This is a genomic window from Nocardioides sp. Z13_37, from assembly GCF_058355585.1.
The window spans coordinates 780,500-894,516 of record NZ_JBZGDV010000002.1 but is presented as its reverse complement, the minus strand read 5'-3'; the positions used below and the strand labels follow the sequence as shown (position 1 = coordinate 894,516).

General features: G+C 72.7%; 106 protein-coding genes and 1 riboswitch (2 of these 107 running past the window's edge). Of the genes, 40 read left to right on the top strand and 66 right to left on the bottom strand.

Going from position 1 to position 114,017, the window contains the following annotated elements; translation table 11 throughout:
• On the bottom strand, window positions 1–303 hold the 5' end (the start) of the coding sequence (locus AC4H2S_RS09275) for a histidinol-phosphate transaminase (protein ID WP_491496669.1). 861 nt of this gene lie to the left of the window's left edge; the window shows 303 of its 1,164 coding nt (coding positions 1–303); the start codon lies at window positions 301–303; its stop codon lies beyond the left edge, outside the window.
• Window positions 300–1,616, bottom strand: coding sequence for a histidinol dehydrogenase (gene hisD / locus AC4H2S_RS09270; RefSeq protein ID WP_491496668.1), 1,317 nt, complete (start codon window positions 1,614–1,616; stop codon window positions 300–302). Before hisD ends, AC4H2S_RS09275 begins: the two co-directional genes overlap by 4 nt.
• Window positions 1,617–1,694: 78 nt before the next feature.
• Here hisD and AC4H2S_RS09265 point away from each other — a divergent pair, with 78 nt between their 5' ends.
• The gene (locus AC4H2S_RS09265; RefSeq protein WP_491496667.1) at window positions 1,695–2,360 is read left to right on the top strand and encodes an LON peptidase substrate-binding domain-containing protein; all 666 of its coding nucleotides are present in this window, start codon (window positions 1,695–1,697) and stop codon (window positions 2,358–2,360) included.
• 14 nt (window positions 2,361–2,374) lie between these two features.
• On the top strand, window positions 2,375–2,866 hold the full coding sequence (gene ybaK, locus AC4H2S_RS09260) for a Cys-tRNA(Pro) deacylase (protein WP_491496666.1): 492 nt from the start codon (window positions 2,375–2,377) through the stop codon (window positions 2,864–2,866).
• A 27-nt stretch (window positions 2,867–2,893) separates the two neighbouring features.
• On the opposite strand, the gene AC4H2S_RS09255 is transcribed toward ybaK, so the two are convergent.
• From AC4H2S_RS09255 to AC4H2S_RS09240, 4 genes are all read right to left on the bottom strand, one after another.
• Complete coding sequence (locus AC4H2S_RS09255) at window positions 2,894–4,639, bottom strand: DUF3352 domain-containing protein (protein ID WP_491496665.1); 1,746 nt, start codon at window positions 4,637–4,639, stop codon at window positions 2,894–2,896.
• Window positions 4,640–4,708: 69 nt separating this feature from the next.
• On the bottom strand, window positions 4,709–5,278 hold the full coding sequence (locus AC4H2S_RS09250) for a hypothetical protein (protein WP_491496664.1): 570 nt from the start codon (window positions 5,276–5,278) through the stop codon (window positions 4,709–4,711).
• On the bottom strand, window positions 5,275–8,850 hold the full coding sequence (dnaE, locus tag AC4H2S_RS09245; RefSeq protein ID WP_491496663.1) for a DNA polymerase III subunit alpha: 3,576 nt from the start codon (window positions 8,848–8,850) through the stop codon (window positions 5,275–5,277). Before dnaE ends, AC4H2S_RS09250 begins: the two co-directional genes overlap by 4 nt.
• 160 nt (window positions 8,851–9,010) lie before the next feature.
• On the bottom strand, window positions 9,011–10,027 hold the full coding sequence (locus AC4H2S_RS09240) for a DUF2332 domain-containing protein (RefSeq protein ID WP_491496662.1): 1,017 nt from the start codon (window positions 10,025–10,027) through the stop codon (window positions 9,011–9,013).
• A gap of 66 nt (window positions 10,028–10,093) precedes the next feature.
• Here AC4H2S_RS09240 and AC4H2S_RS09235 point away from each other — a divergent pair, with 66 nt between their 5' ends.
• A complete protein-coding gene (locus AC4H2S_RS09235) occupies window positions 10,094–11,224 on the top strand; it encodes a ThuA domain-containing protein (RefSeq protein ID WP_491496661.1) in 1,131 nt (376 codons plus the stop codon).
• Between the two features lie 106 nt (window positions 11,225–11,330).
• Here AC4H2S_RS09235 and AC4H2S_RS09230 read toward each other — a convergent pair whose 3' ends face one another.
• From AC4H2S_RS09230 to mraZ, 23 genes are all read right to left on the bottom strand, one after another.
• On the bottom strand, window positions 11,331–12,029 hold the full coding sequence (locus tag AC4H2S_RS09230) for a GNAT family N-acetyltransferase (protein ID WP_491496660.1): 699 nt from the start codon (window positions 12,027–12,029) through the stop codon (window positions 11,331–11,333).
• Window positions 12,019–12,957: an RluA family pseudouridine synthase gene (locus tag AC4H2S_RS09225; RefSeq protein ID WP_491496659.1), complete on the bottom strand. Its 939-nt coding sequence runs from the start codon at window positions 12,955–12,957 to the stop codon at window positions 12,019–12,021. Before AC4H2S_RS09225 ends, AC4H2S_RS09230 begins: the two co-directional genes overlap by 11 nt.
• The gene (lspA, locus tag AC4H2S_RS09220) at window positions 12,954–13,616 is read right to left on the bottom strand and encodes a signal peptidase II (RefSeq protein ID WP_491496658.1); all 663 of its coding nucleotides are present in this window, start codon (window positions 13,614–13,616) and stop codon (window positions 12,954–12,956) included. The genes AC4H2S_RS09225 and lspA overlap by 4 nt, the downstream gene beginning before the upstream one ends.
• On the bottom strand, window positions 13,589–14,602 hold the full coding sequence (locus AC4H2S_RS09215; protein WP_491496657.1) for a TraR/DksA family transcriptional regulator: 1,014 nt from the start codon (window positions 14,600–14,602) through the stop codon (window positions 13,589–13,591). Before AC4H2S_RS09215 ends, lspA begins: the two co-directional genes overlap by 28 nt.
• 166 nt (window positions 14,603–14,768) lie before the next feature.
• Window positions 14,769–15,518: a DivIVA domain-containing protein gene (locus tag AC4H2S_RS09210; protein WP_491496656.1), complete on the bottom strand. Its 750-nt coding sequence runs from the start codon at window positions 15,516–15,518 to the stop codon at window positions 14,769–14,771.
• Window positions 15,519–15,623: 105 nt separating this feature from the next.
• Window positions 15,624–15,917 carry a YggT family protein gene (locus AC4H2S_RS09205; protein ID WP_491496655.1) on the bottom strand — a complete coding sequence of 98 codons (294 nt, stop codon included), beginning with the start codon at window positions 15,915–15,917 and terminating at the stop codon, window positions 15,624–15,626.
• A gap of 14 nt (window positions 15,918–15,931) precedes the next feature.
• Entirely contained in the window at window positions 15,932–16,417 is a 486-nt protein-coding gene (locus AC4H2S_RS09200) for a cell division protein SepF (RefSeq protein WP_491496654.1), read from the bottom strand.
• A 61-nt stretch (window positions 16,418–16,478) separates the two neighbouring features.
• The gene (locus tag AC4H2S_RS09195; protein WP_491496653.1) at window positions 16,479–17,180 is read right to left on the bottom strand and encodes a YggS family pyridoxal phosphate-dependent enzyme; all 702 of its coding nucleotides are present in this window, start codon (window positions 17,178–17,180) and stop codon (window positions 16,479–16,481) included.
• Window positions 17,177–17,893, bottom strand: coding sequence for a purine nucleoside phosphorylase YfiH/LACC1 family protein (locus AC4H2S_RS09190; RefSeq protein WP_491496652.1), 717 nt, complete (start codon window positions 17,891–17,893; stop codon window positions 17,177–17,179). Before AC4H2S_RS09190 ends, AC4H2S_RS09195 begins: the two co-directional genes overlap by 4 nt.
• Entirely contained in the window at window positions 17,890–19,146 is a 1,257-nt protein-coding gene (gene ftsZ, locus AC4H2S_RS09185) for a cell division protein FtsZ (protein WP_491496651.1), read from the bottom strand. The genes AC4H2S_RS09190 and ftsZ overlap by 4 nt, the downstream gene beginning before the upstream one ends.
• A 191-nt stretch (window positions 19,147–19,337) precedes the next feature.
• Complete coding sequence (locus AC4H2S_RS09180) at window positions 19,338–20,198, bottom strand: cell division protein FtsQ/DivIB (protein ID WP_491496650.1); 861 nt, start codon at window positions 20,196–20,198, stop codon at window positions 19,338–19,340.
• Complete coding sequence (gene murC, locus AC4H2S_RS09175) at window positions 20,199–21,611, bottom strand: UDP-N-acetylmuramate--L-alanine ligase (RefSeq protein ID WP_491496649.1); 1,413 nt, start codon at window positions 21,609–21,611, stop codon at window positions 20,199–20,201.
• On the bottom strand, window positions 21,608–22,687 hold the full coding sequence (murG, locus tag AC4H2S_RS09170; protein ID WP_491496648.1) for an undecaprenyldiphospho-muramoylpentapeptide beta-N-acetylglucosaminyltransferase: 1,080 nt from the start codon (window positions 22,685–22,687) through the stop codon (window positions 21,608–21,610). The genes murC and murG overlap by 4 nt, the downstream gene beginning before the upstream one ends.
• Window positions 22,688–22,697: 10 nt before the next feature.
• The gene (gene ftsW, locus AC4H2S_RS09165; protein ID WP_491496647.1) at window positions 22,698–24,020 is read right to left on the bottom strand and encodes a putative lipid II flippase FtsW; all 1,323 of its coding nucleotides are present in this window, start codon (window positions 24,018–24,020) and stop codon (window positions 22,698–22,700) included.
• Window positions 24,021–24,052: 32 nt separating this feature from the next.
• Window positions 24,053–25,567: a UDP-N-acetylmuramoyl-L-alanine--D-glutamate ligase gene (murD, locus tag AC4H2S_RS09160; protein WP_491496646.1), complete on the bottom strand. Its 1,515-nt coding sequence runs from the start codon at window positions 25,565–25,567 to the stop codon at window positions 24,053–24,055.
• On the bottom strand, window positions 25,560–26,672 hold the full coding sequence (gene mraY, locus AC4H2S_RS09155; RefSeq protein ID WP_491496645.1) for a phospho-N-acetylmuramoyl-pentapeptide-transferase: 1,113 nt from the start codon (window positions 26,670–26,672) through the stop codon (window positions 25,560–25,562). Before mraY ends, murD begins: the two co-directional genes overlap by 8 nt.
• A complete protein-coding gene (locus AC4H2S_RS09150; RefSeq protein ID WP_491496644.1) occupies window positions 26,669–28,081 on the bottom strand; it encodes a UDP-N-acetylmuramoyl-tripeptide--D-alanyl-D-alanine ligase in 1,413 nt (470 codons plus the stop codon). Before AC4H2S_RS09150 ends, mraY begins: the two co-directional genes overlap by 4 nt.
• Entirely contained in the window at window positions 28,078–29,664 is a 1,587-nt protein-coding gene (locus AC4H2S_RS09145; protein WP_491496643.1) for a UDP-N-acetylmuramoyl-L-alanyl-D-glutamate--2,6-diaminopimelate ligase, read from the bottom strand. Before AC4H2S_RS09145 ends, AC4H2S_RS09150 begins: the two co-directional genes overlap by 4 nt.
• Window positions 29,665–29,681: 17 nt before the next feature.
• Window positions 29,682–31,454: a peptidoglycan D,D-transpeptidase FtsI family protein gene (locus AC4H2S_RS09140; RefSeq protein WP_491496642.1), complete on the bottom strand. Its 1,773-nt coding sequence runs from the start codon at window positions 31,452–31,454 to the stop codon at window positions 29,682–29,684.
• Between the two features lie 92 nt (window positions 31,455–31,546).
• The gene (gene ftsL / locus AC4H2S_RS09135) at window positions 31,547–32,107 is read right to left on the bottom strand and encodes a cell division protein FtsL (protein ID WP_491496641.1); all 561 of its coding nucleotides are present in this window, start codon (window positions 32,105–32,107) and stop codon (window positions 31,547–31,549) included.
• Window positions 32,104–33,081 carry a 16S rRNA (cytosine(1402)-N(4))-methyltransferase RsmH gene (rsmH, locus tag AC4H2S_RS09130; protein WP_491496640.1) on the bottom strand — a complete coding sequence of 326 codons (978 nt, stop codon included), beginning with the start codon at window positions 33,079–33,081 and terminating at the stop codon, window positions 32,104–32,106. The genes ftsL and rsmH overlap by 4 nt, the downstream gene beginning before the upstream one ends.
• Before the next feature lie 3 nt (window positions 33,082–33,084).
• Complete coding sequence (locus tag AC4H2S_RS09125; protein ID WP_491496639.1) at window positions 33,085–33,243, bottom strand: hypothetical protein; 159 nt, start codon at window positions 33,241–33,243, stop codon at window positions 33,085–33,087.
• 321 nt (window positions 33,244–33,564) lie between these two features.
• Window positions 33,565–33,993, bottom strand: a complete 429-nt coding sequence (gene mraZ / locus AC4H2S_RS09120; protein ID WP_491496638.1) for a division/cell wall cluster transcriptional repressor MraZ — start codon at window positions 33,991–33,993, stop codon at window positions 33,565–33,567.
• A 448-nt stretch (window positions 33,994–34,441) separates the two neighbouring features.
• Here mraZ and AC4H2S_RS09115 point away from each other — a divergent pair, with 448 nt between their 5' ends.
• The 3 genes from AC4H2S_RS09115 to AC4H2S_RS09105 are packed head-to-tail and all read left to right on the top strand — an operon-like array spanning window position 34,442 to window position 39,085.
• Window positions 34,442–35,461: an AAA family ATPase gene (locus tag AC4H2S_RS09115; RefSeq protein WP_491496637.1), complete on the top strand. Its 1,020-nt coding sequence runs from the start codon at window positions 34,442–34,444 to the stop codon at window positions 35,459–35,461.
• Window positions 35,454–36,722 (top strand): DUF58 domain-containing protein, encoded by a 1,269-nt coding sequence (locus AC4H2S_RS09110; protein WP_491496636.1) that lies wholly within the window; start codon window positions 35,454–35,456, stop codon window positions 36,720–36,722. Before AC4H2S_RS09115 ends, AC4H2S_RS09110 begins: the two co-directional genes overlap by 8 nt.
• Window positions 36,719–39,085 carry a transglutaminase TgpA family protein gene (locus AC4H2S_RS09105; RefSeq protein WP_491496635.1) on the top strand — a complete coding sequence of 789 codons (2,367 nt, stop codon included), beginning with the start codon at window positions 36,719–36,721 and terminating at the stop codon, window positions 39,083–39,085. The genes AC4H2S_RS09110 and AC4H2S_RS09105 overlap by 4 nt, the downstream gene beginning before the upstream one ends.
• Window positions 39,086–39,877: 792 nt before the next feature.
• Here the strand turns inward: AC4H2S_RS09105 and AC4H2S_RS09100 are convergent.
• The 5 genes from AC4H2S_RS09100 to AC4H2S_RS09080 form a co-directional block, all read right to left on the bottom strand.
• Window positions 39,878–40,279: an SCO2097 family morphological protein gene (locus tag AC4H2S_RS09100; RefSeq protein WP_491496759.1), complete on the bottom strand. Its 402-nt coding sequence runs from the start codon at window positions 40,277–40,279 to the stop codon at window positions 39,878–39,880.
• 135 nt (window positions 40,280–40,414) lie between these two features.
• Window positions 40,415–41,584: a DNA polymerase IV gene (dinB, locus tag AC4H2S_RS09095; RefSeq protein WP_491496634.1), complete on the bottom strand. Its 1,170-nt coding sequence runs from the start codon at window positions 41,582–41,584 to the stop codon at window positions 40,415–40,417.
• A gap of 24 nt (window positions 41,585–41,608) precedes the next feature.
• On the bottom strand, window positions 41,609–42,370 hold the full coding sequence (locus tag AC4H2S_RS09090; protein WP_491496633.1) for a class I SAM-dependent methyltransferase: 762 nt from the start codon (window positions 42,368–42,370) through the stop codon (window positions 41,609–41,611).
• A gap of 108 nt (window positions 42,371–42,478) precedes the next feature.
• The gene (locus AC4H2S_RS09085; RefSeq protein WP_491496632.1) at window positions 42,479–42,922 is read right to left on the bottom strand and encodes an SAV_6107 family HEPN domain-containing protein; all 444 of its coding nucleotides are present in this window, start codon (window positions 42,920–42,922) and stop codon (window positions 42,479–42,481) included.
• 285 nt (window positions 42,923–43,207) lie between these two features.
• A complete protein-coding gene (locus tag AC4H2S_RS09080; RefSeq protein WP_491496631.1) occupies window positions 43,208–43,675 on the bottom strand; it encodes a hypothetical protein in 468 nt (155 codons plus the stop codon).
• 46 nt (window positions 43,676–43,721) lie between these two features.
• On the opposite strand from AC4H2S_RS09080, the gene AC4H2S_RS09075 reads away from it, so the two are divergent.
• The 3 genes from AC4H2S_RS09075 to AC4H2S_RS09065 are packed head-to-tail and all read left to right on the top strand — an operon-like array spanning window position 43,722 to window position 46,124.
• Window positions 43,722–44,195 (top strand): YbaK/EbsC family protein, encoded by a 474-nt coding sequence (locus AC4H2S_RS09075; RefSeq protein ID WP_491496630.1) that lies wholly within the window; start codon window positions 43,722–43,724, stop codon window positions 44,193–44,195.
• 12 nt (window positions 44,196–44,207) lie between these two features.
• Window positions 44,208–44,798: a DUF4126 domain-containing protein gene (locus AC4H2S_RS09070; RefSeq protein WP_491496629.1), complete on the top strand. Its 591-nt coding sequence runs from the start codon at window positions 44,208–44,210 to the stop codon at window positions 44,796–44,798.
• 9 nt (window positions 44,799–44,807) lie between these two features.
• Window positions 44,808–46,124 carry a phytoene desaturase family protein gene (locus AC4H2S_RS09065; RefSeq protein ID WP_491496628.1) on the top strand — a complete coding sequence of 439 codons (1,317 nt, stop codon included), beginning with the start codon at window positions 44,808–44,810 and terminating at the stop codon, window positions 46,122–46,124.
• Here the strand turns inward: AC4H2S_RS09065 and metF are convergent.
• Window positions 46,114–47,004: a methylenetetrahydrofolate reductase [NAD(P)H] gene (gene metF / locus AC4H2S_RS09060; RefSeq protein WP_491496627.1), complete on the bottom strand. Its 891-nt coding sequence runs from the start codon at window positions 47,002–47,004 to the stop codon at window positions 46,114–46,116. The genes AC4H2S_RS09065 and metF overlap by 11 nt on opposite strands.
• Before the next feature lie 64 nt (window positions 47,005–47,068).
• Between metF and AC4H2S_RS09055 the strand changes: the two genes are divergently transcribed.
• A complete protein-coding gene (locus AC4H2S_RS09055) occupies window positions 47,069–48,133 on the top strand; it encodes a polyprenyl synthetase family protein (protein WP_491496626.1) in 1,065 nt (354 codons plus the stop codon).
• A gap of 44 nt (window positions 48,134–48,177) precedes the next feature.
• Here the strand turns inward: AC4H2S_RS09055 and AC4H2S_RS09050 are convergent, their stop codons facing one another.
• From AC4H2S_RS09050 to AC4H2S_RS09040, 3 genes are read right to left on the bottom strand one after another with little or no spacing between them, the layout of a single operon-like run.
• Window positions 48,178–48,612, bottom strand: a complete 435-nt coding sequence (locus tag AC4H2S_RS09050; RefSeq protein ID WP_491496625.1) for a barstar family protein — start codon at window positions 48,610–48,612, stop codon at window positions 48,178–48,180.
• Between the two features lie 31 nt (window positions 48,613–48,643).
• Entirely contained in the window at window positions 48,644–49,171 is a 528-nt protein-coding gene (locus tag AC4H2S_RS09045; RefSeq protein WP_491496624.1) for a guanyl-specific ribonuclease, read from the bottom strand.
• Window positions 49,171–49,542, bottom strand: coding sequence for an Rv2175c family DNA-binding protein (locus AC4H2S_RS09040; RefSeq protein WP_491496623.1), 372 nt, complete (start codon window positions 49,540–49,542; stop codon window positions 49,171–49,173). Before AC4H2S_RS09040 ends, AC4H2S_RS09045 begins: the two co-directional genes overlap by 1 nt.
• A gap of 92 nt (window positions 49,543–49,634) precedes the next feature.
• Here AC4H2S_RS09040 and AC4H2S_RS09035 point away from each other — a divergent pair, with 92 nt between their 5' ends.
• The 4 genes from AC4H2S_RS09035 to AC4H2S_RS09020 all read left to right on the top strand — a co-directional run bounded on the left by AC4H2S_RS09035 (window position 49,635) and on the right by AC4H2S_RS09020 (window position 54,976).
• On the top strand, window positions 49,635–50,435 hold the full coding sequence (locus AC4H2S_RS09035) for a glycoside hydrolase family 16 protein (protein WP_491496622.1): 801 nt from the start codon (window positions 49,635–49,637) through the stop codon (window positions 50,433–50,435).
• 95 nt (window positions 50,436–50,530) lie between these two features.
• On the top strand, window positions 50,531–52,759 hold the full coding sequence (locus AC4H2S_RS09030; RefSeq protein ID WP_491496621.1) for a Stk1 family PASTA domain-containing Ser/Thr kinase: 2,229 nt from the start codon (window positions 50,531–50,533) through the stop codon (window positions 52,757–52,759).
• A 99-nt stretch (window positions 52,760–52,858) separates the two neighbouring features.
• The gene (locus AC4H2S_RS09025; protein WP_491496620.1) at window positions 52,859–53,758 is read left to right on the top strand and encodes a DMT family transporter; all 900 of its coding nucleotides are present in this window, start codon (window positions 52,859–52,861) and stop codon (window positions 53,756–53,758) included.
• A 60-nt stretch (window positions 53,759–53,818) separates the two neighbouring features.
• Window positions 53,819–54,976: an NADase-type glycan-binding domain-containing protein gene (locus AC4H2S_RS09020; protein ID WP_491496619.1), complete on the top strand. Its 1,158-nt coding sequence runs from the start codon at window positions 53,819–53,821 to the stop codon at window positions 54,974–54,976.
• Here the strand turns inward: AC4H2S_RS09020 and AC4H2S_RS09015 are convergent.
• The 5 genes from AC4H2S_RS09015 to AC4H2S_RS08995 all read right to left on the bottom strand — a co-directional run bounded on the left by AC4H2S_RS09015 (window position 54,954) and on the right by AC4H2S_RS08995 (window position 61,774).
• Complete coding sequence (locus AC4H2S_RS09015; RefSeq protein WP_491496618.1) at window positions 54,954–55,955, bottom strand: threonine aldolase family protein; 1,002 nt, start codon at window positions 55,953–55,955, stop codon at window positions 54,954–54,956. The genes AC4H2S_RS09020 and AC4H2S_RS09015 overlap by 23 nt on opposite strands.
• Before the next feature lie 20 nt (window positions 55,956–55,975).
• The gene (locus AC4H2S_RS09010; RefSeq protein ID WP_491496617.1) at window positions 55,976–57,211 is read right to left on the bottom strand and encodes a hypothetical protein; all 1,236 of its coding nucleotides are present in this window, start codon (window positions 57,209–57,211) and stop codon (window positions 55,976–55,978) included.
• A gap of 227 nt (window positions 57,212–57,438) precedes the next feature.
• Window positions 57,439–58,776, bottom strand: coding sequence for a class II 3-deoxy-7-phosphoheptulonate synthase (locus tag AC4H2S_RS09005; RefSeq protein ID WP_491496616.1), 1,338 nt, complete (start codon window positions 58,774–58,776; stop codon window positions 57,439–57,441).
• A 111-nt stretch (window positions 58,777–58,887) separates the two neighbouring features.
• Window positions 58,888–60,258, bottom strand: a complete 1,371-nt coding sequence (locus tag AC4H2S_RS09000; RefSeq protein ID WP_491496615.1) for a metallophosphoesterase family protein — start codon at window positions 60,256–60,258, stop codon at window positions 58,888–58,890.
• 67 nt (window positions 60,259–60,325) lie between these two features.
• Entirely contained in the window at window positions 60,326–61,774 is a 1,449-nt protein-coding gene (locus tag AC4H2S_RS08995; protein ID WP_491496614.1) for an APC family permease, read from the bottom strand.
• Between the two features lie 199 nt (window positions 61,775–61,973).
• Between AC4H2S_RS08995 and AC4H2S_RS08990 the strand changes: the two genes are divergently transcribed.
• Window positions 61,974–63,170: a pyrophosphate--fructose-6-phosphate 1-phosphotransferase gene (locus AC4H2S_RS08990; protein ID WP_491496613.1), complete on the top strand. Its 1,197-nt coding sequence runs from the start codon at window positions 61,974–61,976 to the stop codon at window positions 63,168–63,170.
• A 1-nt stretch (window position 63,171) separates the two neighbouring features.
• Here AC4H2S_RS08990 and AC4H2S_RS08985 read toward each other — a convergent pair whose 3' ends face one another.
• Window positions 63,172–64,419, bottom strand: a complete 1,248-nt coding sequence (locus AC4H2S_RS08985; RefSeq protein WP_491496612.1) for an MFS transporter — start codon at window positions 64,417–64,419, stop codon at window positions 63,172–63,174.
• Between the two features lie 22 nt (window positions 64,420–64,441).
• Here AC4H2S_RS08985 and AC4H2S_RS08980 point away from each other — a divergent pair, with 22 nt between their 5' ends.
• Window positions 64,442–65,281 carry a DUF1028 domain-containing protein gene (locus AC4H2S_RS08980; protein WP_491496611.1) on the top strand — a complete coding sequence of 280 codons (840 nt, stop codon included), beginning with the start codon at window positions 64,442–64,444 and terminating at the stop codon, window positions 65,279–65,281.
• Window positions 65,278–66,753, top strand: coding sequence for a glycerol kinase GlpK (gene glpK / locus AC4H2S_RS08975; RefSeq protein WP_491496610.1), 1,476 nt, complete (start codon window positions 65,278–65,280; stop codon window positions 66,751–66,753). Before AC4H2S_RS08980 ends, glpK begins: the two co-directional genes overlap by 4 nt.
• A 7-nt stretch (window positions 66,754–66,760) precedes the next feature.
• On the opposite strand, the gene AC4H2S_RS08970 is transcribed toward glpK, so the two are convergent.
• Genes AC4H2S_RS08970 through AC4H2S_RS08960 form a run of 3 tightly spaced genes read right to left on the bottom strand, consistent with a single transcriptional unit; the run spans window position 66,761 to window position 69,015 of the window.
• A complete protein-coding gene (locus tag AC4H2S_RS08970; protein WP_491496609.1) occupies window positions 66,761–67,666 on the bottom strand; it encodes a hypothetical protein in 906 nt (301 codons plus the stop codon).
• 9 nt (window positions 67,667–67,675) lie between these two features.
• Window positions 67,676–68,125 carry a GNAT family N-acetyltransferase gene (locus tag AC4H2S_RS08965; RefSeq protein ID WP_491496608.1) on the bottom strand — a complete coding sequence of 150 codons (450 nt, stop codon included), beginning with the start codon at window positions 68,123–68,125 and terminating at the stop codon, window positions 67,676–67,678.
• A complete protein-coding gene (locus tag AC4H2S_RS08960; RefSeq protein ID WP_491496607.1) occupies window positions 68,122–69,015 on the bottom strand; it encodes an arylamine N-acetyltransferase family protein in 894 nt (297 codons plus the stop codon). Before AC4H2S_RS08960 ends, AC4H2S_RS08965 begins: the two co-directional genes overlap by 4 nt.
• A gap of 195 nt (window positions 69,016–69,210) precedes the next feature.
• Between AC4H2S_RS08960 and AC4H2S_RS08955 the strand changes: the two genes are divergently transcribed.
• The 3 genes from AC4H2S_RS08955 (at window position 69,211) to AC4H2S_RS08945 (ending at window position 71,707) form a co-directional block, all read left to right on the top strand.
• The gene (locus AC4H2S_RS08955) at window positions 69,211–70,098 is read left to right on the top strand and encodes a DUF4397 domain-containing protein (protein WP_491496606.1); all 888 of its coding nucleotides are present in this window, start codon (window positions 69,211–69,213) and stop codon (window positions 70,096–70,098) included.
• On the top strand, window positions 70,095–70,730 hold the full coding sequence (locus tag AC4H2S_RS08950) for a class F sortase (RefSeq protein ID WP_491496605.1): 636 nt from the start codon (window positions 70,095–70,097) through the stop codon (window positions 70,728–70,730). Before AC4H2S_RS08955 ends, AC4H2S_RS08950 begins: the two co-directional genes overlap by 4 nt.
• Window positions 70,731–71,068: 338 nt before the next feature.
• Window positions 71,069–71,707 (top strand): hypothetical protein, encoded by a 639-nt coding sequence (locus AC4H2S_RS08945; protein ID WP_491496604.1) that lies wholly within the window; start codon window positions 71,069–71,071, stop codon window positions 71,705–71,707.
• A 9-nt stretch (window positions 71,708–71,716) separates the two neighbouring features.
• Here AC4H2S_RS08945 and AC4H2S_RS08940 read toward each other — a convergent pair whose 3' ends face one another.
• Window positions 71,717–72,358 carry a response regulator gene (locus tag AC4H2S_RS08940; RefSeq protein WP_491496603.1) on the bottom strand — a complete coding sequence of 214 codons (642 nt, stop codon included), beginning with the start codon at window positions 72,356–72,358 and terminating at the stop codon, window positions 71,717–71,719.
• Between the two features lie 38 nt (window positions 72,359–72,396).
• The gene (locus AC4H2S_RS08935; protein WP_491496602.1) at window positions 72,397–72,903 is read right to left on the bottom strand and encodes a flavin reductase family protein; all 507 of its coding nucleotides are present in this window, start codon (window positions 72,901–72,903) and stop codon (window positions 72,397–72,399) included.
• Window positions 72,904–72,990: 87 nt separating this feature from the next.
• Between AC4H2S_RS08935 and AC4H2S_RS08930 the strand changes: the two genes are divergently transcribed.
• Entirely contained in the window at window positions 72,991–75,228 is a 2,238-nt protein-coding gene (locus tag AC4H2S_RS08930) for a fused MFS/spermidine synthase (protein ID WP_491496601.1), read from the top strand.
• Here the strand turns inward: AC4H2S_RS08930 and macS are convergent.
• The 3 genes from macS to AC4H2S_RS08915 are packed head-to-tail and all read right to left on the bottom strand — an operon-like array spanning window position 75,198 to window position 77,986.
• Window positions 75,198–76,358 (bottom strand): MacS family sensor histidine kinase, encoded by a 1,161-nt coding sequence (gene macS / locus AC4H2S_RS08925; protein WP_491496758.1) that lies wholly within the window; start codon window positions 76,356–76,358, stop codon window positions 75,198–75,200. The genes AC4H2S_RS08930 and macS overlap by 31 nt on opposite strands.
• Before the next feature lie 17 nt (window positions 76,359–76,375).
• A complete protein-coding gene (locus AC4H2S_RS08920) occupies window positions 76,376–77,164 on the bottom strand; it encodes a lysophospholipid acyltransferase family protein (protein WP_491496600.1) in 789 nt (262 codons plus the stop codon).
• 9 nt (window positions 77,165–77,173) lie between these two features.
• Window positions 77,174–77,986: an alpha/beta hydrolase gene (locus tag AC4H2S_RS08915; protein WP_491496599.1), complete on the bottom strand. Its 813-nt coding sequence runs from the start codon at window positions 77,984–77,986 to the stop codon at window positions 77,174–77,176.
• Between the two features lie 102 nt (window positions 77,987–78,088).
• On the opposite strand from AC4H2S_RS08915, the gene AC4H2S_RS08910 reads away from it, so the two are divergent.
• Both AC4H2S_RS08910 and AC4H2S_RS08905 read left to right on the top strand, forming a co-directional pair.
• The gene (locus AC4H2S_RS08910) at window positions 78,089–78,595 is read left to right on the top strand and encodes a hypothetical protein (protein ID WP_491496598.1); all 507 of its coding nucleotides are present in this window, start codon (window positions 78,089–78,091) and stop codon (window positions 78,593–78,595) included.
• Window positions 78,596–78,632: 37 nt separating this feature from the next.
• Entirely contained in the window at window positions 78,633–79,859 is a 1,227-nt protein-coding gene (locus tag AC4H2S_RS08905) for an ornithine cyclodeaminase family domain (RefSeq protein ID WP_491496597.1), read from the top strand.
• On the opposite strand, the gene AC4H2S_RS08900 is transcribed toward AC4H2S_RS08905, so the two are convergent.
• From AC4H2S_RS08900 to AC4H2S_RS08885, 4 genes are read right to left on the bottom strand one after another with little or no spacing between them, the layout of a single operon-like run.
• Complete coding sequence (locus AC4H2S_RS08900) at window positions 79,844–80,824, bottom strand: ROK family protein (RefSeq protein WP_491496596.1); 981 nt, start codon at window positions 80,822–80,824, stop codon at window positions 79,844–79,846. The two genes, AC4H2S_RS08905 and AC4H2S_RS08900, sit on opposite strands and share 16 nt — an antisense overlap.
• Window positions 80,821–81,261 carry a hypothetical protein gene (locus AC4H2S_RS08895; protein WP_491496595.1) on the bottom strand — a complete coding sequence of 147 codons (441 nt, stop codon included), beginning with the start codon at window positions 81,259–81,261 and terminating at the stop codon, window positions 80,821–80,823. The genes AC4H2S_RS08900 and AC4H2S_RS08895 overlap by 4 nt, the downstream gene beginning before the upstream one ends.
• On the bottom strand, window positions 81,258–82,460 hold the full coding sequence (locus tag AC4H2S_RS08890) for an ArsA family ATPase (RefSeq protein ID WP_491496594.1): 1,203 nt from the start codon (window positions 82,458–82,460) through the stop codon (window positions 81,258–81,260). Before AC4H2S_RS08890 ends, AC4H2S_RS08895 begins: the two co-directional genes overlap by 4 nt.
• A 14-nt stretch (window positions 82,461–82,474) precedes the next feature.
• Window positions 82,475–82,912, bottom strand: a complete 438-nt coding sequence (locus tag AC4H2S_RS08885) for an SRPBCC family protein (protein WP_489974664.1) — start codon at window positions 82,910–82,912, stop codon at window positions 82,475–82,477.
• Between the two features lie 118 nt (window positions 82,913–83,030).
• Between AC4H2S_RS08885 and AC4H2S_RS08880 the strand changes: the two genes are divergently transcribed.
• From AC4H2S_RS08880 to AC4H2S_RS08835, 10 genes are all read left to right on the top strand, one after another.
• Entirely contained in the window at window positions 83,031–84,830 is a 1,800-nt protein-coding gene (locus AC4H2S_RS08880; RefSeq protein ID WP_491496593.1) for an AMP-dependent synthetase/ligase, read from the top strand.
• A 292-nt stretch (window positions 84,831–85,122) separates the two neighbouring features.
• On the top strand, window positions 85,123–85,899 hold the full coding sequence (cpaB, locus tag AC4H2S_RS08875) for a Flp pilus assembly protein CpaB (protein ID WP_491496592.1): 777 nt from the start codon (window positions 85,123–85,125) through the stop codon (window positions 85,897–85,899).
• Window positions 85,896–87,143, top strand: coding sequence for a CpaE/TadZ family protein (locus tag AC4H2S_RS08870; RefSeq protein WP_491496591.1), 1,248 nt, complete (start codon window positions 85,896–85,898; stop codon window positions 87,141–87,143). Before cpaB ends, AC4H2S_RS08870 begins: the two co-directional genes overlap by 4 nt.
• Window position 87,144: 1 nt before the next feature.
• On the top strand, window positions 87,145–88,572 hold the full coding sequence (locus AC4H2S_RS08865; protein WP_491496590.1) for a TadA family conjugal transfer-associated ATPase: 1,428 nt from the start codon (window positions 87,145–87,147) through the stop codon (window positions 88,570–88,572).
• Window positions 88,569–90,479, top strand: coding sequence for a type II secretion system F family protein (locus AC4H2S_RS08860; protein WP_491496589.1), 1,911 nt, complete (start codon window positions 88,569–88,571; stop codon window positions 90,477–90,479). The genes AC4H2S_RS08865 and AC4H2S_RS08860 overlap by 4 nt, the downstream gene beginning before the upstream one ends.
• Before the next feature lie 4 nt (window positions 90,480–90,483).
• A complete protein-coding gene (locus tag AC4H2S_RS08855; RefSeq protein ID WP_491496588.1) occupies window positions 90,484–91,410 on the top strand; it encodes a type II secretion system F family protein in 927 nt (308 codons plus the stop codon).
• Between the two features lie 16 nt (window positions 91,411–91,426).
• Entirely contained in the window at window positions 91,427–92,995 is a 1,569-nt protein-coding gene (locus AC4H2S_RS08850; protein ID WP_491496587.1) for a histidine kinase, read from the top strand.
• The gene (locus AC4H2S_RS08845; protein WP_491496586.1) at window positions 92,970–93,617 is read left to right on the top strand and encodes a response regulator; all 648 of its coding nucleotides are present in this window, start codon (window positions 92,970–92,972) and stop codon (window positions 93,615–93,617) included. The genes AC4H2S_RS08850 and AC4H2S_RS08845 overlap by 26 nt, the downstream gene beginning before the upstream one ends.
• 183 nt (window positions 93,618–93,800) lie before the next feature.
• Complete coding sequence (locus AC4H2S_RS08840; RefSeq protein ID WP_491496585.1) at window positions 93,801–93,998, top strand: Flp family type IVb pilin; 198 nt, start codon at window positions 93,801–93,803, stop codon at window positions 93,996–93,998.
• Window positions 93,999–94,079: 81 nt separating this feature from the next.
• Complete coding sequence (locus AC4H2S_RS08835) at window positions 94,080–94,244, top strand: Flp family type IVb pilin (RefSeq protein ID WP_491496584.1); 165 nt, start codon at window positions 94,080–94,082, stop codon at window positions 94,242–94,244.
• Between the two features lie 73 nt (window positions 94,245–94,317).
• Here the strand turns inward: AC4H2S_RS08835 and AC4H2S_RS08830 are convergent, their stop codons facing one another.
• The 5 genes from AC4H2S_RS08830 to AC4H2S_RS08810 all read right to left on the bottom strand — a co-directional run bounded on the left by AC4H2S_RS08830 (window position 94,318) and on the right by AC4H2S_RS08810 (window position 98,678).
• On the bottom strand, window positions 94,318–95,505 hold the full coding sequence (locus tag AC4H2S_RS08830; protein WP_491496583.1) for a hypothetical protein: 1,188 nt from the start codon (window positions 95,503–95,505) through the stop codon (window positions 94,318–94,320).
• A gap of 79 nt (window positions 95,506–95,584) precedes the next feature.
• Complete coding sequence (locus AC4H2S_RS08825) at window positions 95,585–96,574, bottom strand: C40 family peptidase (protein WP_491496582.1); 990 nt, start codon at window positions 96,572–96,574, stop codon at window positions 95,585–95,587.
• 30 nt (window positions 96,575–96,604) lie between these two features.
• Window positions 96,605–96,739, bottom strand: a riboswitch (cyclic di-AMP (ydaO/yuaA leader).
• Window positions 96,740–96,879: 140 nt separating this feature from the next.
• Window positions 96,880–97,086: a hypothetical protein gene (locus tag AC4H2S_RS08820; protein WP_191196838.1), complete on the bottom strand. Its 207-nt coding sequence runs from the start codon at window positions 97,084–97,086 to the stop codon at window positions 96,880–96,882.
• Window positions 97,087–97,150: 64 nt separating this feature from the next.
• Window positions 97,151–98,392 carry an NYN domain-containing protein gene (locus tag AC4H2S_RS08815; protein WP_491496581.1) on the bottom strand — a complete coding sequence of 414 codons (1,242 nt, stop codon included), beginning with the start codon at window positions 98,390–98,392 and terminating at the stop codon, window positions 97,151–97,153.
• Window positions 98,393–98,402: 10 nt separating this feature from the next.
• Window positions 98,403–98,678: a hypothetical protein gene (locus AC4H2S_RS08810; RefSeq protein ID WP_491496580.1), complete on the bottom strand. Its 276-nt coding sequence runs from the start codon at window positions 98,676–98,678 to the stop codon at window positions 98,403–98,405.
• Window positions 98,679–98,790: 112 nt separating this feature from the next.
• Between AC4H2S_RS08810 and AC4H2S_RS08805 the strand changes: the two genes are divergently transcribed.
• Entirely contained in the window at window positions 98,791–100,581 is a 1,791-nt protein-coding gene (locus tag AC4H2S_RS08805) for a DEDD exonuclease domain-containing protein (RefSeq protein ID WP_491496579.1), read from the top strand.
• A gap of 7 nt (window positions 100,582–100,588) precedes the next feature.
• Here the strand turns inward: AC4H2S_RS08805 and AC4H2S_RS08800 are convergent, their stop codons facing one another.
• Window positions 100,589–100,867, bottom strand: coding sequence for an Lrp/AsnC family transcriptional regulator (locus AC4H2S_RS08800; RefSeq protein ID WP_491496578.1), 279 nt, complete (start codon window positions 100,865–100,867; stop codon window positions 100,589–100,591).
• A gap of 334 nt (window positions 100,868–101,201) precedes the next feature.
• Here AC4H2S_RS08800 and AC4H2S_RS08795 point away from each other — a divergent pair, with 334 nt between their 5' ends.
• Entirely contained in the window at window positions 101,202–105,173 is a 3,972-nt protein-coding gene (locus AC4H2S_RS08795; RefSeq protein WP_491496577.1) for an Ig-like domain repeat protein, read from the top strand.
• A gap of 40 nt (window positions 105,174–105,213) precedes the next feature.
• On the top strand, window positions 105,214–105,837 hold the full coding sequence (locus AC4H2S_RS08790) for a hypothetical protein (RefSeq protein ID WP_491496576.1): 624 nt from the start codon (window positions 105,214–105,216) through the stop codon (window positions 105,835–105,837).
• A 31-nt stretch (window positions 105,838–105,868) separates the two neighbouring features.
• Here AC4H2S_RS08790 and trpD read toward each other — a convergent pair whose 3' ends face one another.
• From trpD to AC4H2S_RS08775, 3 genes are read right to left on the bottom strand one after another with little or no spacing between them, the layout of a single operon-like run.
• Window positions 105,869–106,897, bottom strand: a complete 1,029-nt coding sequence (gene trpD, locus AC4H2S_RS08785; protein WP_491496575.1) for an anthranilate phosphoribosyltransferase — start codon at window positions 106,895–106,897, stop codon at window positions 105,869–105,871.
• Window positions 106,898–106,940: 43 nt separating this feature from the next.
• Window positions 106,941–107,357 carry an Rv3143 family two-component system response regulator gene (locus AC4H2S_RS08780; protein WP_491496574.1) on the bottom strand — a complete coding sequence of 139 codons (417 nt, stop codon included), beginning with the start codon at window positions 107,355–107,357 and terminating at the stop codon, window positions 106,941–106,943.
• Window positions 107,358–107,405: 48 nt separating this feature from the next.
• Window positions 107,406–108,341, bottom strand: coding sequence for a cytochrome c oxidase assembly protein (locus AC4H2S_RS08775; RefSeq protein ID WP_491496573.1), 936 nt, complete (start codon window positions 108,339–108,341; stop codon window positions 107,406–107,408).
• A gap of 66 nt (window positions 108,342–108,407) precedes the next feature.
• Here AC4H2S_RS08775 and ctaE point away from each other — a divergent pair, with 66 nt between their 5' ends.
• The 4 genes from ctaE to qcrB are packed head-to-tail and all read left to right on the top strand — an operon-like array spanning window position 108,408 to window position 112,840.
• Complete coding sequence (gene ctaE / locus AC4H2S_RS08770; protein WP_491496572.1) at window positions 108,408–109,058, top strand: aa3-type cytochrome oxidase subunit III; 651 nt, start codon at window positions 108,408–108,410, stop codon at window positions 109,056–109,058.
• 31 nt (window positions 109,059–109,089) lie between these two features.
• Window positions 109,090–109,962, top strand: coding sequence for a cytochrome bc1 complex diheme cytochrome c subunit (gene qcrC / locus AC4H2S_RS08765; protein ID WP_491496571.1), 873 nt, complete (start codon window positions 109,090–109,092; stop codon window positions 109,960–109,962).
• Window positions 109,959–111,077 carry a cytochrome bc1 complex Rieske iron-sulfur subunit gene (gene qcrA, locus AC4H2S_RS08760; protein WP_491496570.1) on the top strand — a complete coding sequence of 373 codons (1,119 nt, stop codon included), beginning with the start codon at window positions 109,959–109,961 and terminating at the stop codon, window positions 111,075–111,077. Before qcrC ends, qcrA begins: the two co-directional genes overlap by 4 nt.
• Window positions 111,074–112,840, top strand: coding sequence for a cytochrome bc1 complex cytochrome b subunit (qcrB, locus tag AC4H2S_RS08755; protein WP_491496569.1), 1,767 nt, complete (start codon window positions 111,074–111,076; stop codon window positions 112,838–112,840). The genes qcrA and qcrB overlap by 4 nt, the downstream gene beginning before the upstream one ends.
• 361 nt (window positions 112,841–113,201) lie before the next feature.
• Here the strand turns inward: qcrB and AC4H2S_RS08750 are convergent, their stop codons facing one another.
• Window positions 113,202–114,017 carry the 3' portion of a L,D-transpeptidase gene (locus AC4H2S_RS08750; RefSeq protein ID WP_491496568.1) on the bottom strand. The gene runs 402 nt beyond the window's last position, so only the last 816 of its 1,218 coding nucleotides appear in the window; its start codon lies beyond the right edge, outside the window; its stop codon occupies window positions 113,202–113,204.

The window sequence follows — 114,017 nt, the reverse complement described above, 5'->3', positions numbered from 1 at the left end:
CACCTCGTTGGACCCGTTGGCCGCCCACACCATGTCGGGCGTGATGCCCGAGCCGCCGGAGGTGTCGAGGTAGGCGGCGAGCGCGGTGCGGAGCTCGACGAACTCGCGGTCGGGGTAGCGGTTGAGCGTGGCCGCGGCGCGGCCCACCGCCTCGGCGATGTCGGCGGCCGCCTCGGGCGAGGGACCGTAGGGGTTCTCGTTGACGTTGAGCTGTACGGGCGCCTGCTCCAGCGTGAGCTGGGGCGCACCGTAGGGCTCGATCCCCCGCAGGTCGTCACGCAGCGGCGGGAAGGACGCGCTCATCGCTGCGAGCGGTCCGCGAACCGCGAGCTCACGCCGGCGCCGTGGCCGGGCAGGTCCTCCGCCTCGGCCAGGGTCACGACGTGGTCGGCGACCTCCGCGAGCGCCTCGCGGGTGTACTCCACGTGGTGCACGCGACGCATGAACGAGTGCACGCCCAGCCCGGAGGAGTGGCACGCGCAGCCCGCGGTGGGCAGCACGTGGTTGGACCCCGCGCAGTAGTCGCCCAGCGCCACCGGCGACCACGGCCCGATGAAAACCGCGCCGGCGTTGCGCACGCGCGCGGCCACGGCGCGCGCGTCGCGGGTGTGGATCTCGGTGTGCTCGGAGGCGTAGGCGTTGATGACGTCGAGACCCTGGTCCACGTGATCGACCAGCACGATCGCGGACTGGGGGCCGCCGAGGGCCGCGGCGACGCGCTCGCCGTGGCGGGTCGCGGCGACCTGCTTGTCGAGCTCGGCCTCGACCTCGTCGGCGAGGGTGGTCGAGTCGGTGACCAGCAGCGAGGCGGAGGTGCCCCCGTGCTCGCACTCGGTCAGGAGGTCGGCGGCGACGAACGCCGGATCCGCCGAGTCGTCGGCGAGGACGGCGATCTCGCTCGGACCGGCCTCGGAGTCGATGCCGACCACGCCGCGCAGGAGCCGCTTGGCGGCGATCACGTAGAGGTTGCCCGGGCCGGTGACCAGGTCGACCCGCCGGCAGGGACCCGCGCCGTAGGCCAGCATCGCGATCGCCTGGGCTCCGCCGACGGCGTACACCTCGTCGATGCCCAGCAGCGCGCAGCCGGCCAGGATGGTGGCGTCGGGCAGCCCGGTCTCGCGGGTGGGCGGCGCGGCGACGCAGAGGGACCGTACGCCCGCGACCTGGGCGGGAACGACGTTCATCACGAGCGTGGACACCAGCGGCGCCAGTCCGCCCGGGACGTAGAGCCCGGCGCGGTCGACGGGGATCGAGCGGTGGGTGACGAGCGCGCCCGGGGCGACCTCGACGACCGAGTCGGCCTCGACGTCGGCCTCGCAGGTCAGGCGGAGACGACGGATCGACTCCTCCAGCCCGGCCAGGACCGCCGGGTCGAGCGCTTCGAGGGCATCTCTCAGCGCCTCGGGAGGCACCCTGGGGTCGGGCACGTCGACACCGTCGAGCTCGAGGGTGAGCGCGCGTACGGCGTCGGCTCCCCCGGTCCGGACCGCCTCGATGATCGGCGCCACGACATGCGTGGCGGCCTCGACGTCGAACTCGGCGCGAGGCACGCTCGCGCGGTAGTCGACGGACGCCGCGTCGGCGCCCCTCAGGTCGATGCGACGGATCAGGGACATGCCCCGATTCTAGGTTCCCGGGCGGCACGCCCCTAAGTGGCGCGTGCTGGGTGGACAACGGCCACTAGTGTCGAGGGTGTGAGTGATCCGCTGCCGATGTTCCCGCTGAGCACCGTGGTGTTCCCGGGCATGGCCGTGCCGCTCCACGTCTTCGAGGACCGCTACCGGATGCTCGTGCGGCACCTCCTCGAGGTGGACGACCCGGCGGAGCGCGTCTTCGGCACGGTCGCGATCCGCGAGGGCTACGAGGTCGGCGACCACGGTGCCCAGTCGGTCTACCGCGTCGGCTGCGTGCTGCAGCTCACCGAGGCCGAGCGTCGCGACGACGGCACGTTCGACATCGTGGCCGTGGCCCGCGAGCGGCTGGTGCTCGAGGAGATGCAGCGCGGCGTCGACTTCCCGCAGGGCCTGGCGGTGGTCCTCCCGGAGCCGGAGGTCGAGGTCCCCGCCGAGGTGCTCGACCGGGCGCGCGCGACCTTCACCGCGTTCCGGGCGGCGATGACCGAGCTGCAGGGCGACCCGTTCAGCGGCACGCTCCCGCGCGACCCCGACTACCTGGCCTGGACCCTCTCGGCGCTCGCCCCGCTCCCGATGGCCGAGCGGCAGTCGCTGCTCGAGGCCGCCGACGCCACCGAACGGCTCACCCTCGTGACCCGGCTGCTGACCGAGGAGCTGCGCGCCATCAACGTGATCCCCTCGCTGCCGGCCACGCAGGTCGCCCGCACCGCCTGGTCGCCCAACTAGGCCCGGTGCCGACGGTGGCCAGGAAGGCGCGCGGCTCCGCAGGTACGCCGGCCACGGTCGCGCTGACGGCGGCGGGGGTCCCGTTCTACGTGCGCGCCTACGAGCACGACCCGCGCGCGACGTCCTACGGCCTCGAGGCCGCCGAGGCGCTGGGAGCCGACCCGGCGCGGGTGTTCAAGACGCTGCTCGCCTCGCTCGACGGCTCGCTGGTGGTCGCCATCGTGCCCGTCGCCGGGCAGCTGGACCTGAAGGCCCTGGCCCGCGCCCTGGGCGGCAGCAAGGCCGTCATGGCCGACGTCGCCGCGGCCGAGCGGGCCACGGGATACGTCGCCGGTGGCATCTCCCCCGTCGGTCAGAAGCGCCGCCACCCCACCGTGCTGGACGCCTCGGCGCTGGACCACGACACGATCCTGGTCTCCGGCGGTCGCCGCGGGCTGGACATCGAGCTCGCGCCGACCGACCTGGTGGCGGTCACCGGAGCGGTGACCGCCACCATCGGCCGCTGAGACGGCCTGTCGACTCGTCGCCGTGCGTCAGTCGGTCGTGATCTTGACCAGGCCGTGGACGACCTCGTCGTCGACCCAGCCGCTGACGCCGAACGCCGCGAGCGGCTCGAGGTTCTTGCTGGCCTCCGGCGAGTCGCCGGTGAGCCGGACGAGCCAGTCGTCGTCGGCGTTGAAGTTGACGAAGAGCACGGTCTGCGCCTCGGGTGCGACCACGTCGGAGTAGGCGGCGCTGTCGCCGAGGCCCTTGCCGTCCTCGAGGGTGCCGCGGTAGCCGTCCGCGAGGGCCAGCACGGCGTAGCCGTCGCCCTCGGTGACCTGCATGAACTCGGCGAGCTCCGGGCCGGCCTGCGCGGTGATCTTGTCGAGCACCGCCTGGATCTCGCCGGCGTCACCGTCGATGCGGATGCCGACGGGGACCTCGCCGGGACCGCCGTTGGCCACGGCGTCGGGGTCGAGCCCACTGCCCAGCGAGACGGTGAGGCCCTCACCGAGGAGCGTCTCGAGGTCCTCGGGGAACGCCAGGCCGGTCTCGGCCTCGAACTGGGCGAGCTGCTCGTCGATCGTCGCGCTCTCCTCGGGCAGGGAGGACTTCAGGTAGTCGAGCATCGCACCGGCCCAGCCCTCCTCGAGGGACATGCCGAAGGCCGCGACCGTGTCGTCGGGAAGCGCGGCGACCATCTCGGCACCGGTCTCGCTGTCGAGGAACTTGGTCATGTCGGGCTGGTAGTTGCTCGTGGCGTACTCGATCTCGACCGCTCCGTCGTCGAAGCGGACCGTGGCGGCCATGCCGTCGAAGTCGTCGATCATCTGCTGGAGCTCCGGCGGGACCTCGTCGGACGCGGTGTCGGACGAGGACGCGGGCTCGGTGAGGCACGCGTCGATCTCCTCGGTGGTGGTGGCCTCGGACAGGCACTCGGAGGAGAGCGCCATCGGGTCGCCGGCGCCGCCCAACAGCGGTCCGCCGAGCGTCGCGCCGGTGCCGGCGAGGTCGTCGACGTACTTGGTGACGCCCTTGCCGACGTACATCGACATGAAGCCGTCGTCCCCGGCCTCGCCGGTCCACTGCTCGAACGCCGCGTCGCCCGCGAGCGTGGAGCCATCGGCCGCCGCGACGACCTTCTTGGCGATCTCGCGGGTCTCCGCGATGACGATCCAGTCGCCGTCGACGACCCATCCGCCGACGTCGGTGCTGGTCTCGTAGTCGCTGTCGTCGCCGCCGTCGCCGGTCGCGTCGTCGCAGGTGTCGACCAGCGTGGACAGGCCGTCCTCGGCCTTGCCGGAGTCGGTGGTCTGCACGACGCCCACCGGCGTCGGCTCGTCCTCACCGAGGTCGACCATGGCCATCGCGGCGCGCGATCCCAGCCACGGCTTGATGTCGGCGTCGTAGTCGAGGCCCTCGCACTCGCCCGAGGACGTGATCTCCTCGAAGAGGCGCTCGCGGAGGTCCTCGTCGCTCTTGATGTCAACCTGGTCGGTGAACCCGGGGAACTTGCGCAGCGTCTTGATGGCCTCGATCTTCTGCCCGCCGCTCGGGTCGAGGTCGACGCTGAAGTAGGCGACCGTGGAGGCCGGCAGCGCCTCGGCGGGCTGCGACCCGGTGGCGAAGAAGCTGGTGGCGGCCCAGGCGCCGCCGGCGATCACCGCACCGCCGGCGACGATCGCCCCGAGGGCGATGAGCCGCTTCTTGCTGTCGTCGCCGGGCGCCGGCTGCGCCGGACCCGATCCGTCCAGGTACTCCGGCCCGTCGGCCGGTCCGCCCGTTGTCATGCTCATGTCGTCCTGCTCCCCCACTGCACGGGTCCCGGCGGCGCCGGGACTGTCTACTTGCGTTCGGTGGCAACCCTACCCACGCGCGCGCCTCGCCGTGGCCCAGTTGCCGCCCAGATAGATCGCCGCCAGCCCGAGCATCGCCCCACCGGGCAGCGCGAGCAGGGCCGTCGAGTGCCAGGGCACCCGGCCCCGGTCGGGCGCGGTCAGGCCGAGCTCGCCCGGCAGCTCGGTGTAGTCGGGACTGGCTGCGGCCAGCGCCTGGGGGTCGGGCGGCCCGAGTGCGGTGCCGACGGCGTACATCGCCGCGGCGCCGACGCCGGCAGCCACCAGCACGGCCAGGACGGTGGCCCGCTCGTGGCCCCGCCACCTGCCCACCAGCACGGCCAGCACGACGCCGAGCGGGAAGGCGATCAGGACGTAGAGCGCGACAGCCTGGAACGACACGTCGGGACCGGCCGGCTCGAGGTACCACTGGCTGTCGTAAGCCAGCCCGGTGGTGGGCTCCGCCAGGCGCTCCCACAGCACCCCGGCGGCCGCGCCTGCGCCGACGAACAGCACGAACACCCGGAGCAGGCGCCGCCGCAGCGATGAGGACCCGGCCTCGTCCTCGGCCGGCCCGGCCGCGTGCCTGGCGTCGCTCATCCGGTCAGGCAGCCCGGGCCGAGCAGCTGCTTGAGGTCGGCGAACAACGCCGGGCTCGGGCTCACGCGCAGGTTGTCGTCGAGGCGCAGCACCTTGGTCGAGCTGCGGGTCAGCAGACGCAGCTGCACCTCGGTCATGCCCGGGTGGGTGCCGAGCACGTCGCGCAGCTGGGCCACGACGGGCGGGGTGCACCGCGTCGAGGGCAGGCTGATCACGACCGGGCCGGCGGGCCCCTGGGTGAGGTCGGGCGCGGTGACCTCCTGGGCGCGCAGCTCGGGCTGGTCCTTGTCGCGGGAGAGCTGCCCCTTGATCCGGACGATCTGGTCCTCGACGAGGAGGGTCGAGGCGAGGGTGTAGGCGCTCGGGAAGAGCAGCACGTCGATGGCGCCGTCGAGGTCCTCGAGCGTGATGGTGGCCCACGGGTCGCCGCGCTTGGTGATCCTGCGCTGGACCGAGGTGATGAGGCCGCTCACGGTGAGGGTGGAGTTGTGGGCGCGGTCCTCGTCGAGCATCAGCTGCCCGATCGTGCAGTCCGTGCCCTGCGAGAGCACGTGCTCGAGGCCGAGCAGCGGGTGGTCGGAGACGTAGAGGCCGAGCATCTCGCGCTCGTGGCCGAGCAGGGTGAGCTTGTCCCAGTCGTCGATGTCGGGGATCGTCACGCTGACGCCGAAGCCGGCGTCGTCGTCGCCGTCGCCGAGCCCGGCGAAGAGCGAGTCCTGGCCGATCGCCTCGTTCTTCTTCAGGTCGACGAACTGGTCGACCGCTGTCTCGTGGACCGCCGCGAGCGCGCGGCGCTTGTGCTTCATGTCGTCGAAGGCGCCGGCCTTGATCAGGGACTCCACCACGCGCTTGTTGCACACCAGCGCGGGGACCTTCTCCATGAAGTCGTTGAAGTCGAGGTAGCGGCCCTTCTCCTCGCGCGCGGACACGATGCCGTCGACGACGTTGCTGCCGACGTTGCGCACGGCGGTCAGGCCGAAGCGGATGTCGTTGCCCACCGGCGTGAAGTTGGCGTGCGACTCGTTGACGTCGGGCGGCAGCACCTGGATCTTCATCCGCCGGCACTCGTTGAGGTAGATGGCCATCTTGTCCTTGTCGTCCTTGACGGACGTGAGGAGCGCGGCCATGTACTCGGTGGGGTAGTTGGCCTTGAGGTAGGCCGTCCAGTAGGTGATGACGCCGTAGGCGGCCGAGTGCGACTTGTTGAAGGCGTAGTCGGAGAAGGGGAGCAGGATCTCCCAGAGCTTGTCGATGGCGCTCTGGGGGAAGTTGCGCTCGAGCATGCCCGCCTGGAAGCCGGCGTACTGCTTGTCGAGCTCCTCCTTCTTCTTCTTGCCCATCGCCCGGCGGAGGTTGTCGGCGGCGCCGAGGGTGAACCCGGCGAGCACCTGGGCGATCGCCATCACCTGCTCCTGGTAGACGATCAGGCCGTAGGTCTCCCCCAGGACCGGTTCGAGCGCCTCGGCGAGCGCCGGGTGGATCGGCTCGATCGGCTCGCGACCGTTCTTGCGGCGGGCGTACTTGTTGTGGGAGTCGGCGCCCATCGGGCCGGGGCGGTAGAGGGCGCTGACGGCGGTGATGTCGGCGAACTGGTCGGGCTGCATCGAGCGGAGCAGCGCGCGCATGCCCGAGCCGTCGAGCTGGAACACGCCGAGAGTGTCGCCGCGGCCCATCAGCTCGTAGGTGGCACGGTCGTCGAAGGGCAGCTCCTCCAGGACGACGTCGAGGTCGCGGTTGACCTTGATGTTGGACAGCGCGTCCTCGAGGATCCGCAGGTTGGACAGGCCGAGGAAGTCCATCTTGACGAGCCCGAGCGACTCGCACATCGGGTAGTCGAACTGCGTGATCACCGCCCCGTCCTGCGGGCGGGCCATGATCGGCACGATGTCGATGAGCGGCTCGCTCGACATGATGACGCCGGCCGCGTGCACGCCCCAGTTGCGGATCTGGCCCTCGAGGCCGAGCGCCGTCTCGTAGATGGTGCGGACGTCGGCGTCCTGCTCGTGCAGCGCGCGGAACTCGCCGCCGTCGTGGTAGCGCTTGTGCTGGGGGTTGAAGATCTCCTTGAGCGGGACGCCCTTGCCCATCACGTCGGCGGGCAGCGCCTTGGTGATCCGGTCGGAGATCGCGAAGCCGTGGTCGAGCACGCGCGCGGCGTCCTTGATCGCCGCCTTGGCCTTGAGCCGGCCGAAGGTGGCGATCTGCGCGACCCGCTCGGCGCCGTACTTCTGGCTGACGTACTGGATGACCTCGCCGCGACGCGCGTCGTCGAAGTCGATGTCGAAGTCGGGCATCGAGGGGCGCTCGGGGTTGAGGAAGCGCTCGAAGAACAGCCCGTGCTCGAGCGGGCACAGGTCGGTGATGCGCAGGGCGTAGGCCGCGATCGAGCCCGCACCCGAGCCACGGCCGGGACCGACGCGGATGCCGTTGCCCTTGGCCCAGTTGATGAAGTCGGCGACCACGAGGTAGTAGCCGCAGTAGCCCTTCTGGGAGATGATCGCGAGCTCCATCTCGACCCGGTCGCGCACCTCCTGGTCGAGACGGTCGCCGGGGTAGCGCGCCTCGATGCCGCGCCAGACCTCCTTGCGGAACCACGAGTCCTCGGTCTCGCCCTCCGGCACGTCGGCGCGCGCCATGTAGCCGCCCGTGGACTCGGTGAACTCGACCTCGCAGCGCTCGGCGATCGCGAGGGTGTTGTCGCACGCCCCGCCCATGCCGTACTGGTCGGCCCACAGGGCGCGCATCTCGGCCGGCGACTTGATGTAGTAGCCACCGCCGTCGAACTTGAGGCGGTTGGTGTCGGCGAGCCGCTTGCCCGACGCCACGCAGATGAGGGCGTCCTGGCCGGCGGCGTCCTCGGGGTTGGTGTAGTGGGTGTCGTTGGTGACGATCGCCGGCAGGTCGAGCGTCTTGGCGATCTTGAGCAGGTCGTCGCGGGTGGCGCGCTCGGCCGCGATGCCGTGGTCCATCAGCTCGAGGAAGAAGTTGTCCTTGCCGAAGATGTCCTGGAACTCACCGGCCGCCTTGAGCGCCTCGTCGTACTGGCCCAGCGTCAGCCGGGTCTGGATCTCGCCGGAGAGGCACCCGGTGCTGGCGATGATGCCCTTGGCGTAGCGCTGCAGCAGCTCGCGGTCCATGCGGGGCTTGTAGTAGTAGCCCTCGAGGCTGGCCAGGCTCGCGAGCCGGAACAGGTTGTGCATGCCCTCGGTGCTCTCGGCCCACATCGTCATGTGGGTGTACGCGCCACCGCCGGCGACGTCCTTGCCGCCCTCCTCGGCAGAGTCGCCCTTGCCCCACCGCACCCGGCGGCGCTCGCCGCGCATGGTGCCGGGCGTGAGGTAGGCCTCGATGCCGATGATCGGCTTCACGCCGTGCTTGCGGGCCTTGCTGTAGAAGTCGTAGGCCCCGTGGAGGTTGCCGTGGTCGGTCATCGCGATCGCCGGCATGCCGAGCTCGGCGGTGCGCTGGAACAGCCCGTCGAGCAGGGACGCGCCGTCGAGCATGGAGTACTCGGTGTGCACGTGCAGGTGCACGAAGTTGCCCGCTGAGCTGTCTGTGGAGCCGGACGACATGGAGGAGACTTCCGCACCTTTCTTCGGTCGCTGACGGTGTCACTGGCGGGGTCGGTGGCGACTGCCAGGCGGAGAGGGGGAAGGCAGTCAGCCTACGTCAGTCTGACCGGCGCCACCGACAGGACACACGCCCCGTGCGGGAGGGTGGCGGGCGCCACGCTCACAGCCAGTGGATCGCGTGCCCGTGGCCGTGGCTGTACGCCATCGGGGTCCCGTCCAGGGCCGTGACGAACCGCCCCGAGGGGACGTCGGCGTCGCCCGTGACCGCCGGCAGCACGTGGCGCCCCTCGTTGCTGATCCACCGGCAGCGCCCGTCCGCGACGAGGCCGGTCATCAGCTCGTGGAACCGGCGCCGGTCGGGCTCCTCGAGGTAGGCGATCACGGCGGAGTGGAACACCACCGGGGTGCCGTGGGGCGCGGCCTCGTCCAGCAGCGCCGGCAGGTGGTCGAACAGGTCGCCGCGGCGCAGGACCGGTGGGTCGTGGCGGGCGACCTCCACGGCGGCGCGGAGGCGCTGGCGGCGCTCGTCCTGCTCGGGCCAGACGAGGTTCTCCAGCCACCGCATCGCGTCGGCGTCGGCCACGTCGAGCGGATTGAGGTCGACGCCCCCGCGCCAGACGACCTCGGGGTGGCGGACGGGCACCGGCAGCGGCCCGGTGGCCGCGGCCGTCAGGACCGGGCCACCGCTCCCCCGCAGCCCACCGACGGGCGGCCAGGCGTAGTCGTAGCGGTCCGGGTGGAGGCACAGCCCGGCGCTCGCGCCGACCTCGACCAGCGCGAGCGGACCCCCGACGAGTCCGAGGACCGGGGTGAGGCTCGCGAGCCGGCCGACCTCGTTGGTCTGCGTCGCCCGGGACATCACGGTCGCCCGCACCTCGGGCTCCTGCTCGAGCAGCACCCGGCGCAGGACGGCGTACGGCGCCGGGGCGGGAGCGCCGTGCCACCGGGCGGCCGCGAACACGAGGTTGGGCTGGCGCTTGAGCGGCGGCAGCGTGCCGAGCCAGGCCAGGACCTCCTCGTCCGTGGACACGCCGAGCGCCCACTCCTCGAAGCACGGCGAGTCCCCCGCGGCGTAGGTCGCGAAGTCGCGGTACTCGCTCACCACGTCGTCGTAGAGCAGCACGGCGTCATCATGCCGGACCGCACGGGGGCCGTTGACCACGGTGACGGTCGTCACTACCGTGCCACCTGTTCCCATTTGTTGGGAACCCAAACAAATCCCCCCATCCCGAGAAGGACCCCCATGAGGAAACCGCTCAGCCTGCTCGCCACCGGCCTCTGCGCCGGCGCGCTGCTCCTGACAGGTACGACGCTGGCCCCGGCCGGCGCCGAGCCGAAGGCCGCCCCAGCCCCCGCCGCCGAGCCCTACAAGGTGCTGGTCGTCGGCAAGACCCTCGGCTTCCGTCACTCCCACATCGACGAGACGACCAACGCGGTCATCGAGATGGGCCGGGACAACGGATTCACCGTCGACGTCTGGGACCCGCCGATCGGGCGCTCCGCCGGTCAGCCCGACCTGACGCTGGCCACGACGCCGTTCACCAGCACCGAGGCGCTCTCCCAGTACGCCACGATCATGTTCGCCTCGCCGGTGGACGGCACCAACAACCAGAACCCGGCCAGCCCCCGCACCCTCGACGACGCGGAGCTCGCGGCGTTCCAGGGCTACATCCGCCAGGGCGGCGGCTTCGTCGGCCTCCACGCGGCGACCGACGAGATGCACGCCGTGCCGTGGTTCAGTCGCCTGACCGGCGGCTCGGCGCGGTTCCTGGCCCACCCCGCCCAGCAGCAGGCGACGATGGTCGTGGAGAGTCCCAACCACCCCTCCACCACGATGCTTCCCAAGCAGTGGTCGCGCTTCGACGAGTGGTACAACTTCACCGCCAACCCGCGTGAGGACGTGCACGTCCTGCTCACCCTCGACGAGTCGACCTACAGCCCGGGTCGCGGTGCCATGGGCGCCGACCACCCGATCGCCTGGTGCCACAACTTCGAGGGCGGTCGTGCCTGGTACGAGGGCGCCGGTCACGTCGAGTCGTCCTACACCGACCCGCTGTTCCTCGCCCACCTGCTCGGTGGCATCGAGTGGACCGCCGGCATCGTCGAGGGCGGCGGCAACTGCGTGACGTTCCCGGAGGTCGTGGCGATCACCACCGACCTCGCCGACAACGGCGGCAACCGCAACGCCAAGCTCGGCCGCGACGTGGCCGAGTACCTCGCCGCCGCCGAGGCGGCTGCGGACGAGGGCGACCACGCCGGGGTCGCGCACATCCTGAAGAAGGCCAAGGGCAAGGCGCACGGCCTGCAGGACGCGACACTCGTCGCCAAGATCGGCGACCTCGTCGAGTGGCAGTCGGGACTCGTCGGCTACTGAGCCGACCCGCACCGCTCGCCCGGTCACCGGGCACCGACGCACGGCCGGCCACTCCCCGACCCGGGGGGTGGCCGGTCGTCGTGCGTGTCGTCGTGCGTGCGGTGGCTCAGCGGGACGCGTCGAGCGCCTCGGCGATGATCACGTCGACGATGCGCCCCACCCGCTCGCGACCGAGGGCGGGGGCCACGGCGGCCACGCGGCCAACGATCTCCGCCTCGCGCTCGGGGTCGCGCTCCGTCGACGGCTTGACCGCCTGCACGGCCCGGGTCAGGGCCGTGCGGCGGGCGAGCACGTCGCCCAGCACCAGGTCGGTCTCGTCGATCAGGCCGCGCAGGAAGGCCAGGGGCTCCGATCCGGGCCAGGCCACGCGGATGTCGGGCGCGTGCTCCTCGTTGGCCGAGCCGTCGGTGCGCTCGAGCTCCAGGCAGCCGTGGCGGGCGTAGAACGCACGGGCGGGCGCGTTGGTCTCGAAGACCCACAGGCAGAACCCCCGGGGCCGCGTCGAGGCGACGAGCTCGAAGAGCGCGCTCCCCACCCCGTGGCCCTGGTGGGCGGGGTGCACGTAGAGGTCGTCGAGCCAGGTGGTTGTCCAACGGGCGTAGCCGGCCGGCTCGCCGCCGCGCTCGGCCAGCCACACCTCGTACGACGACAGGTCCCAGCCCGCGACCCACTGTCGGACCTCGTGGTCGGGGTGCGCAGGCGGGGGGAACGCGTCCGCCGCGGCGCGACGCGAGGCCAGGTGCAGCTCGGCGACGACGGCGAGGTCGTCGGGGGTGACCGGACGGAGGGTGAGGTCAGCGCTCATCACGGATGACATCGAGCGCGTGGGCGAGGTCGTCGGGGTAGGTGGACTCGTAGGTGACGTACTCGCCCGTCTCGGGGTGCTCGAAGCCGAGGCGCATCGCGTGCAGCCACTGCCGCTCGAGCCCCAGGCGCTTGGCCAGGGTCGGGTCGGCGCCGTAGGTCAGGTCACCCACGCACGGGTGCTTGAGCGCGCTCATGTGCACCCGGATCTGGTGGGTGCGGCCGGTCTCGAGGTGCACCTCGAGCAGGCTGGCGAAGCGGTGGGCCTCGAGCGTCTCGTAGTGGGTGATGCTGGGGCGGCCGTCGGCCATCACGGCGAACTTGTAGTCGTGGTGCGGGTGGCGCCCGATCGGGGCGTCGACCGTGCCGGCGAGCGGATCGGGGTGTCCCTGCACGAGGGCGTGGTAGGTCTTGTCGACCGTGCGGTGGCGGAAGGCGTTCTTGAGCACGGAGTAGGCGCGCTCGGACTTGCAGATCACCATCACGCCGCTCGTGCCGACGTCGAGGCGCTGCACGATGCCCTGCCGCTCGCTGGCGCCGCTGGTGGAGATGCGGAAGCCCGCGCCAGCGAGGTGGCCGACGACGGTGGGGCCCGACCAGCCGGGTGAGGGGTGCACGGCCACGCCGACGGGCTTGTCGATCACGACGATGGCGTCGTCGTCGTGGATGATCCGGATGCCCTCGACGACCTCGGGGACGACCTCGAGGGGGTCGTTCTGCGCGGGGATCGTCACGTCGAGCATCGCGCCGGCGTCGACCCGGTCGCTCTTGCCCACCGCGGAGCCGTCGACGTGCACGAGGCCCTGCGAGATCAGGTCGGCCGCCCGGGTGCGGGAGAACCCGAACATCCGGGCCATGGCGGCGTCGACGCGCTCGCCCGCCAGGCCGTCGGGGACGAAGACGGTGCGCTGGTCGGCGTGGGTCGTCACGTCGGCCCCTGCTCCGGCTCGCGCCCGGGCTGCTGCCCGGGCTCCGGACGTGCCTCGACCTCGTCGGACGCGGCCACGGGCTCGGCGTCGGCGTTCGCGTCTGCCTTCGCGTCGGACTCGCGGCTGCCGTCGAGGCCGATGCCGCGGAAGGTCTGCAGGATGATCAGGCCGGCCGCGACGTTGATGCACACGTCGGCGACGTTGAACACCGGCCACTTGGGCAGCATCAGGAAGTCGACGACGTGGCCGTGGAACGGCTCGGGGTCGCGGAGGATGCGGTCGGTGAGGTTGCCCGCGACGCCGCCCAGCAGGAAGCCCAGGGCGAGCGCCCACCCGGTGGTGGCGATCCGGCGGCTGATCCACAGCACCACCACGACCGCGACCATCGCCAGGCAGGTGAACACGATGGTGAAGTCGGTGCCGGTGCTGAACGCGGCGCCGGGGTTGAACGTCAGGTGGAACGTGAGCCAGTCGCCCAGGACCGGGATGTCACCGTCGGCCAGTGCGCTGAGAGCCCACTCCTTGGTGCCGAGGTCGACGGCGTAGGCCGTGACGGCCACCGCCGCGAACAGCAGCCGGGCGTCGACGCGTCGACGACGGGCCGTGGCCTGATCGGCCGGGTCGCTGGACTTCAGCGACGCTCCTCGCGCTGCTTGCATGACATGCACAGTGTGGCATGGGGCACCGCCATCAGCCGATTCTTGCCGACCGGGTTGCCGCAGGAGTCGCACACCCCGTAGCTGCCGTCGTCGATGTGCGTCAGGGCGCGCTCGATCTGCGCCAGCGTCTCGCGCTCGCGGGCCAGGACGGTGAGCTCGTGGTCGCGCTCGAAGCTGGTCGCCCCGACGTCGGCCTGGTCGTGCCCGGCGCCGTCGCCGGCGTCGCGCATCAGGCCGGCCAGCTCCAGCTCCGACTCGCCCACGATGGCGGCCAGGCGGTCGCGGTGCTCCTTGAGCTCCTTGACCACCTCGTTGAGCTCGCTCCTGGTCCACGGGCTCTCGCCCTCGAGGACCACGAGGGTGGAGGGGGTCGCCTTGCGGACCTTCTTGGCCGGCGCGGCCTTCTGGGCGGGCGTCGGAGCGGCCTTCGTCACAGGTGCAGCCTTCGTCGTCGTGGTGGGTGCGGGAGTGGCGCGAGCCGACCGGGTCGCGGCCGCCTTCTTCGCCGGGGTCTTCGTCGGGGTCTTCGTGGGGGTCTTCGCGGGGGTCTTCGCCGCGGTCTTCTTGGCGGTGCTCGAGGCCGGGGCCTTCGCGGCCGTGGCCTTCTTGGCGGGCGCCCCCGTCGCCGGAGCCTTCGTGGCGGCGGTCTTCCTGGCGGAGGGCTTCGTGGCGGGAGCCGTGCCGGCCGGTGCCTTCTTGGCGGGCGCCCTGGTGGCCGGCGCCGTGCCGGCCGGTGCCTTCTTGGTGGGCGGCTTGGTGGCCGGTGCCGTGCCCGCCGGGGCCTTCGTGGCGGCCTTCTTGGCCGCCGCCTTCTTCGCGGGTGTCCCTGCGGCGGCGCGCTTCTTCGCGGCCGGGCCGGTGGCTGCCGCCTTCTTCGTGGGTGCGGCCGACGACTCCTGCGCGGGAGTCGTCCGGGTGCGGGAGATCACCCGCTTCGCTGCGGCGGCGGCCGTGCCGGCCAGGGACTTGCGCGTGCTGCCAGCCATCCGAGGGCCTCCAGGCGTGCGTCAGGTGTGGCGGGAACCACACGGTGCAGGGAGGCTATCCGGTGGGTTCAAACTCACCAACTCCACCTCGCCGAAATGCGAGAACGACCACCCCTGGGGGCGGTCGTCCTCGTTGGTGCTCGGGTCGTGCTGGCGTGGTCGGCGATCAGCTCTCGTCGTCGCCGAGGACCGAGCGCAGGCGCTTGGGGGCGCTGCTGCTGTCGACCGGGGCCTGCGTCTCGCTGCCGTGGGCGAGCGACTCCAGCTGCTGCGAGAAGTAGGTCTTCAGGCGGGAGCGGTACTCGCGCTCGAACTGGCGGAGGGTCTCGACGTCGCTGTTGAGCTTGTCGCGCTCCTTCTCCAGGTCGCCGAACATCTGCTGGCGGCGCTCGGCGGTCTCGGAGTCGAGCATCTGCGAGCGCTGGCGGGCGTCGGCCTCCATGCGGTCGGCCTTGGTCTTGGCCTCGGCCTCGAGGCGCTCGGCCTTGGTGCGAGCGGCACCGACGATGCGGTCGGCCTCGTTCTTGGCGTCCTCGACCAGCTCGTCGGCGTTGCGCGTGGCGATCTCGAGGAGGCGGGCGGCGGCGTTGGAGGCGTCGGCGATCGTCTCGACGCGCATCGTCTGCTGCGGCGCGGCAGCGGCCACGGGAGCAGGGCGCTCGGGCTCCGGCTCGGGCTCGGGCTCCGGCTCGGGGGCCGCAGGCGCGAACGACGAGGGAGCGGACGAGGGAGCCGACGAACCACCGGCCTGCGCGGCCGACAGCTTGGCGCGCAGGTCGTCGTTCTCCTTGGTCAGCCGGGCGAGCTCAGCCTCGACCTCGTCCAGGAACTGGTCCACCTCGCCCATGTCGTAGCCCTCACGGAGACGGACAGGCGTAAAGCGCTTGTTGCTCACGTCCTCAGGCGTCAGCGGCATGACCTCACCCAAACTTTCACGATCGGTAATCACGGTGGCTCTGCTGTCAGGAGACAATAGCGCCCGGAACGCCACCGGGCACAGTGACCCATGTGACGGGTGGTTCTACACGCCGAAGATCGTGCGGACCACGCTGAGCAGCAGCCATGCTGCCACCATCACCAGCAGGAAGCTCAGGTCGAGGGCGACCTGGCCGATCCGCAGCGGCGGGATCACGCGGCGCAGCGCCAGGATCGGCGGGTCGGTCGCGGAGTAGACGCCCTCGAGGGCCACGAGCAGCGGGCCGTGGGGCTCCCAGCGACGGGCGAACACCTGCACCCAGTCGACGATGAAGCGGATCCAGAGAAGGCCGATGAAGACGTAGAGGACGGCGACGAGGATGGAACCGACGGTGTACACAGGTGAAGTATGGATCAGCTCTGGTTGAAGAACCCGTCCTCGGCGATCCGCTCCTTGTCCTCGGCCGACACCGCGACGTTGGGCGGCGAGAGAAGGAACACCTTGTTGGTCACGCGCTCGATCGAGCCGCGGGTCGCGAAGATCAGGCCGGCGGCGAAGTCGACGAGGCGCTTGGCGTCGTTGTCGTCCATCTCGCTGAGGTTCATGATCACGGGCGTGCCGTCGCGGTAGTTCTCACCGATGAGACGGGCCTCGTTGTAGTTGCGGGGGTGGAGGGTGGTGATGCGGCTCAACTCGGCCACGACTCCTGTCTGGACCGAGGCCGGACGGCGGCGCTCGGCGAGGTCGGACACAGGGGCAGGGCGACGCTCACGCGTGACCGGGCGCTGCTCGACAGCGTCGTGGGTCGTGGTCTCGGTGTCGCCGTCGTAGTCGTCGTAGTGGCCGGTGTCCTCGAGCAGGCCGAGGTACTCGCCGATCTTGCGCATCGCGCCGCTCATGAGACTGTTCCTCCGCTAGACCTGGCACCCGGGACCGGGCACCGCTTGACTGTTGTGGACATTACTGGACCGTGGGCCTCGGACCGAGGACCGCGGAGCCGACACGCACGTGTGTCGCGCCGTGCCGGATCGCCGCCTCGAGGTCGCCGCTCATCCCCGCGGACAGCACGCTCGCCGCGGGGTGCTCGCGCAGGAACGACCGGCGCACCTCGGCGAGCCGCGCGAAGGCGGTGTCGGGCGCCTCGCCGAGGGGCGCCACCGCCATCAGGCCGCGCAGCCGCAGGCCGTCGGCGTCCTCCACACGCTGCGCCAGGTCGGCGAGGGCGGCGGGATCGACGCCGGAGCGGTGGTCGGCGCCGGGCGGGTCGAGGCTGACCTGGAGCAGGACGTCGACCTCGCTCCCCCGCCCGGTGGCGCCGCGCCCCAGGGGCGTGACGAGCTTGGGCCGGTCGACCGACTCGACGACGTCGGCGTAGGCGGCGACGGCCGCCGCCTTGTTGGACTGCAGCCCGCCGATGAAGTGCCAGCGCAGGCCGAGGTCGGCGCACTCGGCGGCCTTCGCCTCGGCCTCCTGGTGGCGGTTCTCCCCCACGTCGGTGACGCCGAGGTCGGCGAGCAGGCGGACGTCGGAGGCGGGAAAGAACTTGGTGACGACGACCAGCGAGACGTCGTCCTCGGGCCGACCCGCCTCGGCGCAGGCCGTGGCGATGCGGCGGCGTACGACGTCGAGGGTGGCGGCGAGCTCGTCGCGACGCGCCGTCATCGGGCGACCCAGATCGCGCCGGCGAAGCGGGTCGCCGCGGCGCCGTCGCGGCGGTACGACGGCCAGCTGCGGTCCTCACGCGTGCACGCGTCGACGACACGCACGTCGGTGGTGCCCGCGGCCGCGAGCTGGGCGCCCACCCCGGCGCCGAGGTCGAGCGCGGGCGTGCCCCACGAGCTGGTCGAGCGCGCCTCGGGGACGATCGCGGCGACCTCGTCCCGCATCTCGGCGGGCACCTCGTAGCAGTCGCCGCACACGTGCGGCCCGATCCACGCGACGCGTGGCCGGGCGCCCTTCGCACGCAGGGCCGCGATCGCGGCTGGGACCACTCCCGCCGTCAGTCCCTGCCGGCCGGCGTGCGCGGCCGCCACCCAGCCAGCCTCGGCGTCGGCGAGCAGCACCGGCACGCAGTCGGCGGCGCGGGCGAGCAGCGACAGGCCGGGTCGCGACGTGATGAGCGCGTCACAGGTGGGCCGCTTCGCCCACGGCACCGGCAGGTCGACGTGCACGACGTCGGCGCCGTGGACCTGGTCCATCAGCGCCGGCAGCGTGCCCGACACGCCGGCGAACGCTCCCAGCGACAGGTCGCGCTCGTCCTGGGGAGCCGCGTCGCCGAGGCTGAGGGAGCCGTCGGTGAAGGCGACCTCGATCACGAGGTCGCCTTCGATCCGGTCGCGGTGGCGCAGGAGGCCAGTCGCGTCTGAGACGGTCACTTCAAGAAGTCGGGGACGTCGAGCTCGTCGTCGTCGAACTGCACCTGACGCGCCGGCCGGGACGGGGCGGACTGCTGGCCCTGCTGGCCCTGCTGCTGACCCTGCTGCTGGGCCGGCGCCTGCCGGGCGGGGGCCGACGGCGCCTGCCCGTCGGGGCTCGACGGCGCGAAGGTCGTCGGCGCCGGGGCGCCGGACGACTCGTTGCGGGCCGGCGTCGCGGCCTGCTGGGCGGCCGCCCGGGTCTGCTCCTGCGTCTGGGCGGGCTGGTGCTGGCGCAGCACGTTGCCGTCGGAGCGACGCTTGGGCATGCCGCCGTCGAAGCCGGCGGCGATGACGGTGACCCGCACCTCGTCGCCGAGCGCGTCGTCGATGGTCGCGCCGAAGATGATGTTGGCCTCGGCGTGCGCCGCCTGGGAGACGAGCGCCGCGGCCTCGTTGATCTCGAACAGGCCGAGGTCGGAGCCGCCGGCGATGGACAGCAGGACGCCGTGGGCGCCCTCGATGCTCGCCTCGAGCAGCGGGCTGGAGACGGCCATCTCGGCAGCGGCGACCGCGCGGTCCTCGCCGCGGGCCGAGCCGATGCCCATCAGCGCCGAGCCGGCGTTGGCCATCACCGACTTCACGTCGGCGAAGTCGAGGTTGATCAGGCCCGGGGTGGTGATCAGGTCGGTGATGCCGGACACGCCCTGCAGCAGCACCTGGTCGGCCTGCTTGAACGCGTCGAGGATCGAGACGCTGCGGTCGGTGATCGACAGCAGCCGGTCGTTGGGGATCACGATGAGGGTGTCGACCTCCTCGCGGAGCTGGCTGATGCCCTCCTCCGCGGAGTTGGCGCGACGCCGGCCCTCGAACGCGAACGGCCGGGTGACGACACCGATCGTCAGGGCACCGAGCGAGCGGGCGATGCGGGCCACCACGGGCGCGCCACCGGTGCCCGTGCCGCCGCCCTCGCCCGCGGTCACGAAGACCATGTCGGCGCCCTTGATGACCTCCTCGATCTCGTCGGCGTGGTCCTCGGCCGCCTTGGCGCCCACCTCGGGATTGGCGCCGGCGCCGAGCCCGCGGGTGAGCTCGCGGCCGATGTCGAGCTTGACGTCGGCGTCGCTCATGAGGAGTGCCTGGGCGTCGGTGTTGATCGCGATGAACTCGACGCCCTTGAGGCCCACCTCGATCATCCGGTTGACGGCGTTCACGCCGCCGCCACCGATGCCCACGACCTTGATGATCGCCAGGTAGTTCTGCGCTGCTGCCACGGCTCCGGGGCCTTCCTTGAGTGGTCTGTGTCAGGGGGATGGACGAGTCCGCACCCTCGGCCCGCCGGAACCCTAACCGTGAGCCTGAGGGTTATAGTTATGTCAACCTCGCCTTTCGCACGACCATAGGCAGGCGGCTGGCCCCCAGTCCGGCAACACGCCCGGCGCGGCGCCGATTTCTGCGTCGGCGGTCAGGGAGTGGTGCGGTAGGTGGGGTTTCCCGGCACGCTGACGTCGTAGTGGGGAGCCTTCTGCGCGGCCAGCAGCTTGTCGACGACCTGCGCCTTGAGGTCCGACTCCTCGGCACTCCCCCACAGCACCTCGCGCCGGTCGCGCATCACGAGGGTGATCTGGTCGACCGTGGCGACCTCGACGTGGTCGACGCGCCTGGCCAGGTCCGCCGGCAGCGCCGAGACGACCGTGGCGGCCTCGCGGAGCGCGTCGCTGCCGGCGGTGCTGCCGGGACGGACCCGCGGCATGCCCTTCGGCACGGCGCGGTAGTCGCGGAACACCACCCCGTCGGCGTCGAGGCCGCGGATCCGGCCCGCGAGCTCGACGACGGCCACGGCGGTGCGCTCGACCACGGCGATCCGCACGGTGTCGGGCCAGGTGCGCGTCACGTCGACGGACTGGACCTCGGCGAGCGCGCCGACGCGGGCGCGGGCGCGGTCGAGGTCGACGAGCGCGAGCTGGTCACCGAGCGGCACGTCGGCCACCTCCCGGACCCGGCCGTCGCCGAGGAGGGTGTTGCCCACGACCTCGACGCGCTGCACCTGGAGCCTGCTGGAGAAGAACACCAGGTGCACGCCCGTGGCGAGCAGCGTGAGCACCAGCAGGAGGGCGAGGACGTAGCGCAGGGACAGCCACCGTCGCGCCCACTGCCGCCGGGCGAAGCGGCGCCGGGTGCGCTGGGCCGACCTGGCCTCCCGGTCGGCCTGCTTGCGCTGCCGGGCCGCGGCCCGGGGATCGGCGCGGGGGTCCGCCGCGTCGCTGCCGGCGACGGCGCCCGGACCCACCGGCCCGGCGTCGGGCGGTGGCGCCTCGCGGTCCACTCAGGCACCCCCGAGCAGGTCGAGGACCCGTGGCCCCACGGTCGTGATGTCGCCGGCGCCCAGGGTGATCACCAGGTCGCCCGGTCGCGACCGCTCGGCGAGGGCCTGCGCCGCGGCGCCCAGCCCGTCGACGTACGTCACGTGCTGGGCCGGCAGCGGGACGGCGTCGGCGACGAGCAGGCCGGTCACCGCGGGATCGGGGTCCTCGCGCGCGACGTAGACGTCGAGCACGACGACCTCGTCGGCGGCGCCGAGCTCGACGCCCATCGCCTCGCCGAAGATGCGGGTGCGCGACACGAGGTGGGGCTGGAAGGCGGCGACGACGCGTCCGCCGCCGGCGAGCGCCCGGGCGGCCTCGAGGTCGCCCCGGATCTCGACGGGGTGGTGCGCGTAGGAGTCGTAGACGCGCACGCCCGCCGCCTCGCCCTTGAGCTCCATGCGGCGGCCGGTGCCGCCGAAGCCGCCCAGCCCGTCGGCGAGGGACGCGAACGGGAGACCGAGCCGCAGGCCCATGGCCAGCGCGGCGACCGCGTCGAGGACGTAGTGGCGCCCGGGGATCCGCAGCCGCAGCTCGCCGAGGTCGCTGCCGTGCTCGGTGACCCGGCACACCGAGGTGGAGCCGTCGAGCAGCAGGTCGTGGACGCGGACATCGGCGTCGGGCGACTCCCCCACCGTCACGACCTCGAGGCCGCCGTCGCGGGCGCCGCGCGCGAGCCGTGCCGCCCCGGGGTCGTCGACCACGCAGACCAGGAAGCCGCCACGGTCGAGCGTGCCGACGAAGTCGTCGAAGGCGCGGTGGTAGGCCTCCTCGGTCCCCCAGTTGTCGAGGTGGTCGGCCTCGACGTTGGTGACGATGGCGGCGTGGGGGCGGTAGTGCAGGAAGGCGCCGTCGCTCTCGTCGGCCTCGGCGACGAAGAGGTCGTCGGTGCCGGCGTCGGCGTTGCGGCCGGTGGCGCTGAGCACGCCGCCCACCGCGTAGGACGGGTCGACGCCCGCGGCCAGCAGCGCGGAGGTGAGCAGGCCCGTGGTCGTCGTCTTGCCGTGGGTGCCGGCGACGGCCAGCACCCGCGAGCCGACCATGACCGAGGCGAGGCCGGCCGATCGGGGCAGGATCCGCAGGCCGCGGCGGCGCGCCTCGACCACCTCGGGGTTGTCCTCGCGGGCCGCCGTGGTGACCACCACGGTGTCGGCGTCGCCGAGGTGCGCGGCGTCGTAGCCGAGGTGGCAGGTCACCCCCAGCTCGCGCAGGGCGGGCAGGAAGGGGGTGTCGTGGTCGTCGCTGCCCGTCACCGGGACGCCGCGCTGCGCCATGATGCGGGCGATCGCGGAGATGCCGGCGCCGCCGATGCCGATGCAGTGCACGCGGCCGAGCGCGGCGGCGGGCAGCACCTCGTCGGGGACCGGGATCCTCACGGCCGTCCGCCCGCGGCGTCGAGGACGATGCGCGCCAGCTTCTCGTCGGCGTCCAGCGGGATCACGCCGGTCGCGGCGGCGCCCATCGCGGCGAGCCGGGCGGGGTCGGTGAGCAGTCCCGGGAGGGTGGCGGCGACCCACTCCGGCGTCAGGGCGGCGTCGGAGACCAGCAGCCCGCCGCCGGCGTCGACGACCGGGCGGGCGTTGAGGGCCTGCTCGCCGTTGCCGATGGGCAGCGGGACGTAGACGGCGGGCAGGCCGACGCCGGAGACCTCGGTGACGGTGTTGCTGCCCGAACGGCACAGCACCGCGTCGGCGGCGGCGTAGGCGAGGTCCATCCGGTCGACGTAGTTGAGCACGACGTAGGGCACCTCGCCGGGCTCGACGGCGAGCTCGTGGGCGGGCCCCACGATGTGCAGCACCTGCACGCCGGCGGCCGCGAGCGCGGGGGCGGCGCCGGAGACCGCGGCGTTGATGCGTGCGGCGCCCTGCGAGCCGCCCGTGACCAGGAGCGTCGGCAGGTCGTCGCGCAGGCCGAAGGCGGCGAGCGCCTCGCCGCGGAGCGCACCCCGGTCCATCGTCGAGATCAGCCGGCGGATCGGCAGGCCGGTGCACACGGCGTGCGGCAGCTCGGTGGCCGGGAAGCTGGTGGCGACGTGGGACGTCATCCGCGCCCCGAGCCGGTTGGCGATCCCCGGGATGGCGTTGCCCTCGTGGACGACGATCGGCACGCCGCGCTTGCGGGCGGCCAGGTAGGCGGGCACCGAGACGTAGCCGCCGAAGCCCACGACCACGTCGGGGCGCACCCGGTCGACCACCTCGAGGGCCGCGGCGCGGGCGGCGCGCAACCGCGTCGGCGTGCGGAGCAGCTCGGGGCTGGGGCGACGCGGCAGCGGCACCCGGGGCACGAGCTCGAGCGGCAGGCCGGCCTCGGGCACGAGGCGGGCCTCGAGTCCCTCGCGGGTGCCGAGGCAGGTCACCCGGACCTCCGGGTCGAGGCGCCGCAGGGCGTCGGCCGTGGCGAGCAGGGGCGAGGTGTGGCCGGCGGATCCACCGCCGGCGAGGAGTACGCGCATCGGGCCAAACCTAGCGAGCGGGGCCGGCGGACAGACCGGCGGAGCGGTTGCGACGGCGTGCCGCCAGCGCCGCGGCCGCCTCCGGCTCGCGGCGCGCGAACCCGATCACCAGCCCGAGGGCCACCAGCGAGGGCAGCAGGGCCGATCCGCCGTAGGACACGATGGGCAGCGGGATGCCGATGACCGGCAGGACGGCGAGCACCATGCCGACGTTGATCATCATCTGGCCGAGGAGCCAGACCACGATCCCGAACGTCGCGTAGCGCACGAACGGGTCCTGGGTGCTGAGCGCGACGCGGATCGCGGCGTAGGCGATGGTGAAGAAGAGACCGACGACCAGCAGGGTGCCCATCAGGCCGAGCTCCTCGCCGAGGACGGCGAAGATGAAGTCGGTGTGGGCCTCGGGGAGGTCGCCCCACTTCTGGGTCGAGGCACCGATGCCCTGCCCGAACCACCCGCCGCTCGAGAGGGCGTAGAGGCCGTGGGCGGGCTGCCAGCCGGCGTCGGTGTAGTCCTTGAACGGGTCGGTGAAGTGCGTGATGCGCTCGAGCCGCTCGGGATCGGTCGCGGCCAGCGCGAGCGCCGCCACGCCCAGCACGGAGAGACTGAGCCCGAACAGCCGCAACGGGGCCCCGACCACCCACAGCATCCCGAGCAGGATCGCTGCCAGCACCATGGCGGTGCCGAGGTCGCGGCCGACGAGCACCAGCGCGATCACCGCGAACAGCCCGGGCACGACCGGCACGAGCAGGTGGTGCAGCTCGCGGAGGCGGCGCTCCTTGTGGGCGTAGATGTTGGCGGCCCACAGCACGATGGCGAGCTTGGCGATCTCGGCCGGCTGGATGTTGACCGGGCCGAGGGCCAGCCAGTTCTTGTTGCCGTTGACCAGCACGCCGAAGCGGGCGACCAGGGCGAGCAGCACCAGCGCCACGAGGAAGCTCGGATAGGCCAGCCGGCGCACGTGCCGCACCGGTATCCGGGACGCCACCCAGGCCGCGGGCAGGCCGAGCGCCACCCACATCAGCTGCCGCTTGACCACCGCGTAGGAGTCGTCGTAGGTGAGGTAGGCCCGCACGCTGGAGGCGCTGAGCACCATGATCAGGCCGATGGTGAGCAGCAACGCCGAGGCGCCGAGCAGCAGGTAGTAGGACGCGAGGGGCTTGTCGAGCGCCTCGCGCACCGAGCGCCAGCCCGCGGCGAGGCCCGAGCCCAGGGGGGCGCGCGACGGCCGCGCGGGGGCGTCCGATGCGCCGTCGGAGGCGCCGTCGGCGGCACCGTCGACCGGCGGCGACGCGACGCCCAGGTCGACCTCCCCGGGGTTGACGGTGGTCATCGTCGCGGCTCCCCTCGGGTCGGTGCGCGCCCTCAGTCGCTGTCGGGCTGGTCGGGCTGGTCGGTGCGGGCGATGTGTGCGTGCACCGCGGCGGCGAACGCGTCGCCGCGGGCGCCGTAGTCGGTGAACATGTCCATGGAGGCGCATCCCGGCGCGAGCAACACCGTGTCACCGGACCTGGCGAGCCCGGCGGCCGCGTCGACCACGCGCTCCATCGGAGCACCAGTCTCGTCCGCGCCCACATCGATGACCGGCACATCGGGCGCGTGTCGCGAAAGAGCGTCGGCGACGACCTGGCGGTCGCGGCCCAGCAGGACGACGCCGCGCAGCCGGCCGCGCACCGACCTCACGAGGTCGTCGAAGCGCGCTCCCTTGGCCAGCCCGCCGGCGATCCAGACGACGGGTTCGTAGGCGGACAGCGAGGACTGCGCGGCGTGCGGGTTGGTGGCCTTGGAGTCGTCGACCCAGGTGACGCCGCCGGCCTCGGCGACGTGGGCGATGCGGTGGCCGTCGGGGCGGAAGGCCCGCAGCCCGTCGCGCACGGCCTGCTGGCTCACGCCGTGCGCGCGCGCCAGGGCAGCAGCGGCGAGGGCGTTGGCGACGAAGTGAGGGGCCGGCGAGGCGAGGTCGCCGAGCGTGCAGAGCTCGGCGGCGCTGGTGGCCCGCTCCTCGATGAAGGCCCGGTCGACCAGCAGGTCGTCCACGACGCCCAGGTTGCCCGGGGACGGCGTACCGAGGGTGAAGCCGATCGCCCGCGCGCCCTCGACGACGTCAGCCTCGCGCACCATGTCCTCGGTGGCCGGGTCGGCGAGGTTGTAGACGCAGGCGCGCTGGACGCCGGCGTAGACGCGCGCCTTGTCGGCGGCGTAGGCCTCCATGCCGGAGGCGCCGCCCGGCTCGTCGGCGTACCAGTCGAGGTGGTCCTCCGCGATGTTGAGCACGACGGCGGACTCGGCGGCCATCGACCGGGTGTAGTGGAGCTGGAAGCTGGAGAGCTCGACGGCGAGGACGTCGTAGGGCTCGGGGTCCATCACCGCCTCGACGATCGGGCGGCCGACGTTGCCGACGGCGGCCGCGCGCAGACCGGCTGCGGTGAGGATGGACCGCAGCATCTGAACGGTCGTGGTCTTGCCGTTGGTGCCGGTGACGGCCAGCCAGGGGGCGGCGTGGTCGGGGTCGCGGAGCCGCCACGCCAGCTCGACCTCGCCCCACACGGGCACGCCGCGCTCGGCGGCCTGGGCGAGGAGCGGCGCGGTGGGGCGCCAGCCCGGGGAGGTGACCACCAGGTCGACGTCGTCGGGCAGGAGGCCGGTCGCGCCCGGCTCCAGGCGGATGGTGGCGCCCAGGGTCTCCAGCAGCCGGGCCTTCTCGGCCTTCTCCTCGCTGGTCGACTCGTCGAGCGCCGTCACCTGCGCGCCGAGGAAGAGCAGGTTGTCGGCGGCGGCGAACCCCGAGACGCCGAACCCGGCGACGACCACGCGGACGCCGGACCAGTCGCTGGTGCGCCCCAGCCCGTCGACGTCGAGACCGCCCTGGGAGCTAGCCAATGCCCGCGACCCACTCGGCGTAGAAGATGCCCAGGCCCGTGGCGACCGCGAGTCCGGTGATGATCCAGAAGCGGATCACGATCGTGACCTGCTCCCAGCCGAGCATCTCGAAGTGGTGGTGCAGCGGGGTCATCCGGAACACCCGGTGGCCGGGCTGCACCTTGAAGATGCTGCGGAACAACCCGCTCGCGCGGCTGGCCTTGAACACCGAGACCTGGATCATCACCGACAGGGTGACCGCGACGAAGAGCCCGCCGATGATCACCAGCAGCAGCTCGGTGCGGGTCATGATCGCGAAGCCGGCCATCGCACCGCCCAGGGCGAGCGAGCCGGTGTCACCCATGATGATCTGCGCCGGGGAGGCGTTCCACCACAGGAAGCCGAAGCAGGCACCCGTGATGGCCGCGGCCACCACCGCGAGATCGAGCGGGTCGCGCACCTCGTAGCACTTGGGCCCGGCCTGCAGGGCGCACGACTGGCTGTTCTGCCAGATGTTGACCAGCGTGTAGGCGGCGAAGACGAGGATCGAGGATCCCGCCGCCAGCCCGTCGAGGCCGTCGGTGAGGTTGACCGCGTTGCTGAACCCGGTGACGAAGAACCAGATCAGCACGATCGCGAGGATCGTCGGCAGCGCGAAGCGCTCGTAGTCGCGGATGAAGGAGATGTGGTTGGACGCCGGTCGCCAGCCGCGCTCGTCCTCGAGCGCCGGCGAGAGCGCGAGGAAGCCGAAGACGACCGCGACGAGCGTCTGGCCGATCATCTTGGCGCGGCTGCGCAGCCCGAGGTTGTGCTGCCGGCTGACCTTGAGGAAGTCGTCGAGGAAGCCCACGGTGCCCAGGCCGACGAAGAGGAACAGCAGCAGCAGCGCCGAGGCCGTCGGCGCCGTGCCGGTGATCACCTTGGCGGCGGCGTAGCCGACGAGGGTGGCGAGCACGATGACCGCCCCGCCCATCGTGGGGGTGCCCCGCTTGACGTGGTGGGTGGTGGGCCCGTCGTCGCGGATCGGCTGCCCGAATCCCTGGCGGGTGAAGAACCTGATCGCGTAGCGCGTGCCCAGCAGCGAGATCAGCAGGGAGAGTCCTCCTCCGAACAGGATGGCTCTCATGTAGTGCTTCCTTCCTTGCCGCTCCCGGTCAGGAGGTCCTCGGCGATCAGTTCCAGCGCCGCCCCCCGCGATGCCTTCACCAGGACGACATCAGCAGCCGAGACATTGTGCCGCAGCCAGTCGGCGGCCTCGTCACGCCCCGCCGTGGCGATGCTCACTCCCCCGCCTCCGGCGGCGGCGAAGCCCGCGGCGATGCGGGCGGCCTCGTCGCCGACGGCGAGCAGGACGTCGACCCCCGCCTCGGCGGCGTAGGCGCCCACGCCGCGGTGGGCCTCGGCGGCGCCGTCGCCGAGCTCGAGCATCTGCCCGAGCACCGCGACCGTGCGCCGCCCGCTGCGCGCGCCGATGCCGGCCAGGGTCTCCAGCGCGGCAATCATCGACTCGGGGTTGGCGTTGTAGGCGTCGTTGAGCACGACCAGGCCGTCGGGACGCTCGCCGAGCTCCATGCGCCAGCGGCTCGCCGGCACGGCGTCGGCCAGTGAGTCGGCGACCGTGTCGAGGTCGAGACCGGCGGCCAGCGCCATCGCGGCGGCGGCCGCGGCGTTGCGCCACTGGAAGGCGCCGATCGTCGCGAGGTGCACGGTGGCGCCCGAACCGCGGTGGGCCAGCTCGAACGACTGGCGACCGAGCTCGTCGGTGGTCACCTCGCTGACCGCGACGTCGGGCACCGGGTGCTCCGCGGATCCGTCCGAGCTGCCGAAGGTCATCACCTGCGCGCGGGTGCGGGGGGCCATCGCGGCCACCAGGTCGTCGTCGGCGTTGAGCACCGCGGTGCCGTCGGCCGGCAGCGCCTCGATGATCTCGCCCTTCGCCTGCGCGATCGCCTCCCGGCTGCCGAACTCGCCGATGTGGGCCGTGCCGACGTTGAGCACCGCGGCCACGTGAGGTGGTGCGATCGCGCACAGCCCGGCGAGGTGGCCGATCCCGCGGGCGCCCATCTCGACGACGAGGTAGCGCGTCTCGGGGGTGGCGCGGAGCACGGTCAACGGGACACCCAGCTCGTTGTTGAAGTTGCCGCGGGTGGCGACCGTCGGGGCGGCCTCGGACAGCACGTGGGCGAGGTAGTCCTTGGTGCCGGTCTTGCCCTGCGAGCCCGTCATCGCGAGGACGACCACGTCGGGCAGGCGGTCGACGACGTGTCGGGCCAGCAGCCCCAGCGCCGTGGTCACGTCGTCCACCACGACGGTGGGCAGCTCGGTGGGCCGGCTGCCGAGCACCGCGGCCGCCCCGGCGTCACCGGCGGCGCGGGCCAGGTCGTGGCCGTCGACCCGCTGGCCGGCGACCGCCACGAAGAGCCCGTCGTCCTCGGGCGTGCGCGTGTCGATGAACGCGCCGCCGCGCACGAGTGCCTCCCCGTGGGCCGTGCCGCCGACCACGTCGGCGATCTCGTCGAGCGACATCTCGATCATGCGCGGGCCCCCGACCCGTCGGAGCGGGCCGGGCCGTCCGACCCCTCGGCACCGTCGCGCCGCGCGGCCAGGGCCGCCTCGACCTCCTCGGCGGCGACGACCCGGTCGTCGAAGGGGTGCACCACGTCGCCGACCTCCTGGCCGGTCTCGTGGCCCTTGCCCGCGACGAGCACCACGTCGCCGGGGCTGGCCCGGCGCACGGCCACGCGGATGGCGAGCCGGCGGTCGCCCACCTCGAGGACCTCGGCGGCGCGGGTGCGCGCGCCCGCGAGCACCGCGGCCCTGATGGTCGCGGGGTCCTCGGTGCGGGGGTTGTCGTCGGTGACGACCACGACGTCGGCGAGCCGCGCGGCGATCTCACCCATGACGGGGCGCTTGACGGTGTCCCGGTCGCCCCCGGCCCCCACCACGACGATCACCTGTCCGTCGGTCAGCGGACGGAGCGTGGCCAGCACCGCCTCGAGCGCGTCGGGCTTGTGGGCGTAGTCGACGACCACGGTGAAGTCCTGCCCGGCCGTCACCGGCTCCAGCCGGCCAGGCACCCCGCCCACGCGGGCGATGCCGTCGGCCACCCGGCGCGGGTCGAGCCCGGCCAGGGCCGCCGAGGCGATGGCGGCCAGGGCGTTGGAGACGTTGAACTCGCCGGGGAGGCGCACCTGGGCGCGGACCTCGACCCCCGGGCCGAGCACGGTGAAGTGCGCGCCGTCGGCGGAGAGGTCGACGTCGACGGCACGCCAGTCGGCGTCGGCGCCGAGAGAGGAGTAGGTCGACGTCGGGATCTCCGACACGTCGAGCAGGCGCCGGCCGAACTCGTCGTCGACGTTGGTCAGGCCCACCCGCGCGCGCTCGGGCGTGAAGAGGCCGGCCTTGGCGGCGAAGTAGTCGTCGAGGTCGGCGTGGAAGTCGAGGTGGTCGCGCCCGAGGTTGAGGAAGGTGGCGACGTCGAACCGCACCCCGTCCACCCGGCCGAGCACCAGGGCGTGGCTGGAGACCTCCATCGCGCAGGTGTCGACGCCCCGCTCGCGCATCACCGCGAAGAGGCCGTGCAGGTCGGGCGCCTCCGGAGTGGTGAGCTGGGTCCGGACGTCCTCCCCGGCGATCCGGGTGCCGACGGTGCCGATGACCGCTGAGGTCACCCCCGCCGCGGTCAGGCCCTGCTCGAGGAGCCGGGTGGTGGTGGTCTTGCCCTGCGTGCCCGTGACGCCGATGACGCGCAGCCCGGCGGCGGGGTCGCCGTAGACCCGGGCGGCCAGCCGGCCGAGCACCCGGCGGGGCTCGGCGACGACGAGGGCGGGCGTGCCCGGCGGGAGCCGGTCGAGGCCGGCGGGATCGGTGAGCACGGCGACCGCACCGGCAGCGACGGCCTGCTCGGCGTAGTCCGCTCCGTGGGCGCGGGCACCGGGGAGCGCGGCGTAGAGGTCGCCGGGCTGCACCCGGGCGGTGCTCAGCGAGATGCCGGACACGACGACGTCGAGGTCACCGTGGACGGCCACCTCCGTCGTCGCCGCGAGCCAGTCGGCGAGCTCGGCCGCAGGGGTCGACGGGGACTGCCTCGGTCGCGTCGCACTCACAGACTCGCGCACCGACCGAGGGTATCGACTCACCACTCGACGGGCAGGCGCGACGGGGTGCCGTCGGTGGGCTCGACGCCGTAGCGGCCCAGGACGTAGCCCATGATCCGGGAGAACACCGGCCCGGCGATCGAGCCGCCACCGCCCTCGCCCTGGGGGGCGTGCACCACGACGTAGACGGTGAAGCGGGGGTCGTCGGCGGGCGCGAAGCCGCCGAACGATACGGAGGTGCTGCCGTCGTAGCCGGTGCCGTCGCTGGCGACCCGCTGGGCGGTGCCGGTCTTGCCGGCGACGAGGTAGCCGGGCACCTGCGCCTGGGGCGCGACGCCGTCCTCGGGATCGACGACCTTCTCCATCATCCGAGCGGTCGCGCGCGCGGCCTGCTTGCTCACCACCCGCGTACGGGTGGCGACGTCGGTGCCGACGGTGACGCCGTCGTCGGTGACCGCGGACCCCGACACCAGGCTCGGCGAGACCCGCACTCCCCCGTTGGCGATGGTGTTGACCGCCGCGGCCATCTGGGCGACGTTGACCGACAGCGACTGCCCGAAGGCGACGCGGTCCTTGGTCTGCGACGTCATCGCCTCACCGGGGGTGAGGATGCCGGGGGTCTCGCCGCGCACACCGATGTCGGTGCGCTTGCCGAGGCCGAACCTCTGGAGGTAGGACACCAGCTCCGGCGGCGAGAACGCGTCGGCGGCGAGCACGGTGCCGATGTTGGACGACTTGGCGAGGATGCCGGTCAGGGTGAGCCGGATGTCGCCGTGGTCGAACCAGTCGCCGATCACCCGGTCCTGGCGCGCGAGGCTGGACGGCACCTTGAAGCGCTGCCGCGGGAACGCCCTGCCGGCGTCGATGAGCGAGGCGGCGGTGAGCACCTTCTGCACCGATCCGGGCTCGTAGGTGTCGCTCATCGCGCGCGAGCCGAGGTCGTCCTGGTCGGACTCGGTCGGCACGTTGGCGTCGAACGTCGGGTAGTCGGCGAGCGCGAGGATCTCGCCGGTGCGGGTGTCCAGGACGACCGCGGCGCCGCTCTCGGCGCGGTACTGGCGCACCGACTGCGCGAGCACCTTCTGGGTGAACCACTGCAGGTCGCGGTCGATGGTGGTGCGCAGCGGCTCGCCGTTGCGGGCGGCCTTGAGGGTGCTCTCGCGCAGCGGGATCCGGACGCCCTTGCCGGAGTTGGACTGCCAGGTGGCCTCGCCGTCGACGCCGGCCAGCTGCTTGTCGAAGGTGCGCTCGAAGCCGCCGAGCGGCTCGTCGGTGCCCATGTAGCCGAGCAGGTTGGCGGCCACGTCGCCGGAGGGATAGGACCGGATCGGGTCGTCCTGCAGGCTGATGCCCTTGAACCCGGCCTCGTCGAGGGCCGCGAGGGTGTCGCCCGCCAACGTGCTGGGCACCCGTCGCGCGACGTACTCGAAGCGGCTGCCGTCCTTGCGGCCACGCAGCGCCGTGAGGGTCTTGAAGTAGTCGACGGAGAGCCGGTCGGTCAGCAGGCGGGCGAGCTCGGGCGCCCGGCCGGCCGTGAGCGCGGGATCGGCGATGACCATCTTGCCCTTGACGGAGTCGGCGAGGGGCTCGCCGTTGCGGTCGAGGATGTCGCCGCGCTCGGCCTCCAGCGGCACCCGCACCGCACCCTCGGCGGCGGCGCGGACGGCGTAGGAGCGGGGGTCGACGCCCTGGAGCTGCACCAGCCGGGCACCGAAGAAGGAGAGGACCATCGCGATGAGGACGAACCCGATGCGCAGTCGCAGCATGGGCGCGCCACGCGAGGCGCCGCGCCTGGTGCGGGTGCTCGGCACTGATCTCCCTCGTTTCCCGGACGGCTCCGGGGTGGAGCCGGCCTGCTCGACAATCTAGGTGCGCGACGCGGCGGATCCGCGCGAGCGCGCCGTCAGCGGTTGCGGTTCTTGCGCGGCTTGGCGTCGGTGCGTCCCGGGGCGGTCGCCCCCTGCTCCTCGACGGTGGGCGCGACGGGCACCTCGACGTAGGTCGGGCGGGGCGCCAGGACGGCCGGCTTGACCGGTGCGGGCGGCTGCAGCAGCAGGGCGTTCTCCCGGGTGGTCGGGGTGCGCACGCCGATCGTCCTGCCCGTCTCGAGGTCGAGGAACACCGGCGCGGCGGGGATGACCATGCCCATCGCCTGGGCCTGCGAGGCGACCCGCTGCGGGTTGCGCAGCTCGTCGAGCTCCATGCGCAGCGTCTGCTCGCGGGCGGCGAGGGTGTCGGCCTCGGACTCCAGCGCCGACGCGGCGAAGGACGCCTGCTGCAGCGAGGTGTTGAACAGCAGGAGCCCGACGATCCCGCTGAGCAGGACCAGGCTCACCAGCGTCAGGAACGGCATCCGCGGGGCGCGGGTGCGCACCCGCGGCACCACGCTCAGGCGGGCCTTGTCGACGGCCTCCTGGGCGATCCGGGTGACCCGGGTCCGGGGTTGGAGGGCGGGACTGCTCATCGGACGACTCCTGGGGAAGTGGGAGTGGAGGGACGGACGCGCTCGACGGCGCGCAGGCGTACGGAGGCGGCGCGGGGGTTCTCGGCGATCTCCTGCTCGTCGGCCCGCTCGGCGCCGCGGGTGACCAGCCGCAGGGCCGGCTCGGCGCCCTCGGGCACGAACGGCAGGTCCGGCGGCACGTCGAGGCGGGTGGCGTCGGCGAACGCGCGCTTGACGAGGCGGTCCTCGAGGGAGTGGTAGGACTCGACCACCACCCGCCCACCCACGCCGATGACCTCCATGGAGGCCGGGATGGCCCGCCGCAGGACGGCGAGCTCGTCGTTGACCGCCATCCGCAGTGCCTGGAAGGTGCGCTTGGCAGGGTGGCCGCCCGTGCGCCGGGCGGGTGCGGGGATCGTGGCGTAGAGCAGCTCGACGAGGTCGGCGCTGGTGCTGAACGGCGTGGCCTCGCGGCGGCGGACGACCTCGCGGGCGATCCTGCTGGCGAACTTCTCCTCGCCGTACTCCCGCAGGATCCGGGTCAGCTCCTGGGCGGTCGCGGTGTTGAGCAGCTCGGCGGCGGTCGGGCCGGTCGTCGGGTCCATCCGCATGTCGAGCGGCGCGTCCTCGGAGTAGGCGAACCCGCGCTCGCGCACGTCGAGCTGCATCGAGGACACCCCGAGGTCGAAGAACACGGCGTCGACGTGGTCGAGGCCGAGCGAGCCGACCACCTCCGGCAGCTCGTCGTAGACGGCGTGCACGGCGGTGAACCGGTCGCCGTGGGCCGCGAGCCGCTCCGAGGACATCCGCAGCGCCTCGGGGTCGCGGTCGATCCCGATCACGCGGGCGTGGGGCAGTCGCTCGAGGACGGCCTCGCTGTGCCCGCCGAGACCGAGGGTGCAGTCGACGTAGACCGAGCCGGGGGCCTCGAGCGCAGGGGCCAGCAGGGCGACGACCCGGTCGAGGAGCACCGGGGCGTGGCGAGGAGTCGTCATCGCTCAGCCCTGGGAGCCCAGGCGCATGAGCAGGAGCAGCGCCAGCGCCAGCCCGCAGGCCGTGGCGGCGGAGAACGCGACGAGCGCGGCCGCCTCGCGCGCCTGGTCGCGGACCCGCGACGGCGGTGCTGCCGTGCGTCCCACGCGCTGGGTGGTGCTCATGGTCTCGACCCCACTGGTTGCTGCGGATGTACGTGCTGGACGCCGGCCCGGCCGGGCCGGAGCTGGCGGGGCCGGGAGCTGGCGGTGCGGCTGACACTCCCCGCCGTGTGGCACGGGGCGAGCCGCCGCACCAGGTCCCTGCCCGCTCCTTGCCCCCTGCCGGAGCAGTGGGTGCCCTCTGGTGCCGGGGAAGTGCCCCAGATGGCCGCGCGAGGAGCGGGCTCGAGACCTGGTGATACGGGTCGCGATGTCAGCTGTGCTGTTGTCGGTGGTGCCGGGTCGTGCGGGGTGGTGCGGTGTGGTGCTGGGTGGTCCTGGTGCTCAGATGCCGGGGAAGACCTCGTCGCTGAGCTCGGAGAACTTCTGCTCCTGCTCCTCGGAGTAGGCCGCCCAGGCGGTCGGGTCCCAGATCTCGATCCGGTTCATCGACCCGATGACGACGCACTCCTTGCGGAGCGAGGCGTACTCCCGCAGCGGCGCCGGGATGTTGATCCGTCCCTGCTTGTCCGGCACCTCCTGGCTGGCGGCGGCGAACAGCATGCGGACGTAGTCACGGGTGTTCTTCTGCGTGACCGGCGCCTCTCGGAGCCGGTCGGTGAGCCTCCCGAAGTCCTCCAGCGACCAGACAGTGAGGCAGCGCTCCTGTCCCCTGGTCACCACGAGTCCCTCCGTCAGCTCGTCCCTGAACTTCGCCGGGAGGAAGAGGCGGCCCTTCTCGTCGAGCTTGGGCGTGTAGGTGCCGAAGAACATCCGGCACCTCCCCTGGCTCGGCGGGAAAGATCGACCCTGTCCCCCACTTCGCACCACAGTACCCCACTTCACTCCACCGTCAACCAGATCCAGCGTGTTTCGCGCCTGAGTTCCCCGGTCCCCGCGTCCCCCACGTGGCGCGCACGCGCCGCTCCGTGACCGGCCCTGGAGCGTGGAGAGGCGCCGATCCACGCTCAGGCGGCTGCGGTGGACCGCCGGTGGGGGAATCCAGCGGGCTGTGGTGGAGCGAAGTGGGGAACGGCGTGGCGGCCGGTGGGGCGCGGGGGGAGAATGAGGCGTGGCGAGGGCGTGGCTCTGCGTCGGCGACGCCGCAGCGAGCGGACAGGTATGTTGCGCGCACCACATACCGTGGTGGCGAGGTTGACGATCGGATCGGCGAACGGATCGGCGGACGGGTCGACCGCACGGGCACGAGGGGACGAACGACGTGACGACTGGGTTCACCGGGCAGGCGCCCGATCTCGACACCGTGCACCGGGTGACCGGAGCCGTGCGCCACAACATCGAGCGCGTCATCGCCGGCAAGCCCGACGTCGTCAACGCCGCGCTCGTGGTGATGCTGGCCGAGGGCCACCTCCTCATCGAGGACGTCCCCGGGGTCGGCAAGACCCAGCTGAGCAAGGCGCTGGCCCGGAGCATCGACTGCTCGGTGCGGCGCATCCAGTTCACCCCGGACCTGCTGCCCTCCGACGTCACCGGGGTCTCGGTGTTCAACCAGGACACCCGCGAGTTCGAGTTCCGACCCGGCGGCGTCTTCGCCAACATCGTGGTCGGCGACGAGATCAACCGTGCGTCGCCCAAGACGCAGTCCGCGCTGCTCGAGTGCATGGAGGAGCGCCAGGTCACCGTCGACAACGCGACCTACCAGCTCGAGAAGCCGTTCATGGTGATCGCGACGCAGAACCCGATCGAGATGGAGGGCACCTACGCCCTCCCCGAGGCCCAGCGCGACCGCTTCATGGCGCGGGTGTCGGTCGGCTACCCGGTCGAGGCGGCGGAGATCGCGATGCTCGAGGGCCACACCGCCCGCAACCCGCTCGACGACCTCGAGCCCGTCACCGACGCCGGTGAGATCCGCAAGGTCATCGAGATCGTCGGACGCGTGCACGTGTCGTCCGCCGTCCAGCGCTACGCCGTGGCGCTGACCACCGCCACCCGCACCAGCAACGACCTCCACCTCGGCGCCTCACCGCGCGCGACGCTCCACCTCGTCCGCGCGGCCAAGGCCGTCGCCGCCACGCAGGGACGCGACTACGTCCTGCCCGACGACGTGCACGGCATCACCTCGGCCGTCCTGGCGCACCGGCTGCTGCCCAACGTCGAGGCGACGATGAGCGGACGCACCACCTCGGCGATCCTCTCCGGGATCGTGGAGTCGGTGCCCGTCCCCACCGCGTCCGACGCCACGTCCGATTCCGCGTCGATCCCACGTGGCAGCCGTGCGTGAGGCACTCGCTGCACTGACCGTCCGCGGGCGGGCGTTCCTGGCCGCCGGCATCACCACGGTGGTCGCCGCCATCGTCGTGGGCCACCCCTCGGTCGTCCGCATCGGCGTGCTGGTCGCGGCGCTGCCGCTCCTCACCGCCTGGTGGGTCGGTCGCTCGCGCTACCGCCTCGCCCTGGTGCGCACGGTGTCGCCGCAGCTGGTGGTCGCCGGGCAGCCGGCGACGGTGGAGCTCACCGTCTCCAACGAGTCGCGCACCCCCACCGGGGTGCTGCTGCTGGAGGAGCGCCTCCCCTACGTGCTCGGCACCCGGCCGCGCTTCGTGCTCGAGGGCCTCGGCCACGGTTGGCGCAGGCACGCGACCTACCAGGTGCGCTCGGAGCTGCGCGGCCAGTTCGACATCGGCCCGATGTCGGTGCGGGTGACGGACCCGTTCGGCCTCGTGGAGCTGGGTCGTACGTTCCACGCCACGTCGCGGCTGACGGTCACCCCGCGCACCATCGCGCTGCCGAGCATCCCGCTGGGCGGCGCGTGGACCGGGTCGGGCGACAACCGTCCGCGCGCCTTCGCCACCGGCAGCGCGGAGGACGTCACGGTGCGCGAGTACCGGCGCGGCGACGACCTGCGACGCGTCCACTGGCGCAGCTCGGCCCGTGTCGGCGAGCTGATGGTGCGCCGCGAGGAGCAGCCCTGGCAGTCGCGGGCGACGGTCTTCCTCGACAACCGCGGCACCGCCCACCGGGGGCAGGGCGCGGCCAGCTCGCTGGAGGCAGCCGTGTCGGCGGCGGCCTCGATCGCCGTCCACCTCACCCACCACGGGTACACCGTACGGCTGGTCACGGCGTCCGGCGACAGCCGCGAGACCGAGTGGCACTCCCACACCGCCGCGGCGAGCACCATCCCGCTGCTCGAGGCCCTCGCCGTCGTGCAGCTCGACCACTCCCCCACACCCGACACGCAGTGGCTCGCCGAGCCCGGCCACGGCGGCCTCACCATCGGCATCTTCGGTGGCCTCGGCGACACCGACCTCCCCTTCCTGCGCCGGCTCCAGCACCACGCATCGTCGAGCCTGGCGATCGCCCTCGACGTCGACGCATGGGCGCCCCACCTGCCGGTCCACCCCGGCCCGGGGTCGGCCGCCCACCTCACCGCGACCGGCTGGCGCTCGATCACCCTGGGCCCGCGCGACCGCCTCGACACGGCCTGGCAGGAGCTCGGGCTGATGCGGAGCCGTGCCACGGCCTCGGCGGGGACGAGCCGATGACGAGCTCGTGGAGCACGCTCCCCCACCAGCTGCGGATCGCCGGCATCGCGCTGCTCGCGGCGTGGGCCACCGTGCTGTCGTGGCGCGTGCTGACCGAGGGCTTCCCGCGGGTCGCGATCCCGCTGCTGATGATCGGCGTCGTCGTGGCAGCGATGGGCGCGCTCGGCCGGTGGAGCCGGCTGCCCGCGCTCGCCGTCGTGGCGGGGCAGCTCGTGGTGGCCGCCCTGCTGGTGCTCGGCACCACCACCGGCTCCCCCCTCCCGACCCCGGGCAACGTCGAGGTGTTCCTGGCCGCGCTGGACGACGCGCTCGAGACCTCGCGCAGCTATGCCGCCCCCATCCAGGTCGGCGTGCCCCCCGTCCACCCGCTGCTCCTGGTCGGCGGCGCGCTGGTCGTGCTTCTCGTCGACCTCGTCGCCTGCACCCTGCGCCGCGCGCCCGTGGCCGGCCTGGTGCTGCTCGCGGCCTACACGTTGCCCGTCGCCGTCACGGGGAACGCGGTGTCGTGGTGGCTGTTCGTGGTGGTCGCCGGCCTCTTCCTCGCCCTGGTCTTCATCCAGCACAGCGACCACGTCACGAGCTGGGGCCGGGCGCCGGACGGGGAGAAGGGCTCGTTCTCGGTCCGCACCGGCGCGATCGGCAACACCGCGCTGGCGCTCGGGACGACCGCGATCGCGCTCGCCGTCGTGGTGCCGGCGGCCGTGCCGACGATGAGCATGAGCGTGTTCGAGGGCAACGGTCCGGGCACCCGCGAGGTGGAGGTCAAGGACCCGATGGTCGACCTGCGCCGCGACCTGCGGCGCGGCGCGGACGTACCCATGCTCTGGATCACCACCTCGGGTCCCAAGCCCACCTACCTGCGCATCTCGGTGCTCGCCCGGTTCAGCGGTTCGGAGTGGACGCCGGGCGACCGCGAGATCCCCGAGTCGCAGTCGGCCACCGGCGACCTCCCGCCCCTCGACGGGGTCAGCGGCGACGTGCCCCGCCGGGAGTTCAAGTACGACGTGCGGGTCGGGCCCGACTTCACCTCGGCGTGGCTGCCCACCGCCCCGCAGGCGACCCGCATCGCGGCCGGCGCCGACTGGCGCTTCGACCTCGACACCCGCGACGTCATCGCAGCCCGCGAGGACGTCACCACCGCCGACAGCACCTACGACTACACCGGCGTCCAGCTGACGTACGACGCCGAGCGGATGGACTCGGCCGTGTCGGGTGCCGGGTCGGTGGCCGGCATCTTCACCGAGGTGCCCTCCACCCTCAACAACGAGATCCGGCGGCTCGCGGCCAGCATCACCGCCGACGCGCCCACCCGGTTCCAGAAGGCGCAGCTGCTGCAGCAGTGGTTCCGCGAGGACGGCGGCTTCCGCTACGACCTCGCCGAGGTGCCGTCGGCGGGCGACGGCAGCGCCGACCTGCTCGCGTTCCTCAATGACCGGGTCGGCTACTGCGAGCAGTTCGCGGCATCGATGGCCATCATGGCGCGGGTCATCGGCATCCCGAGCCGCGTGGCCGTGGGCTTCCTGGAGCCCGAGCGGGCCACCAACGGGTCGTGGGAGTTCTCCTCGCGCGACCTCCACGCGTGGCCCGAGCTCTACTTCCCGGGCTCGGGCTGGGTGCGGTTCGAGCCCACCCCGCAGGACCGCGCCACGCAGGCGCCGGACTACACCGAGGCCGAGTTCGCGCCGGTCACCGAGGCACCGAGCCCGAGCGCCAGCCGGTCGACCGAGCTGCTGCCCGACCGGGGCGAGGAGGCCGACGCCGAGGCCGCGGCCGACGAGAGCGACGCGTCCTCGATCCCGTGGGTGCCCGTGCTGTCCGGGGTGCTGGGCCTGGCCCTGCTCGCGCTCGTTCTCGCGACGCCGCACCTGCTCCGGCAGGCGCGTCGTCGCCGGCGGCTCGAGGGCGGCATCGAGGACCTCTGGGCCGAGCTGCGCGACGTGGCCATCGACCTCGGCCACGCCTGGCCGGACGGCCGCTCGCCGCGGCGGGCCGGCGACTGGATGGGGCGACTCCTCGCGGCACCTGTCCACGACGCGTCGCGTCCCGACCGGCCGCGTCGCGGGCGTGACCAGGCACCCGAGGCCGCCCAGGCACTCGACCGGCTCGTCGTCGCGCTCGAGCGGAGCCGCTACGCCCGCGACCCCGAGACCTTCACCGCCCAACGGTTCGCCGCCGACCTCCTCCTCGTCGAGGAGTCGATGGCTGCCGGCGTGACGCCGCGCGAGGAGCGCAGGGCACGGTGGTGGCCCGCATCGGTGGTGGGACGGCGGACGTCCTGGCGCCGCCGCTCCCGGTCGGAGCGGGCCACGACCACGACGCCCGACCACGAGTCGATCCGGACGGTGGACGAGCTCGTCGGCTGATGCCGGCCCGCCCGGGCCCCGCGCTCCCGCCGCGCGGGTACGGGGTCGCTCCGGGCGAGCGCTGCCCCAAGTCGCAGGCGGCGCGAGCCGTGCGTGGTCCATCCTTGGACGGTGGACGACGTGGACTACGCCCGGCAGGTGTACGAGATCCTCACCGCACCACCTGATCCGGAGATCTCGCCGGGACACCTCGGCGACGACTGGATCGATCGCAGCGACGGATTCGGCACCGAGGTGAAGGTGACGGCGATCGCCGTGGTCCCTGGGGACCATGGCAATCAGCTGGACATCGCCTTCGTGCTCGACCTGCGCGACCTCCCCGACGATGTGGTCGTTCCCCCCGAGGGTTCCCTGCTGCTCCCGCTCGACGCCGAGTGGCGAGAGGTCAGCGGCTACACGGAGCCGGAGGACTACGCGCCTCACATCGCCGCGCGGCTCGTGCGCCACGTCCGTGAGCACGTCAGGGCACACGCGCCGTCCCGGGAGGACGACCGTGACCTGCCCTCCCGCGCCGAACAGCACGCCATGCTGCTCGAGGTCCTCGGCCGCGAGGGTCAGGTCGAGCAGCCGGCCTCGAACCGCTACGTCGTGCGGCGAGAGTGGGGGGATCTCACTGTTCTCCTGGCGCCCGACCAGTGGGAGCAGGTGATCCACGGCACGGGCCGCGGCGTGCGCGAGTGGTCAGGAGCTCGGCTGGTACGCCTATCCGCCCGGAGCCGGGGACTGAGCTGCGGCGCCGGGCGGCTCTACCGTGGAGGGGGTGTGCTCAGCGCTGGGTCGGAGCGGGAGAGGTCAGAAGCCGCGCTCGCGGCGGCGACGCCACCGCTCCTCCATGCGCTCCATGAAGGGCCCGCCCGAGCGCTGCCGGGAGGGCCGGGCGGGACGACCGCCGTCGACGACCCCGAAGCCGGTGCGCCCGGAGGCGCGCACCTTGGGCGCCACCGGGTGGCCGGGACTGCGCGCGGAGGTGAGGGCAAGGATCGCGCCGGCGAGCATCACCACGAAGCCCAGCACGCCGACCACCGTCTGGAGGACGGCGGTGAGGTCGAGGAGCACCGCAACGATCAACAGCCCGATGCCGACGAGGAGCACGGCGCCGCCCAAGATCACTCGGCGGCGAGCCGCCCGCTGGAACGACGTGCCACGCAGGGTGGAGGCGAGCTTGGGGTCTTCCTCGACGAGAGCGCGCTCCATCTGCTCGAGCATTCGCAGTTCTTCCTCGGAGAGCTCCACGGTTCCTCCTCACCTTCTGGTGCAAGTCTAGGCACCCTGTTGCACCTACGGTAGGCGTCCCCCCGAAAATTCCACCCCGGCGCAGGGGACACGGCATCACACCAGGCTCGCCGGACGCACGGCGGCTGCCCCGAAGCGGCGCGTGGCACGGTCCACCGCGCGGTCGGCCTCGGCCCATCCGTGCTCGGGCTCGCCGAGCACGAGCTGTCTGTGCACCGTCGCGCGCGGGACCAGACCCTCGACGCGGACGCCCACCAGCCGCAGGCGCTCGCGCCGCAGTCGGAGCGCGTCGTAGAGCCGGGTCACCGCACGATGCACCTCGAGCGTCACGTCGGTCACCTCGGGCATCGTGCGCGAGCGCGTGATGGTGGTGAAGTCGGCGAAGCGGACCTTGAGGGTGATGGTGCGCCCGGCGACCCCGGCGGCACGCATCCGGCCGGCGACGCGGGCCGAGAGGCGCAGGAGCTCGCGGACGATGACGTCGCGGTCGGCGGTGTCGCGGGCGAAGGTCTCGTCCGCACCCATCGACCTCTCGGGCTCGTGGGGCCCGGACGTCGGGGCGAGCTCGCCGCGGTCGGTGCCCCACGCGAGCTGGTGCAGGTGGCGGCCGAGGTGGCGGCCCATCGTCTGCTGGAGGGCGGGGAGCGGGGTGTGCGCGACGTCGCCGACGGTGATCAGGCCGGCGCGGTGCAGCCGCGTGCGGGTCTTGTCCCCGACGCCGTAGAGCTCGCCGACGTCGAGGGGGTGCAGGAACGAGGTGACCTCGGCGGGCGGCACCACCACCACGCCGTCGGGCTTGGCGCGCCGGCTCGCGACCTTGGCCACCGACACCGTCGCCGCGACCCCGACCGAGCAGGTGATGCCCTGCTCGTCGTGGATCGTGGCCCTGAGCCGCTCGGCGATCTCCCTGGGCCCGCCGAGGCGCCGGGTCGCGCCGCGCACGTCGAGGAAGGCCTCGTCGAGCGACATCGCCTCGACCACGGGGGTGACGTCGCGGAAGGTCTCCATCACCGAGGCAGAGACGCCGGCGAAGGTCGCGTAGTCGGGCGGGAGCACCACGACGTGCGGACAGAGCCGGCGCACCCGCGCCATCGGCAGCGCCGAACGGATGCCGTAGCCGCGCGCGACGTAGTTGGCGGCGAGCACGACGCCGCGCCCGCTCCCGCCCACGACCACCGGCTGGTCGACCAGGTCGGGACGCTCCCGCAGCGCCACGGAGGCGAAGAACGCGTCCATGTCGACGTGGAGGATCGGGGTCTCGGTCACCGCCGCCCCCCACGGGGACGACGCTCAGCGTCGGGCGACGACGTGGAGCTGGGCAGCGAGCGGGAGGTACTCGGGGCGGGTGGCCACGGCCTTCTCGAGGTCGAGCAGGGCCGCGGTCGCGCCCGGCTCGAGGTCGAGGAGGCTGCCGGGGACGAGGTCGGCGAAGACCCGGACGGCGTGGACGCTCTCGGCATGCAGGCCGGCGGCGGTGAGCAGCTCGACGACCTCGTCGTGGGTGAACCGGTGCCCACCGCGCCCGGCCTGCCCGGTCGACGAGCCGGCGTCGTCGTCGAGCAGCTCGCGGGCGGCCTGGAAGTGCCCGGCCATGGCGCGCGCCACGACGGCGGCGTGACGCTGCGCCACGAGGAGGCTGAGGTGTCCGCCGGGGCGCAGCACCGCGGCGATCGAGGCCACCGACGCGGCGGCGTCGTCGACCATCTCCAGCACGCCGTGGCACAGGACGAGGTCGGCGTCGTCGACGAGGCGCGGCAGGTCGGACAGGTCGCCCTGCTGCCCGGCGACCCGGTCGGCGACGCCGCGCTCGCGGGCGCGCCGGTCGAGCGAGGCGAGCGCGTCGGGGCTGGGGTCGATGACCCGCACGGTGTGGCCGAGCTCGGCCAGGGGCACCGCGAAGCCGCCGGTGCCGCCGCCGACGTCGACGATGCGGGCAGGACCCTCCACGTCGTCGCGGTCCTGGAGGAGCCGGCGCACGGCGTCCCAGGCCACGCCGCTGCGGACGGACTGGCGGCGCTCACTGGCGGTCGGGCTGGCGGACGGCTGGGCCATGGGCGCCACCCTAGTGGCTCGGCGACCGCGGCCCGCGCGCGCACGCAGGGGCGGTCGGCCCGGCCGGGCGGGAGGACGCAGCGGTCCGGGGCCACCTCTCCCCCGCCCTCAGGCCACGCTCGCGTGCGGGACCAGGCCGAGCGCCTGCTCGACCACGGCCAGGAAGCGGTCGGCGTCGCGCACCAGGTCGTCGGCCTCCCGCTCGCTCACGGCACGCGTCGACCCCGCCTCGGCGGCGGCCCTCTTGCCTGCGCCCGCGGCGAAGAAGGTCGCCCACTCCGAGAGCTCGGGAGCGACCTCGGTCAGGAGCACCCACGCGTTCTTCTGCCGACGCCCGCGCGGAGCGGGTCGGGCCCGGGCCGCGAGCAGCGCAGCCGCCGCACAGAGGGCCGCGACGTGGGCACAGGCGTAGCGCGTGGGCACGTCGCGGGCCGTGATCGCGTCGCGCAGGGACGTGGCGGAGCGCTCGAGGTAGGAGTGGGCGGTGGCCGGCAGCAGGTGGGGGCCCGGGTGCGCCACCGCGCCGCGGTGGGTGCTCGCGGAGGCGCTCATGCCCGCCCCTCGATCCGGCCGTCCGGCCGGCTGCCGGGATCGTCCGTCGCACCGCTCCGCACCTCGACAGGGTCGTCGTACTGACTCATCGTGCCTCCTCCGCACCTCGGTCGACCCCGGGGCCGACCCGGGTGGAGGTGGGGGTCGAGGTCACCCCCACCCGGGTCGCATCGAACAGATGTTCGAACACCGCCACGGTACTACCTCCCACCGACAGCCCGTCAAGACCGGTCAGGGCAGGTCAGGGCGGCGGTCAGGGGCCGGAGGCGGAGCGAGCCGCGCTCGTCACTCCCCGCGCAGGAAGGCGGTGGTGTCGCGGTGCCACAGGAAGAACAAGAGCACCAGGCCCTCGATGATCACCAGCGCCGAGAGCACCACGAAGAGGGTCGGGAGGTGGGCGTCGAGGCACACCACCCCGACCAGGACGCCGATGCCGGCGGTGGCGGTGAGCACCGGCCGGGTCCAGGCATGGCCGCTGACGAAGAAGGAGCCGAGGACCAGGACGAGGGCGCCGAACCCGACGAACGCCACGACCGACAGGGCGACGAAGCCGGGCACGATCGGGCTCTCGCGCAGCAGCTCGATGCCGCCCTGGTCCAGCAGCCCCTGCGCCGACGGGTTGCCCTCGGCCCAGCCGAGGATCACGTCGTCGCGCATCAGCCGGATCAGCAGCGTGATCACGCCGGCCGTGGCCACGATCAGCACGAGCACGCGCAGGCTGTTGACGACGGATCCCGGCAGGTCGCGCGCCATTGGATCTCCCTGGGGCTGGTCGTCGTCCGGTCGCTAGGCTCCCGCCATGGCGACGGAGCACGCATCGATCACCTCGTTCCGAGATGACCTCCACCGGCGCGGCGGCACCGGTGACGTGGTCATCCTGCCCGACAGCGCCCACACCGCGGCACTCGCCGCGGCGGCGCTCGGCTGCGAGGTCGGCGCGATCGCCAACAGCCTGCTCTTCGACGCCGACGGCGAGCCGGTCCTCATCCTCACCTCGGGCGCCCACCGGGTCGACACCGCCGCGGTGGCGGAGCGCATCGGCGTCGTGCGCCTGCGACGCGCCGATCCCGACTTCGTCCGGCGCCACACCGGCCAGGTCATCGGCGGCGTCTCCCCCATCGACCACCCGGCCCCGATCCGCACCTGGATCGACCCGTGGCTGCGACGCCACGACGTGGTGTGGGCGGCGGCGGGTCACCCGGCCGCGGTGTTCTCCACCTCCTACGACGAGCTCGTGGCGATGACCGACGCCGTCGAGGTCGAGGTCGACTGAGGTGCCGGCCTGATGGACGCCCTCGCCCTGACGTTCTCGAGCGGGTGGGCGAGCGGCATCAACGCCTACCTCGTCGTCCTGGTGCTGGGCGTCGCCGACCGCCTCGGCTCCTTCGCCGACATCCCCGACGCGCTGGGCCGGTGGGACGTGCTGGCCGCGGCGGGCTTCATGTACGCCGTGGAGTTCGTCGCCGACAAGATCCCCTACCTCGACTCGACGTGGGACGCGATCTCCACCGCTGTGCGTCCCACGGCGGGGGCGGTCATCGGCGTGCTGCTCGCCGGGAACGCCTCCTCCCTCGAGCAGGCCGTGCTCGGTGTGGTCGGCGGGGGCACGGCCCTGCTCAGCCACCTCGCCAAGGCGGGCGGGCGGCTGGCGCTCAACTCCTCCCCTGAGCCGGTCACCAACGTGCTGGCCAGCATCACCGAGGACGTGGGGGTGCTGGCCGTGGTGTGGTTCTCCCTCCAGCACCCGCAGGCGGCCGCCGCGATCGCCGGTGTCCTGCTCCTCGTCGGCCTGGTGGTGCTGCTGCTCGTCGGGCGGCTGGTCCGCCGCGGCTGGCGCCGGTGGCGCGGGAGGGAGCCCGTCCACCGGGTCGCCTAGGGTTCCCCCGTGGCACGTGTGGTGGTGGTCGGCGGTGGCTTCGGCGGCATGGCCGCCGCGGCGCGGCTGGCCAAGCTCGGCCACGAGGTCACCCTCCTCGAGCGGTCGGAGCGGCTGGGTGGCGCGCTCTCGACGGTCGAGCACGACGGCTTCGCCTGGGACGCGGGCCCGACCAGCACCCTGCTGCCCGCGGTCGTGCGCGACCTGTTCCGCAAGTCCGGTCGTCCCCTCGAGCGAGAGGTCGACCTCCAGCCGCTCGACGTGGTGCGCGAGCACCGCTTCGCGGACGGGTCGTCGCTGCTCCTGCCCGGCGGGTCGCGCGCGGCCCAGCTCGGGGCGTTCGACGAGCTCGGCGCGGGCCTGGGACAGCAGTGGGTCGACCACGTCGCGTCCTACGGCGAGCCGTGGGAGCTGCTGCGCAAGGAGTGGTACGAACGCCCCTTCGACGCCGACGTCGCCCCGACCGAGCTGCTCCGGCTCCTCCAGCGGCGCGAGTCGCTGCACCGGAGGCTGCGGCGCGCGCTCGGCGACGAGCGGCTGCGGCTGGTCGCCGCCCACCGGGTCGTCATGGCCGGCCACGACCCGCGCGACGCGCCGGTGATCGCCGGCGTCGACGTCTACCTCGAGCAGCGCTTCGGGGCCTGGACCGTGCCGGGCGGGCTCGCCGCCCTGGGCAGGGCGATGGCCGACCGACTGGCCCTGCGCCGGGTCACCGTGCTGACCGGCACGCCCGCGGCCGACCTCGTGGTGCGCGGGGACCGCGTGGTCGCGGTGCGGACCGGCGACGGCAGCGAGCTCGACGCCGACAGGGTCGTCGTCGCCGTCGACCCGCGTCGCCTGCCGGCGCTCGCGACCCATGTGCGCCGCACGACACCGGCGTCCCCGCCGACGGTGAGCCACGTGGCGCTCGAGGGCGACATCCCGGACCTCGCCCACGAGGTGGTGCTGCACGGCGACCCGCTGCTCGTGGTGCGCACGGGCGGCCGGGCGCCCGACGGCGCCGCCGCGTGGACGGTGCTGGCGCGCGGCCGCGTCGATGAGGACGTGCTCACCACGCTGGCGCGGCGCGGCCTCGACGTGCGGCGCCAGGTCGTCGCCCGGATCGACCGCACGGCCCGCGACCTCGTCGAGGCGTGGGGCGGGTCGCCGCACGGCGTGCGGTGGCAGGGCCCGCGCACCGCTCGTACCCGCCTGGGACCCCGCACGCCGATCGAGGGCGTGCTCACCGCCGGCGCGCACGCCACCACCGGGTCGGGCCTGCCGTTCGCCGGCCTCAGCGCCGCCCTGGTGGCCGAGATGGTGGGGCGGGCCGAGGTCAGACGGTGATCTGCAGGTTGGCGAAGATCTCCCGCGTCGCCTTGGACCGGTTGAGCGTGTAGAAGTGCAGGCCCGGCGCCCCCGCCTGGAGCAGCGTCTCGCACAGCTCGGTCGCGATCTCGATGCCCTCGGCGCGCAGCCGCGCCGGGTCGTCGGCGTACGGCGTGAGCCGGTCGGTGACCTCGGCGGGGAGCTGGCGGCGCGACAGCTCCGCCATCCGCTCCATCGAGCGGAGATTGAGGATCGGCATGATGCCCGGGATGATCGGCAGGTCGGCCCCGACGGCCCGGGCGCGCTCGACGAGCGCGACGTAGTCGGAGGCACGCAGCACCATCTCGGTCACCGCGAACTCGGCGCCCGCGTCCTGCTTGGCCTTCAGCACGCGCGCGTCGTGGTCGAGGTCCGCCGCGTCGACGTGGCCCTCGGGGAACGCCGCCACACCGATGCGCATGTCGGCACGCTCGCGGATCAGGGCGACCAGCTCGTTGGCGTAGGTGAGCCCGCCGCCGGTCGGGGTCCACGGGGCGCCGGGACCGCCCGGCGGGTCGCCGCGCAGGGCCATGACGTGGCGCACGCCCGCGGCGCTGAGGTCGTCGAGGATCGCGCGGAGCTCGTCGGTGGTGTGGCCGACGCACGTGAGGTGCGCGACCGGCAACAGGCCCGTCTCGCGGGCGATGCGTGCGGTGATCGCGACGGTGCGGTCGCGAGTGGTGCCGCCCGCGCCGTAGGTCACCGACACGAACGTCGGGCCGTAGGGCTCGAGGTCGGTGATCGCCTGCCAGAGCTGCTCCTCACCCGCCTCGTCCTTGGGCGGGAAGAACTCGAAGGAGAACGACCGCTCGCCGCGCGCGAGGAGCTCGCGCATGCTCAGGCCGGGTGCGGACGTCATGGGAAACAGCCTACGGAGCACGGCCGTGGCCCCGGGTGTCGTCCCACTGATTAGGCTGCAGCGCGTGACCACCTGGGACCCCGCCGACTTCCGCGACCAGGTCCAGGAGGTGCTCGACGAGTTCCTCGCCGCCCGCGAGGCCGAGCTGGCTCCGCTCGGACCCGACGCAGGCCGGCTGGTCGCCGAGGCCCGGACGGCGGTGCGCGGCGGCAAGCGGTTCCGAGCGGCGTTCTGCCACTGGGGGCACCGCGCGATCCACCCGTCGGTGGTCGACGAGGCCGCCCTCGCCCGCGCCTGCGCCTCCCTCGAGGTGCTGCACGCGAGCGCCCTGGTCCACGACGACTTCATGGACGCCTCCGACACCCGGCGCGGCCGCCCGTCGACGCACCGCGCGTTCGAGGCCGAGCACCGCGCCGCCGGATGGCGCGGCGACCCGGAGCAGTACGGCGCGGCCGCCGCGATCCTGCTCGGCGACCTCCTGCTGGGCTGGGCGGGCGACATGCTGCGCGGCAGCGGGTTCGCCCCCGACGAGGTGGCGCCCGGGCTGGCGCTCTTCGAGCGGTGCCGCAACGAGGTCATCGCCGGGCAGTTCCTCGACGTGTCGGTGCAGGCGCGCGGGCGCGCCGACGTCGACACCGCGATGACGGTGCTGCGCTACAAGTCGGCCAAGTACTCCGTCGAGCGTCCCATCCACATCGGCGCGGCGCTCGCCGGCGCCACCTCCCGGCAGCTCGACCAGCTCGGCCGCTTCGGCCTGCCGGTCGGCGAGGCGTTCCAGCTGCGCGACGACCTGCTCGGCGTCTTCGGCGACCCCGAGGAGACGGGCAAGCCGGCCGGCGACGACCTGGTCGAGGGCAAGCGGACGGTCCTGGTCGCCCTCGCGCTCGACGCCGCCCCGCTCGCCGCCGCCGAGCGGCTCGACGCCGCGCTGGGGACCCCGCTCACCGACGCCGACGTCGACGAGCTGCGCGGCATCATCGAGGAGTCCGGAGCCCGCGCCCAGGTGGAGGCCGTCATCGGCCAGCTCGCCGACCACGCGGTCGAGGCGCTGCGGGCCGCCGACATCGACGCGCACGCGCGCGACGTCCTCATCGAGCTGGCGGCCGCCGCCACGCAGCGCACGGTCTGACCCACGCGCCCGCCGGGTGGGCCCGACGGGGAGTCCTGGGGGCCTCAGTCCAGGCTGGTGACGCCGGGCAGGAACGGTCCCTCGCCGCGCAGCAGCACGACGAACGGCACGCCCCGGTCGGCCTCGACACGTGAGCCCAGGACGCTCAGCGCGACGCTGAACGCCCTCTCGTCCGTCCGGGCCAGGGTCGCCCAGCCGTCCCACAGCAGCACGACGCCGTCGCGGTGCTCACCGATGTCGTGCAGGCAGTCGGCGAGGGCGTCGAAGTTCTGGCCGTAGTGGTCGGGGAAGTCGAGGGCCTGCCCCACCGCGGCGAGGAACGCGGGCTTGGTGTCGGCGCCGGTCCAGCCGTCGACGTGGCCGAAGCCCCACCCGGCGTGCTCCACCGCGTGGCGCACCTCCTCGACCTCGAACGCCGCGTGCCACAGGTGGATGCCGGGCGGCTCGCGTCCGGCCAGCACGGCGGCGAGCCCGCTCATGGACGTGCTCGCGTCGCTGGCTCGGTCACGTCTACCTCCGGATGCGGGAGAAGGAGCTGTAGTGGTCGCCGGTCCAGTAGAGCTCGCCGTCGTCGCCCGCGACGATGCGGCGGGCACCACGGTCGTCGAGACCCGGCGTGGGCACCGTGTACTCACGGTAGTGGCCCATCGGCCGGTCGGGCAGCAGCTCCTCGCGGTTGCCGAAGGTGCCGCCGTCGTGGTCCGGCTCGGGGAACGGGCCGCCCGCGTCGATCAGCTCCACCGTCCGCGCGGCCTCGGGCGGCAGGTCGGCGAGCCGGACGACCGGCAGGCCGTCGGACGTGGCGCCGGTCGGCTGGACCGTCGGTGTGGTCGTGGGTGTGGTCGTGGGTGTCGTCGTCGCGGTGAACCGGTGGCTCGGGGACGACGACGAGGACGACGGAGACGAGGACGACTCGTCGCCCGGCTCGGTCCCGCCCTTCCAGCCGCCGGTCACCAGCCAGACGACGAGCAGCACGGCCGCCACGAGCAGCAGCAGCCAGCGGTAGTGCTGCCTGCCCCTCGCGCCGGCAGGGGCCATCAGTACTCCAGCACCTGCGCGCGGCGCTTGACCTCGCTGCCGCGGTTCTCGCGCAGCGCGTCGATCGGACGGCCCGGCAGGTCGTCGTCGGTGAAGAGCCAGGCGATGCACTCGCGGTCGTTGAAGCGGTGGTCGTGCAGCAGCGTGAGCAGGCCGGGAAGACCCTTGACGACGAGACCGTCCTGGATGAAGTCCGCCGGCACCCGCGGGCCCGCGCCCGGCTCGGAGACCGCGGCGGCCAGCTCGTGGTCGCGGATCATGGTGCGCACCTTGCCGGGCGTGACACCGAGCAGCCTTGCGGCCTGGTCCCAGTCGAGCCATTCGGGGACGAGGGCGGCGAGGTCACGGTCGGCGAGGGGGACGTCACTCATGCGCGCAGCCTAGGTGAGGGTGGCCGCTGCGCGGCAGTCGCGGCCGACCAGGTGGGTTGTCGCCCCGGCGGCCGGTCCGTAGCGTGTCGTCGATGCACCCCCTCCGACCAGTCCTCGCGGCGACCCTCGTGGGCCTGCTGGCCCTGACGCTCTCCCCCGTGGTCTCCCCCGCCTCCGCCGACCACTACGACGGCGCCCCCGGACCGGTCCACGCCGGCAACACGTTCGGCTGGTACCAGCACGGCGTCTTCCGGCAGGAGTTCGTCGGCCCGAAGCCGGGGTTCTGGAAGAAGAAGGGTCGCGGCGTCGTCCGCACCCAGAACGGCATGCTGACCCTGATGAGCACCACGCGCGGCAGCGTGTCGGCCACGCTGGACCTCGAGGGCCACACCTACGGACGGTGGGAGATCCGGATGCGGGCGCGCACCATGTCGAAGGTCAAGGGCGGCAAGCCCTTCAAGGTCGTCACCGAGCTGGTCCCGGGCGGCACCCGTCACCAGCGCTGCGGCGGTCGCGACATCGCCCTCGAGAACTTCACGCTCGGCACCAACACGGTGAAGTCCTACGTGCACACGCTGCCCGACAACTCCTACCGCGGCTTCCTCGGGCGCCACCTGCGCAACGACCGCTGGCACACCTACGCCGTCGAGGTCGCCGAGGACCACGTCTCGTGGTTCGTCGACGCCCACGTCATCCACACCGAGCGCCGCGCCGAGGCGCTCGACCCGGTGCCGCGGCAGCTGAAGTTCGAGCTGCGGGCGCAGGACGGCAAGAAGATGGATCCGGCCCGGATGCAGATGGACTGGATGCGCTACTGGACGATGCGCGCGCCCAACGAGAAGTCGATCAAGGCCCCGCAGCTCGAGCTCAGCACGTTCCACGGAGCCTGCTGACGCCACGCCGGGGCCGCGCCTGAGCGTGGGCGGGGTCCCGGCTTCCGTACGATGGGCGCGCCGGTCCCTTCCCCGCCCGGTGATGGAGGTCGATCGTGGAGCCACCCGAGCACGCCCGCGCGACAGCGCCCGGCGCTGCTGGCGACCCCCTGGTCGGACGCCTCCTGGACGGTCGCTACCGCATCATCGCCCGGGTGGCGCGCGGCGGCATGGCCAGTGTCTACGAGGCCACCGACCTGCGGCTCGACCGCACGGTCGCCGTGAAGGTGATGCACCCCGGGCTCGGCGACGACCAGGAGTTCGCGCAGCGGTTCGTCCGCGAGGCGCGCGCCGCCGCCCGGCTCAACCACCCGCACGTCGTCGGCGTCTACGACCAGGGCGACGACACCTCCGACGGCACCGACACGATCTTCCTGGTGATGGAGTACGTGCCCGGCCACACGCTGCGCGACGTGATCCGCAAGGAGGCCCCGATGCCTCCCCGCCGGGCCGTGGCGCTGATCGAGCCGGTCGTCTCGGCGCTCGCCGCCGCCCACCGCGCCGGACTGATCCACCGCGACGTCAAGCCGGAGAACGTGCTCATCGCCGACGAGGCGCACGGCGGCGGCGTCAAGGTCGCCGACTTCGGCCTGGCCAAGGCGGTCAGCGCCGACACCCAGCACACCGCCACCGGGGGCGTGCTGATCGGCACCGTCTCCTACCTCGCGCCCGAGCTCGTCGTCGACGGCCGGGCCGACGCACGAGCCGACGTCTACGCGGTGGGCGTCGTGCTCTACGAGCTGCTGACCGGCACCAAGCCCCACGAGGGCGAGTCGCCCATCCAGGTCGCCTACCGTCACGTGCACCACGACGTGCCGATGCCGTCGCTCGCGCAGCCCGGCATCCCCGACTACGTCGACGCCCTGGTCGCCCGCGCGACGTCGCGCGACCGCGACCACCGCCCCGCCGACGCCACCGTCCTGCTGCACCACCTGCACCGCGTCGAGCAGGCGCTCCGCGAAGGCCTCGACTCCGACCCCGAGCTCGCCGCCGACCTGCTCCCCCGCCGTCCCAGCGCGGCGCCCGACGAGCCCGCCGTCGGCACCGACACGACGCCGGAGCCCTTCGACGCACGCGCGCTCGCCCTGCTCACCGAGGTCGACCCGCGCGACTCCGGGCTCGTCGACGACGGCACCCCGGATCGCACGACGGCCCTGGAGCGGCACCCGGCGGCACCCGCAGGTCCGTCCGAGGCGCCCGTCCCGGCCGGAGCGCCCGGCCGATCGGGAGCCCCCGCCACCGTGGCGATGAGCACCATGGACCCGGTGAGCTCCATGAGCCCCGTGGCCGCGGTGCCGCCCGCCACCGCCGCCCACCCCGCGGCGCGCGACGGCGCGCGCCCGGCTCCCGGCCGGGGGCCGAGTCGGCCGGCGCCGGTCACCACCACCGCCCGCCGCAGGTCGGTGAAGGGCCCCGTCGTGCTGCTGCTGGCCGTCCTGCTCGTCGCCGGCATCGCGGGAGGGGCGTGGTGGTTCGGCTGGGAGCGCTACACCACGACGCCCGGCGTGCTGGGACTCGACGAGGCGGCCGCGACCGCCGAGCTCGAGGACGCCGGCCTCGCGGCCGAGGCGGGCGAGCCGGCGCACTCCGAGAACGTCGCACCCGGGCTGGTGATCGCCACCGACCCCGGACCGGGCGGCAAGGTGCTCGACGGTGGCACCGTGACCCTCGTCCTGTCCCTCGGCCCCGAGCGCTACGACGTCCCCGACCTCACCGGTCAGACCGAGGACCAGGCCCAGGACTCGCTCGCCGCGACCAACCTCGCGTTCGGGTCGAGCAAGGGCCGCTGGAGCGAGACCGTGCCCGAGGGGCAGGTCATCCGCACCGCCCCGAAGGCCGGCACCACCCTCAAGCCGGGCGCCGAGGTCGACCTCGTCCTCAGCCGCGGCCGCAAGCCGATCGAGGTCAAGGACTGGACCGGAAAGTCCTTCGACGACGCGCGTGCCGCGCTGGAGAAGCGCCGATTGGCTGTCACCGTGAGCGCGGAGGAGCACAGCGACACCGTCCCCGAGGGCGACGTCATCTCGCAGGACCCGACGACCGGCACCCTCTACCGCGGCGACACCGTCTCGTTCGTCGTCTCCCTCGGCCCCGAGCTGGTCGAGGTGCCCCAGGTGCGGCGGATGGGCGTCGAGGCGGCCACCGAGCTGCTCGAGGACCTCGGGTTCGAGGTCGAGACCGAGCAGGCCGACATCTACCTCGGGCTCGGCTACGTCTCCGACTCCGACCCCGGTCCGGGCGAGAAGGTCCCCCAGGGCTCGACGATCACCCTGTTCCTGGTCTGACGCTCGTCCCGTCGCTCGTCCCGTCCGCGCGTCGCGTCCGTCCTGTCCACGCCGGCAGGCGGCGCCACCGGCTCTCTTCGGCTGGCCTAGCCTTTTTGCGTGACCGCCGAGCAGACCCGTCGTACGTCCCTGCTGGCGGCGGCCGCGCTGCTCGCGCTCGCCGCATGCTGGGGCTCGACGTTCTTCATGATCAAGGACCTGCTCGAGCGCGTGCCCACCCTCGACTTCCTGGCGGTGCGCTTCGGCATCGCCGCGCTCGTGCTGCTGGCGGTGGCGCCCAAGGCGCTCGGGCGGCTGTCGCCGGTCGTGTGCCGCCACGCCGTGGTCCTCGGCCTGCTCTACGGCGTCGCGCAGATCCTGCAGACCGCCGGGCTGGCGCACACGCCCGCCAGCATCAGCGGCTTCGTGACCGGCCTCTACGTCGTGTGCACCCCGCTGCTGGCCGCCGCCATCCTGCGCACCCGGATCCCGCCGGTCACGTGGGCGGCCGTGGCGCTCGCGACCGTCGGCCTGGGGGTGCTGGCGCTCAACGGCCTCAGCATCGGCTACGGCGAGCTGATCACGCTCGCCTCAGCGGTGCTCTACGCACTGCACATCGTCGGACTCGGCGCCTGGTCGACCGCGCAGGACGCGGTCGGCATGACGATCCTGCAGATCGTGGTCATCGCGGTGGTGTGCACCCTCGCGACGGCCCACGACGGGATCGTGCTCCCCGACCGGGCCGCCGACTGGTGGGCGGTGGTCTACATGGCCGTGGTGGTCGGCGCGCTCGGCCTGCTCGGCCAGACCTGGGCGCAGGCCCACCTGCCGCCGACACGCAGCGCGATCATCATGAGCATGGAGCCGGTGTTCGCCTCGCTCTTCGCCGTCTGGCTCGGCGGCGAGGACGTGACGACGCGCCTGCTGCTCGGCGGCGGGATGGTCCTGGTGGCGATGCTGACCGTCGAGCTCGCGCCGCGCCGCGCCGTCGAGGGTGAAGTGCCGCACATCGCCGTGTGAGCCGGCCCGCATCGTCGCGACTGCGCCCCCGAGGTGGGTGCACCCCCCTATCGTTGGGCCGTGGACACGTGTGTGGCGTGCGGCGCCGAGCTCGGGGTGGGGCGGTTCTGCCTCAACTGCGGGCACCGCATCGGCGCGCCCGCACCGACTCGTCCCGAGCCTCCCGCAGTGCCCCGCCCGGCGGCGGCGGCCGTCGACGGCCCGGCGGTCGCTGCGGCACCGGCGCGCGGTGCCTCCCCTGACGTCCCCGGCTCTGTCGACGACGCCGGCTCCGACCCCGCCGACCGGGCCGGCGAGCATCCCGGCCCCGCGCCGACCGCCACCGCCCAGTCACCCGTCCAGCCGCCCGTCCAGGCCGCGGACCCGACCCCGGTGCCCCCGACGCGCCCGCCCGCCAACGCCGACGCGCCGACCGAGGTCGCGTTCGGCCCCGAGCCGGAGCGCCCCGCGTGGGACCCCGGCGAGGACCTGCTGCCCTACGAGGAGGTCGACGACCTCGACAGCGAGCTGCCCGTGCGCGGCAAGGCGTGGATCGGGTGGGTCGTCGGGGCCCTGCTGCTGGTGGGCCTGGCCCTGCTGCTCCTCCGGGTCCTCGGCACCGACGGCGAGGACGTCGCGAGCGACCCGGCGGCGAGCAGCGCCTCCGCCGACCCCGACGCGTCCGGCCCCGGCCAGGGCGGGGGCGACAACGGGGCAGACGACGGCGACGACCAGGGGGACGAGCCCGCCGAGGGCACCAAGGCGCGCAACCTCGCCCGGGGATCGAGCTTCGAGGTGCCCGGCACCTCGCCCCCGACGACCGACCTCGACGGCAACCTCGTCGCCTACGAGGCCGCCCAGATGGGCGACGGCAACCCGGCCACCGCGTGGCGCACGGCCGGCGACGCCACCGGTGAGACCATCACGATCACGCTCCCCGAGCCCGCGGTCGTCACCCGCGTCGGGGTGATCAACGGCTACGCCAAGACGGTGGCGGGCGTCGACTGGTATCCCAACAACCGACGCACCCTCGCAATCCGGTGGGGCTTCGACGACGGCTCGTCGGTCGAGCAGGTGCTGGCCGAGCGACCGGGGATGCAGCAGCGCGACGTGCCTGCGGTGGAGACGTCGACGGTCACCCTCACGTTCGTCGACGTGACCGAGCCCGGCACGGGCAGCCTCGGGCGCGACTACACCGCGATCAGCGAGGTCAGCATCATGGGGCGGCCAGCCGACTGAGCACCGCGGCCGCCCGCTCGGCGTCGTCGCGCGAGATGTCGAGGTGGGTCACCAGCCGCACGGCCCGCGGCCCCACGGCCGCGATGCGCACGCCCTCCGCGGCCGCGCGCTCGACGAACGACACGGCGTCGGGGCGCTCGACGACGACGATGTTGGTGTCCACGTCCGCGGGGTCGAGACCGAGCGCCTCGCCCAGCAGCCGGGCGTGGGCGTGGTCCTCTGCCAGTCGGTCGACGTGGTGGTCGAGGGCGTACGCACCTGCCGCCGCGAGCACGCCGACCTGGCGCATCCCGCCGCCCATGCGCTTGCGCCGCACCCGCGCCGTCGCGATCGCGTCCGCCGAGCCCACCATCAGCGAGCCGATGGGCGCCCCGAGGCCCTTCGAGAGGCAGACCGCGAGCACGTCGGCGATGCGACCGTAGTCCGCGAGCGGCGTCCCGGTCGCCACGTGGGCGTTCCACAGCCGCGCCCCGTCGAGATGGACCTTCGTCCCGCTCTCGTCCGCCCACGCGCGCAGGGCCCGCAGGTCGTCGATCGGCAGGACCGTGCCGCCGGCGAAGTTGTGGGTGTTCTCCACCGACACCGCGGCGGTGCGCACGAAGAACGGGCCCATGTCGGGTGCGTACATCGTCTCGATCGCGGTCAGGTCGACCTGCCCGCGCGGGTGGGTCCAGGTGCGCATGGTGAGGCCGGTGATCGCGCCGTGCGCGCCGAGCTCGGCCCGCGCGATGTGGGCCGACGACTCGCACAGCACCTCCTCCCCCGGAGCCACGACGCTGGCCACGGCCAGCACGTTGGCCATCGAGCCGGTCGGCGTGAACATGGCCGCCTCGTGCCCGAACATGGCCGCGACCCGCTCCTCGAGCGCCGCGACGGTCGGGTCCTCGCCGTAGACGTCGTCGCCCACCTCGGCGCGGGCCATCGCCGCGCGCATCGGGTCGGACGGGCGGGTCAGGGTGTCGGAGCGCAGGTCGATCACGCGACCATCCCATCACGAGATCAGGGGCAGACCGCGGAGGTGGTCGGTGGCCCGTTCAGCGGGTTCGGGATGACCGTCCGCAGCGAGGGCGAGGCGCACGTGGGCGTCGGCTCCCGGGATGGCCGCGTGACCGCTCTTCCCCAACCGTCCGTCGACCGGGCGGGCGGAACATGGACCACGAAGAGCCTGCCGCGCACCGGCCCCACGGCCCGCGGGTCCGGGTCGTCTGGGCCCGACTGCTGGTCCGGCCCGTCGCTCGAGTCCGGGGCGCCGGTCTCCGCGGGCTCGACCCGGAGGTCGTCGCGCGGCAGCAGCCGCCAGCCGCTCTCGGGTCGGCGCATCCAGAGGCCCGCGTGCTTCGCGGTGACCGCGACAGCCGCTCCCGCCTCCATGTCGAGGACGGCCAGGTGGATGAGGAAGGCCGACGGCTCGTCCCCACAGCCCGGGTCCTCGCCCTCGACCGAGCGGGCCTGCTCCTCCTCCCCCACCGCGAGGTCGGCCGTCCACGTGACCCCGCCATCGTCGGAGATCTCGACGACCTCGTCCTCGATGCGCCAGCACGTCATGCCCGTGCGCTCGCACGCCACGCTCCCGAAGGTCGCAGGCTCGACCAGGTTGTCGTGGTCCTTCGCCGGGAAGTCGCTCACGGCCGCCGTGAGCGGATCGACCTTCAGCCAGTCATAGCCGTCCTCGACCACGAAGAACTCCTGCTGGTCGGTGCCCGTGAAGCGACCTTCGACCGCCTCGACATCCGTGGTCCCCGGGTCGGTCTCGCACGACGTCGCGCTCGTGGCGAGCACCCCCACCGGCAACAGCGCCGCTCCGAGCGCCACCCCGACTGTGTGCCGCCACCCACCCTCCACGCGGAGGGCGACCGAGCGGTGGACCCACCAGGCGGCACCGAGCGCCGGGAGGGCGAGGAGGTCGGTCGCGTCGGCGCGGATCATGGTCGGCGTGCCGAAGAGGCTCCAGGCCGCACTGGTCAACGCGGCCCCGGCCACCGACGTCTTGCAGAAGACGAAGCCGGCGCCGGTGGCCGCCAGCGCGACCTGCGCCGACCGCGGTACGCCCAGCAGCGCCAGCAACGTGGCGAGCAGCAAGGGCGCGACGACGAGCCCGGCGACGTCACTCAGCTTGCCGGTGACCCAGCCCGGCCACGCCTGCTTCAGCACGTGGTCGTTGAGCACAAGCACCACCAGTGCGAGCACCGCACCCGGGTGCGTCAGTGCTCGCAGCGCCGTGCGTACGTCCCCCATGCGCCGAGGATGGACCCGCGCCGCACCGGACGTGCCTCGTCCGCCTCACGATCCGGTCACGAAATGCGCGTCGCCCGTTGGGCGGTGGGCCAGCAACCTTTCTCGTCCCCGAAACGGTTGCCCACTCACCGCCTCACGGCGACCCCAGCCACCAGCGGTGCGCCAGCAACCTTCCGTGCCGAGGAAAAGGTTGCCCACTCACCGGCCCACGGCAACCGCAGGAGCGCTCAGGCCTTGCGCAGCATCTCCGCGACGAGGAAGGCGAGCTCGAGGGACTGGACCCGGTTGAGCCGCGGGTCGCAGACCGACTCGTAGCGGTGGGACAGGCCGACCTCGTCGATCTCCTCGCCACCGCCGACGCACTCGGTGACGTCGTCACCGGTGAGCTCGACGTGGACGCCGCCGGGCCAGGTGCCGAGGCTGCGGTGCACGTCGAAGAAGCCCTGGACCTCCTCGATGACGTCGTCGAAGCGGCGGGTCTTGTAGCCGGAGGAGGCCTCGAAGGTGTTGCCGTGCATGGGGTCGCAGACCCACGCGACGTTGAGGCCCTCCGCGCTGACCTTCTCCACCAGGGCGGGCAGGCCGTCGCGGATCTTGCCGGCGCCGAAGCGGGTGATGAACGTGAGCCGCCCGGGCGTGTTGTCCGGGTTGAGCCGCGCGGCGTAGGCCAGCGCGTCGTCGGGCGTGGTCGTCGGACCGAGCTTGATGCCGATGGGGTTCTTGATCTTCGACAGCAGCTCGACGTGCGGCCCGTCGAGCTGGCGGGTGCGCTCACCGATCCACACGAAGTGCGCCGAGACGTTGTAGGGCAGGTCGGTGCGGGAGTCGATGCGGGTCAGGGCCTGCTCGTACTCCAGCAGCAGCGCCTCGTGGCTGGAGTGGAAGTCGACGCGGTGGAACTCGTCGGGGTCGGCGCCGATCGCCTTCATGAAGGTCAGCGCGCGCTCGATCTCGTCGGCCACCGCCTCGTAGCGCTCGCCGAACGGCGAGCTCTGCACGAAGTCGGTGTTCCAGGTGTGCACCTGGCGCAGATCGGCGTAGCCACCGGTCACGAACGCGCGGACCAGGTTGAGCGTCGCCGCCGAGGAGTTGTAGACCTCGACCAGGCGCTGCGGGTCGGGGATGCGGGCCTCGGGGGTGAAGTCGTAGCCGTTGACGGCGTCGCCGCGGTAGGCCGGCAGCGTCACGCCACCGCGGGTCTCCTCGTCGGAGCTGCGCGGCTTGGCGTACTGCCCGGCGAGCCGGCCCAGCTTGACGACCGGCACCGAGGCGGCGTAGGTCAGCACGACGGCCATCTGCAGCAACACGCGCAGCTTGTTGCGGACGTTGTCGGCGGTGACGCCGGCGAAGGTCTCCGCGCAGTCGCCGCCCTGGAGCAGGAACGCCTCGCCCCGGGTGACGGCGGCGATCTTGTCGGTGAGGTCGTCGCACTCGCCCGCGAAGACGAGCGGCGGCGCGGTCCTCAGTCGGGCCACGGCCGCATCGACCGCCCCGGCATCGGGGTAGGTCGGCTGCTGGAGGGGCCCGAGCGCGTGCAGCTGCTCGAGGGTGGGGATGGCGCTCACGCGACAAGGGTACGGCGACGCCGGCCCCCTGCCCGAACCGTGACCGCTCCCTGAACGCGTGACCCCCGGCACGGACGCCGGCGGGCGGGCGCCTGCGACGCAGTGCGGGGCTCAGCCGCGCGGGACGAGCACGCCCTCGGCGTCGTCGACGCGCACGCCGCCCGCGCGGGTGCGGCTCGCCACCAGGGTGCCGGTGACGATCGAGCGGGCGGGGTAGGAGATCTGCGCCGGCGCCCCCTGGCGCGAGGTGGTCCAGAGCCGGGAGTCGAAGCCGACGGTGCCGCGGAACTGGCGGTTCTCGAGGACGAGCCGGTCCTGCGTGGCCTGCCCCACCACGTAGGACGCCTCGCCGCGGTAGAAGAGGGAGCCGTGCGACACCTCGAGGATGCCGTCGCGATGGCGGACGGTCTGGTCGTGCACCTCGCCGCTGAGGTAGACGTCGACTCCCCCGTCGACCATCGTGCGCCACAGGTCGGACGAGCGGCCCTTCTCGTAGACCAGGTGGGTGGAGTTGCGCACCCGCACCGCACCGGGCATCGGCGTGTGGGCCTGCACCATCACCCACGGCACGTCGTCGCGCTCGGCGCGCCGCAGCACCCCGGCCAGCCACCGGAGCTGGGCGGGGTCGACCGAGACGTGCACGTCGCCACCGCGCCGCTCGAAGACGTCGAGGGTCACCAGGAGCACGTCGCGGTCGAGCCGCACGGCGTAGGCGGTGTGCCGGGCCGGCCCGCGCCGGGGACGGTCGGCGAACCGGGGTCGACCGTCACTCCCGCTCAGCGCGTGCTGGGCGAAGACCTGCTTGAACTGCGGGAGGTGGCGGCGCTTGAAGTCGATCCAGGGGTTGCGCTGCCGGACCCGCCACGGGTCGTCGCCCATCTCGTGGTCGCCGACCGCCGGGTAGGTGGTCAGGCCGCGGTCGGCGAAGCGCTCGAACCAGGCCGGGTAGTAGACGTCGGCCGCCCGGCGCCACGCGCGCAGGCGCTGGGCGTCGGTGCGGACCGGGCCGAACACGCCGGTGCGGGAGTCGTCGCGACCCCAGCGGCCCTCGACGAGGTCGCCCGCGACCAGGACGTCGTCGGCGCCGTGGGTGGCCATCTCGTCGATGACCCGGCCGAGAGCGGTCTCGTAGTCCGCGTTGGTCGAGTTGGCCACCTCGCCGGTGGCCGCGACGACGTGCTGCCGACGGCCGCCCGCGGTGAGGTCGGCGACGTCCTGGTTGAGGAAGTCGGGTGCCGAGACGAACCGGTAGGCCCCGGCCAGGTCGGGCGCGGACGGCACCGGCGGGCGGTCGCGGGGGCCACGGGCGCGGTCGGACGCCGCGCCCGACGCCCCGGCGGCGGACGAGAGCGACGCGCTCGGCGCGGGGTAGTCCGACCCCGGCGCCGCGCCGGCCGAGGGCCCGGACGGGGCGACCGCGGAGCATCCGAGCGCACCGGCGACGAGCACCGCCAGCAAGGGCCCGAGAGGTCGTCGCGTCACCCGGACAACCGTAGAGGGAACGGCCGACTTCCGCGCGAGGGACCCGCGCATGTCGCCGCCCGGCGCGTCACTCGTCGAGGTGGTCGATGTCGCGGAACCCGGTCTTCTTGGCCCGCACACCGCGGTTGGTCATCCAGGTCAGCGCCCACAGCACCACGCCGATGGCGAGCAGCCCGGCGGCGATCTTGTACTGCACCATGTCGGCCTCGAGCCTCGCCCACGGCCCGAGGAGGTAGCCGCAGCAGACGGCGCCGACGACGGGCAGGAACGACGGCGCGCGGAACGCGGCGTCCGGCGTGGGGTCGCGCCGCAGCACCAGGCAGGCGATGTTGACGATCGTGAACACCGCCAGCAGCAGGAGCGCCGTGGTGCCCGAGAGCGCACCGACGACCGAGGACTCCGAGTCGAGGGTGACCACCGTGATCAGGGCCAGCGCCAGCAGCGTGGTGAAGAGGATCGCGGTCCACGGCGACCGGCGACCGGCCAGCACCTTGCCGAGCGAGCGCGGGAGCACGTCCTGGCGCGCCATGCCGTAGATGAGCCGGCTCGCCATCAGCATGTTGATGAGGGCGGTGTTGGCGACCGCGAAGACGGTGAGGAACGGGAAGACGGTGTCGATCGGCAGGTCGGGGGCGCCGATCTTGACCACGTCGAGCAGGATGCCGGCCTCGGCGTTGGTCGGCTCGAGGATCTGCCCCGACGGGATGACCGCCACGACCGAGATGGCGACGAGCATGTAGATCACGACGGCGATGCCCAGGCCGGTGAGCATCGTGCGCGGGAAGATCCGCAGCGGGTCCTGGGTCTCCTCCACCATGTTGACGGAGTCCTCGAAGCCAACCATCGAGAAGAAGGCGATCGCCGTGGCGACGGTGACCGCCATGAAGAGGCCCTTGTCATCGGGGCTCTCGAAGACCGTGATCCGTCCCAGGTCACCGTCGCCGCGGCCGACCACCCAGATGCCGATGCCGATGACGATGGCGAGGGCCGTCATCTCCACGATCGTGAGGAGCACGTTGAACTTCACGCTCTCCCCGACGCCGCGCAGGTTGATCGCGGCCAGCACCACCATGAAGACGAGCGCCGTCACGAGGGTGGCGGTGGTGCTCGGGTCGTCGTTGCCGAAGCCGATGAGCAGGTTGGCGGCCAGGAGGTTGGAGGACGTCGAGGCGCTCGTGACGCCCGAGCACACCACCGTGAAGGCCACCAGGAACGTGATGAAGTGGATGCCGAATGCCTTGTGCGCGTAGAGCGCGGCGCCCGCGGCCTGCGGGTACTTCGTGACCAGCTCGAGATAGCTGAACGCCGTCACCGTCGCGACCGCGAAGGCGACCAGGAACGGCAGCCACGCGATGCCGCCGACCTGACCGGCCAGCTTGCCCGTGACGGCGTACACGCCGGCGCCGAGGATGTCGCCGACGATGAACAGGAGCAGCAGCTTGGGGCCGAGCACCCGCTTGAGCTCGGTGGACCCCGATCCGTTGACGTCCTGCTCCGCGGCTTCTGTCGCGCTCATCCGAGGCTCCCATCGTCGGCCCGTGCCCCCGCACGGCGTCCCCTCACAATGGCCCTGCCGCGCAGACGTGGCAACCACCCCTGCACCCCGGACGACGTCGTGTCGCGCGCGGAGCGCCGGCGGCACGACCGAAGGGGTGAGCCGGGCGGCCCGATGGACGCCCTACCGGGCATGTGAACGATCCAACTACCCTTCCCCCATGCCGAAGCGTGTTGCGATCCTGACTGCCGGCGGCTACGCGCCGTGCCTGTCCTCCGCCGTGGGGGCACTCATCGAGACCTACGACGCCACCGACCCCGACATCGAGCTCATCGCCTACCGGCACGGCTACCACGGGCTCTTGACCGGCAACAGCATCACGGTCGGCCCCGAGGAGCGCGCCGGTGCCGCCCTGCTCCACCGGTTCGGCGGGAGCCCGATCGGCAACAGTCGCGTCAAGCTGACCAACGACGAGGACTGCCGCAGGCGGGGCCTGATCGGCGAGGGCGAGTCCGCCCTCGAGGTGGCCGCCGCGCGACTCAAGGCCGACGGCGTCGACGTGCTGCACACCATCGGGGGCGACGACACCAACACCGCGGCGGCCGACCTGGCGGCGCACCTCGCCGCCCAGGGCTCCGAGCTGACGGTCGTCGGCCTGCCCAAGACCATCGACAACGACATCGTCCCGATCCGGCAGAGCCTCGGCGCGCAGACCGCCGCCGAGGAGGCCGCACGCTTCGCCCGCAACGTGCTCGCCGAGCACGGCTCCAACCCGCGGATGCTGATCGTGCACGAGGTGATGGGCCGCGCCAGCGGCTGGCTCACCGCGTCGGCCGCGCGCGACTACATGGCCTGGCACGCCGAGCAGGAGTGGCTGCCCGGCATCGGCCTGGACCCGCGCACGTGGGCGATCCACGCGGTCTACGTGCCCGAGATCGGCATCGACCTGGCCGCCGAGGCCGAGCGGCTGCGCGAGGTGATGGACGAGACCGGGTGCGTCAACATCTTCCTCGCCGAGGGGGCCGGCATCAACGACATCGTCGCCGACCTCGAGGCGGCCGGGGAGACGGTCGGTCGCGACCCCTTCGGCCACGTCAAGATCGACACGATCAACCCGGGGCAGTACTTCGCCGGCCACTTCTCCGAGGCCATCGACGCGGAGAAGACGATGGTGCAGAAGTCGGGCTACTTCTCCCGCTCGGCGCCGGCCAACGAGACTGACCTGGCCCTGATCCGCGAGATGGCCACGCTCGCCGTCGCCTGCGCCCTCGAGGGCCGGGCGGGCGTCATCGGCCACGACGAGGACCGCGGCGACGAGCTGCGCGCCATCGAGTTCGAGCGGATCGCGGGCCACAAGCCGTTCGACGCCTCGCAGCAGTGGTTCACCGACCTGCTCGCCGACATCGGCCAGGCCTGACCTACGCCGCCTCCGGCTCCGCCTGCCCGGTGCGGTCGGTGACCCGCCTCCCGGCGGCCGGCAGCACGCGGGGCAGCCGCTGGAGGTAGGCCGCGCTGACCACGGCGACCAGCGCCAGCACCCACCACACCGTGGTCTGTCCGTGCGCGAGCAGCCAGGTGAACGCGATCGGGGTCACCGCTCCGCCGATGCCCCAGCTGAGCTGGAACAGCCCGAGGTAGCGGCCGCGGAGGTGGTCGGGGGCGGCCTCGGCGGCCGTCGCGCTGAACACCGGCCCACCCGCGAGCTCGCCGCCGGTGTAGACGGCGACGCCGACCAGCATCGCCACGGCCGCGAGCCACACCGGCAGCCAGCCGGCCACGACGAACAGCGCGTAGCCGGCGACGAAGGCGACCTGGGCCAGGCCCATCATCCGGGCCCGGACCTGCCCGTTCATCCGGCGTACGACGAGTCCCTGGCACAGCCCGACCATCGCGGTGTTGAGGGTGAAGATCGCCCCGACCACCCAGCCCGGGAGCTCGATGGTCTCGGCGACGTAGACCGGCAGCGCGAAGTTGAGCACCATCATCCCCGCCACGAACCCGAACTGGCCCGCCACCAGGCGCAGGTAGGCCCCGTCGCGGAGGACCACACCCCATCCCTCCACCGGCGCGTCGTCCGCATGGGCGGCGCGGTGGTCGGGCACGTCGAGGAGCAGGACGAACGCCAGGAGGAAGGTCACCGCGTTGACCACCACGACCGACTGGTAGGCCATGTCGGTGCCGATCTGCAGCGCCAGGCCGGCCAGCACGCCGCCGACGGAGTAGCCGAGGTTGCGCACCGCCTGGAGGAAGCCGAACCACACCTCCCGCTCCCCCGGTGCCGAGATCGCGGTGACGACGTTGCCGAACGACCCCCAGAACGACTGGCGTCCAAGGTTGAGCAGGGCCGTCCACAGCGCCACGGCGAGCAGCGAGTCGGCCCACAGGTAGGCCACCATGCCGGCGGCCTGGACCAGGTTGCCCGCGAGCATCATCCGGCGCGGGCCGAACCGGTCGACGAGGCTGCCGATCACGAAGGCGCCCGGCATCGTCAGCACCGCGGAGAGCGACAGCGCCGTCCCGACCTGCACCAGGGACAGGTCGGTCATCGCGATGAAGTAGAGCAGCGTGATCGGCATGAACAGGCCGCTGCCCACGGTGTCGGCGACGATGGCCGCGACGAACCTGCGGTGCTCCCCGACGCGGGGGAAGCCGAGACGAGTCAGCACGTGCTCACACTAGGGTCGGGCCATGACGTTCTCGATCGTGGCCCGGTCCGACGACGGTGAGTCGTGGGGCGTCGCGGTGGCCTCCAAGTTCCTGGCCGTGGGCTCGGCCGTCCCTGCGGCCGCGGCCGGCATCGGCGCCATCGCCACGCAGGCCGACGCCAACACCTCCTACAAGTACCTCGGTCTCGCCCACCTCGACGACGGCGCGACCGCCCAGGTCGCCCTCGACCGGCTGGTGGAGGACGACGAGGACCGCGAGCACCGGCAGGTCGGCATCGTCGACTCCGACGGCAACGCCGCGACCTTCACCGGAGCCGAGTGCTTCGCCTGGGCCGGCGGGACGACCGGACGCAGCGGTGAGCGGGGCGGCTACGCGATCCAGGGCAACATCCTCACCGGACCCGAGGTGGTGGAGGCGATGGAGCGGGCATGGATCGGCGCCGAGGGCCGCTCGCTCGAGCGCCGCCTGCTCGCCGCGCTGACGGCGGGCGACGAGGCGGGCGGCGACAGCCGCGGGCGCCAGTCCGCGGCGCTGCTCGTCGTGCGCGACGGAGCCGGCTACGGCGGCCACGACGACGTCGCGGTGGACCTCCGGGTGGACGACCACGCCGACCCCGTCGCCGAGCTGACGCGCCTGGTCGAGCTCAACGAGCTCTACCTGACCGCCTCGACGCCCGAGGAGCAGGTGCCGGTCGACGACGCACTGATGATCGAGCTCGAGTCGCTCGCCAAGGCGGAGGGCAAGGACAGCTTCCGGGAGTGGGTCGGGTCGGAGAACTACGAGATGCGCGTCGCGCCCGGCCTGCGACCGGCCTGGATCGACCGCCGGGTGCTCGCGATCCTCCGGGGCGACGCGCAGTGAGCATCCTGGCCATCGACGCCGGCACGACCGGGGTCACCGCCGTCGTCGTCACGCCCGACGGCCGGATCGAGGCCACGGGCTACCAGGAGTTCCGCCAGCACTTCCCGCGGCCCGGCTGGGTCGAGCACTCGGCCGAGGAGATCTGGCAGGCCACCATCGAGGCCACCCGCGAGGTGCTCACCAAGGTCGACCAGTCGGAGCTGACGGCGATCGGCATCACCAACCAGCGCGAGACGATCGTGCTGTGGGACCGCGAGACGCTCGGCTCGCCGCGGCGGGCGATCGTGTGGCAGGACCGGCGCACGGCAGACATCTGCGACCGGCTCCGGGCCGAGGGCCACGAGGACCGGGTCGCCGAGCTCACCGGCCTGCGCCTCGACCCGTACTTCTCCGGCACCAAGCTGACGTGGCTGGCCGAGAACGAGCCGCACACGTGGGCGCTCGTCCAGTCCGGCAGGTACGCCGTCGGCACGGTCGACTCCTACCTCATCGCCCGGATGACGCGCGGCACCTGGCACGTCACGGACGTCTCCAACGCCTGCCGCACCCTGCTGCTCGACCTCGAGTCGGGCGAGTGGTCCGACGAGCTGTGCGAGCTCTTCGGCGTCCCCCGCGACGCGCTGCCCGACCTGGTGCCCAACTGGGGCGAGATCGCGCCGACCGACCCGGCCACCTTCCTCGGCCTGTCCCTGCCGATCGCGGGGGTCGCGGGCGACCAGCAGTCCGCGCTCTTCGGGCAGACCTGCTTCGACGAGGGCGAGTCCAAGTGCACCTACGGCACCGGCTCCTTCGTGCTCACCAACACCGGCGGCACGGCGGTGCGCAGCGACGCCGGGCTGCTGTCGACCGCCGCGTGGCGCTCCCCCGGAGGTGAGCTGACCTACGCCCTGGAGGGCGCCATCTTCGTCACCGGGGCGGCGGTGCAGTGGCTGCGCGACGGGCTGCAGATCGTGGGCAGCGCCGCCGAGACCGCGGCCCTCGCCGCGACCGTGGACGACTCCGACGGCGTGGTCTTCGTGCCGGCGCTCACCGGGCTCGGGGCCCCGCACTGGGACCCGCATGCGCGGGGCGCCATCCTCGGCATCACCCGCGGCACCACGCGCGCCCACCTCGTGCGCGCCACGCTCGAGGGGATCGCCTTCGAGGTGCGCGACGTGCTGGAGACCCTGCCCGAGCTCACCACGCTGCGCGTCGACGGCGGCGCGGCGGCCAACGACTTCCTCTGCCAGCTCCAGGCCGACCAGATGGGGCGAGCGGTGGAGCGACCGGAGATCGTGGAGACGACGGCGCTCGGCGCGGCCTTCCTCGCCGGGCTCGGCACCGGGGTGTGGGACTCGACGGACGACCTGCGCGAGACGTGGTCGCTGGACCGGCGCTTCGAGCCCGGGGGCGACCGCGGCGCGCTCGACGCGGCCTACGCCAGGTGGAGCGAGGCGGTGGAGCGGTCGAAGGGGTGGGCGAGCCTCGGCTGAGCGGGGGTCAGCCCTTCAGCCGCTCGCGCGCCTCGCGTGCCGCCTCGACCTGCGACCTGGCCTCGTCGACGGCCTCCTCGACCTCGGCCTGTGCCGCCTCGGCCTCGGCGAGCTCCTCGTCGACCTCCTCGAGGGTGTCCTCGAGCGAGGCGATCCGCCCGCGCAGCTCGTCGATCTCGGATTGGACCTGGAGCGTGCGCGCCTGCAGCTTCTCCACCGACCGGCGGGCCGCCCGGTGCTCCTTCTCGTGCTCCTTCAGCGTGGCGCGCGCCTCGGCGAGCCGCTCGTCGGCCGCCGCCCGCGCCTTGACGTCGGCGTCGGGGTCGGGGACGACGTGGAGCTGCGGGCGCTGCGTCGGGTCGGGGCCCGGCGCCGGGCGGGCCTTCGCGCTGAAGCCGAGCGCCTCGGGCACGGCCACGGCGCCGCTGAGGTCGAGGTCGCCCAGCCCGGTCGCCGACAGCGCGGACACCAGCAGGCCGCTCCGCACGGCGCGCGCCGCGTCGGGCTCCAGCATGGCGGCCGTGAGGGTGGCCTCCACCTGCTCGGCCACCGACTCCGTCGTGCGCACCCCCTCCTCGCGCGCCATCCGGCGCGCCGCCGTGGTGACCGACGCGGTCAGCTGGCGGCGCTGCTTGGTGAACTCGCGCAGCTGGGTGGCGTCGAGGTTGTCCTGCGCGTCGCGCAGGGCCTCGCCGACGGCCAGCACCTGGTCGACCTGGTCGGGGTCGCGGCGCACGAGCAGGTTGACCACCCACGCCGCGACGGACGCCTTGCGCAGCCCCTTGATCGAGGCGGCGAGGTCCTTGTCGGCCTTGTGCTCCTTGACGAGCGCGTCGCGCGCGGGCGTGAAGTCGGCGAGGGGCAGGGCGTAGAGGTCGTCGGCGATCTCCAGCAGCGGGTCGGCGTCCGGCATGCACCGATCCTAGGGAGCCGCGTACTCCACCTCGGTCGGACAGGGCGGCCAGGGGCACTCCTGGGTGACGCCGGTCGGCGCCCAGCCGAGGGACCCGTAGAGCCGGCGCGCCCGGGCGTTGGCCTCGAGGACCCACAGCCGCCGTGCTCCCGCCGCCTCGGCACGGAGGAAGCCCTCCCGGCCCAGCCCGGCGTTCCAGTGGTCGGGTCGCACCGCCAGGTGCCGCAGCGTGGAGCCGTCGTGGGCGGCGAGGGCGACCAGCCCGTGCTCGTCCTCCACGACCTCCACGATCACGCCCGCGTCGTCGAGGAGCAGCGCCCAGCGCGCGAGCACGTCGTCGTCGGGGTAGGGCAGCTCTCCGAACACGTGGGCGAGCCCCGTGCGGCTCGCGACGCGCTCCAGGTCGCGCAGCGCGACCACGTCGTCCGCGGTGGCCCGCCGCCACTGCCGCGCCGTCACGGCCGACCCGCGTCGTCCCAGGCCCGGTGGGAGGCCAGGGTGCGCTCCCACAGCGAGGTCCACTCGTCGTCGGTGACGTCGTCGACGGCGAGGAGCAGGTCGTCGGCCAGCGCGCCGCGCCACTCGTCGTACGACGTCAGGTCGCGCTGGTCCTTCCCGGCCGGCGTCATGACCTGGTGCACCAGTCCCCGCACGGTGAGCTGGCGCGCCCCGTCGATGCGCTGGACGACGACGACGCGCCGGAAGGGCGAGTCGGCCGCGCGGCTGAGCGTCGCGTGCGCCGCCTCGACGGCCTCGGCCGAGTGGTCGCGGGACGTGACGACCATGCCCCGCAGCACCCCGCCGGGCAGGTGCCGGTAGGTCCAGGCCGCGGGCCCGGTCGGGCGCCCGGCCGCCTGGGCGCCGTAGCCCGCACCGATGCCGAACGACCACCCGTCGACCAGGTGGTCGCCGCGCACGAGGGGCAGCGGCTCGGCGAAGCCCTCCCCCAGACCGGCGTCCGCCCACCAGTGGCCGCCGGGGTTGTCGTCGGTGGGCAGCCCGGAGACGACGAGCATCAGGTGGTTGAGCGCGGTGCCGAGCTCGTCCTCGGGCCGGAACCAGACGTGGCCGTGGCGGCGGCTGACGGCGAACCCGAGCCGCTCCAGGAGCCAGCCGAGCGCGCCGTTCTGCTGGAAGCAGTAGCCGACCCGCCGGCCACCGGCGGCACGCGCCGCGGCCGCGACCCGGTCGACCGGGTCGGGACGCCCGAGCATCGTGGAGAGGTTGTCGTAGGGGATCGTGGCGACGTGGGCCCGGTGGACCTCGCGCAGCCCGGCCAGGGTCGGGGGCGGCACGGCGTCCAGCCCGATGCGCGCGCGGTAGGCCTCGACCACGGTCTCGTCGTCCACGCTGCTCCTCGCTCTCGCCCGCCCGGCCACCGGGCGAGACCGACCGTAGCCCGTGGCCCGGCGAGACGTGCGTGGGCATACCCCATATCGGGGTTGAGCCGCCCGATCGGCGGGTGTTCAGGTGAGGACGGTCTCCCGCTCGGGACGCCGGGCTCTGGGGGTGTGGTGGGGATGCGTCGACGACTTCGTGCACTGGTGGCGGCAGCGTGTCTGCCGCTCGTGGTCGGCCCGCCCGCGAGCGCCGACACACCGGCACCAGCGCCCGCCCGGGTCACCGTCATCCAGGCCGTGCCCGGCGCCTCGGTCGACGTGTCCGTCGACGGGCGCGAGGTCGCCGCGGGTGCCGCGGTCGGCGACGTGCTGGGCCCGTTCGACCTGCCGGCCGGCGACCACGAGATCACCTTCCGCGGCGACGGCGTCCGGGTCGACTCGACCCTCGACGTCGGCGCCGGCGAGGCCAGCGACGTCGTCCTGCACCTGCCGGCCGAGGTGGGCGGCGATCCCGTCGTCCACTCCTACGCCGCGCCCACTGGCCACATCGGCCCCGGCAAGGCCCGCGTCCTCCTCGCCCACACCGCGACCGTCGCGCCGGCCGACGTCGAGGTGGACGGGCAGACCGTCTTCACCAACATCGCCAACGGGGAGTTCGCCGACGCCGACGTGCCGGCCGGGTCGATCGAGGTGGCGCTGCTGCCCGCCGGGACCGACGCCGACCCCATCCTCGGGCCGCTCGACGTGGCGCTGGAGGCCCGCACCCTCTCGATGATCTACGCCTACGGCAACCCGCGCGACGGCTCGATGAACGTCATCGCGCACACGGCGCAGCTCGCCCCCGACGGGAGCGTGCGTCCCTCCCGCATCGACACCGGCGCGGCGGGACTGGTCCGCGACCCGGTCGCCCCGTTCGCCGCACCCGGCGCAGACCTGCCCACCGCCGGCCCGTCGGACGGGGCGTGGCCCGCCGTCGCGGCGACGGCGCTGGCGGCGCTGATGGCGCTGGGCCTCCTCGTCGTCTCGCGACGCTCCCGCACCAGCACGCGTCACCCGCGAGCCGGCACCTCCGCGCCACCACCCGCGGGATGACCCGCAGCGCACCCGGGGTCCTGGTGTCCGCCTGCCTCCTCCTCGGCGCCGGGTGCGCCGGGGCCGGCACGGTCGCCACCCCGCCGGCTGCCGACGAGACGACGACGCAGTCCGCTGGTCCCGGCGCCGCACCGGTCCGCCCCGCGCGCCGCGCGCGCTCGGAGGTGTCCCCGCGCCGGCCGGCCAGCGCCACGCTGCCCAGCGGACGCGTCGTGCCCGTGGCCGCCGCCGGCACGACGGAGGCCGGCGTCCTCGACGTGCCCGACGACGTCGACGTCGCCGGGTGGTGGCGCGGCGGCTCCCGGATCGGCGACCCCTTCGGCTCGATCCTCGTCGCCGCCCACGTCGACTCGCGGTCCGAGGGACTCGGACCGTTCGCCGAGCTGCTCACGACGCAGGAGGGCGCACGGGTGCGGCTCGAGGCCGACGGCCTCCGGCAGGACTTCGAGGTGACGTCGCGCCGGCTGGTGCCGCAGGGCAGCCTCGCCGACGACGCCTGGATCCACGACGCGGCCGGCGGGCTCCGGCTGACGCTGGTCACCTGCGCGCCGCCCTACGACGCCGGACGCGGCGGCTACCAGAACCTGGCCGTGGTGAGTGCCCGGCCGATCGGTCCCCCGGAGACGACATGAGCCCGAAGAAGCCCTACCAGAAGCGCCTGCCCACCGTGCTGCCGCCGGCGCCGCGCCGTGCCCCCGAGCAGCGCGCGCCCGCGCCCCGCGCCGCCCAGCCGGCGCCCCCGTCTGCTGCCCCGTCAGGTTCCCCCGCGCCCACCTCCGAGGCGCTCCCCACGGCGAATCCCGCGGACTCCCGACCGGCTCCCCCGCCGCCCCGCGCACCCCAGCCGGCACAACCCCGCGTCGTCGCACCCGCCTCGCCGGCGCCCGCCCGCACCCCCACGCCCACTCCCGCTCCCACTGCCGCTCCCGCTGCCCGCCCGGACCGACCGGCTCGCCGGACGCTCGTGCTGGTGGCGCTCGCGCTCGCGGGGGTCCTCGGAGGTGCCGTCGCGGTGTGGCAGGTCGTCGGGGTGGACGGGTCCTCGCGCCCGCCGGCGGCGTCCCTGCCGATCGACGGCTGGCCGGCGGCCGGCGAGTCGCGGGCGGTGACCGACGTGCTCCCCGACGGCGACCTCGAGGTGACGCACTGGATCCACGCCGATCGCCCCCTCGACGAGGTCGGGCTCGCTCTCCCGGACCTCGGCGGGGCCGGCGAGGTCGCCGCGTCCGACGTGGAGGTCGTCGCCGACGGCCGCACCGCACCCGGGCCGCGCGTCGTGCCGGCGGGCGGGTCGTCGTACTCCTTCCCCGACGCGACCCGCATCCAGGTGCGCTACCGGCTGACGGGGGCGGTCGAGCGGAGCTCCTCCGCGGAGGGCCGGGGTCTCGCGACCACGACGTCGCTCGACGTCACCGCCACCCAGGCGCGCGACGTGCGGGTGGTGCGGTCGCGGGAGGTGCTGTCGCTCGCGTGCGCCGCGGCCGACCGGCAGCCCACGCCGTGCGGCACGTCGGGCGGGGTGTCGGGCGGCACGGACCAGTGGCGCGTCGAGCTCACCGGGGACGACGCCGTCGACCGGGTGCTCGCCGTGGTGACGATCCCGTCGTGAACCGGGAGGTCAGGCCCCGTCGAGACCGTGCTCGATGGCCCACCGGGTCAGCTGGACCCGGTTGTTCATCTGGAGCTTGCGCAGGGTGTTCTGCACGTGGTTCTGCACGGTGCGGTGCGAGAGCACCAGGCGTCCGGCGATCTGCTTGTAGCTCATGCCGGTGGCGACCATCTTGAGGATCTCGGTCTCGCGCTCGGTCAGCTGGTCGCGCGGGTCGTCGGCGGGACCGTCGGCGATGCGCCGGAACTCGCCCAGCACCAGCCCCGCGAGCCCGGGGGTGAACACCGTGTCGCCGTCGGCGACGCGGGTGACCGCGTCGATGAGCTCGGCGCTCGAGGCCGACTTGACCAGGTAGCCCGTGGCGCCCGCCTTGATGGCGTCCAGGACGTCGTCCTGCTCACCGCTGGCGGAGAGGATCAGCACGCGGGCGGTGGGGTCGTGCTCGAGCATCATGCCGGTGACCTGCACCCCGCTGTGGTCGGGCAGCTGGAGGTCGAGGACCACCACCTGCGGCGCCGCCGCGGGGAACCGCGCCATCGCCTCGCGTCCGTTGGCCGCCACCGCCACGACCTCGTGCCCGGCCGCCTCGAGGTCCCGCTCGACCGCGTCGCGCCACATCGGGTGGTCGTCGACCACCATCACCCTGACCATGTGTTCCCCCTCCGAGAGCTGGGAGGAGACTAGACCAGTCAGCCGGCCGGTGGGACGTAGCGACCCCGGCGGTGCGTCAGGGGCTCGTCGTCCTCGCCGACCACCACCTCGTCGAGGGTGCAGGTCACCAGCCGGGACCACCCCGCCTCCGCCTCGGTCTCGACGCTGACCAGGGCCCAGGTGCCGGCCCGCGCGAGGCGCGGCCCGTGCGACGTGGCGACCCAGTCGGCCATCCGCCACGGCCCGCCGGGTGCGGGGGCGGTGCCGGCGAAGGCGTCGGCCAGGTCACGGTCGTCCCACGACAGCAGCTGCACGACACCCCGCCCCGACTCGAGCAGCAGCTCGGTGAGGTCGGCGTCCGGGTCGAGCAGCGCCACCACCCTGCCGGGCTCGCCGCCCGCCACCAGCCACGACGTGACCGTCAGGCCGGCGCGCTCCGTGTCGTCCCCGGCCGTCCACAGCGAGACCGTCCCGCCGAGGCGCCCGCGCAGGCGGCGTACGGGGTCGTCCGGTGTCGGGAAGGGATGGCCGGAGTGGATCGTCATGGCATCGCCCGCTCGGTCAGGTCTTGCTGATTGTCCCCACGCAGGCGCGTGGAGATGCCTAGTATCTCGGCGACGTAGGAGGCGCTCGTGCTCGACACCCCGGCCATCGATGAGCCACAGACCATCGCCGCTCCGCCGATGGCCGAGCCGCCTCCGCGCGGGGCATGGATCGCAGTCCTGTTCGCTGCCACCTCACTGCTCGGGGCCAGCCTGCTCTTCATGGTCCAGCCACTGGCGGCGAAGCTCATTCTGCCGTCGTTCGGTGGCTCGGCCACCGTGTGGAGCACCAGCTCCCTGTTCTTCCAGGTCCTGTTGCTCCTGGGCTACGTCTACGCCCACGTCAGCTCCCGCCGTCTCGGGGCGTGGTGGCAGCCACGACTGCACATCCTCGTGCTCGTCGTGCCACTCATGTTCCTTCCGGTGGCCCTTCCGCTGGACGCCGCCCCGACAGCGGATGCCTCACCGACCCTCTGGCTGCTCAGGACACTCACGCTGATGGTCGGCGTGCCGTTCCTCGTTCTTTCCGCAACTGGTCCGCTCATCCAGCGGTGGTACTCGTGGTCGCGCGGGCCCCGCGCGGATGATCCGTACTTCCTCTTCGCCGGGAGCAACCTCGGCAGCTTCCTCGGTCTTCTGTGCTATCCGTTCGTCATCGAGCCGATGCTCACACTGAGCGAGCAGCGCTGGACGTGGACCATCGCGCTCGGCATCTTCCTCGTCCTCATGACCACCTGCGCAATGGTCGTTCGCGCTCCCCGCACCTCTCGGGAGCAGAGGGTCGCCACCGCCCCACGACGCCCGGGACCCGCCGCCCCGCAGGTGTTGACCTGGTGCGCGCTCGGCTTCCTTCCGTCGTGCCTGATGCTGGCGGTGACGGCTCACCTGTCCACCGACGTCGCGCCCATCCCACTCCTGTGGGTGCTCCCCCTCGCGGTGTACCTGGCATCGTTCGTGGCTGCCTTCGCACGACGCACCCGTCACCCGCCCGTGGGAATGACGCGTGCCGCGGTCGTGAGTGCGGTGCTGAGCGGCGTCCTCTCGCTCGTCGGTTCGGCGCTGCCGATCTGGGCGGTGATGACGGTGGATCTCACCACGGTCGCCCTCGTCAGCTATGCGGCACACGCACGACTGGCGGCGACCCGTCCGTCCACCGAACACCTCACCGGCTTCTACCTCATGATCTCCGTCGGAGGCGCTCTGGGTGGCCTGGTCAACGGTGTCATCGCACCCATGTTCTTCAATCGCGTGTGGGAGTACGGTCTGAGCCTCGCCGCGGTGCCGCTGCTCATGGGCGGTCTGCTGACCCAGCGATCGACGTGGTTCACGCGCCGCTACCACCGGTCGTTCAGGGTGGCCGTCGGCGCCCTTGCCATCAGCCTGGCGATGTTCGCGGCAGCCGCCGGTCTGGTGGTCACCGCTCGGGTCGGCATTCTCGCTGTCGTGCCGGTGCTGGCGCTGGTAGCGGCAGGCGCGTGGTTCATCGCTCGTCAGCCGGTGGCACTGACACTGTGTCTGTTGGTCGGAACGGGTGCCCTCGGGCTCCAGGCGTTCGCGACGTCCACGGAGCTCGAGCGAACGTTCTACGGCAGCTACCGCGTGGTGGACCAGGGAGGAGTCCACAAGCTGTTCCACGGAACCACCCTGCACGGCGTCCAGTTCCAGGACGGCGCGCGCCGGGGGCGGCCCACTGCCTACTATGCCGAAGGAGGGCCGCTCGGAGCGGTCATGGAGACGGTCGACCATTCACGCATGGCCGTCGTCGGGCTCGGCACTGGTGCGATCGCCGCGTACGGACGCCCAGGCGATCACCTCACGTTCGTTGAGATCGACCCCGCCATCCAGACGATCGCGGAGCGGCAGGACTGGTTCACATTCCTCGACGACAGTGCCGCGGACGTCGACGTCGTCGTGGGTGACGGACGGCTCAAGCTGGCCGAGCAGCCCGCCGGGGAGTTCGACGTCATCGTCCTTGACGCGTTCAGCTCTGACTCGATTCCCGTCCACCTCCTGACCCAGGAGGCCTTCGCCGAGTATGCCGGCCGGCTAGCACCGGGTGGCAGCCTGGTCATCCACATCAGCAACCGCATCTTCGACCTCGCGCCGGTGCTGAGCGCCCACGCCGACGAGTTGCGCTGGACTGGTGTGCGCGGCGTCGCCACCGGTGCGCCCGGTGCTGACCAGGTGGGGAGCGACTGGGTGGTGCTCACTCCGGACAACGCCACAGTCGACGCTCTGACGACACGAGACGGGTGGTCCAGGCTCGACGACCACGACCAGGTCACCTGGACGGACAACTACGCGTCAGTGCTGTCCGTCCTCAGATGACCCAGCGGCACCGCCAGCTCCCACTCGGTGCCCCACTCGCCGCTCTGCACGGTCGCGGTGCCGCCGAGCCCCTCCACGCGACCGCGGATCGACGACGCCACGCCCACGCGCCCCTCGGCCTCGGCCTGGTGGAGCCGCCCGGGCGCGATGCCGGGACCGTCGTCGCGCACCGAGACGGTGATGGCGCGCGGCGCGGCCTCGGCCAGGACCCAGGCGGTGGCGTCGGGACCGACGTGGGCCAGCACGTTGTCGAGGCACGCCTTGACCGCCGCCACGGTCTCGGCGACCACGTGGGCGTCGATCGGCACGGCGCCGCCGGGGGTGGCGACCTCGACCCGCACCGGGTGCGCGGTGGCCATGGCCTCCAGCGCACCGGCGAGGTCGACCAGGTCGCCGGCGCCGGCCGGCACGGTGTCCTGCTGCCGGATGAGCGAGCGCAGGCCGCGCTCCTGCTCCCCCGCGAGCCGACCGAGGTCGGCCCACTGGCCGCCGGCCGCCGCGCCCTGGCGCTGCACCATCGCCAGCACCTGCAGGACGCCGTCGTGGACGGCGCGGGCGAGGCGGGTGCGTTCCTCCGCGGCCGCCGCCGCCCGCTCGGCGTCGTCGCGCTCGCGCGCCATCCGCTGGAGCGACTCGCACATGTAGCCCACGATCGGACCGCCGATGACGACGAGGAAGACGTTGCCGTAGTTGCCCTGGTCGACCACCTGGCGCGGCAGCAGGTCCGTCGCCGACAGCACCACGGCGGCGACCAGGCCGCCCTTCCAGTGCCAGTGGATCGCCCACGCCAGCAGCGCTCCCATCACCCAGAAGCCCGGCAGCGTGGCGAGGAAGCCCTCCGACTTCAGCCACGGCGTCACGGCGATGGCCGCCACGGCGATCAGCAGGTCGGCGACGAGCAGCGCCGGCGTACGCGTGGAGGGACGGCTGTAGAGCCAGATCGCGACACCCGTCCAGACGACCAGCCCCAGCACGACGGCGAGCGCGACGTCGGGGTGGGCGAAGCTGTCGCGGCGGTAGGCGTTGAGGCCGACCATGTTGACGGTGACGACCACCCGCACGAGCGCGAGCGCGGAGTAGAGGCGGTCCTCGACGGCGAGGGCGGAGTCGGCCCGCGGGTGCCCCGGCAGCGGGCGCCGCAGGACGCTCAGGACGCCTTCTGCTCGGACTGCTCGGGCTGCTCGCCCGACTGCTCGCCCGACTGCTCGCGCGCCGCCTTCTCCCGCTCGGCCTTCTCGCGCTCGGCCTGCTTGGCCTTCTCCTTCTCGAGCTCCTTGGCCTTGCTGGCGTAGAGGTCGACGTACTCCTGGCCGGAGAGCCGCATGATCTCGTACATGATCTCGTCGGTGATCGAGCGGAGGATGTAGCGGTCGTTCTCCATCCCGGCGTAGCGGGAGAAGTCGAGCGGCGTGCCGAAGCGCACGACCGGGCGGGTCCAGGTGCCGTAGACCTTGCCCGTGGGGGCGACGACGTCGGTGCCGACCACCGCGCACGGGATGACGGGCGCGCCGCTCTCGAGCGCGAGCCTGGCCACCCCGGTCTTGCCGCGGTAGAGCCGGCCGTCGTGGGATCGGGTGCCCTCGGGGTAGATGCCGAAGAGGTCGCCGTCGGCGAGGATCCGCATCGCCGACTTCATCGCGCCCTCGGCGGCGTTGGCGCCGGAGCGGTCGATCGGCACCTGGCCGGCGCCGGTGAAGAACTTCTTCTGGAACCAGCCCTTGATGCCGGGGCTGGTGAAGTACTCCGCCTTGGCGACGAAGGTGACGCGACGGTTGAGCGTGAGCGGCATGAACAGCCAGTCGGCGTACGACAGGTGGTTGCTCGCGAGGATCGCCGGACCCACCTCGGGTACGTTCTCCACACCGTAGGCCTTGGGCCGGAAGACGAGTCGCAGGACGGGCCCGAGGGCGATCCACTTCAGGAACCAATAGAGCACTGTCCGAGACTATCCCTGCTGCGCGGCGGTGACCCGCTCGATGAACTCGGCGGACTCGGCGAAGATCCGCGGGGCGTCGTGGTCGAGGGTGGCGACGTGGTAGCTGTCCTCCAGCACCCGCTCCTCGAAGTCGGTGGAGGAGAGGCGGGCGTGCAGCGCGCGCGAGCTCGCGATGTCGACCACGTGGTCCTCCGCCGAGCGGAAGAAGAGCACCGGGACGGTGATCCTCGGCAGGTCGCGTCGCAGGTCGGCGTAGCCGGCGAACATCGACGCGGCCGCCCTCAGCGGCGTGGTCGGGTAGCCGTGCTCGTCGGCGCCCGGCTTCTTGATGTCGTTGGCGATGCCCGGCATCCCCGGGACGACGTGCTTGAGCAGGGGCAACAGCCTGACGTCCTTGCGCAGCGTGTCGACCGCGGGGTTGACCACGACGATGCCGGCGAGCTGCTCGCCGTGGTCGGCCGCGAGCCGCAGGCACAGCGCGCCGCCCATCGAGAGCCCGACGGCCACCACGGCGTCGTTCTCCGACGACAGCTTGTCGAGGGCCCCTTCGACGGTCGCGACCCAGTCGGCCCAGGTGACCTTGTTGAGGTCCTGCCAGCGGGTGCCGTGTCCGGGGAGCAGCGGCATCTCGACGGCGTAGCCGCGTGCGGCGAGGTCCTCGGCCCACGGACGCATCGAGGCCGGGTTGCCGGTGAAGCCGTGCTGCACCAGCACGCCGATGCGCCGCCCTCCCGTCAGCTCCGGCCGCGCGGGGGTCGACATCGGCGCGACCCGCTCGGGGTCGAGGAGCGGGGCCCGGGTGCCCAGGAGGGGGAGCTTCACGCGCACAGTGTGCACCAGCGCGGCGCGGTCGTGCCCCGGGCGCGTCGCACGGGTGGCGAGCGACCCGCGACGCGGAACCAGCCCCCCGCTACCGTTGACCACGTGAGTCGCCCGGAGGACGAGAGCCGCACCGAGCTCGCGTGGCGCGAGATCGTCGCCCACTACGGCGAGCGCGCCGTCCTCGACGACCAGGAGCGCTCGTCCCCCGGCGCCGACACCCCTCCCGCCGACCGGGTCGAGGGCCCGAGCGACGACCGGCCGGGCGATCCGGACGACGACTCCGCGGAGCCCCTGACCGACGAGCTGCCCGAGCACCTGCGCGACGTCGACGAGGTCGAGCGTCGCGAGCAGGCGATCGCTCGCGCCGAGAAGTTCCAGCCGCCTCCCCCGCCCCCCTTCCCCGTCCCGCGCACGTGGCAGCGGGGCCTGGCCTGGGCGGGGGTGTTCCTCTCGCCGGTCATCGCACTTGTCATTGGACTGTTCTCGTTCTACGTCACGCCGCTGGTCGGCTGGGCGCTCGTCGGCTGGTTCGTCGGCGGGTTCGTCTACCTCGTCCTGGACATGCCGAAGGCACCGCGCGATCCTTGGGACGACGGCTCGCGCGTCTGAGCCCCGGCCCGGCCTCGCGGGGCGTATGGTCTCGCGCGTGGGGGCGCGCGAGACGGTCGAGATCACGGGTCACCTGATGGACAGCGGCATCCTGTCGCGCGTCCTCGACGACGTGCGGGAGTACGGCGGCGACTACGTCATCGAGGAGTTCGACGTCGGTCACGACGCGCACGACCCGAGCTGTGCCCGCATCACCGTCGAGGCGCCCGACGAGGACTCGTTGCAGCGCCTCCTGATGCGGCTGCAGACCCGCGGGGTCAACCAGGTGCTGCACGGCGACGCGACGCTGGTGGCCGCCGAGCACGACGGCGTCCTCCCCGACGGGTTCTACGCCACGACCAGCCTCCCGACGCGCGTCCGGCTGGACGGGCGCTGGCACGACGTCGAGGCCCCCGAGATGGACTGCGGCCTGCTCGTCGAGACCACGCCCTCCGGTGAGCACCGCGTCCGGACGATCCCGATGCCCGACGTCGTGCGCGGCATGCGCGTCGTGACGGGTGCCGCCGGCATCCAGGTGAGCGTGCCGGGTCGCCGGATGGCGCCGGCCGCGGGCGGCTCCGGTGAGGGTGACGGGCCCGACCGTCCGCAGACGGTGTTCGTGCGCCAGGTCGCCGACGGGATGCGCGCGGCCCGGGCCGACGGCAAGCGGCTGCTCTGGGTGGCCGGGCCGGGGGTGGTGCACGCCGGAGCCGTGCCCGCTCTCGTGGCGCTCGTCCGGGACGGGTGGGTCGACGTCCTCTTCGCCGGCAACGCCGTCGCCGCCCACGACGTCGAGGCGGCGCTCCACGGGCCGGGCATCCGGGGTGTGCGGGGCTACGAGCACGGCCACGAGCACCGCGTGCGGGCCGTCAACACGATCCGCAAGGCCGGCTCGATCGCGCAGGCCGTCCGCGACGGGGTGCTGTCGAGCGGGCTGATGCACGCACTCGTCACGCACGACAAGCGCTTCGTGCTCATGGCCTCGGTCCGCGACGACGGGCCGATGCCCGAGGCCTACACCGACGTCGTCGAGGGACAGCGGGCGATGCGCGCGGAGGTCCGCGACGTCGGCCACTGCATGATGCTGGCGACCCGGCTCCTCGCCTCCGCCACGGGCAGCCTCCTGCCCGCCACCGTCCCGCTGGTCTGCGTCGACAGCGACCCCGCCACGGTCGGCCGGCTCACCGACCGGGGGGCCAACCCCGGGCGCGGCATCGTGACCGACGTGGCCCTGTTCCTCGAGCAGCTCGCGCTGGAGCTGGTGCCCGACTACCGCTGGGCGTGAGCCGCGGACACCAGCAGGGCCGCGCCGATCATGCCCGCCTGCGGGCCGAGCCGGGCCGGGAGGACGTCCGGGGTGCGGCGGTGGCCGCCGCCGACGAGCGAGCGTCGCAGCGCCGCGCGCGCCGGCTCCAGCAGCAGGTCGCCCGCCGCGGACAGGCCACCGCCGACGACCACGACCTCGGGATCCAGCGCGGCGACGAGGTTGGCCGTGCCCACACCGAGCCAGTCGCCGACAGCGGCGAACGCCTGCGCCGCGACGGAGTCACCGCCCTCGGCCGCGGCCGTCACCATCGGTCCGGTCACCCGGTCGACGTCGCCGTCGGTGGTCTCGTGCAGGACCGACGGCTGCTCGGCCATCAGGGCGCGGGCGTGACGGACGAGGGCGTTGCCCGACGAGTACTGCTCCCAGCAGCCGCGTCGCCCGCACTCGCACGGCAGCCCGTCGGGAACGACCTGCATGTGCCCGAACTCGCCGGCCATGCCGTTGGCACCCCGCACGACGCTCCCCTCGAGGAGCACCGCACCGCCGATGCCGGTGCCCATCGTGATCATCAGCGCCGACCCCGCCCCCCGCGCGGCACCGTGGGCCGCCTCGGCCCGCGCGGCGCAGTTGGCATCGTTGTCGAGCAGGACGGCACAGCCGAGTCGGTCCGCCAGCAGCTCGCGCAGCGGCTCGCCCTGCCACGGCAGGTGCGGGGCGAACATCACCCGCTCCCCCTCCCGGTCGACGAACCCCGCGGCAGCCACGCCCACGCCGGCGACCGGCGCACCGCCCGCGGCCTCGACGACCGCCTCGACCAGCGCGTCCTCGACCCGGCTGGTCACCACCCGGCGACCCGGGGTCGTACGCCGCGCCGTGCGGGTGACCCGCCCCTCGGCGTCGACCACACCGGCCAGCACCTTGGTGCCCCCGATGTCGACCCCGACCACCACCCCGGGCACCGCGCCGGGCACCGCGCCGCTCACGGGTCCTCCGGCCACTCGTCGTCGAGATCGATGTGCTCGACGCCCGCGCTGTCCTCGCGGCGAGGCGCCCGTGGCTCCCTCGTCGCCACCAGCGCGGAGAACGCCTGCGCCAGCGACGCGGCCGCGGTCCCGAGGTGGGCACTCACCTCGGGACTGGTCTGGCGCACCGCGGCCACGAGCCGGCACACCGGACACACCGTGCACTCGGCCGCGCCGGTCGCGAGGTGGTCGTCGACATCGTGGGCCGAGGCCGCGACGTGCGACGCGAGCCCGGTCAACCCGTCGCCCGCCTCCTCCACGTGCTCGCGCGCCCAGCCGGAGAGGGCCCCGAGCAGCTTGGCCGCCTCCTCCCCCAGCGACCCCACGGCATGCGGGTCGGGATGCGGGTCGGCATTCGGGTCGGCATGCGGGTCAGCGTGGGGGTCTGCGTCGGTCACGAGGCCTCCTCGGGCGCGTCGTCGGGTGCGGCGTCGGCCGGGGCGGTGAACCGGACCTGCAGCTCGCCGTCGCGCACCCGGGCGCCGGCGACGCGGTGGCGGGCGAGCCCGGTCGGCAGCGTCAGGAGCCGGCGGTAGGACGCCACCGAGACGATCAGCTCGTCGCCCTTGCGGACCAGGCCGACGTCGTCCTGGGCGGCGAGTGGCAGGGGAAGCGACACGACGACGGCGCCGGGCGTGGTGCGCACCGACATCGGCGGCGCGGAGGTGCCGTGGCCGAGCGGGTCGGAGCCGTCGTACACCGACGCCGCGAGGTCGAGGAGCTCGTCGCGGCCCACGGGCTCCGCCGCCCGGTAGACCGACCGGTGCAGGTCCAGGCCGGCGAAGGAGTCCGCCGCGTCCTCGAGCCGGCGCCGCTGGGCCTCCACCCAGGTGCGGCGCCACTCGTCGGCCCCCTCCTCGGGGAAGACCCGGTTGACGATCGCCGCGTCGACGCTGTAGCCGAAGAGCGTGAGGAACGTGTAGGCCCGGCGCGCCTCGGCCAGCACGACCGACTCGGGAGTCAGGACCAGGCGCACCGATGTCTCGGGCCCGGTGAGCACGGTGCGTACGTCGTCGAGGTCGGCGTGGAGCCGCTCGATCGCGTCGAAGACCGAGTCCTCGGGCATCGGCACGCCCGCCGCGCGCGACAGCACCGGCTTGAGCGCCTTCACCACGCGCCGCTCGACCGGCAGGACGCGTCGCATGTACCACCCGAGCGCCTCGGGAAGGGCGAGCAGGCGCAGGGTCTCGGCCGTCGGCGCGCAGTCCACCACGAGGACGTCCCACTGCCCCGACCTCGCCTGCGCGCGCACCTCCAGCAGGGCCAGCACCTCCTCGGCGCCGGGGATGACGGTCAGCTCCTCGGCGGCGACGGGGTCCACCCCGGCCACGTCGAGCACGCTGAGGAGGTAGCCCTGGATGTCGGACCACGACCGCTCGAACCGCTCCTGGGCATCGACGTGCTGCACCCACAGGTTGTCCGCGGCCTCGGTGGGCTCGGAGGAGGCGGCGACGTCCAGCGCGTCGGCCAGCGAGTGCGCGGCGTCGGTCGACAGCACGAGGGTCCGGTGCCCGGCCGCGGCCGTCGCGCACGCCGTCGCTGCGGCCAGCGTCGACTTGCCGACGCCGCCCTTGCCGGTGAACAGCAGGATCCGCATGCCCGGACCGCGCGTCAGAGCGACTCGACGCGCTTCTTGAGGCCCTTCAGCGCGGCGTCGATGAGGATCTTCTCGCCCTTGCGCTTGAGCATGCCGATGAGCGGGATGCTCACGTCGAGCGCGAGCCGGTAGGTGACCTCGGTGCTGCCGTCGCCGCGGTCGACGAGCGTGTACGCGCCGTCGAGCGCCTTGAGCATGTTGCCCTCGACGAGGGTCCAGGTGACCTCGCGGTCACCGTCCCAGTCGTAGGCGAGGGTGTACTCGTCCTTGATCGGGGAGACGTCGAGCGCGAAGTAGACCTGCTCGGCCCGGTCGCCGGTGCCCGGGACCGTGACCTCCGCCTTCTGCACGCCCTTGGCCCACTCGGGATAGGCCTCGAAGTCGGCGATGACGGCCATCACCTCGGCCGGAGGAGCGTCGACGACGATCGACGAGGAGGTCTGTTCGGCCATGGCCGGAGCCTAGCCCACCGCGGCGCGCGTGACGGCCCGGTGCCACCGGGCCTGCGCCCGGCGGAAGTCCGGGGGATAGCCTGCGGATCGCAGTCCACCATCTCCAGGAGGTTCCACCGTGCGTGAGTACTCCACGCCGCTCTCCATCTCGATCCCCACCACGGGGAACCTCACCGACGACGTCGTGACCAACGCGCGCGACTTCGCGGAGACGGCTGTGTTCAGCCGCCCCACCGACGACGCCGGCTGGGTCGACGTCACCGCGGCCGAGTTCCATGACGACGTCCGCGCCGTCGCCAAGGGGCTCGTCGCCGCAGGCGTGGAGATCGGCGACCGGGTCGCCCTGCTGTCCAAGACCCGCTACGAGTGGACGCTCCTCGACTACGCCATCTGGTTCGCCGGCGCCGTGACGGTGCCGATCTACGAGACGTCCTCCGCCGAGCAGATCGGGTGGATCCTCCAGGACTCCGGCACGCGGGCCGTCGTCGCCGAGGGCCCCGACCACCTCGCCCGGGTGCGTGAGGCGCGCCGGTCCAACGACCTCGCCGAGCTGCAGCACGTGTGGTCGCTGCAGGACAACGCCGTCGACGTGCTGCGCCGGCTCGGCTCCGACATCTCCGACGAGGTGCTGGAGCAGCGGCGCACGGCGGCGACGCCGCTCGACCTGGCCACCCTGATCTACACCAGCGGCACGACGGGCAAGCCCAAGGGCTGCATGCTCACCCACGGCAACTTCATGTTCGAGCTCGGCGTGGCCGTCGACGAGCTCGCGGAGCTCTTCGACACCGAGGACGCCTCGACGCTGCTGTTCCTGCCGCTCGCCCACGTCTTCGCGCGCATCATCCAGGTGGGCTGCGTGAAGAGCCGCGCCAAGATGGGCCACAGCTCCGACATCAAGAACCTGGTGGCCGACCTCGGAGAGTTCCGACCCACCTTCATCCTGGCCGTGCCCCGGGTGTTCGAGAAGGTCTTCAACAGCGCCTCGCAGCGCGCGACCGCCGACGGCCGCGGGAAGATCTTCGACCGCGCGGCGGACGTCGCGATCGCCTGGTCGCGCGCCTCCGACGGCAAGCGGGTGCCCGCGCGCCTTCGCGTCCAGCACGCGCTCTTCGACCGGCTCGTCTACGCCAAGCTGCGCCAGGCGCTGGGCGGCAGCTGCCGCTACGCCATCTCCGGCGGCGCGCCGCTGGGCGACCGGCTCGGCCACTTCTACCGCGGCATCGGCGTCCCGGTGCTCGAGGGCTACGGCCTCACCGAGACCACCGCCGCCCTGTCGGTCAACCTGCCCGACGCCACGAAGATCGGCACCGTGGGACGCCCGTTCTCCGGCACCAGCGTGCGCGTGGCCGACGACGGCGAGCTGCTCTTCCGCGGCGGCCAGGTCTTCGCCGGCTACTGGGGCAACGAGGAGGCCACCGCCGAGGCGATCGACCGCGACGGCTGGTTCCACACCGGCGACGTCGGCGAGGTCGACGACGAGGGGTTCGTGCGCATCACCGGCCGCAAGAAGGAGATCATCGTCACCGCCGGCGGCAAGAACGTCGCGCCGGCCGTGCTGGAGGACCGGCTGCGCGCGCACGCGCTCATCGACCAGTGCCTCGTCGTGGGCGACGGCCAGCCCTTCATCGGCGCGCTGGTCACCATCGACCGCGAGACCTTCCCCGCCTGGGCGGAGCAGCACGGCAAGTCCCCCGACCTGAGCACCCTCGTGGACGACCCCGACCTGGTCGCGGCGGTGCAGGAAGCCGTCGACGAGGCCAACAAGGCGGTGTCGAAGGCGGAGTCGATCCGCAAGTTCACCATCCTCCCCGATGAGTGGACCGAGGAGGGTGGCCAGCTCACCCCCAGCCTCAAGCTCAAGCGCCGCGTGGTCATGCGCGAGACCCGCGACGAGATCGAGGCTCTCTACCTCGGCTGACGCCGCCCCACTGGCCCGGCCATGACCAGGTCGGACTAGTCACTTCGGGCCATGCCCGCACGACCATCGGGTGGTTTGCGAGGTTTAGCCCTCGCCCCGCATCGCAGGCCCCTAGATTCCTTTCGCTGGGGATCATCCGGGACCCCCGACGACCTGCGAGAGGGGTGCAACCCGCGTGTCCGCACACAGCCTCAGGCCCCGCGCACGTCGGCAGCATCCTGCCCGTACGCCGTCGTCCCCGGCCCCGGTCATGTGACCCCGCACGGACTCCCCCTCCCCGAAGGAAGAACCCATGGCCCGCCGTTCTGTACTACTCGCAGTCGCGCTCGTCATCGCGCTCGTCGGCACCGCCCTCATCGTGCTCTACGTCCAGGGCATCGACAAGCGGGCCGTCGCGGGCCAGGAGCTGGTCGAGGTGCTCGCGGCCACCGACACCATCGACGCCGGCGAGTCGGTGGCCGCGGCGATGGAGGCGGGCAAGTTCGAGGAGCGGCGAATCCGGCGCGAGGACGTGGTCGACGGCGCACTCTCGTCCACGGGCTCCATCTCCGACCTCGTCGCACTCGGCACGATCTACGCCGGGGAGCAGGTGATCGCCCCCAAGTTCGGCACGCTCAGCGACACCGAAGGGCTCCTGATCCCCGACGACAAGGTCGCCATCTCGGTCGAGCTCAGCGACCCGGCCCGGGTCGCCGGCTTCGTCAACCCCGGCTCGGTCGTCGCGATCTTCCTCTCGGCTGATCCGGTCCTCAAGAAGCCCGACGGGACGGAGCAGACGCTCCCGCCCTACACGCGCCTGCTGCTCCCGAAGGTGCAGGTCATCGGCGTCGGGACGTCCAGCATCTCCGCCAAGACGACGACCACCGACGCCGGCGAGCAGATCGTCGAGCAGGTGCCCCGCGCCATCCTCACCCTCGCCGTGGACCAGAAGCAGGCCGAGAAGGTCATCTTCGCCGCGCGAAATGCCGAGATCTCCTTCGCGCTCCTGTCCGAGGACTCGAACGTTGACGACGGACCGGGCGTGAGCGCCGCCGACCTGATGCCCGAGATCTTCCGGACAGCGTCGTGACCGCGATTGTCGAGTCGGATCGCGGGCAGCTCGCCCTGCTCCAGGCGATGCTGCACGGCTCCCGCGCCTTCGGCACGATGGAGGAGCTCGGCGACCACATTCAGGCCTCCCCCACGGAGTTCGCGGTCGTGATCGGCCCGTCCATCACCTCGGAGGACGCCTCGACGCTCGCCCAGTGGGCGCGGGTCAACCGCCCGGACCTCGGCGTCATCCTCCTGCGCCACGAGGTGGACAGCAACGCGCTGTCGCTGGCGCTCCGCTCGGGCATGCGCGAGGTCGTGGCCGCCAAGGACCTCGCCGGCATCACCACAGCGGTCCAGCGTGCACGCAACGTCGCATCGGCGATCGCCCAGACCCTGGAGGGCGAGGTGCAGGCCGCCACGCAGAGCGCCGTGCAGTCGGCCCAGGCAGCGGCCGCCGCCGCGACCGAGGCGGAGAACGCACCGCGCGGCAAGGTCGTCACCGTGTTCGCGACGAAGGGAGGCGTGGGCAAGAGCCTCGTCGCGACCAACACCGCGGCAGCCCTGGCGGACCTGGGGCACGAGGTGTGCATCGTCGACCTCGACGTCAACAACGGCGACGTCGCGATCATGCTCCAAGCCACCCCGATCCGCACCGTGGGGGACCTCATCGCCTTCAACGGCGACATCGACGCATCGGCGGTCCAGTCCCTGGTGACCCAGCACTCGCCCGGGTTGTCGATCATTGCCGCGCCGGTGCACCTCGACGCCGTCGACAAGGCGACCAGCGAGGACGTCGGCAAGCTGCTGGAGACGCTGCAGGCGATGTACGACTTCGTCGTCGTCGACACGTCGGGGTCGTTCGACGACCTCGCCCTCGCCTCGCTTGACCGCGCGGCGACGATCGTGCTGGTCGCCACGCTCGACATCCCGTCGCTCAAGGGACTCAAGCTGGCCACCGGCACCCTCGACCTGCTCAACTTCGAGCGCAGCTCGTGGAAGCTCGTCCTCAACCGCGCCGACGCGAAGGTGGGGCTGAGCGTCGACGAGTTCGAGTCGACGGTGAAGCTCAAGGCCGACCACTCGCTGGAGTCGAGCCGCGACGTGCTGGCCTGCGTCAACCGCGGCGAGGCGATCGTGCGTGCCCACCCCCACCACGCCAACAGCAAGGCCATCAAGGCGCTCGCTGCCTCCTTGGCGGCGACGATCGCCCCGACGGTACCCGCCCAGACGACCGCCGAGAGCCGGAAGCCCGCTGGCCGTCTCCGACTGAGGAAGGCCTGACGTGAGCCTCACCGACCGCTTGGCTGCCGCCCGCTCCCGCGCCGACGCCCCCGCCGCGTCCACGGCCACCGGCCCGGCCGGGGCCACGCCCGCCGACCCGGCGAAGGTGCCCGCCGTCCCCGCCGCTGCGACACGCAAGAAGACGACGGGTGCCGACCCGTTCCTCGACGTCAAGCGGGTGGTGCACGCCCAGCTGGTCGAGGCCCTGGGCCCGAAGCTCTACGACGTCCACATGACGCACAGCGAGCTCGAGCAGCAGGTGCGGATCGCGCTGCAGAAGGCCATCGGCGAGACCGAGCGCCCGATGTCGTCGACCGACCGGACACGGGTGTCGCAGGAGATCGCCGACGACATCTTGGGCTACGGGCCCATCGAGCCGCTCCTGCGGGACTCCAGCCTGTCCGAGGTCATGGTCAACGCCTACGACTCCATCTACGTCGAGCGCGGTGGCAAGCTCGTCAAGGTGGACACGTCGTTCTCCGACGAGGCCCACCTGCGCCGCACCATCGACAAGATCGTCAGCAAGATCGGCCGCCGCGTCGACGAGACCAGCCCCATGGTGGACGCCCGCCTGCCCGACGGCAGCCGCGTCAACGCCATCATCCCCCCGCTCGCACTGGACGGCTCGAAGCTCACCATCCGCAAGTTCTCCGAGGACCCCTTCACCGTCGAGGACCTGATCCGCTTCGGCAGCCTGAGCCGCGCGTCCGCGAGCCTGCTCGAGGCCTGCGTCCGCGGGCGGCTCAACATCCTCGTCTCCGGAGGCACCGGCGCCGGCAAGACGACCACCCTCAACGTGCTGTCGTCGTTCATCCCCGAGGACGAGCGCATCGTCACCATCGAGGACGCCGCCGAGCTCCGGCTCGGGCAGGACCACGTGCTCCGCCTCGAGTCGCGACCGCCGAACATCGAGGGCAAGGGCGCGATCCTGATCCGCGACCTGGTCAAGAACTCCCTGCGCATGAGGCCCGACCGCATCGTCGTCGGTGAGATCCGCGACGCCGCCGCGCTCGACATGCTCCAGGCCATGAACACCGGCCACGACGGGTCGATCTCCACCCTGCACGCCAACACCCCGCGCGACGCGCTCGCCCGTCTCGAGACGATGGTGCTGATGGCCGGCATGGACCTGCCGGTGCGCGCCATCCGCGAGCAGGTGTCGAGCGCGGTCGACCTCATCATCCAGCAGACCAGGCTCAAGGACGGCACCCGTCGCATCACCGCGATCACCGAGATCGTCGGCATGGAGGGCGACATCATCACCACCCAGGACGTCTTCCTCTTCGACTACAACGCCGGCGTCGACGAGAACGGCAAGTTCCTCGGCCAGCTGATGTCGACCGGGCTGCGCCCGCGCTTCCTCGAGCGTCTGCAGGACCACGGGGTCCGGGTCGACCCCGCCGTCTTCATGACGGGCGCGCGAGCATGAGGACGGAGCTCCGGCGGGTGGTCGCCGCGACGATCGCCGGCTCGTTCCTCGCACTGGGCAGCGCCCTGCCCGCGCAGGCCAGCAACGAGATCAACATCGACCACGTGGAGTCCACCTCCGGCCGCGTCTCGATGCTGGTGTCCGCGGACGGCCTGCCGAGCGGCAGTGTCGTCGACGGCGACACCCTCTCCGTGCTCGTGGACGGCAACCCCGTCCAGGCGAGCGTGGAGACCGCCGACACGGGCGGGATCCAGCGCTCTACGGTCCTCGTGCTCGACACCAGCGCGAGCATGGAGAAGGGCGACAAGTACGACGCCGCGATCGCCGCCGTCAACGCCTACCTGGAGGCGACACCGCCTGAGATTGCGGTGGGCCTGGTGACCTTCGCCGGCAAGGTCAAGGACCGCATCGCTCCCACCGCCGACCGCGCAGCGGTGCTGGCGGCGGTCGAGGACGCCAAGCTCTCGAAGGGCACCAGCGTCTACGACGCGATCGACGCCGCGCGTGAGCTGCTCGGCGACGACGGTGCGCGGTCGCTGCTGGTCCTGTCCGACGGGTCGGACACCAACAGCGTGACGACCCTCGACGTCGCCACGGGCGGCGCCGTGGAGGCTGGTGTCGTCGTGGATGTGGTGGCACTGCACGGAGCCGGTCAGGACGAGCGAGCGAGCACTCTCGCTGACGGCACCGGTGGCCGTGTCATCCCGGCCGACCCCGACGCCTTGAGCGCCGTGCTTGCCGAGCAGGGTGACGCCCTTGCTCACCAGCTCGTGGTCAGCTTCGAGGTCCCCGACGGCATCGAGGGCGAATCGTCGATCGACGTGAAGGTCAGCAACGGCGACGAGACATTCTCCGACTCGGCCTTCGTCTCGCTCGGCGCCGTCGCGGTCGAGATCCCGGACGTCGTGCAGACGGGCAAGGCGCTGGTCAGCACGCCGGTCATGCTGATGGGGGCGCTCGCGGTGTTCCTCGGGCTCGGTGGTGTCCTCGTGATCGCCCTCACCGGACCGCGTGGACCCTCGACCGCCGAGTCCCGCCTCGACGCCTACTTCGCGGGCACCGACCGTGGCTCGGGAACCACCCGGCGGAAGAAGAAGAGCGCCACCGAGGCAACGAGCCTGCGTCAGTCCGCGCTCGCGGTGACCGACAAGGTCGTCAACGCCGACCTCGAGACGAAGATCTCCCGCCGGCTCACCGGTGCCGGATCCGCATTGACGGCGTCGGAGTGGCTCCTCCTGCACGCCGGGATCGCGATAGGGGCAGCGTTCGCCGGATTCGTGTTGGGCGGCCCCGCACTGGCAGCCTTGGGTCTGCTCCTCGGCGCCATCGCGCCGTGGTTCTACCTGAGGTGGCGGCACGGCCGTCGGCTCAATGCCTTCAACGGCCAGCTGGCACAGACCCTCGGCCTGATGGCGGGCGGCCTGCAAGCCGGACTGTCATTGCCGCAAGCGGTCGACACCGTGGTGCGCGAAGGGCACGAGCCCATGGCCGGGGAGCTGCGGCGGGCGCTGGTCGAGCAGCGTCTCGGTGTCGACATCACCGACGCGCTTGCCGGCGTCGGCGACCGGATGGACAGTGAGGACTTCGGGTGGGTCGTGATGGCCATCCGGATCCAGCGCGAGGTCGGTGGCAACCTGGCCGAGATCCTGCACACCGTCTCCGACACCCTGCGGGAGCGGGAGTACCTCCGTCGCCAGGTGAAGGCCCTGAGCGCCGAAGGGCGGCTCTCCGGCTACATCCTCGTCGGCCTGCCGCCCCTCATCTTCGTCTACATGCTCTTCAGCAACCGAGAGTACGTCGCCGTGCTCTACACCACGGGAATGGGGATCGCCATGCTCGCTGCGGCCGGCACCCTGCTCTGCATCGGCTCCTGGGCCATGTCCAAGCTCGCGACAGTGAAGGTGTGACCTGATGCTCCTCATGCTGGGTGCCGTCCTCGTCTTCGTGGCACTGACCCTGTGCCTGTCCACCATCGGCGTCCTAACCGGCGAGCGCCGCGGTGTTGCCCGATCGGTCGCCGCGATCCAGGCGATGGACCGGGCGCCCGACATCGTCAAGCAGGAGCTCGAGCGCCCGTTCGCCGAGCGCGTGCTCGGTCCCCTCGGCGACCAGCTGGTCGGCACGGGACGCAAGCTGGTGCGGGCCGACACCGCGAAGAAGCTCCACTACCGGCTCAACGTCGCGGGCAACCCGGAGGGGTGGGACGTCAACCGGCTCATCGGCCTCAAGGTGCTCGGGATGTCGGTGCTCGGCGGCGTGGGCCTGCTCTACCTGCTGGGCATGGACCTGCCCTTCTACCGCGTGGTCGGGGGCACGGCACTCATCGCCTCGTTCGGCTACTGCCTGCCCAACCTGCTGCTCTACAACGCGGGCCAGAAGCGGGAGACGTTGATGCGCAACGCCCTTCCCGACGCGATCGACCTGCTCACGGTGTCGGTCGAGGCCGGTCTGGGCTTCGACGCCGCCGTCGAGCGGGTGGCCCGCAACACCACCGGGCCCCTGTCGGAGGAGTTCGCGCGGCTGCTGCAGGAGATGCAGATCGGCGTGGGCCGGGTCGACGCGATGCGCGCCATGGCCGAGCGGAGCTCGCTGGAGGACCTCAAGTCGTTCTGCCTGGCCATGGTGCAGGCCGACAGCCTCGGCATCCCGATCGGTCGCGTGCTGCGCATCCAGAGCTCCGAGATGCGCACCAAGAGGCGCCAGCGCGCTGAGGAGAAGGCGCAGCAGGTGCCGGTGCGGATGATGATCCCGCTGGTCCTCTTCATCCTCCCCTGCCTCTTCATCGTCATCCTCGGACCGGCCGGGATCCAGATCGCCGACACGTTCAGCAAGACGTGACCTCGCCATGACACCGATGGCGCCGCTGGACACAGGGGTCGTCCGTCCGGCGCTGCAGTCGTGGCGCACGACGACGGCTGTCCGCGTCTTCGCCACCGCCCTGACCGCAGGGACCGCGCTCCACGCCGGAACGCTGGTGGAGTCGGCGCCGCTGGTGGTCGTGCTCGCGCTCGTCGCCGCCGTCACCTCCGTGCTCGAGTGGATGACGCGCAGCCGTCCCACGCACTGGCACGCGGTGGCTGAGGCGGTCGCCGTCACGGCGCTCATCGTCGCCACGCGCTCCACCGCCGAGCTGGGGGCCTACCTGGCCGTGCCCCTGATCGTCGCCGGCGTGCGCCACGGCCTGGTCACCACCCTCAACGTCACGCTCGTCTCCGCCCTCACCCTCGGCGCCGCCATCGCCGCCGACCCGGCCGACGACGCGCTCGCACGCGCGGCCGACGCCGCGCCGTGGTTGCTGATGGGGCTCGGCGTGGGCGTGCTGGCCAGCTGGCAGTCCCGGTCCACGCGCACCCTGATGGCCCGGCAGGCCCCCCACGCGGCGGCCTACCAGCTGATGGAACGGGTCCACGAGCTCGCCAGCTCCGGTGACCTCGGCCTGGACACCGCCTCGCTGGCGATCGATCTCGACGCGGCCATGCGGGAGTCGACCGGATGCGCGCGCACCACCGTGCTGGTCGCGGATCCCGACGGCACGCTCCGTTCACTCCACGGCGAGGACGACCTGCGCCGGCTGGTCCCCGAGATCCACCTGCCGCGCGCCGAGCGCACCCCCGGAACCGCGGTCGTCCCGCTGCGTGGCGCGCAGCAGACGCTGGGCTACTGCGTGCTGGTGGGCGTGCCGCGGTGGACGCACGAGCTCGACGAGCGCGCCCTCGAGGTGGCCGACGAGTTCGCCGTGCGCCTCGACACCGCCGTGCTGTTCGACGACGTGCGTGCGTTCGCCACGTCGGAGGAGCGCAACCGGATCGCCCGCGAGATGCACGACGGCGTCGCCCAGGAGATCGTCGGGCTCGGGTTCCTCGTCGACGAGATCGAGGCGGTCAGCGACCATCCGGAGACCCGGGAGCTCGTCACCGCGCTGCGCACCGAGATCACCCGCCTCGTGTCCGAGATCCGGTTGTCGATCTTCGACCTGCGCCACGAGGTCGCCGACGGCCGGCTGGCGGCATCGCTGTCCGACTACGCGCGGGAGGTGGGCCACGCGACCGGGCTGCGGGTGCACCTGTCCCTCTCCGAGTCCGGCCCCCCGCTGTCCCCACGACACGCCACCGAGGTGTTGCGTGTCGCCCAGGAGGCCATGTGCAACGTGCGCAGGCACGCACGGGCCGACAACCTCTGGGTGACCTTCGACACCGACGGCACCCGCCTCCGCCTCGAAGTCGCCGACGACGGAGTCGGCAACGCCGGACCCCGTGAGCGCCACTGGGGCCTTCAGGGCATGCGCGAGCGTGCCGAGAGGGTCGGCGCAGCTCTGGACGTGGCCCCACGCCCAGGCGGCGGAACGCTCGTCACCCTGCGGTCGCACGAGACCGCACCTCACGAAGGAGGAACCGTGCATGGGCATCACCGTGTTGCTCGTTGACGACCACGAGCTGATCCGTCAGGGCCTCGCCCGGGCGTTCGAGCGTGACGACGACATGAGCGTCGTCGGCCAGGCCGGGAGCGTCGCCGACGGGGTCGCGGCGTGGGCCGACCTCCGACCCGACGTCGTGGTGACGGACCTCCAGATGCCCGACGGCCATGGTCTCGACGTCGTGCGGGCAGTCCGGAGGACGAGCGAGTCCACGGGCCTCGTCGTGCTGACGATGCACGCCGGTGACGACCAGATCTTCGCTGCCATGGAGGCCGGCGCCTCCGCGTTCGTCGGGAAGGACAGCAAGGCCTCCGACGTGGTCAGCGCGGCCAAGCACGCCGCCGTGGCGCCACGGACCTTCCTGTGCGCCGGGCTGAGCGCGGCGATGATGAGACGGGCCGCGGGTCCGTCCACGCCGCGGCTGTCCGGGCGCGAGGAGGAGGTGCTGGTCCTGCTGGCCGAGGGCCTGGGCACGGGTGAGATCGCCGGCCGGATGTACCTCAGCGAGTCGACGGCGAAGACGCACATCACGCACATCTACCAGAAGCTCGGCGCCGCCAACCGGGCGCAGGCCCTGGTCACCGCGATGCGGATGGGGCTCCTGGACCGTCACTCGCCCACGAGGTTCTGACCGCGCTCCGACAGGGGCGAGCCGGTGGTCCGACGAGACATGGGCGACTAGTCACAAGGGACTACTCACGTGCGGCCGATCACCCGATTCGCCGGGTGCGGGAAACGACGAGGATTCTTCATGACGGGTCCACCGGGGCTCGGACATCCGGACTCATCATCCACACTTCAAGGGGTTATCACCATGATCCAGTTCCTCACCATCATGCTCAACGCTCGTCGTGACGAGGAGAAGGGCGCCACCGCCGTCGAGTACGGCCTGATGGTCGCGCTGATCGCCGTCGCCATCATCACCGTCGTCGCCGCCCTGGGCGACAACCTCGCCGGCCTCTTCACCAACGTCGGCAGCGAGATCAAGGACAACAGCACCCCCAAGCCGTGACCCAGTGGCTCTGAAGGGTCCGCCGCCGCACACACGGTGGCGGACCCTTCTGCCTCTTCAGACCTCACAGGAAGGACTCTCATGGAGAAGCTGCACGCGGCGCGCGACGAACGCGGCGCAACAGCCGTCGAGTACGGCCTCATGGTCGGCTGCATCGCCGTCGCCATCATCATCGCCGTCATGGCGTTCGGGCTGACGGTCAGCGACCTCTTCCTGATCCCCGCCGAAACCTTCGACGGTCCCTGAGCTGGGCGGTGACGGGCCTCCCCGCTCGCCGGGCACTCACTGCACGTCCTGAAGGCGACCGCCCGGTCGCCTTTCAGTGCTTCCTGGCCGCGTCGACCAGGGCCTGGAGCCGGTGACGCCACCCGGCGGCGAGCCCGTCGGCCGTGAGGCCGGCGCGCCGCAGGGCCGTGGCCGGCGACCGCCCTCCAGCGGCCGCGTCGTAGAGGTCGACCAGGCCCTGCTCCCCCAGCCGCTCCGCGACGATCCGGCACGCCAGCCACGCCTCCTCGTAGCGAGCCTGGAGATCACTCCCCCGCGTGTCGAAGTCCGCGGCCGCCGGCAGCGATCGCGGCACCCCGTCGCGCCGGACCGCCTCGATCGCGCGGCCGAGGGCGACCGCGTCGGGCAGCTGCGTGTCGCGCAGGGCGACGTAGTCGGCGAACCCCTCGAGCAGCCACGGCTCGACCGGCCTGCGCACCGCCTGCGTGGCGACGTGGACGAGCTCGTGGCTCATCACCACCTGGGCGCCGGCGGGGCGCAGACCGTCGGTCACGTCGGGGTTGACGAACACGTGCACCGGCCCCCGCTCGTCCGCCCCGTCACCCGCCGCCGCAGTGACGGCGGCTATCCCGGCGTAGGTGCCCGACCCGACGCCCAGCGCCGCCTCGAGGCCCGCGCCGGAGGCGGGGACCTCCACCACCACGGGCGCGGTCCACCCGGGCAGCACCCGGCGCACGACCTCGATGCCGCGCTCCACCCGCTCCCGCACGACCTCCGCCTCGCCACGGGACCCCTCCGACATCACGAGCACGCCGGGCGCGCGCGCCACCGACAGCTCCGCTCGCAGCCAGAGGGGCAGCCGGGCGCCCGCTCCCGCCTGCCCACCGAACCCCGCGATGGCGAGCCGATCGCCGTCGGGCACGAACCGCACGACCACCTCGCTGCGCGCGGGTGCCTCGTCGTAGCCGCGGAGCCGCCACGTCAGCTCGGCCACCCCCGTCCACGACCCGTCCGCGGCCACCGCGCCCCGCTGGTCGACGTAGCGAGCGGTGACCGCGGTGAGGTCGAGCGACCGCGCATTGGTCGCGACGGCGGACATCAGGGCCTCGGCCGCGGGTGCGCCGGGGGGCGCCAGCCGCCTGAGGGCGGCGACGTCGCGCTGCTCCACGCCGTCGACGAAGGCCGCCAGGGCGGCGGCGGCGCCGGCCGGGCTCGCCCGTGGCCCCTCCACCAGCCCCTCCACCGACTCCGGCGGGGCCACCTCGTGGCCCACGTCGCGCACGAGGACGACCGCGACGACCAGGCACAGCGAAAGGCCGGCCGCCCACAGGAGTGGACGACCGGCCTTCGCGGAGTGCGTGTCAGCCAGGACGGACCGCGCCGACGTAGGGCATCGAGTGGAGGCCGGAGACGACGACCCCGGTGCCCGGGTTGGCGGCGTGGACGATCATCCCGTTGCCGATGTACATGCCGACGTGGCTGATCGGGCTGTAGTAGAAGACCAGGTCGCCGGGCTGCAGGTCGCTCGCGGCGATCCGCGGACCGGAGCCGAACTGCGCGCTGGAAGAGTGCGGGAGCGACACGCCGGCCTGCGCCCACGCACGCATGGTCAGGCCGCTGCAGTCGAACGCGTTCTCGCCCATGGCGCCGTAGACGTAGGCGTCGCCGACCTGGGCCATGGCGTACTGCACGGCGGCGGCGGCACGGCCCGAGGCGGGCACCGAGCTCGGCGTGCGCACCGTGGTGCTGCGCGAGGCGAGCATCCGCTCGCGCTCCTCGGCCTCGAGGTCGGCGAGCAGCTCCTTGGCCTCGGCGAGCTTGTCGTCGACGGTGTCCTTCTCGGCGCTCAGCTGCTCGGTGAGCTCGGCGATCTCGTCGGTGCGGTCACTGGTGGCCTCACGACGGATCTCGAGGGCCTGGAGCTCGGTGTCGTAGTCGGACAGCAGCGAGGACTGGAGGTCGTTGAAGGACGACATCGTCGAGAGCGAGTCGAGGAAGGCTCCCGGGTCCTCGGAGACGACGATCTGGCCCATGGTCGAGATGCCCTCGCCCTCGAGCTGTCGCACGACGGCGTCGGAGACCTGGTCGCGGACGGCGCCGAGACGCTCGTCCTGGCGCTCCTGGTCGGCCTTGAGCCCGCGCAGGTCGCGACGGAGGTCGGCCAGGTCGAGGCGGGCGTCGTGCAGGCGCTCCTGGGCGGCCTCGGCCTCGTGGTAGAGACGGTCGACACGGACCTTGACGTCGTCGATGTCGGGGTCGGCCTGCGCGGGGGTCGCGGGCACGAAGGCGATGGCAGCGATCGCGGAGAGACCGATGACGGTCGCACCAACTCGCTTGCGGGTGTGAGCCACGAGCGGGGGAACTCCTCGGGGTGTCGTACGCCTACCAGGTGAGCTGACGGGTTCGGCACGACTGGCCTACCCCTGCTCCTCGTGCCGCTCGCGCGGCACGCCTCGCAGGGGATTCACCCCAGGGGGAAGTGTGGTTCCCCGGCTCGCGGACCACGGGTGATGCGGGGGTGTGGTCCACGACTCGGCGCGACGCCCGCGCGGGCCGGGTGACCCACTGCCACGGACGTCAGCCCACACCATAGGCCGCTCATGGGGCCGCCGCCAATCTTCGCCGCCGATTGAGGACGAGCGTGTCCTGGCGAGCCTCACGCCGACTCGATGACCGGGCCGGCCACGGGCTCCACCAGCCGCAGCGGCGGCACCAGCCCTCCCGAGGCCAGCACGTCGAGCGCGGCCATCTCGTCGTCGTCGATGGTCAGCTCGGGCGGCGGCCCGAGGAGCACTGTCACCACGCAGTCGTGGCAGTGCAGCCCGCGCACCACGCAGGTGTCGCAATCGATCCGTGTCGTCATGCCCCGAACGGTGACAGGGGCCACCGACAACGCCTCGGGGAGCGGCGCGCGCCGGCGTGTCGGGCTAGGAGCCGAGAAGGCCGAGCAGGGCCGCGACCGGCATCGTGCGGGCGCCGTCGCGGGCGACGTCGCGGCCCACCGCGCGGTCGTCGGTCACCACCACGACCACGCGGCCGCGCGGCTCGGCCGCGACGAGCTGGCGGATGACGTCGTCGGCGATGACCCCCTGCGGGCTGAACACGACCCTGACCCCGCGCGGGGCCGGCATGGCCGTGCGCACCGTGGACTCCGCGGCGTCGAACACCACTGTCGTCTCCGCCCCGGTCCGCGCGACGAGCGCACCCAGCGCGGCGACCAGCCGGCTGCGCTGGGCCTCGAGGCTCGCGGTCGGCCACCTCTCCTTGGTCACGTTGTAGCCGTCGATCACCAGCCGGGCGCGGGGCAGCCCGAGCGTCTGCTCGAGGAGCGCAGGCGACGCAGGCGCGCTCGACACCGGCGCGCCGACGACGCCCGCGAGCGCCGACTCGACCGCGTCGCCGGGACTGCCCGTGACGGCCGGGAGCGCCAGCTCGCGGCGCAGACCCGTGGCGGCGTCCACGACCGCGTCGAGGAGCAGGCGGGCCCGCACGGTCGCGGCGTCGCGGCCGGAGCGGGCGTCGCGGCGGCTGGCCGCCAGACCCGACTCCGCCTCGTCGAGCTGCGCGCGCAGTCGTCGGACGTCGGCCTCGGCGGTGCGGGTCGCTCCCTCGGCCGCCGCGAGCGCCTCGTCGCGGGCGGCGTAGGCCGCGTCGCGGGCCTCCTCGGCGGCACGCAGCACGCCCCGGGCCTCGCCGAGGCGCTGGCGCAGCACCTTGTGCTCGGCCTTGGCGCGGGCGAGCTCCTCGCGGTGCTCGGCCCGCACCGCGCCCAGCTCCGCCTGGAGCGCGACCACCTGCGCGGCCAGGCGAGCGTGCTCGGCCTGGACCTGCTCGTCACGGGCCCCGTCGCGACCCAGCGAGTCCGCCACCTCGGCGACGACGGCCTCCCACCCCTCGTCCCGGGCCAGCCAGGCTCGAGCGGCGACGTCGACCGGGTCGTCGGGGTCGGCCGGCAACGCCGCCACCTGGACGGCCGCGTGCTCGCGGAACGCGTCGTCGTCCAGCGCCGACCAGATCGCGGCGGCACCGAGCCGGGCACGGCGGGCGGGTGCGAACCCGGCGACCTTGCGCAGCGCCGGCGGCACCGGCGTGACGGAGGGGAGGACGGCCGAGACCATCGCGACCACACGCAGGCGCAGCCGCTCGGGCAGTGCTGCGGGGCCGGTCACGGCGGGCTCGTCACCCGGCGGCGGGGTCGCCGGCGGTGTCGGCGGAGGCACGGTCGACGACCTCGATCGCGTCGCTGCGACCGCACCAGCGGCACGACACCGTCTCGACCGCCTCGGAGCGCACGGTCTCCTCCTCCACCTGGTGCTCGCCGGCGAGGTCGAAGTGCCAGTACTCCGTCGTGCGACGGGTGCGCGTCACGTCGAAGCGGGTGAGGTTGCCGCAGCCGGCACAGCGCCACCGCTCGCCGTCGCCGGGTACGCGGAGGTCGGCGGTCTGCTCGGGCACGGGTGGCTCCTCGTGGGTCGGGCCCGGGTCGGGCCGGGTCTGTCGGGCGCGGTCAGCGTAGTCCGCGCGCCATCACCGCCGATGTCGGATCCCACGTCTAGCGTCGTGCCACATGAGCACCACCGCCCACCGCCCGACCCGGGAGCGGTCCCGTTGGGAGGCCCAGCGCAGCTTCGACGAGCTGGGGCGGCCGCTGCGCGACCTGACGTTCTGCGTGGTCGACCTCGAGACCACGGGCGGCTCCGCGGCGGGCGGCTCGATGATCACCGAGATCGGCGCGGTCAAGGTCAGGGGTGGCGAGGTGCTCGGGGAGTTCCAGACCCTCGTCAACCCGCACGCCGAGATCCCGGCGTTCATCGCCGTGCTCACCGGCATCAGCAACGCGATGGTCCACGACGCGCCGCCGATCGAGTCGGCGCTCCCGGCGTTCCTCGACTTCGCCGCCGGGTGCGTGCTCGTGGCCCACAACGCGCCCTTCGACGTCGGCTTCCTGCAGCACTTCTCGCGCCAGCAGGGTCGCCCGTGGCCGAAGTTCGAGGTGCTCGACACCGCCAAGCTCGCCCGGCGGGTGATCACCCGCGACGACGCGCCCAACTGCAAGCTGTCGTCGCTGGCCAGGCTCTTCAACTCCACCACCACGCCCAACCACCGCGCGCTCGCCGACGCCCGCGCCACGGTCGACGTGCTGCACGGGCTGATGGAGCGGCTCGGCGGCCTGGGCGTCCACACGCTCGAGGAGCTGCAGACGTTCTCCTCCCGGGTCAGCACCGCGCAGCGGCGCAAGCGCCACCTCGCCGAGGGCCTGCCCCATTCCCCCGGCGTCTACCTGTTCCGCGACGAGCGCTCGCGCGTGCTCTACGTCGGCACGTCGAAGGACCTCCGCACCCGCGTCCGGACCTACTTCACCTCCTCGGAGACCCGCACCCGGATGGGCGAGATGGTCGGCCTGGCCGAGTCGGTGACCGGGATCGAGTGCGCCACGCCGCTCGAGGCCGAGGTGCGCGAGCTGCGACTGATCGCCGAGCACAAGCCGAAGTACAACCGTCGCTCGCGGTTCCCCGAGAAGGTCCACTTCGTCAAGCTGACCCGTGAGGCCTGGCCGCGGCTCTCCCTGGTGCGCAAGGTGCTCGACGACGACGCCGACTACCTCGGCCCGTTCTCGTCGAGGAAGACGGCGGAGAAGTGCCTTGCCGCGCTCCACGAGACCTTCCCGGTGCGGCAGTGCAGCGGCCGGCTGCCGCTCGCGCCGTCCCGCTCGGCCTGCGTGCTGGCCGAGATGGGCCGCTGCCTGTCTCCCTGCGACGGCTCCACCGACGCCTCGGCCTACGCCGCCGTGGTGCGCCAGCTGCGCGACACGCTGCTGCGCGACCCGCAGGAGGTCGTCGAGGCGATCAACCAGCGGATGACCGCGCTGGCCGACCGTGAGCGCTTCGAGGAGGCGGGGGTGCACCGCGACCGGCTCGCCACCTTCATCCGTGCCGCGGCCCGCACCCAGCGACTGTCCGCGCTGACCCGGTGCGCGGAGATCGTGGCGGCCCGTCGCGAGGACGACGGGCGCTGGTCGGTGCACGTCGTCCGGTTCGGCCGCCTCGCGGCGGCGGGGCGGATCCCCGCGGGCGCCGACGCCCACCAGTACGTCCGCGAGCTCAGGTCGAGCGCCGAGACGGTCGCCGGCGCGCCCGGCCCGGTGCCCGCCGCGACCGCGGAGGAGTCGGAGAAGGTGCTGCGCTGGCTGGAGTCGTCGGGCGTGCGGCTCGTCGACGTCGACGGCGAGTGGGTCTGCCCCCTCAGCGGAGCCGCCCGACACCTCGCGCTCTACGACGCGGCCAACCAGTCGCGGCTCTCGCTGGTGCCCTTCGACGAGCAGCGCCTGCCGTCACCGGTGCACCGGCCGGTGCGCTGACGAGGAGTCAGTCGAGGCCGATGCTGAAGGCCGCCTCGAGGTCGTGCCGGGAGTAGGTGCGGAAGGCGATGTGGGTCTCCGTCTCGGTGACGCCGTCGACCTTGTTGAGCCGGTCGGCGACGACGGCAGCCACGTCCTCGTGCTCACGCACGCGCACCAGGGCGATGAGGTCGACCTGCCCGGTCACTGAGTAGACCTCGCTGACCCCGTCGAGGGAGGCGATCGCCTCGGCCACCTCGGGGATGCGCGCGACGTCGGCCTTCACGAAGACGATGGCGGTGATCATGGCCTCACCGTAGCGTCCGCGCGCGTGTCGGCCGATCGGGCGGAGCCCCTAGTCATTTGTGACCACCGGAACCGATTCCGGGACCCGATGGCCTCCGCGCGACCTAGCGTGGCGGCGTCTGAGCCACGCCACGAGGGGACCTCCGGGGATGTCACGAAAGCTTGTCGGATCATTCGCGCGCGCTGCGGCGATCGCCGGTCTGTGCCTGGGGGTCCTGGTCGCTCCCGCGCAGCTGACGCACGCAGCGCCACCGGCACCGACCAGCCTGACCGCCCAAGGAGCGCCCATCCCGACTCTGTCGTGGGATGCGCAGCCGGGCGCGACCAGGTATCGGGTGCAGGGCTCGGAGAGCTCCTCGTTCGCCTCCCTCCTGTTCAACCAGGAGACGACCGCCACCTCCTACACCCCGGCCCGGGTCCTGCGGGCTGGCGCGCTCCACTGGCGGGTCCAGGCCGTCGACAGCAGCGGCGCGAGCGGCTGGACCGTGTCGTCGGTCGACATCGGCGATCTCGTCAAGCCGTCCAACGTGGTCGTGTCCCCCGGCGAGCGGGTGCTGCCGCCGGTCTCTCCCCCGATCATCTCGTGGGACGCCGTTCCGGGCGCCGTCTCCTACGAGGTGGAGATGGACGCCGAGGGCGATGGTGTCGGCGGATCCGTCAAGGACGTCAAGACGACCACCTACGTGTGGCCGGATCCCCAGGGCGTCGGGGAGCGCCAGGGGACCGAGGACTTCTTCGTGCGCGTGCGGGCGAAGTTCGACAACGGCCTGCAGAGCGAGTGGACCGCCTACACGAGCTACGACGTCACCCAGCTGCCGCCGGTGACGTCGTCCACCTGCAGCCCCGGGCTCGTCTGCGCTCCCGACCGGGCCAGCGGGATCCGTCCACGCGTGGAGGTGCAGGACGTCGTCTTCGACTGGGACCCGGTCAAGGGTGCCAAGGAGTACGAGATCTGGGTCGCGCTCGACCCCGACTTCAACACCCAGATCGAGAAGCGCAAGGTCCTCTCGACCCGCTACTCCCCCATGACGACCTACGACAACAACACCTACTACTGGAAGGTGCGGGCCTACAACGCCGCCGGCGAGCCGACCCCGTGGCCCGCCGCCCCGAGCGTGTTCGACCGGCGCTGGCCCTTCAAGCCGTCCCTGGTCTACCCCCCCGTCTCCTCGACGCCCGTCGGCGACGACGTCTACTACCAGTGGACACCCGTCCGACACGCGACGCGATACGTGCTCGAGGTCGGCAACGACGAGAACTTCACGCCGGAGACGTTCGAGTCGTGCGCGACACAGTCCACGACCTACGTCCCGGGATCCGCGAACGGCCGGTGCATGCCTTCGCAGGGCACGACCACCTACTGGCGTGTCCGAGCGTTCGACGGACCCCGTTCCCCCCAGGTCAACGGCGTCTACTCCGACGCCGGCCGTTTCGTGTACGACAGCGGCCGGATCCAGCCCATCTCGCCTGCCAACGGCAGCACCGTCGCCGTGCCGACCTTCCGCTGGCAGCCGAGCCCGGACGCCAACGCCTACCGCATCACGCTGACGGGCGCTGCCGGGACGGTGACGGCCACGACGTCCGCCCTCTCCTGGACCCCGACCGCTGCGCTTCCCTCCGACACCGACACCGAGGACCCCGCGCGCAATCCCGACCTCTTCACCTGGCAGGTCGCCGCGATCGACGGCGACAACCGAGTCTCACCGACCTTCACGATGGGCACCGTCCGGGTCCTCGAGGATCCGGTCGCTGCCGGCACCACGCCGCTGGCACCCCTCCCGCTCGCGTCGAACCAGATCACCTCACGGTTCCCCGCCCTTGCGTGGGAGCCGATCGCGTCGACCGTCGACGCCCCCGTCTACTACAAGCTCCGCGTCTCCGAGACGGAGGGATACGTCCTTCCGGAGAGCACCACCCCCATCCTGTCCACGAAGCTCGCCTACCCCGCAGTGACGGACCTCTCCACGTACTTCCTCCGGCCGGGCACCAGGACCTGGTGGGTCGAGGCGTTCGACGCGAGGACGAACGCCCGCCTGGGCACAGGCCAGAGGTCCACCTTCACGATCGAGGCGCCCACCCGTGCCGCCGGGCACCAGGTCGCCCTCGACGGACGTTCGGTGGACTCGGGGCACTCGTGCACCAAGCGCCTCGTCGTGGTCGGCGGCGTCACCGACGAGCAGACCGTCTGCATGGGCATGTCGGCCACTCCGGTCCTCGACTGGGAGTCCGTCCCCGGCGCCGGCGGCTACCAGGTCTACGTCGCCGAGGACCCCGACTTCACCAACCTCGTCTACGACGGGGTGCAGACGATCTCCTCGCGGTTCACCCCGGCCGAGCACCACAACCCGAGCGCCCTCCCCGACAACGAGTCGGGGTCCGCGTACTACTGGTACGTCCGTCCCTGCACACGCGTGATGTCGACGCACAACTGTGGCCCCGGGCCCACCGGTCAGATCGACTCCGGCGCAAGCGCGTTCCGCAAGGTCTCCCCGCGGGTGCAGCTCGAGTCGCCGTCCGCGGACGCCACGCTGGCTGACCAGCTGACGTTCCGGTGGACCGACTACCACCTCACCAACCAGGCGGCGCCGCCCGTCTACGGCGGATCGGTCGCGCCCTACCAGACCGCGCAGCGCTACCGCCTCCAGGTCGCGCAGTCGGCCACCATCACCGACAGCAACACCATCGACGATGTGCTCGTCGATCAGGCCACCTACACCGCCTTCACCAAGACCTACCCCGAGGGCGACCTGTGGTGGCGCGTCCAGGCCATCGACGGCAACAACAACCGTCTCTCGTGGTCCGAGACGCGCAAGATCGTCAAGGCGACCCCGGCGACCAACCTCGACCCCGGCACCGCCGCGGCGCCGGAGCGAGGCGTCGTCGACCCGGCAGCCCTCCCCGCCTTCAACAGCCGTCAAGCGGCGGGAAGCACGCTATTCAGGTGGAGCGCCGAGGACTACGACGCCTCGTGGGAGCTGCAGGTCTACAAGAACGACGACACGGTCCCGTCCTCAGGCAACCTGGTCTTCTCCACCGCCACCAAGCAGGCGGCCTTCGTCCCGGCGACTCCCCTCGCCGCGTCGTCGGAGCCCTACCGCTGGCGCGTGAGGCGCACGGACGTGGGCGGCAAGGCGGGGCGCTGGTCCGACCTGGGTCGGTTCTACGTCGACCCGCTCCCGGTGCAGCTCACCAGTCCCACCGACCAGGCCTCCGTGCAGCCCGTCGGAACCGCCTTCCGGTGGGCGAGCTACGGCCACGCTGCCGCCCGTGCCGCCAAGTACACGATCGACATCGAGCCGGCGAGCAGTGGGGCGACCAATCCACCCGCGGTGACGACGGCCGCGACTGCCTGGACGTCCCCGGCCAACCTGGCCGACGGCACCTACACCTGGTCGGTCAGGGCGCTCGACGTCGCCGGCAACAGCATCGGCTCGAGCCCGACCTGGACCTTCACGGTGGACGCCGGCCTGCGCGCGATCACGCCGGCCCAGATCACGGCACCCGAGGGGTCGTCGGTGGGCAAGACGCTGACCAGCGTGGCCCCACTGTGGAACCAGGCCGACGTCCAGGTCACCTACCAGTGGCTGCGCAACGGATCCGCGATCCGCAACGCGGTCGGACCGGCGTACACGCTCACGACCGACGACTACAACCGAGTCGTGTCCCTGCGCGTGACGGGAGCCAAGGCCGGCTACGTCAACGGTCAGTCCGTGAGCAACGAGATCAGCGTGACGGCGGGAGGCGCGCTGCAGAGCGCGGGTGCGCCCACCATCACCGGCTCCGCGAGCCCCGGAGGAAGCCTACGGGCGACCACCGGGTCGTGGTCTCCCGCAGCGACGACCTTCCGCTACCAGTGGCTCCGGAGTGGGGTCGCCATCCCGGGCGCGACGAGCGGCAGCTACCGCGTCACCTCGGACGACGCCGGCAAGGACGTGTCTGTCACCGTGTTCGCCTCTGCGGCGGGATTCAGCGAAGGAGCAGCCACCGCGGCAGCCGTCGCCGTGGCCCGGCTCGGGTCCACCGCGGCCGGCGCGCTCAAGGCGTCGCGCGTCAAGGTCGGCAAGCGGGCGAAGCTGACCGTCACGATCACCGTCACCGGCCTCAGCACGCCGAGCGGCGTGGTGCAGGTCCTCGACAAGGGCAAGAAGATCGCCCAGTTCACGATGGCCCCCGTGCACAAGGGCAAGAAGACGCTCAAGCTGCGCAAGCTCGCCAAGGGCAAGCACCGTCTGCAGGTGGTCTACCTGGGCAACGGACAGGTGTTCGGCTCGAAGTCGAAGAAGATCGTGCTCTACGTCATCAAGTGATCCCGCCGGCGGTCGGGTCACGGCGGGATAGTCTCCCGCCGTGACCTGGCTCGCCGACCACTGGCTCGACCTCCTCGGCTGGGGCGGCAGCGCCCTGCTCGTCTACTCGCTCCTCCAGGCCAGCGTGCTGCGCCTGCGCGTGCTCAACGCGGTCGCGTGCGTCATCCTCATCGTGTTCAACGCGACGCTCGAGGTGTGGCCGATGGTGGGCATGAACACCGTCCTCGTCGCCATCAACGCGTGGTTCGTCGTCCGGATGCTGCGCGAGCGGCACGACGAGTCCGCCTTCGAGGTGCTCGAGGTCGGCCCGTCCGACGCCTACCTGCGCCACACGCTCAGCGTGCACGGCGCCGACATCCTCAGGTTCAACCCGTCGTTCGCCCACGACCCGGGCGAGGACCAGGACGCCTTCCTCGTGCAGAAGGGCAACGAGACGGTCGGCGTGGTGCTCCTGCGCAGGCACGGCGACACGGCGGACGTGCTGCTCGACTACGTCACCCCGCGCTACCGCGACTTCTCCCCCGGTGAGTTCGTCTGGCGCAAGAGCGGGCTCCTGGCCGAGCGTGGCATCCGGCGCGTCGTGACGCCGCCCGGGATGGTCGGCGCCTACTACGACCGTCTCGGGTTCCGGCGCGAGGGACGGTCCTACGTGCTCGAGGTCTGAGCCCGGGTCCGCGCCCGGGCCTGATCGAGCCTCAGCGCGACGTGGCCTCGACCCACCGCTCGAGCGCCGACCGGGCGGCACCGGAGTCGATGGCCTCGGCGGCCTTCGCGACGCCGGCCGCGAGGGCGGCCTCGACGTCGCCGCCGGGTGCGTCGTGGACGGCGAGCGCGGCGCCCGCGTTGAGCACCACGGCGTCGCGCACCGGCCCCTGCTCACCGGCCAGGACACGGCGTACGACGTCGGCGTTGTGGGCGGCGTCGCCCCCGCGGAGGTCCTCCGTGGTGGCACGGGCCATGCCGAGCGCGGCGGGGTCGACGGTGCTCTCCACGACCCGGCCGTCGTGCACGTGCCACAGGGTCGAGGTGGTCGTGGTGGTCAGCTCGTCGAGCCCGTCGTCGCCGCGGAACACCCAGGCGTCCACACCGCGGCCAGCGAGGACGCCGGCCATGACCGGCGCCATCCGGGCGTCCGCGCACCCGATCGCCTGGGCCTGCGGGCGGGCCGGGTTGGTCAGCGGCCCGAGGATGTTGAAGGTCGTGGCGATGCCGAGCTCGCGGCGCGGCACGGCCGCGTGGCGCATGGCGGGGTGGAAGGCAGCGGAGAAGCAGAACGTGATGCCGGCCTCCTCGGCGACCTCGGCGACACGCGCCGGGGTGAGGTCGAGGCGGATGCCGAGCTCCTCGAGGACGTCGGCCGAGCCGGACTTCGACGACGCCGAGCGGTTGCCGTGCTTGACCACGCGGGCCCCGGCACCGGCCGCGACGATCGCGGCCATCGTGGAGATGTTGACCGACATGGACCGGTCGCCCCCGGTGCCGACGACGTCGAGCAGCCGCCCGGGCACCGAGATCGGGTTGGCCGCGGCCAGCATCGCGTCGGCGATGCCGGAGACCTCCTCGACCGTCTCGCCCTTCGCGCGCAGCGCGACCACGAGGCCGGCGAGCTGGACGGGGGTCGCCGCGCCGGCGAAGACCTCGTCCATGGCCCACCGCGCCTGCTCGGTCGTCAGGTCGTCACCGGCGACGAGCGTGGAGAGGACGTCGGGCCAGGTGTGGGACATGGGGATCAGGCTAGTGGCGCGCGGCAGCGCCGCCCGAGCGGTGTCAGGAGGTGGCCGGGACCGACGGCTTGAGGAGGCCGACGACGGCCTCGGCGAGCTGGATGGGGTCGATCGGGTGCGGCACCGCGGCCTCGGCACGCGACCACGTGGCCAGCCAGGCGTCCTGCGGACGACCGGTCAGCACCACGACGGGCGGGCACTGGTAGATCTCGTCCTTGAGCTGCTTGGCGATGCCCATGCCGCCGGCGGGGACCGCCTCGCCGTCGAGGATCGCGAGCGCGATGTCGCCGCGGTCCATGTTCTGCAGGACCACCGGCTCGGTGGCGACCTCGACGTACTCGAGCTCGGGCATGTCCGGGTGCGGGCGGCGGCCCAGCGCCAGGATGACCTGCTGGCGGGTGTTCACGTCGTCGCTGTAGACGAGGACCTTGAGCGAGCGGTCTGCGGCGGCATCAGTCACGGGAGGCATCGTAACCGTCGCCCTCCCGAGCCCGCGTGGAGGCATGCGTCACAGTGTGAGCCGGTCGGGTGCCCGTCGCTCGGCCAGGTCGAGCCGGCGGTCCTCGCGGGCCGCCTCCTTCATCGACGAGCGCACCCACTGAGTGAAGAGCACGCCGAAGAACAGCACCCCGATCAGGTCCCCGCTGGCCCACAGGATGCCGCCGGCCAGGTGCTGGTCGTCGAGCACCGGGGGCAGCCACCCGCCCATCGGCCCCTCCCGGAGCGCGAGGTAGTGCTCGGCGCCGATCAGCCTGGACTGCCCCATGATCGTCACGCCGAGGAACGCGTGGAAGGGCAGCGTCATCAGCGTGAGGAGCACCCGGAACGGGTGGCTGACCCGGCCCGGCACCGGGTCGACGCCCATGAGTGGCCAGAAGAAGAGCGTGCCGACCAGCACGAGGTGGATGTGCATCATCTGGTGCACGTAGGACGAGCTGAGGCTGGCGTCGTACCACGGGCTGAAGTAGAGCGCCCACGGCGACAGGACGTAGAGGGCGAACGCGAGCGGGGGGAAGGCCAGGACCTTCGCCACCCGCGAGTGCAGCACCGCGAGCAGCCACCGCCGCGGGGCCCCGGGCAGGGTGCGGAGGGCGAGGGTCACCGGCGCGCCGAGCGCCAGGGCCAGCGGCACGACCATCGACAGCACCATGTGCTGGACCATGTGCACGCTCAGCAGGGTCGTGTCATAGATCCCCAGGCCCGACATCGTGGCGAAGCCGAACGACCCCATGCCGAGGCCGACGAACGCCAGCGTGCGTCCGAGCGGCCAGCGATCGCCGCGGCGCCGCAGCACGGCGACTCCGAGGAGGTAGAGCCCGATCGCCCAGACCATCACCACGAACGGGATCGGGTCGATCCCCCAGTCGGTCAGCACCCGCCCGGGCGTGAATCGGGGCAGGACCTCCGTGGTGTCCGAGGAGAGGGCGGAGAGGGTCGGCAACACCCTGTGAACTCTATGTCGGACCAACACAGGGGGTCGGGGTGCCCCTCGTCCTCGCCAACGGCCATAATGATCTTCGTGGCGACAGCAACTGCGACGATTCCGGCCTCCCGTCTTCACGGGCACCACGACCGACCCAGCATGGTCAGCGTGGGGACGATCATCTGGCTCGCGAGCGAGCTCATGTTCTTCGCGGCGCTGTTCGCGTCCTACTTCACCATCCGGGCGGTGAGCCCGGAGCTGTGGGCGCAGGAGACCGACAAGCTCAACGTGCCGTTCTCCACGGCCAACACCGCGATCCTCGTGGCGTCGTCCTTCGCCTGCCAGTGGGGCGTCTTCGCCGCCGAGCGCGGCCAGGTCGGGCGCACCGGCAAGCTGTACAACATCGCCAAGTGGGGCCTGCGCGAGTGGTTCGTCCTCACCTACGTCATGGGCGCCATCTTCATCGGCGGACAGGCGCTCGAGTACGCCGAGCTGATCGAGCACGGCGTCACCATCCAGAGCTCGGCCTACGGCTCGATGTTCTACCTGACCACCGGCTTCCACGGCATCCACGTGGCCGGCGGACTCATCGCCTTCCTCTTCGTCCTCGGCCGCACCTATCTCGCGCGGCGCTTCACCCACGAGCAAGCCGTGACCGCGATCGTCGTGTCCTACTACTGGCACTTCGTCGACGTGGTCTGGATCGGCCTGTTCTTCATGATCTACGTCATTCAGTAAGCACCGAAACCGCAACCGGCAAGGACTAATCGTGCGTTTGCTCAACCGAACCGCTGGTCGTCTCTCCCGGCACCGTCGGGGACCGCTTGCGGGTCTCGCCGTGCTGCTGCTGGGTCTCCTGATCAGCGGCTCCCTCTACACGGCCTTTTCCCCCGCCCAGGCTGACAGCCAGCCGAGCGAGACCGAGAAGGTCGCGCAGGGCAAGGAGCTCTTCCTCGCCAGCTGCTCGTTCTGCCACGGCAAGAACGGCGAGGGCGTGCCCACGGTCCGCCCGGGCTACCAGCTCGGCCCGTCGCTGGTCGGCGTCGGCGCCGCCGCGGTCGACTTCCAGGTCGGCACCGGACGCATGCCCCTGGTCCAGCAGGGCCAGCAGGCCGAGCGCAAGCCGCCCGTCTTCAACGACGAGGAGGTCTCCGCCCTGGCGGCGTACGTCGCCTCGCTCGGCCCCGGCCCCGCGATCCCCAACACGGCCGACTACTCCATCGAGGACCTGTCCGACGAGCAGCGCCAGGAGGCGATCTCCCGCGGCGGCCAGATCTTCCTCACCAACTGCACCGCCTGCCACAACTTCAACGGCGCCGGCGGCGCGATGCCGCGCGGCGGCTACGCACCCACGCTCCACGGAGTGGAGCCGAAGTACATCTGGGAGGCCATGATCACCGGGCCCCAGCAGATGCCCAACTTCAGCAACGGCAACCTCTCCCCCGACCAGAAGCGCGACGTCATCGCCTACCTCGGGAGCCTCGAGGAGACGCCTGAGTACGCCGGCTTCACCCTGGGCGGACTGGGACCTGTCTCCGAGGGCCTCTTCGCCTGGGTGATCGGCATCGGCGGACTCGTGGGCGCGGCGGTCTGGATCGCCTCGCACACGACCCGCAGCAAGAAGAGCAAGGTGAACGCGTGAGCAACGACAACTCCTCGACGCCTGAGCACCCGGTCAACGCACCGGACGGCACCCCGCTGCCGTACGGCGAGGGCCACGTGCCCGCGCACCGCGAGGCCGAGCCGATCCCCGACCCGGGCCTGCCGGCGCACACGTGGCGCCCGACCGACGTCGACCCCAGGGCCGAGAAGCGCGCCGAGCGACAGGTCGTGGCCATGTTCGTCGGCGCCATGATCAGCGCCGTCCTCTTCGTGGTCGCCTACTTCACCTTCCAGATCGGCGACAACTGGGACACCGTCGGCGGCCTCGGCGCATCGACGGTCAGCCTCGGCGTGACCCTCGGCGTGAGCCTGCTGCTGATCGGCATCGGGATCATCCACCTGGCCCGCAAGCTGATGGCCGACCACGAGATCGTGGAGATGCGCCACGCGGCCGCCTCCCCGCCGGAGGACCGCGAGGCCACCGTCGAGGCGCTCAACGAGGGCCTCGCCGAGGCCGGCATCGGTCGCCGGCCCCTGGTCCGCAACACCATGATCGGCGCCGTCGGCCTGCTCGGACTGCCCGCCGTCGTGCTGCTGCGCGACCTGGCCCCCGGCAAGGCCCTCGACATCGACGCGCTCGCGCACACCATCTGGAAGCCGGGCATGCGCCTGGTGCGCGACGTCGTCGGCACCCCCATCCTCGCGAGCGAGGTCGAGATCGGTGACCTCGTCAACGCCACCGCCGAGGCGCTGTTCCCGTCCGAGGAGAACGGCTACCCCGAGCTGACCAACCTCGACGAGCAGGTCCAGAAGGCCAAGGCCGCGATCATCGTCGTGCGGATGAACCCCGACGAGATCATCCCGCTCAAGGGCCGCGAGAAGTGGACCGTCAGCGGAATCATCTGCTACTCCAAGATCTGCACCCACGTCGGCTGCCCGATCTCCCTCTACGAGCGCACCACCCACCACGTGCTGTGCCCGTGCCACCAGTCGACCTTCGACCTCGCCGACCACGCCAAGGTCGTCTTCGGTCCGGCTGCCCGTCCTCTTCCCCAGCTGCCGCTCGCGGTGGATGACGAGGGCTACCTGGTCGCACAGAGCGACTTCACCGAGCCCATCGGGGCCAGCTACTGGGAGCGTGAGAAGCAAAAGTGAGCACGGACTCCAGGATCGACACCAGCAAGGTCGCCACCACCAACGGCACCGCTGCCGCGACCACCACCAAGCCCGGCCCCGCCGGGTCCCTCGCCTCGTGGGCCGACGACCGCCTCGGTCTGGCCACGGCGATGAAGAAGAACCTGCGCAAGGTCTTCCCCGACCACTGGTCGTTCATGCTCGGCGAGATCGCTCTGTGGAGCTTCGTCGTGCTGCTGCTGACGGGCGTCTTCCTGACGCTGTGGTTCAACCCGTCGATGGGACACGTCACCTACGAGGGCTCCTACGACCAGCTGCGCGGCGTCGGGATGTCGGAGTCGATGGCCTCGACCCTGGCGATCTCCTTCGACGTGCGCGGCGGACTCCTGCTGCGCCAGATGCACCACTGGGCCGCGGCGATCTTCATCGCCTCGATGATGGTCCACCTGCTGCGCGTCGCCTTCACCGGCGCCTACCGCAAGCCGCGCGAGCTCAACTGGGTGATCGGCTGCCTGCTGCTGCTCCTGGGCACGCTCGAGGGCTTCACGGGCTACTCGCTCCCCGACGACCTGCTCTCCGGCACCGGCATCCGCGCCGCGGACGGCTTCCTGAAGGCGACCCCGGTGGTCGGCACCTACATGTCGTTCTTCCTGTTCGGTGGCGAGTTCCCGGGTGAGTCGATCATCCCGCGCCTCTACATCGTGCACGTGCTGCTGATCCCGGGCATCCTGCTCGCGCTCATCGCCGCCCACATGCTGCTGCTCGTCTACCACAAGCACACGCAGTGGCCCGGGCCCGGCCGCACCGAGCAGAACGTCGTCGGCTTCCCGATGCTCCCCGTCTACGCCGCCAAGGCCGGTGGCTTCTTCTTCATGGTCTTCGGCGTCATCGCCCTCATGGGTGGCCTGATGTCGATCAACCCGGTGTGGAAGCTCGGCCCCTACGACCCGACCAAGGTCACGGCCGGCTCGCAGCCCGACTGGTACATGGGCTGGCCCGACGGACTGCTGCGCATCATCCCGACCGGGTGGGAGTCGGTGTTCTTCGGCTACACGTTCTCGTGGAACGTGATGCTGCCGATCCTCATCGTGCCCCCGCTGATGCTCGTCATCTTGATCCTCCTGCCGTTCATCGAAGGCTGGATCACCGGCGACAAGCGCGACCACCACCTGCTCCAGCGCCCGCGCAACGCTCCGACGCGCACCGCCGTCATGGTGTCGCTGATGACGTTCTACGGCCTCGCCTGGGCGGCCGGCGGCAACGACATCATCGCCATCAAGCTCGACCTGAGCATCAACCAGATCACCTACTTCATGCGGGTGGCCATCTTCCTCGGCCCCCTGCTGGCGTTCTGGATCACCCGGCGCTGGTGCATCTCGCTGCAGCGCCACGACAACGAGATGCTGCTCCACGGCTACGAGACGGGCATCATCACCCGCTCCCCCGAGGGCGCCTACTCCGAGCGTCACCTGCCGATCGACCAGACGGCCGCCTACACGCTCACCGCGCGTGAGCGCGACGAGGTCTACGCGGTCGACGGTGACACCGACGCCGCCGGTGTGGCCGCGCCCGACTCGCGCAAGGAGAAGCTGCGGGCCAAGCTGTCGTCGTGGGCGTTCAGCCACAACGTGCAGAAGCCCACGCGGGCCGAGCTCGAGGAGGCGCACCACCACGCCGAGCACGAGGCCGAGCTCCAGGCAGGGCTCGACCACCCGGCCGACGGACACCAGTTCGACGACCACCAGCTCCGCGACACCGAGGACGTCCCGCTGCGCGACCACTGAGCGCACGCGACGCACGAGGGCCCGCCGGGATCATCCCGGCGGGCCCTCGGCTCGTTGGTGGGCAGGTGCGGGGAAGCAGAGCCCTCCCACCCCGGCGCGCGGGCCACGCCTTTCCGAACGCTGATCGTGGAGGATCCGAGCCACCTGGTGACCCAGATCCTCCACGCTGTGCTCCACGGGATGCGGTGACTGCTCCCCGACCGCGCAGGCACGGGGGTACGCCGCTGCGACGGTCCGTGACCGACCTGCTCCAAGTGGGCGGCCGGCGGCTCAGACACCGCGCGCTCTCCCCCGCACACCTGCGTCCGCAGGCCCGACTCCCCGCGCGCCGCCTGCCGGGCGGACGCGCGGCCGTGGCGGGTCAGCTGAGGGCCGAGCCCTGCTTCCAGTCGGCTGCGGAGAGGTTCCAGTCGCCGTAGCCGTTGTCGAGCGTCATCTGCCGCGCGGAGCCGGTCACCTCGACGACGTCGCCGCGGCTGGTGCGGTCGTAGAGCCACTGCGCGTCGGCGACGCTCATGCCGACGCACCCGTGGGACACGTTGGCGCTGCCCTGGGAGCCGACCGACCACGGGGCGGCGTGGAGGAACTCGCCGGAGTAGGTCACCCGCAGGGCGTACTCGACGTTGGACAGGTCGTAGTACTCCGGGTCGCTCTCGGAGACGCCGATCGTCGCGGCGTTCATCCGCTTCTGCCGGAACTTCTCGATCACGACCTTGGTGCCCGAGCGGGTCTCCCACCCCGGCTTGCCGGCGCTGATCGGGATGATGCGGGCGAGCTTGCCGTTGACGAACGTGCGCATCGTGTGGCTGCGCACGTCGACGCGGCTCACCACCGAGTCTCCGACGTGGAAGTCGAGGCGACGCGACTCCTGGCCGTAGATCCCGTTGCCGGCGGGCAGACTGTTGAGGTCGAGGTCGACGGAGACGTCGGTGCCGGGCTTCCAGTACTTCGCGGGGCGGTAGTGGGCCTCACGGTCGCTCAGCCAGTACCACGAGCCCTCCTGGGCGGGCGTGCTGATGACGCTCATGTGCCGCTCGAACCGCGCCCGGTCGGTGACGGGCAGGTCGAAGGTCACCACGACCGGCATCCCGACGCCCACGGTCTCGCCGTCCAGCGGCGCCACCGAGGGGAAGGTCTGCTCGTCGAGGGTGAGGTCGACCGTGTGGAAGGAGCGGGC

Excerpts from the sequence above, each read along its gene's own strand:
- AC4H2S_RS08820 (WP_191196838.1), bottom strand. The coding sequence starts at position 97,086 with ATGACGACACGGATCGATTGCGACACCTGCGTGGTGCGCGGGCTGCAC.
- AC4H2S_RS09100 (WP_491496759.1), bottom strand. The coding sequence starts at position 40,279 with ATGGAGCGCGCTCTCGTCGAGGAAGACCCCAAGCTCGCCTCCACCCTG.
- AC4H2S_RS08805 (WP_491496579.1), top strand. The coding sequence starts at position 98,791 with ATGAGCACCACCGCCCACCGCCCGACCCGGGAGCGGTCCCGTTGGGAG.
- AC4H2S_RS08845 (WP_491496586.1), top strand. The coding sequence starts at position 92,970 with ATGGGCATCACCGTGTTGCTCGTTGACGACCACGAGCTGATCCGTCAG.
- AC4H2S_RS09215 (WP_491496657.1), bottom strand. The coding sequence starts at position 14,602 with ATGGCTGGCAGCACGCGCAAGTCCCTGGCCGGCACGGCCGCCGCCGCA.
- metF (WP_491496627.1), bottom strand. The coding sequence starts at position 47,004 with ATGACGTCCGCACCCGGCCTGAGCATGCGCGAGCTCCTCGCGCGCGGC.
- mraZ (WP_491496638.1), bottom strand. The coding sequence starts at position 33,993 with ATGTTCTTCGGCACCTACACGCCCAAGCTCGACGAGAAGGGCCGCCTC.
- trpD (WP_491496575.1), bottom strand. The coding sequence starts at position 106,897 with ATGTCCCACACCTGGCCCGACGTCCTCTCCACGCTCGTCGCCGGTGAC.
- AC4H2S_RS08835 (WP_491496584.1), top strand. The coding sequence starts at position 94,080 with ATGGAGAAGCTGCACGCGGCGCGCGACGAACGCGGCGCAACAGCCGTC.
- AC4H2S_RS09070 (WP_491496629.1), top strand. The coding sequence starts at position 44,208 with ATGGACGCCCTCGCCCTGACGTTCTCGAGCGGGTGGGCGAGCGGCATC.
- AC4H2S_RS08840 (WP_491496585.1), top strand. The coding sequence starts at position 93,801 with ATGATCCAGTTCCTCACCATCATGCTCAACGCTCGTCGTGACGAGGAG.
- AC4H2S_RS09075 (WP_491496630.1), top strand. The coding sequence starts at position 43,722 with ATGGCGACGGAGCACGCATCGATCACCTCGTTCCGAGATGACCTCCAC.
- AC4H2S_RS09010 (WP_491496617.1), bottom strand. The coding sequence starts at position 57,211 with ATGGGGGACGTACGCACGGCGCTGCGAGCACTGACGCACCCGGGTGCG.
- AC4H2S_RS08850 (WP_491496587.1), top strand. The coding sequence starts at position 91,427 with ATGGCGCCGCTGGACACAGGGGTCGTCCGTCCGGCGCTGCAGTCGTGG.
- AC4H2S_RS09035 (WP_491496622.1), top strand. The coding sequence starts at position 49,635 with ATGCACCCCCTCCGACCAGTCCTCGCGGCGACCCTCGTGGGCCTGCTG.
- AC4H2S_RS08995 (WP_491496614.1), bottom strand. The coding sequence starts at position 61,774 with ATGAGCGCGACAGAAGCCGCGGAGCAGGACGTCAACGGATCGGGGTCC.
- AC4H2S_RS09230 (WP_491496660.1), bottom strand. The coding sequence starts at position 12,029 with ATGAGCGCTGACCTCACCCTCCGTCCGGTCACCCCCGACGACCTCGCC.
- AC4H2S_RS08890 (WP_491496594.1), bottom strand. The coding sequence starts at position 82,460 with ATGCGGATCCTGCTGTTCACCGGCAAGGGCGGCGTCGGCAAGTCGACG.
- dnaE (WP_491496663.1), bottom strand. The coding sequence starts at position 8,850 with ATGTCGTCCGGCTCCACAGACAGCTCAGCGGGCAACTTCGTGCACCTG.
- AC4H2S_RS09090 (WP_491496633.1), bottom strand. The coding sequence starts at position 42,370 with ATGGCCCAGCCGTCCGCCAGCCCGACCGCCAGTGAGCGCCGCCAGTCC.
- AC4H2S_RS09200 (WP_491496654.1), bottom strand. The coding sequence starts at position 16,417 with ATGAGCGGCGCGATGCGCAAGATCGGCGAGTACCTCGGCCTGCTCGAG.
- ftsL (WP_491496641.1), bottom strand. The coding sequence starts at position 32,107 with ATGAGCAGTCCCGCCCTCCAACCCCGGACCCGGGTCACCCGGATCGCC.
- AC4H2S_RS09040 (WP_491496623.1), bottom strand. The coding sequence starts at position 49,542 with ATGAGTGACGTCCCCCTCGCCGACCGTGACCTCGCCGCCCTCGTCCCC.
- AC4H2S_RS09045 (WP_491496624.1), bottom strand. The coding sequence starts at position 49,171 with ATGGCCCCTGCCGGCGCGAGGGGCAGGCAGCACTACCGCTGGCTGCTG.
- AC4H2S_RS09255 (WP_491496665.1), bottom strand. The coding sequence starts at position 4,639 with ATGAGCATGACAACGGGCGGACCGGCCGACGGGCCGGAGTACCTGGAC.
- AC4H2S_RS08940 (WP_491496603.1), bottom strand. The coding sequence starts at position 72,358 with ATGGTCAGGGTGATGGTGGTCGACGACCACCCGATGTGGCGCGACGCG.
- AC4H2S_RS09210 (WP_491496656.1), bottom strand. The coding sequence starts at position 15,518 with ATGCCGCTGACGCCTGAGGACGTGAGCAACAAGCGCTTTACGCCTGTC.
- mraY (WP_491496645.1), bottom strand. The coding sequence starts at position 26,672 with ATGAGAGCCATCCTGTTCGGAGGAGGACTCTCCCTGCTGATCTCGCTG.
- AC4H2S_RS09105 (WP_491496635.1), top strand. The coding sequence starts at position 36,719 with ATGACGAGCTCGTGGAGCACGCTCCCCCACCAGCTGCGGATCGCCGGC.
- rsmH (WP_491496640.1), bottom strand. The coding sequence starts at position 33,081 with ATGACGACTCCTCGCCACGCCCCGGTGCTCCTCGACCGGGTCGTCGCC.
- AC4H2S_RS08855 (WP_491496588.1), top strand. The coding sequence starts at position 90,484 with ATGCTCCTCATGCTGGGTGCCGTCCTCGTCTTCGTGGCACTGACCCTG.
- AC4H2S_RS09050 (WP_491496625.1), bottom strand. The coding sequence starts at position 48,612 with ATGAGCGGGCTCGCCGCCGTGCTGGCCGGACGCGAGCCGCCCGGCATC.
- AC4H2S_RS09125 (WP_491496639.1), bottom strand. The coding sequence starts at position 33,243 with ATGAGCACCACCCAGCGCGTGGGACGCACGGCAGCACCGCCGTCGCGG.
- AC4H2S_RS08990 (WP_491496613.1), top strand. The coding sequence starts at position 61,974 with ATGCCGAAGCGTGTTGCGATCCTGACTGCCGGCGGCTACGCGCCGTGC.
- AC4H2S_RS08950 (WP_491496605.1), top strand. The coding sequence starts at position 70,095 with ATGACCCGCAGCGCACCCGGGGTCCTGGTGTCCGCCTGCCTCCTCCTC.
- AC4H2S_RS09235 (WP_491496661.1), top strand. The coding sequence starts at position 10,094 with ATGAGGAAACCGCTCAGCCTGCTCGCCACCGGCCTCTGCGCCGGCGCG.
- AC4H2S_RS09080 (WP_491496631.1), bottom strand. The coding sequence starts at position 43,675 with ATGGCGCGCGACCTGCCGGGATCCGTCGTCAACAGCCTGCGCGTGCTC.
- AC4H2S_RS08935 (WP_491496602.1), bottom strand. The coding sequence starts at position 72,903 with ATGACGATCCACTCCGGCCATCCCTTCCCGACACCGGACGACCCCGTA.
- AC4H2S_RS09085 (WP_491496632.1), bottom strand. The coding sequence starts at position 42,922 with ATGAGCGCCTCCGCGAGCACCCACCGCGGCGCGGTGGCGCACCCGGGC.
- AC4H2S_RS08980 (WP_491496611.1), top strand. The coding sequence starts at position 64,442 with ATGACGTTCTCGATCGTGGCCCGGTCCGACGACGGTGAGTCGTGGGGC.
- AC4H2S_RS08885 (WP_489974664.1), bottom strand. The coding sequence starts at position 82,912 with ATGGCCGAACAGACCTCCTCGTCGATCGTCGTCGACGCTCCTCCGGCC.
- AC4H2S_RS08800 (WP_491496578.1), bottom strand. The coding sequence starts at position 100,867 with ATGATCACCGCCATCGTCTTCGTGAAGGCCGACGTCGCGCGCATCCCC.
- murG (WP_491496648.1), bottom strand. The coding sequence starts at position 22,687 with ATGCGCGTACTCCTCGCCGGCGGTGGATCCGCCGGCCACACCTCGCCC.
- ctaE (WP_491496572.1), top strand. The coding sequence starts at position 108,408 with ATGATCTTCGTGGCGACAGCAACTGCGACGATTCCGGCCTCCCGTCTT.
- AC4H2S_RS08970 (WP_491496609.1), bottom strand. The coding sequence starts at position 67,666 with ATGCCGGACGCCGACCCGCTGCTGGAGATCGCCGACGACCTCTACGCC.
- ftsW (WP_491496647.1), bottom strand. The coding sequence starts at position 24,020 with ATGACCACCGTCAACCCCGGGGAGGTCGACCTGGGCGTCGCGTCGCCG.
- AC4H2S_RS09250 (WP_491496664.1), bottom strand. The coding sequence starts at position 5,278 with ATGAGCGACGCCAGGCACGCGGCCGGGCCGGCCGAGGACGAGGCCGGG.
- lspA (WP_491496658.1), bottom strand. The coding sequence starts at position 13,616 with ATGCAAGCAGCGCGAGGAGCGTCGCTGAAGTCCAGCGACCCGGCCGAT.
- AC4H2S_RS09150 (WP_491496644.1), bottom strand. The coding sequence starts at position 28,081 with ATGATCGAGATGTCGCTCGACGAGATCGCCGACGTGGTCGGCGGCACG.
- AC4H2S_RS09195 (WP_491496653.1), bottom strand. The coding sequence starts at position 17,180 with ATGACGGCGCGTCGCGACGAGCTCGCCGCCACCCTCGACGTCGTACGC.
- AC4H2S_RS08860 (WP_491496589.1), top strand. The coding sequence starts at position 88,569 with ATGAGGACGGAGCTCCGGCGGGTGGTCGCCGCGACGATCGCCGGCTCG.
- hisD (WP_491496668.1), bottom strand. The coding sequence starts at position 1,616 with ATGTCCCTGATCCGTCGCATCGACCTGAGGGGCGCCGACGCGGCGTCC.
- cpaB (WP_491496592.1), top strand. The coding sequence starts at position 85,123 with ATGGCCCGCCGTTCTGTACTACTCGCAGTCGCGCTCGTCATCGCGCTC.